Here is an 88,054-nt window from a genome sequence, read left to right as displayed (position 1 = left end):
TTGGTTGTCCGCCAGAAACGGTCCCTGTGGTAGCATCTATTACAGCGCCATCCGTTGGTACTGGGTTAAACACATACGTTCCGCCTGGTGTTGCTTCTGTATCGACAATACCGCCGTCGCACGTTGGTGTCATTGTTATACTCGCATCATCTACTGATAAAACGGTAAGATCGAAAGTTGCTGTTGATGGGCATTGTCCAGTTGTGGTATACTCAATAGTGTACGTTGCTCCAGCCGTTCCGCTCAATACTTCTCCTGTTGCCGGATCGATCGTTGCTGTATCTGTTGGTAAAGGATTAAAAGTATAGGTTCCTCCTGCAGTTACGAAACTATCTACTGTCCCCCCGTCGCAAGTCGCTTGCATTGTAAATGATGAGTCGTCTCTAAGGTTAACAATTAAGTTAAATGCTGGTGTTGGTGAAGCGATGAAGCATCCTAAAGCACCTGCACTATCAACACGAACATAAATGGGTTCTGGGTTGACGACATTAATATAATCACTAACTAAAGCATTTGTTCCTGCATTAGCATCAGCGAATGTTGTATAATACGTTACCGTATAGTCTGTATTAGATTGTGTTCCTAATATAGTTGCATTTTGAGACTCTAAATCGAATGGTTCTGTACCATCGTTAGAAGCATCATCGCAAAGTTCCATATCTGGAGCTGGATTGTAAGTTATATTTAAGAAATTTAAGGTAAATAATTCTGTATCTACACAAGTTCCAGAAGTTGCATCTTCAATTCTTATAAAAACAGGCTCTCCATCTGTACCGGAATAGTTTGCAGGATCTAAAATAGGATTCGTTCCTGCGTCGGCATCTGCTTGAGAATTATAGTACGTAATACTAAACTGCGTAGGATCTTGAGTGCCTAAAGCTTCAGAATCATTTTCAGTAAGATCAAATATTACCGCTCCGTTGCCATCATTACACTCCGTTAAATCGTTAACATTATCAATTGTTGGTCCTGGAAGAAATTCAACAGTTACCGTATCAGAAGCTTGGCAACTCCCTGAGAACACAATTTCTACTGTATAGTCTCCTGCTTCGGTAGCATCGTAGGTAGATCCAGTTTCACCTGCAATAAGAACGCCATCCAAATACCAAGCATGCGTAGCCGAAGGTGTTTGAGTATCTAAAGTCACTGGAGCACCAGGGCATTGCGCTGTACCCGCTGCGATAGTGACATCATTTCCTAAATCACCTCCTAAATTAAAAGAGCCCGCTTTAAGAAATACGGCGGCATCATAAGCCGTGTCTTGATCGTCTGCAATCACCAATTTAATGGTATATACATTATTAGGAATTACAGCAGACGACGCCGTCATAGAAGTCGTATATCCCAGAAAGTTTGTTGGATTATTAGCTGGAGGCAAGCCGGTAGTAGGTCCATAATAAGAGTCAAAAAATATTGGATTTACAGACAGACAAACGTTATTATGCGTATTATCTCTAACAGTAAGTACAGATACCACATCTGTGGTACCTGGTACCATAGCTAAATTTGTAGTTATTCCAGTAGCTTGATCTGTTAATAAAAAGGCAAACGCATCGGTAAAACTACATTGAAACGTACCATATTCTTCAGAAGCAAAAATAAAATCGAAACTAATAGTATCGGCAAGGGGAACAAAATCAAACTGTATGTAAGATGCATTATTAGTAATTCCTGGTGTTAAACCTATAGCAGCTTCTAAGTCTGTATCACCTGGCCAAGCATTATTTCCTTCACTTTGCGTACCTACTTCTGGTCCTTCAGCAAGAACGGCAGACCCGGACGTCAATACAATTCCCGCCTCAAAGCCAAAATTACCACCTGTACTGCTAAAAGATCCTATTCCATTTACACTACCAAAATCACTTCCTGTACTAGAAGTCACATTGGAAACCCCTGCACAGTCGCTATTAATTAGCACGTCACTTATTAAACCATCTACAGTATAATCTGTTGTACTAACCTCTATATAAGGACTTGGAATAATTACTGTTATTGTAGTTTGTTCGCTACATCCCGTTGGGTTTGCATCGGTTACGGTTAATGTTACGGTATACGTCCCAAACCCGGTAAACACATGACTTGCAGATTGCCCTGTTGCCGGTGCTGTTCCATCACCAAAATTCCAAGAATATGTTGCTCCTGTTCCATCATCTGAAAACGTTGCACTTCCATCAAACGTAACCGTATCGCCATCGGCTATTATTATATTTCCGTCGCCGTCGGCTACAGGACTTGTGCTATCTATAGTTGGTGTAATCGTTTGGCAAGGCACTAAACACTCTATTGTTGCTGCCCAACCTGTTGTATTACCAGAACCATTACTTACAAAAACAAAAGTTAAACATCCCGAAGTGTTTCCTGGAGATGCGGTAATAGTACCTGGAAAAGCAGCCGCACCAGTACCTGACAAAACATCCAATACAGGAGCCGAGGTATCGTCTCCATCATAGACGGTTAAGGTATCTGCTGGGTTGCCTCCAAAAGCTGCCTGAGTACCAAACGCTGTAAAGGCCACTTGCACTGAGGCATCTACAGTATCTGGACATATAGTATATTCGAAATTTTCATCATTGCTGTAATTTGCCGAAGTTCCTCCAGAATCGTAGAAAACTCCAGAACAGGTATCAATGGACCCGTTTTGCATAAGCACATCTTGAGCAGATGCCGTAAAAAAAGTAAACACTAAAAGTATGAGTAATGTAAAATTCTTCATTATAATGAGGTTATTTTTCAATATTAGGTTAATCTATCTGCAATTATACTAATAATTACTGAGTTTTTATGACAACAATTCAGTCTAAATACCTCGTTAACTGTGTTAATTATCTATTCAATTAACCATTCATCTATTCAGTAAAGAATGTCTTCTAACAAATTGCTATCTACTATATAACAACATCTTCTAAAAAAACCCTACCGCCATTTCACAATTATTTAGAAAGATTAGTATTTAAAAACTGCTTCACTTCTAAAACATTAACTTTGATTTTATGAACTATTTTAGTTACCTCCTCTTATTCTTATTGTTAAGTTGCAACTCACAAATAAAAAAGCAAATGCAAAACCCTCATACCAATTCTCTAATTAATGAAACAAGCCCTTATTTATTACAACACGCTCACAACCCCGTAAATTGGAACGCTTGGAACACCGAGACTTTAGAACGCGCTAAATCTGAAAACAAACTTATTATTATTAGTGTGGGTTATGCAGCTTGCCATTGGTGCCACGTTATGGAACACGAAAGTTTTGAAGATGAAGACGTCGCCGAAATAATGAACGCTAATTTTATAAGTATAAAAGTAGATCGTGAAGAACGCCCAGATATAGATCAAGTGTATATGAATGCTGTACAATTAATGACAGGACAAGGCGGGTGGCCACTAAACGTTATTGCGCTCCCTGACGGACGACCAGTTTGGGGCGGTACTTACTTTAAAAAAGACCAGTGGACTCAAGCGTTAACACAGATTGCTAAATTGTACGCAAACAGCCCTGAGAAATTGTACGACTATGCTGATAAGCTTGAGCAAGGGATTAAAAATCTAGATGTTATTGTCCCTAATACTGAAGTGATTGATTTTCAGTCTAAAGATATCGAAAATGCTGTAGACTCATGGTCAGAACACTTCGATTTAAAATTTGGGGGTGTTAAAACACAACAGAAATTTATGATGCCTAACAACTATCACTTTCTGTTGCGCTATGCGTATCAGAAAAAAGATATAGAGCTTCAGAAATTCGTAAATACGACCTTAACAAAAATAGCTTATGGCGGCGTTTACGACCATATAGGCGGTGGTTTTTCTCGCTATTCGGTAGACTCAAAATGGCACGTACCGCATTTCGAAAAAATGCTCTATGATAACGGACAACTTGTAAGCTTATATGCCGATGCTTATTTAATTACAAAGGACCCATTATATAAAGAAGTCATTACCGAAACCTTAGACTTTGTTGCGCGAGAATTAACAACACCAAACGGCGCTTTCTATTCGTCTTTGGATGCCGATAGCAATACGAGTGAAGGGGTTCTAGAAGAAGGCGCCTATTACGTCTGGACAAAAAGAGAACTCGAAACTCTCTTAAAAAGCGATTACAAATTGTTTGCTGAGTATTACAATATTAATGCTTTTGGTTTCTGGGAGCATAAAAACTACGTCCTTATACGATCGGAAAGTGATCAGGACTTTACAACTAACCATAAATTATCTCAGCACGGGCTAAACACTAAAAAGCAAGAGTGGAAAACCCTTTTATTAAAAGAGCGCGCGAAACGCGAAACACCGCGATTAGATGATAAAAGTTTAACCTCTTGGAATGCTTTAATGCTTAAAGGCTACCTTGATGCTTACCGCGTTTTAGGAGACAAAACGTATTTGGATGCTGCTTTAAAAAACGCACATTTTATTGTAAACAATCAGTTAAAAGAAGATGGGAGTTTATACCATTCTTATAAAAACGACACTAGCAGCATTAATGGTTTTTTAGAAGATTACGCCACAACTATTGAGGCTTTTATCTTAGCGTACGAAATTACGTTAGACAAACAATGGCTTTATACCGCTCGGGATTTAACCAATTATGCTTTCGATCATTTTTATGACGCTGCTAGTAAAATGTTCTTTTTTACCAATAACAACGACGCGCGACTGGTATCAAGAAGTATAGACTATCGCGATAATGTTATTCCTGCAAGCAATTCAATATTTGCAAAAAATTTATTTAAACTCTCTCATTTTTTAGGCAATGCGTATTACTTAAAAACAGCAACTACAATGCTCCATAATGTGTCGCCAGAAATTACCGAGTACCCTAGCGGCTTTTCAAATTGGCTAGATTTAATGCTAAATTATACAGAGCCTTATTACGAAGTAGCGATTGCAGGTAAAGATGCTAAAGAAAAATTAAAAGAACTTAACGCTACTTATATTCCTAATAAATTAATCGTGGGTAGTACAACTGCTTGCAATTTGCCACTTTTAGAACATCGGTTTATAGATGGAGAGACCTTAATTTATGTTTGTGTAAATAAGAGTTGCAAACTTCCGGTAAGTAACGTAAACGCTGCCATACAACTGATAAAAGAATAACTGTATAACCCACGGGCGTTGCCGTCTAACATTTAGTACGGCATACTATAGCTGCGTATTTTTTAAATTTTTATAATAGAAATAACATTTTAAATTTGCATAAGCTTCCCAAAATGTTAAATTTTACGGTCTAATAAATTAAAATATAAAATGGAAACACAAAAATGGATCGATAAAGGATGGGAAGTCATTGTAGACCTTGGGCCAAAAGTTCTCGCAGCTATTGCAATATGGCTAATTGGTGGCATTATCGTTAAATACTTATTAAAAGGTATTAATAAAGCAATGGACAAAAAAGGTCTAGAAATTGGCCTAAAAAAATTCTTAAGCAATCTTATTGGTTGGGGTTTAAAAATTGTTTTAATTTTAGTTATTTTAGGAACAGTAGGTATTGAAACCACCTCCTTTGCTGCTGTTTTAGCGGCTGGTGGTTTAGCTGTTGGTTTGGCTTTACAAGGTTCACTATCTAATTTTGCAGGCGGCATTTTAATTATGATTTTAAAACCTTTTAAAATTGGAGATTTTATAGATGCTCAAGGGCAGTCTGGTACCGTGAAAGAAATCGATATTTTCAACACAAAATTACTCACCACGAATAATCAGGAAGTAATAATGCCAAATGGAGCGCTATCCAACGGCAACATTGTAAATTATAGTACCGAAAGCACCCGTCGTGTAAACTTAACATTTGGCGTTGGCTACGATTCGGATATTAAGAAAACTAAGGAGGTTATTTTAGGGGTAATTAATTCGCATCCCGCTATTTTAAAAGACCCTGCTCCTGCCGTAAACGTATCGGAATTAGCAGACAGTTCTATTAATTTTTTCACCAGAGCTTGGGTAAATCAAGCCGATTATTGGGATGTTCATTTCTATTTAATCGAGCGTACCAAAGAAGCATTCGACGAGGCTGGTATCGATATTCCTTACCCACATCAAGTCGAAATTCATAAAGAAGGCTAATGGTATAATAATGCGGTTTTGGGCGTTACCAAGAGAAAAACATGGTCGGGCTTTCACTACGCGCTTCCCGATAGTAATCGGGAGAGCTTAAACAAGCCGTTTAACCCCTAACGCAACCACGATTGCCCCTTGTAAAGTATTAAAACGATTAAGTAATTCTTAACGCGCGCTTGGTTGCAGCTTTATAAAAAATAAATGAGCAATTGCTTTTACAGTACTAATATTTTAGGGTTTTGGTTTTGGTTTTAAAGCCACAAAATCTTTTAAATAATAGGGCTCAAAATAAGCGACATCTTCGGTGTCGCTTTTTTTGTACTTAGCAAAAGCTAAAGCACCCATTGTACTTGCCGATGGTAATTTATGCTCTATAAACACCGCGTTTTCGTGCGGTATTAGTGTTTTAGTTTTCTCAACACCATTGCCAACAAAATAGACTTTACCGTTATTTAAATATGTTGCAAAAGCATCAGTATCTAATATTTGTGCTTCAATAGCACGCACCATTTCATAATCTGAGGAAAACACAGCCGAATACACTTCCATTCGTCTAGCATCTAGCATCGGTACAATCACGCCACTTTCCGCATTTACTTGGTGTGCTAACGCCTCTAAAGTACTTACTGCTATTAACGGGATCTCTAAAGCATAACATAAGCCTTTTGCTGCCGACACTCCAATACGTAACCCTGTATAAGACCCTGGGCCTTTACTAACCGCAATAGCGTCCAAATCTTCGCGCTCTACTTTTGCTTCTTTTAGAATGTTTGCGATAAATGTGTGTAAGCGTTCGGCATGCGAATAGTTATTATCGTAATCCTCTTTTAAAAGCAAAGTCTCTCCTTCTTTAGAAAGAGAGACAGAACAATTTGTTGTTGTTGTTTCTATATTTAATATTAAAGCCACGGCTATTCTGTTATTGGTTTTCCAAGATAGAAATCTAATACTTTCGTCTTAAAAATAAAATCATATTTCGCATTAATTAAAGACGACTCCGCATTTACTAAACGCAAACGCGATTGCTCTAAATCGAACGCATTCATCGCTCCTATATTATAGCGTTCTTGAGAGTTGTTAAATGCTAATTCTTGAGATTCTAAGGATACCTTTGCAGCGTCGTAAGCTCTGAACGCCGCTTTTGCATCGGTAAACGCACGTTGTATGTTCGACTCTAAATTTAATTTTGTTTGTTCCAAACGCAATTTGGCATTCTCTACTTGAATACGCGATTTCGCAACTGCCGTTTTATTTTGAAACTGTGAAAATATAGGTATATTAACACTCAAGGTAAAACGGTGCGATTTCTGATCGTTTAATTGTTGAAAAAACGGATCTTCATTTTGTTGTAAATTAGAATAAAACACATTCGATCCAAAACCGTAACCTAAAGAGACACTCGGGTAATATCCAGCTTTAGAAATTTCTGTTCCTAATTGTGATATTTCGATACCTTTTTCAGCGACTTTAACTTCATTTCTATTTGCTAAAGCATAATCTAAAATAGGAGACACATCGTTATACATTAATGCTTCCGAAGGTGAATCTATCTCTATAACTTCTACAGCGAAGCCTTCAAAAGGCACTTGTAATAATTGTGATAGTGTTAATAAAGATAACTCATAATTGTTTTCGGCTACCGTTACACTTTGCACGTCCCTACTTAAAGTGGCTTGCGCATCGTAAACATCGGCTCTTGGTTGTGCGCCTGCATCTACTAATTCGTTGACACGTTGTAATTGTTTTTGAGAAAATTCGTATTGTGCTTCTGCCGTTTCTAAATTTTCAATATTAAATAAAATATTTAAATACGCGTTCACGACGTTTAACGAAATATCATCTTTAATGCGGTCTAATTCTAACTGATTAGATTCTAAATTTAATTGCGATTGTTTGTATAAGTTCGTGTTTCTAAATCCGTTAAAAACGGTTTCATTTACGTTGAGCCCTAAACTGGTACTATTAGACGTTCGGTTGGTAAATTGCCCTTGAAACAACTCCACATTACCTGTAGAAAAACTATGATTAGCATTAGCGTTAACCGATGGTAAAAACTGCCCTTTTGCAGCAATAATATCTTGCTGATTCGTCAATAATGTATTCGACGCCTGTTTTACAGTAATGTTATTATCTAGCGCGTAATTAACACTTTCTTGCAACGTCCATTGCTTGTCTTGCGCTAAAGCGGCGAAACTTAGACTTAAAGCGACTACTGTTGCGAAAATTGTTTTAGTTTTCATCCTCATCGTTATTGTCTTTTAATGCTTTGTTCCACACTTTAATTTTATCACCTTCTTTTACACCGTCCGTTATTTCGATGTTTATTCCATCTGAAATACCAAGTTCCACATTTTTCTTTTCGTACTGACCATCGCCCACCATTAATTCTACATACGGTTTTTCGGTAATACGGTTAAATTGAAGTAGCGCTTCTTTTATAACTAGAACACTGTCTTTACTTTCCATTTCAATCTCTGCATTAGCACTGTAACCTGCTCTAATTTTTGTAGACTCTTCAATATCGACATCCGCTTTAATTGTAAACTGTACTGCGCCATTTTCCTCGTTTCCTTTTGGTGCAACGAACGTTAATTTTGCTGGGAACTTTTTCTCGTTAATCGCTCCTAATATCACTATGATTTCTTTACCTTCTTGAAGCTTACCAACTTCAGCTTCATCGACTTTTCCTTCAAAAATCATTTTACTCATATCGGCAATAGTAGCGATTGTTGTTCCCGCATTAAAACTATTACTTTCTATAACTTGATCACCTTCCCTTACCGGAATTTCTAATACGGTACCAGGAATTTGTGCAGTAATACTCGTGTTTGCAGAACCTCCGCCAGAGAGCGAACCACGTTTTATAATCTGGTAGTTATTCTGTGCTTGGCTTAACGATTCACTCGATTGATTTAGTGATAACTGGCTATTTTCGAAATCTTGTTTAGAAATGACTCCTTTATCAAACAACACTTTGTTTCTATCGTACAATGTCTTGGCGTTATTATAAGATAATTTAGCTGAATTAATTTGGCTATTTGCACTTACTAAACTTTGCTCGTTAGGCACAACTCTAATCGTTGCTATTAAATCGCCTTTCTTAACAATATCGCCTTCTTCAACTAATATTTTATCGATAATTCCTGCAATTTGTGGTTTCAATTCGATTTCTTCTTCAGGATTTAATTTTCCTGTAGCCACCGTTTTAGTTCTTATTGACGTGTAGAAAGGTTCTTCGACTTTAAAGTCTTCAACCCCTTTAGAGTTGGAGTCGCTAAAATATTTTAGAACATAAACTAGAGCAATTACCAAACTTACCCCAATAATTATTTTTAATGCTTTTTTCATTTTTAATGTATTTAATAACGTTGGTTATAAAAATCTATTCGTTTTTATGGTTTATATATAGTATTAATTATTCTTCTCTTAACGCGTCTATTGGCTTAATGCTGGTGGCCTTAAATGCAGGTATTAGTCCAATAAGTGTTCCTAAAAACACGAGAATAAGCAAGGCAATAAAAACGACAGCAATAGGTACCGAGGCATTTACAAGAACGGCTTCGTCCCCTTGCCCAAATGCGGCATTTAATCCAATTAAGATCCAACCACCACTTATAATTCCCAAAAAGCCGGCAATAAGAGTAATAAAAACGGCTTCGACAATAATTTGTCGTTTTATCTCGAAAGGTGTTGCTCCTAAAGCACGGCGCACACCAATTTCTTTAGTTCGCTCTTTAACGGTAATTAATAAAATATTACCTATGGCAAAAACCCCGGCAATTAATGTTGCAATACCCACGAACCAAGTTAAAAATTGCATTCCTGTTAAAAAGCCTGTAAGTTTAGCAAACTCTTTACCTAAGTTAAAACTACCAAAAGCACGATCGTCCTCCGGGTGAATTCTATGTAAATTTTTAAGCATTAGTTTGGCATCGGCTTCAATTTGGGTAATATCGGCCTCTGGTTTACCGGTAATCATTATCCAACCAATATCATTTCCTTGATTGTATATTTGTTGAAACGTAGTAAACGGAATATGAAGATCGCTCGTAGGCCCCATACTTCTATTTCCGTTTTCGAACATACCAACAACCATAAAGTTGATACTATTTATTTGAATGTATTCACCAATCATTTCAGCATCTTTTTGAAATAATTGCTTGTAGATTTCTTCTGAAATGATGACTACTTTTTTATTGGAATCGATATCATTTTGATTGATAAATCGTCCGTGAATCATTTTCTTTTTCTGAACGCGATCTAGTAAGGGGTAATCGCCATTTACGCCAAAACTTCCGGACAAAAAATTTCTGGTAACCACTCCCTGATTTTGATTTCTAGGCACTACAAACTCTACACCATCAATATTTTCTTCTAGCTTTTTAGCATCAAATAAGGTAAGTACTACTTGTTTTCCTTCTTGAAATCCTTTAAAAGGTTTACTAGTACTTTGCCCCCACACAAAGACACTATTGGTTGCGAAGCTTCCGAAGAGTCTATTAAAAGAATTCTCTAGTCCTTTTGCCGAGCCCAGCAAACCAATTAATAGCAAAACACCCCACCATACGCCAACCATAGTTAACACTGTACGCAGTACATTTTTACTTAAGCTATCGTAAACTTCTTGCCAGGTATCTCTTTCGAATAAAAATCTCATTTGTTAATTCTTATTGGTTGGTTACTCATTATTTGATTTGAGGCCGTATTAAACACTGCTGTTAATTCTATATTTACTTTATTAATCATCTCGTAACGCAACTATAGGTTTAATTTTCGATGCTTTTTTTGCCGGTAAATAACCTGCAATTCCACCAGCAGCAATTAAAGTTACGGTCGCACTTACAACTAAGCTTAAACTTACTTTGGGATCTTTAATAAAAAACTTCTCTAAACTGGGACCAACCAACTCGAGAACGCCCATTCCTATTACCAAACCAAGAAATCCTGCGATTACGGTGATAAAAATAGATTCCATTAAAATAATAGATACAATAGATTTAGGTGAAGCGCCTAGGGCTTTTCTAATACCAATTTCTTTAGTTCTTTCTTTTACAATAAAAATCATAATATTACTAATCCCTACTACGCCAGCGATAAGTGTACCAAAACCAATAACGAGAACAATCATTCCTAATCCCGTTGTCATTTGGTTAATACCTTTAGCTTCGTTGGCTAGATTTCGTACTCGCACAGCACGTTGGTCGCTTTCTGCCACCGAGAACCGATCTTTTAATTTTTTCGTTAGTAAACCACTAAAGGCAATCGCCTGGTCGTAACCCATTGCAGGGTTATAGGTAAGATTAATTTGATCTATATAATCGTTATTACCATAAATTTGTTGTGCCGTTGAAATAGGCATATAAATTAAGCGCTCTTCGTTATCGCCACCATCGTCTTCAAACACTCCAACAACTTTATACTGTATTCCGTTAAGATTAATATATTTACCAATTGCCGTTGTTTTTAAAAACAAATCATTTTCTACCAAACGACCAATTACAACTACTTTGGTGTTTTCATTTAAATCTAATTGATTAATGTAACGCCCTTGAGTCACTTTTGTGTTTTCCAAATACTGGTGATCAGGATGTACCGCTCTTACAGAATAGCTATTTTTTTCATTTTGAAAAGAAGCATTAACATTTTTATACACTCGAGCTGTAATAAACTGTACTTTATCGCCGAACTCTTTTTTTATATAATCGTAATCTTCGTTCTTGAATTGAATTTGACGTCCCGCTTGCAAGCCTTTATTCGCTTGTGTTGTACGTCCAGAATTAATAAAAATAGAATTGGTAGCATCGTCTTTAAAAGCCTCATCGAACGTATTGGTTAGCCCGTTTGTAATACCAAAAAGAATGGCAAAAAGCAGAATAGCAAACGTTACCGTAAAACCAGAAAGTAAGGTTCTGGTTCTGTTCATATTTATACTCTGAAATATTTCTCTCCAAAGGTCTCTATCAAACATATTGCGAAGCTCTAACTTGTTCTACAAATTTATCTTCCATAATAACACCGTCTACTAAGCGCACAATACGTTTGCACATATCTGCAATATCTTCTTCGTGAGTTACTATTAAAATAGTTTTCCCTTCGTCGTTTAATTGTTGTAGAAACGCCATTATTTCATAGGAAGTTGTGGTATCTAAAGCTCCGGTTGGTTCATCGGCTAAAAGCAGTTTAGGATCGGCTGCCAATGCTCGCGCAATTGCAACACGCTGTTTCTGCCCACCAGATAATTCGCTTGGCAAATGTTCTGCCCACGCTTTTAAACCTACTTTTTCTAGGTGAAACAGACCTTTTTCAATACGCTCTTTACGTTTTAAACCTTGATAGTATAATGGCAATGCCACGTTATCTAAGGCGTTTTTATAATTGATAAGATTAAACGATTGAAAAATAAAACCCAAAAATCTATTTCTATAAATCGCTGCTTTTTTCTCGGTAAGATTTTTAATTGGGACATTATCTAGGATATAATCGCCTTCATCTGCTTCATCTAGCATTCCTATAATATTTAGAAGTGTAGATTTACCCGAACCAGAAGATCCCATTATCGCGACCATCTCTCCACTCTCTACAGAGAGATCAATGCCTTTTAAAACGTGTAAACTTGAATCACCTATGGGATAAGACTTGTGCAGTTTGTTAATTTTTAGCATATGAATTGGCTTTTTATTGCGTACTGATTTTACAGGAATATAATAATTAGACTGTTAGTATTCAAAAATGTTACATCATTTATAAAAATAAATAAATAAAAAATCTCCAGTTGCGCGTTCAACTACAGATCTAAGCCCTATAACGAACACATTTAGTACTAAAACATAAATGACAGTTTAAAAAAAAAGCTTCAGATGATAACATTTGAAGCTTTACAGTACGATTGGCTATTCCAATTACGCCTTAGGTTTTGTAAAATATTTCCGATAGATAAAAAACCCTAATCCAAAGACTAACACATAAGGCACAGCCATTAAATACACGATTCCGTTGTTAATTCCTTTTGCAGTGCCTTGACCTGCTTCACTCTCTAATACGGCGCGACACATAGCACATTGCGCGTTACTGTTAATAAAAAATAGAAACGAAAATATAAAAAATAAGAGTTTAGTTTTCATAATAATTTAGGTGTAATACGGTGATATCATAATATAGATTACAACGCCAGTAACTGCGACGTATAACCATAATGGGAATGTAACTTTAGCGATTTTTTTATGACGCTCAAAGTTTCCTGAAATAGCACGAACATAGGTTATTAAGACAAACGGAATAACAACTACCGAGAGTACAATGTGTGTAAATAAAATAAAATAGTAAATGTATTTTATAACACCTTCACCTCCAAATTTAGTCGAATCACTCGTGGTATGATACGCAATATATAGTAATAAGAAACTTACCGACAAAAGTATAGCAAACTTCATTAGACGTTCGTGAAGCTTTACTTTTTTATTTAATACAGCTATTAGTGCTACTACTAAAACTAAAGCCGTAAGCGCGTTAATTGACGCATATATTGGCGGTAAAAAAGTAAGCGGTTGGACATCGAACCCTAATTCTCTTAAATTGACGCCAAAAAGTGCAGCAACAGCTACGGGTATAACTATGGATAAAACAACGATCCATTTATTATACTTCTTCTCATTTGCGATGTTTTCGGTACTATTCATTTAACAACTTTTTAATGTCCTCTTTAAGCATTGAAATCTCTTGTTCATTACCATCTTCATCATATTTTTCCTTTTCGCTGATGATTCCTTTATAGAAAATTTTCGGATTTCCGAAGGCATCTAATCGCGAACGCACAAATCCATTTTTATCTATTAATGCAAAATCTCCAGAATGCTCAAACCCTACTTCGTCCTCTACTTTAGCAACATATATATTAAAACCTTTGTTAGCTAATTCGTAAATATCTGCTTCGTTTCCCGTCATTAAATTCCAGTTTGGATTGGTTACGCCGTATTCTTCGGCATATTCTTTTAAAATAGCTGGGGTATCGGTTTTTGGGGTAATAGAGAACGATGCAATACCAAAATCGGTAGTTCCCTTAAATACATCTTGAATCTCCACCAAGTTTTTATTCATTCGAGGACATATTGTTGGGCACGTTGTAAAAAAGAATTCTACAACATAGACTTTACCTTTATAATCCTCTTGAGAAATGGTTTCTCCATCTTGATTGGTAAAGCTAAAATTTGGTACTTTTTTGCGTTTCCCATTAATCTCAATAAACGATAACGCATCGTCACTAGAAAAGTTATTGTCTTGACCAGCACTTAAACGATCGCTTCGTGAGATGTCGTTATTTTTTACTCTATTTACAATTTTAGGCACAAAAATAATCCCAAATAATAGAATAATGAAGGCAATTCCTATGTACGAATAATTAGTTTTCTTTTTCATGATCTGGTTTTATTTGGTTTGCGCGACGTGTAGACGAATCAAATTCTCCTTTTCGCTTTTGTCTATATTCTGTAAATAACACACGTAAATCGTCTGCTCCCATTTTATTCTTCAAAATGGCTACTTTGGTGCAGTTGTAGGCTGTTAACGGATAGACTAGATCATTCTTTTCAATCTCTTTATCTGTTCTATCGTCCAAACGCCCTCTTTGGTTTAAATCCTTATCTACAATAAACACATAGTCTGAAGCGTAATTGCTATCTAAACTTAAAGTGGATCGTAAATTATTAAACAGTTTTTGACTATCATCATTATCGACAAATACAAAATGCCAATACTTTAACTCATTGTATTTATTTAGCTCTTGTTTTAAGCGATAAGCACCGTCTTCTGATCCTTTAGAGACTAAAATAACGACTTGAAACTTTTTAAATCCTTGAAACTTATCGTAGATAAGCTCCCGTAGATTGGACATTTGTTTAATTTTTAATTCGGGATCTGTTCCTAAGAAAGCAATAACAGAGATATGATCTTCTAAAACAATATCAGAATTTGCATAAGACGTTAAATTCTGAACGTCTAATACGTTTTCTTTAACAATGTTTAAGGGTGTGTAGTTGTTCGTTGAAGGGTATAAAAACAACAAAAAGATAACGGGTAAAAAAAATAACGTTATAAGTATAGCTGTTTTTTTAACTTTTTTAATATCCATCGCAAACGTGTCGTTTTATGAGTTTACAAAAATAGAAAAGGTGGTTTAAATAAACCACCTTTTCTCTATGTTTAACACTAAATTAATTAGTGACTAAAATGTATTTTTTACAAACCCGTTTCTAAACACAGACTCGATGTAACCGCCTTCTTGTAATAGAACAAACATAAGGTAACTAATTAAGAAAACGCCTGTCCAAACTATTACTCTTCGCAACGCTGGTTTTTCGTCTCTTAAGTGCATAAAATCCCATGCTATATAATATGCTTTCACTAGGGTTAAGATAATGAAAATCCAGTTTAAACCTTTCATTCCTAAAACCTGTACCATTAAAATTTCAGGCTTATAAATACCTAAAACAACTTCTACTCCTGTTATAAAAGATAAGAAAATTAAAACACCCCAGATTTTTTGAGTGTTTGACTTAAATTTTAATAAACCTTGAAATATTTCTAATTTGTGCTCTTGTGCCATTTTTAAATACTCTTATTATGAATTAAACTAAGTAGAAGAATGTAAATACAAATACCCATACTAAATCTACGAAGTGCCAGTATAAACCTACTTTTTCTACCATTTCGTAACTTCTTCGTTTTTCGTATGTTCCTAAGATCACGTTAAAAAACACGATAATATTAATAACAATACCTGAAAACACGTGAAACCCGTGAAAACCAGTAATAAAGAAAAAGAAGTCTGCAAATATTGGCGCACCATATTCATTTACATGAAGGTTTGCACCGTGCACTACTTGTTTTCCGTTATCTGTAATTTGCTTTATTGATTCGTCGCGAGATAACACTGTTTTATGTCCTTCTTCTGTTAATATTTGAGTTCTAACTAACACCTCCGGATTGGCTTTTAGGCCCTCTAGCACTTCATTTACGGTAAACTTAGGCATTGGCGCTCCTGTTTCGTACCACAGACCATTTTTACGCTCGTGTACTACACGTTCAGTTTTCACCACTTGTGCAAAATCGGCCACTGCCACTCTTTGAAATGTTTCTTTATCGTCTACCGTTGTATATTTACCAAACTGCAAGATATTACCTCCTTTAGTTTGAACAGCTCCATATTCTCCTTTAATAAAAGTGTTCCATTCCCAAGCTTGAGAGCCGACGAATATAATACCACCTATAATGGTAAAAAACATATACCAAGTTACTTTGGTTTTATTTAAATGATGTCCTGCATCTACAGCCAATACCATAGTTACTGAAGACATAATTAAGATAAATGTCATAAAAGCAACATATATCATTGGGTAACTTCCGTGAAAAAACGGAACGTGTGTAAACACCTCATCGGCAATTGGCCAAGATTCTATAAATTTAAATCTTGAAAATCCATAGGCTGCTAGAAACCCCGAGAATGTTAAGGCATCTGATACGATAAAAAACCACATCATCATTTTACCATAACTGGATCTTAGTGGCTCGTTACCACCTCCCCATGATTTACCTTCTTTTCCAGTGGTTTCAACTGTAGTCTCCATAAAGTGTAATTAGTTTATATATGTGGCACAAAAATAATCAATTTATTATACTAAAGAAATAGTACGTGATTTAAATTTGAGTTCCGGTTAATTTGGTTGTTAATGTCTGCTACGAGTGGGCTTGTTTTAAATAGAAAACTAGCTCAAGAAATATAAAAACAAAAAGAGATAGACCCAAAGTATATCAACAAAGTGCCAAAATGTACCTGCCAATTCCAAGCCCAACATATTAGTGGCTGTATACTTTTGTTTAAAATGATTATAAATTACAACCACCAAACAAATAAGCCCTACTAGTACGTGTAAAATGTGAACAAACGCAATTAAAAAGACAAATGAAGCCTTAGGATCGCTAGTAGGACCCGTTAAATAATAGCCAGCTTCTATTAATTGTTGAAAGCCTAAAAACTGCATTGTAATAAACGCAATACCTAAAGCTAAAGTAATCACTAAATAGGAGGTCGTTGCCGATCTGTTATTTTGTTTTAAAGCACGTTTTGCGAGCATAAACGTAATACTACTTATAACAATAGCGAATACACTAAAGATAAAAACGTTTGGCAATTGCAAATCTTCCGTCCAATCTGGCCGTGCGCTACTTACTATTACCGCACTTGTTAGTCCTGCAAAAGACATAATAAGTGAAACAATACCAAACCAAAGCATCATTTTTTTGGCTCTATTATTTTTTTCTTGAAGCGTTCCTTGAGTTAAGTCCATAATTATCGAATAAATTTATCTATCACGTAGACAATTTGAATTAAAGTAATATATAAAACACTGGCTAACATTAACTGTTTCGCCGCTTTTTCTGTCATTTTCTTAAACAACTGAATCGCATAAAACAACATAAACAGTCCGAAAGCGAAAACAATAACCGCTGCAATAATAGACAGTTTTAATTCCCCCGTAATTCCAAAAACCGGAACAATAGAAATTAAAATTGTCCAAATGGTATACATTATTGTCTGCACAGCAGTACCTTTATCTTGTTTACCGGTGGGCAACATAAAAAAGCCACCACGCTTATAATCGGTGTAAAGAAACCACCCAATAGCCCAGAAATGTGGAAATTGCCAAAAAAACTGCAATGCAAATAACGTACCGGGCTCAATACCAAAAGTATCGGTAGCGGCAACCCATCCTAACATAAAAGGAATAGCGCCAGGAATAGCACCGACAAATACCGATAATGGTGTTTTTGTTTTTAAAGGCGTATAGACACACGTGTATAAAAAGATAGAAATAGCACCAAACATCGCTGTTTGTTTGTTTATAGAGTATAAAATTGAAAGCCCTAAAACAGTAAAAACCGAAGCAATTATAAAGGCTGTTTTTACAGACATTCGTCCCGCAGGAATTGGTCTGTTTCTAGTGCGATGCATTAAAACATCTAAATCTTTTTCTATGATTTGATTAAAAGCATTAGAGGCTCCAACCATAAAATAACCACCAAGAGCTAATAATGCAAGCACTTTAAAGCTCACCTCGTCTACCCCAAGCAAATAACCTGCTATTGAAGAGAACACCACACTTAATGCTAATCGCATTTTTGTGATTTCTTTAAAATCTGAAAGTAAACTGTGTTTTACTCTTGGTGTTGCTGTTTTACTCAAAATAGGGCTTTGCTTTACAAGCTGTTTTTTAGCTGTTGCAAAGATACTTTGAAAAAGTAATTCTACAAATCAAAATACCAATTAAATAAGTCTGTTTTAAGTCCTAAACTAAACCATACCGTATTATTGTTTAGCAAAGAAGTTGTTTGTGCTTCTGGATTAAAGTTTCGGTAGCTAATATTAGCAAAGAGTTTTAAATTTGAAGCTGGATTTACCAAGTAACCTCCTTGTAAACTCGCGTTAATTGTTTTTGTTTTTATACCTTGCCCTATGTCCACTCCGGTATCAAAAGGTCGGTCGTTGTAATTTTTATAAATATCGCCACCATAACTAAAGGTATCTGCATCATCATTAACATCAAAACCACGAATACCATACACCAATTTCGCTTCTCCCATCCAACGTTTGTAATTATAGCGCCCAATTAAAATAAGCTCTTTAAAATTAGCACCCCATAAATGGGCCATCGGCTGGTTATTATGTCCGTAATTTAATTCGATAGAATTATGAGAATACGTATACGGTCGTACTTGATTATATTCTACTTGAAGCATTAAGTTCTTCACTTTAAAAGCATCGTAATACTTCGCTCCCAATTGATAGCCATACTTATTTTTCCAACTTTTCTCACCACCTTTTATATCCTTTAGCGAAAACTCATCTAGAATAAATTGTCCGTAAAAATTTACGTTATCATTGAGTTTATATTTTCCTGAGGCCCCTACAATTGCATTTCCTGCATCTTGTCCCGTTTCAAACTCTATCGCTCTGTAAAAAATAATAGGGTTTAAATAATTAATATCGAAACCGCGATCGTTACTATTTGTCCATACTACAGATTCGAATAAACCAATGTTTAAACGTTTGTTAACGTTCCAACTTAAATAGTGATTCGCTATATATTTTGTTAAAAACGCGCCGTCTTCGGTCACTTCTGGTCGCACATCGCGCAACCACGTGTACGTATTTGTGTATTTTATTTTCCAGAATTTGGTGTTCAGTTTTAAAAATGGGTGCGGACTAGCAACATCACTTTGAAATAAAGAGCGGTAACCGTCGCCAATAAATGTTTTACCATGACCAAATTGAACATTTATAAAAGAGGAAGGACTGTACGAAAGATAAGCCTCTGCTACTGGATAATCGTAAGCATCTTCTTTAAAGCGTTTGGCAATTCCGCGACCGGGAATGATTGCCGGGTCAGGGCCAAATGCTTTTAGAGATTCGGCATATGTATTATAATATTGAGCAAATCGTCCTTGGCTTTCGTAAACCGAGGCAGAAAAACTTAAATTTTTACCTAATCCACCTTGAATATAAACCCCTCTCGTGTTATTAAATGTAGCATTAAAATCGGCATCAAAATCTTTACCGATTTGTAAATCTAACACAGGGTCGATAGTGAACCAATAGGATTTGCTTTGCACTTGCACAAAATGCTCATTCCATAATTTTCTTCCAAACCACGAATTTGTTTCTTTTTTTAACGCTTTATTTTCTGATTTAAAATCATAATAATTAGAAACATCCTCGTATAAATAAGGTTTGGAGGCGGTATGGCTATTGGTTCCGACTAAATTAATAGCACGATCAAATTTCGCATAATTACTATGCGTAAACGGAATATTTAATTGACTGCTATATTCTTTTTCAGAATACGGCACCAAACTTTGTGAAACACTATCGAATTCTTTTTTTGCTTCTTGCTCTAAAACCGAGAGCTCTTGCTCTGTGTTCTTGCCTGATAACTCTTCGGTTAAAACAATTCTATCTTTTAATGGAATAGCTAAAGCAATCGAGTATTGTTTAAAAGTTGCCTTACCATTATACGTCGCTGGCTTCACTTTTGGAAAAGCGTTGAACACTCTAATCGCTTCTGTTTTTAAGGTATTGTAAACGGCATCTACATACATCACTCCAAAAGCTCCTTTAGCATCTACTTCAAAGAGAATAATCACTTCGCCTTTGTAATTCTCATCTACCAATGCCTTAGGTACATTAAAATTCTCGAAGAGAAATTGATACACTTTAGTATCAAAACATTTTTGAATATCCGCTAACGGCTCTTTACTACACGTTTCAAAAACTGGCGGTTTTTCGTTCGTTGTGTTATTCTGCGATAAGGTAATTAGTGGTAGGCAAAAAAGTACTCCTAGCAAGCGAAGCTTCATAAGAAATGGCGTTTATTTTTGCGAAATATAGTGTTTTTTAATGAAGAGAAAACAGAAAAAAAGCGGCTATTGCTTTTCTTAATATCCACTTAGTTTATTTTATAAAGGATTAGACTAATTTTGTATATCAAAAATAATAGGAAGACTGTATAATACCTCCACGACACTATCGCCGTTTTTACCGGGTTGCATTCTTGGTATATCACTTATTACTCGTCGTGCTTCTTTCTCTAATTCTATTCTTGGCGCTCTTGTCTTTAAAACTACCACTTCACCTTGTTTGTTAATTTTAAAAAGAACATCAATTTTTTGACGTCCAATTAAACCTAAATCGGGAGCTAAATCAGCATCGAATTGTTTTTTGACAAATCGCCCTAGTTTCTCAGACATACAGTGTCGTCTGCCCAAGTTTGTGGTTTCACTTTCACAACCAGGATACACAGGCACGAATTGAACCGCCAAAATACTTACTGGTTCCTCGGGTTTTTCGATGTTTAAATCTGGTGCGTTTGTTGATAACACCGCTCTAGCAGGCCCTACAAATTCATTTTGTTGCGTTGTAATAAATACAACATCGTTCTTTGCACTAATAGCGTCGTTATCTGTAACTTGAATAACTTCGGTAATAACTTGAGTCTCTATTTTATTCATAGAGGAAATCTTTTCTGTCGGCTCCCTATACACTTCAAAATTGCTTTCAGTGTAATCTATATCTTCAACTATTTGAACCTCTTGATATATAATACGTTTTGAACTCACTTTAGATTTAGACTCTAAGGCTAGATAACTACCGAGCAAGCATATTATTAATCCGATCTGGAAATAAAGCGATGCGTTGTATTTTAAATCCGTTTGTTTTTTTCCAGATTTAGTAACACTTTTACCACTATCCTGAAGCTTACCTACTTTAATAATTGATTTTTTCATAATAATCGATTTTAAATGTTAATATTATTATAAATAATCAATAAGTGTACCAAACAAAAAAATCCCACTACGGCTTGTAGTGGGATTTTTTAAGAGTATTACTAAACGTACTGTTACTGAATGTTAAATGATATTGGTAAATAGAACGTTACCTTAACAGGCTTCCCTCTTTGTTTACCTGGTTTCATTTGAGGTATTAAACCTACAACACGTTGTGCTTCCTTTTCTAATCTTGGGTGCGGTGCTCTAGTTCTAACGTTTACAATATTTCCTACTTTATCAATAGTAAAGAAAACGCTAATTTTTTGTTTTCCACTTAAACCAAGTTCAGAACCTAATTCAGCATCAAACTTTTTTCTAACTATCTGATTAATCTTATCAGACATACATTTCTTTTTCTGTGCGTTCGTACCACTCTCACAACCTGGGAAAATTGGCACATTTTCTATTACAGCAAAAGAGACTTCTACATCCTCTTCAATTTCTTCAATCACTACTTCCTCGACCTCAACAATCTCTTCTTCTTGACTCGTTTCGGTAGATTCGATAACCGTTTCTTCAATTTCTTCTTCGTCTTCTATAACATCAATAACCTCTGGCGCTGGTGGTGGTGGCGGAGGTGGTGGCGGTGGTGGTGCTTGCATTGTAATTGGAATGTCTTCTTCCAATTCATCGGCCACGTCAAGTTGAGCAATGTCAACGATCTCTTTGTCGTAGGTCTTGTAGTTAATGGCGAAATTTGTTAATAGTAACATTAACACCATCCCAACCGCAAAATAAAGAGAACTGTTTCTCCCTACGTTAGATTTCGGATTTTTTTTAGGTTCCATAAATTAATTTTTTTTCCTGAGTGCTAATTTAACTATTTATTTGTAAAAAAAGCAAAGGTTTATTTATTTTTTAATTCTTTAAAGCGTAAGCCTAGTATTATTAACACAGCAACAACTGTGCCTAAAACGTTTGCTAAGATATCGTTAAAGTCTGTAACACGATTCTGTGTTATAGTTCCTTGCAGCACCTCTATAATTACTCCAAAGATAATGGCTGCTCCAGCAGCATAGATTACAGACTTTAGCACTTTTATATTAAACGTTACGCTTAGCGTTAAAAACCAAAAGCTTGTTAGAATACCGTGAGCCATAGCGTGTAAAACTTTATCACTATTAGTAGGTAACTCTTGGGTGATACTATTAACGTTTAATAAACTGGCCAACAGTAATACACAAGTATACGCTACACTTAAAAAACATAAACCCTTTTTAAGCACTGATCATAGCTTTGTAATCGCTATCTGACATTAACCCTTCTATTTGCGAAGCGTCAGAAAATTTAATTTTAATAATCCATCCCTCTCCATAAGGATCTGTGTTTACCTTTTCTGGCTCGTCTTCTAAAGCGTCATTAAACGCGATAATTTCTCCCGATAATGGTAAAAATAAATCTGATACCGTTTTTACGGCTTCAACAGATCCAAAAACTTCTTCAATTTCTAAAGTGTCATCTACCGTATCAATGTCTACATAAACGATGTCTCCTAATTCGCTTTGTGCAAAATCTGTAATCCCTACAGTTGCTACGTCTCCTTCTACTTTAACCCATTCGTGGTCTTTAGTGTACTTTAATTCTGATGGTATATTCATTATTTTATTTTTTACAAAGGTATTTAATCAAATTGGTATTTCAAGTGGGAAACTACTAATTACCGAAATTATATCGTAGCGTTAATCCAGACCGAATAGTTGTTTGCGGAAATGCTGTCGAAATCGCATATTCTGAGAACGTATAATCGAAATAGAAAATACCAGTTAAGTTTTTACTAAACGAGTAATTCGCATTGTATTTTAAACCATAAATAGTCTGGCCGTTAGTAATTTGATTGTTGTCTACATCCAGATATCTAATAATGGTTTTATTATCGCGCACAGAAATGTTAGCTTCCATTATTAAATCACTCACTATCGACTTTTTAGGCCCTGCAAGTTTTGTTTTTATTCTTACATCTTTAAAACGATATCCTAATCCTAAGACATATTCGTTACCCTGAATTTCGGTCATTAAATTATTATCGAAACTTAAAGATAATAAGCGGTCTTTTTTTAATTCCAATAACACCTTAACAGAGTTTTTCATTTCGAAATCTACACGAATTAACGGACTAAATAGTTCGGTTAAATTAACGTTACTGTATAAGTTTTCGTTTTTAAAATTTCCGGCTTGATCAATATCTTCTGCTGGTTGCGTATTGTAGTCTAAACCATAGTCGATACCGCTAAAATCTAAATTGGTTCGAAACTGGTTTATGGTATAACTAGAACGGTATCCGTGACTTAAAGAGAACCGTTTAAAGCGGTCTTTAAACCATTTCACCTTCATTAAACCCGTGTATTTAATATCCCAGTTTGGAATAGGAAAGTTTTTAATCGCTCCTAACTTCGCTTTCTCTGCTTTTTGGCCGGTATAGGCACTTACAAAAGCCGGTAATAATACAGCTTGACTTGTCTTGCCAAAACCTAAAGGATAGCCTTCAGCATCGACCGCATTGGCATCTGCTCCACGTTCTCTAGCCAAACGTTGCGCAATTACCAATCTATTCTCTCTAAAATCGGTAAAAGCATCGGAACTCACATCGTTACTTTTACCAAAAGCTGTTGGCAATGTAAAGGTAGAAATACTAATATTTCCAAACGTATTTGGTGTTAGCGACTCGTAAAGACCATCGGTTATTCTATAGTTTTCTGTGTAGTTTTCGGCATATGTTCTAAACCCTACTAAATCAATTTTAAGGTCGTTAAACGGTTCTAAATTTGCCGATATATCTAATTGCTCTGTTCTGTTTTTTGTGTATTGTTCGTTAAAATCTGGAAATACCGTTAACCAACCGTTTCGCGCAGCTAATTCTCTAACATCATTTTGGCTACCAAAAGTATAGCCTAAAGTCGGTTTTAAGGTCCCCACAAAACCAGGAGTATTTAAATATCCTGGAATATATGTACCGTTAGTTTCTGAGTAGTTAACTTGAATACGTTTTACTACGGTTAACACATCGATACCAATATTTGCCAACGCGTTAGCACCAGATTGGCCTTTATCTTTCTTACCGTCTTCCTTCTCTTCTTCTCCCGGAGGAGCTCCTACCACATTGCGATCAAAACGACTTACTTTTCCTAATCGTGATGTTTTTCTTTTCTTGGTTAGCCCCACATATTTATACAACTTATTCATATCTAAAGTTGAATTTATGTTATGTGTATTTCCATTAGAAATAGAATTCCCTAAATCGTAAGACACCCCATCGTCTGCAACAATATCGCCGAATAAATCCGAACCTTTTTGCCATTGAAATTCTCCCGTATATGCGTAAGTTGCTTTTATAAAACTTAATGCTGGGATTTTATTTATAGGAATTTCATAATTAATACCTAACAACTGATATTGTCTATTCGGATCTCCAAAATCTAAAAGGCCATCCCACACATCTAATTCTGGATCTTGTTCACCGCGAATGTTACCTTCTTTAAAATAATTTCTGACAATATTATTATTAGACGCTGAAAAATTGAAGGCTAATGATTTCGTTAAATTCCAATTCACATTATATTGAAAATCGAATGTGTAATTTCTTCTGTATAATTCTTCTAACCCGATATTACTACCCCCTAATTCTACTTCTCTAAATAATTGACGGTTAAATTGTCTATTCACATCCGTATTTACAGTAAAACTTGCCGGTAGCAAATTAACATTAAAATCTTTTAAGAGTTTCCAGTATTTTTTGGTGAAGAGCGAATCGTTCTCTTTAAAAGGTTCGATGACTTTAGGTTGAAAGTTATAGGCATAATTTACTCCTGCTCTTAATTGCTTATCTACTGAACGTTCAATTTCAAAATCGCGATGCTCTACTTTGTTATACGAATAGTTTAAGGTTAAATTTTCTACATCGTACAACTGTGGTTTAGACTCGCCCGTTCTATTTTTTCGAACACCAATAAAGTTGATGCTTTTTCGCTTGGTATATTCTTCCGATTGTTCTCTAATATTGTCGCGCTCCGACTCTGTTTCAGCAGCATCTAAACGTGTTTGCAGTTTTAAATCTTCGTATTGTTGATCGTATTCTGGTGTGATTAGCTCTTCGGCTTGACCGTAATTAAAAGGCACTTGCAGTCCCCATTTTTTAGGTAATAACTGTCCTAAATTTAAATTAGTAACCACATCGTACTGCTTCACATCTTCACGACTACGTTGGTTTGGCCCTTGATCTATAGATCCAAAACCTGCAGTGGCCATACGCCCTGTTGCGCTTACATTAGCAAAATCTGCAAAGTTGGTGTCCATACTTAGTACAGTAGCCCAACCGCCTTCATTATCCATTTCAGATAAACGCAATTCGTTATACCATACTTCTCCACAAGATTCGAAACCGGAAGCGTTTTTAACTCCCACCATTAAGGTTCTAATCGCTCCAAAATTAGGATTACCTTTAATAGCTAAACGTTGTTGTCCAGTAACATAACCGTCATACTGATTAGCAAAAGGCACCGCTACTAATTCACCGTCTATAACATCGTAAAACGAAGCATCTTCGTTCGCTAATGAGCCATCGCTAATGCCTAACGATTTTAAACGTTGTAATAATTCTAACTCGACATCAATCTCGTTAGATTCTGGCCAATAATCTTCTGGTTGTGCGCCGCCATTGTATACCGATAATGGGATTTCTATTTGGTAGTAGTTCTGAGTTAAATCGTTACCCATTCTAATAAAACCAACCAAATCGTTATTTCCAAGCCCTGCAATATCGCCTTCTCGTGCGTGTACAAACATCTGTAAACGTTTATACTGCCGCATATCGACACTAATGTTTTTGTAAACAGCTCTAGAATCTTCTGTTTCTAGACCACAAACATTAACAACAAGTGCCTGTTCATTCTGGTCGATTATAGAATTATTATTATTTAATTGTTCTGCCTCTACGCCTGGAGGTGACACATAATTACCATCGTTGGTTTGCGTGCTTACTGCGCCTACAGAAAAATCGGTTTGGGGGTCGTCTGGACTAGAATCGTTTTCGTCTAGTGCCAATGTGTAGCGTCTCCAGTCACTGCGCACTAATTCTAGAGTACCAAAACGAAACGTTGTTTGTTCGCTAAAGTTTTCTAAATACATACGCGCGAAACGGATTGATCTAAAATCTGTAATTCCGTTTTGTCTTGTGTATTGAGGTATTGTTGGGTCGTCGAAAGTAGATAACGGTACATTTACTGGCACTCTAAATTGATACCAACGAATTTGCTCGGTATCGCCATTTGGCATTACTCTCGGTCTAATTTTTAGATCTTTAATAAACTCTCCAATAGGGTTGTTTGTCGTTATTTCGTTTAATGAGTTTATGGGTAAATTTTGTCGTGTAATGTCTAGATTATACTCAAAATAACTGTCGATAGTATTCATTGTATTATCTCTATTCACATCTTCAACATCGGGCTGCGTTGTAGACCCTCGGTTGGTATCACTAAAGTTATCTGGCGAGTTTCCTTGAACATTATTATAGCGCTTATAACGGTCTAACACGTCTCCTTCTGCATTTATAAAATATTGATAATTATCGTTTGCAGGATCTGCTAACCCCCCAAAAGCAGCAAATACGGCAGCTTCTTCTGTATCGTTATACCCATCGTAACCAACATCTTGATTAATACGTTCTTGTCCAGTAGTATCGAAAGCATAAATTAACGCCTGATTTTGTGGTACTACTGTTTCGAAATCGGTTTGTGGTAATAAGGCGATATTTCCATCTTTAGGCAATCCGTTTTCATACTGTTTTCTTCCGTCTTTTAAAACATCTTCAGAAATACTCCCTAAGTTAAAGACTAATTTCCCTCCCGGGTTTGTGGCATTATCTTGAAATGGATCTTGGAGCCAGAACTCAATATATTCTACGTTAGACTGTTCAAAATCTGTCGATGATAACCCTCTTGTAATACCCGCCCAACTTTCGTTTGGCGTGGTAATTATGTTATCTTCGGTACCCGGTTTAAAGTTGTAAGGGCCGCGTTCTTGCGGATAAATCGTTAAATCTAAGGTGTTTATTACCGAGGTTTGTCCTTGAGCGATGTCTTGCTCTGGAAACAATTCGTTTATAAAAACTCGAGACGTGTAAATATTAGAGACATCATCGTCGGTAAGACCACTTGGTCGCTGACTACTATAAAAAATAGGATCGATACTATACCAATTTAATAACGCTCTATCGTAACCGTTTTGCAATCCGTTATCATCTTCAGATGCCGATGAGTTGCTATAGATACGTCCCAAATTAAGGGGTCTGCTCGATAAAAACCACGCCTGTTGCGAACGTAAATCAATTCCGTTTTGAGTCCCTTCAAAGTCATCCACATAAGCTGTCGCTTCTCCATTAAAGTCGGTTCCTTTTGGTGCGCCCGGCAATAAATAGGCGAACTCACCTCTTACCGATAGGTTTGATGGTGCATCGGTATCAACATTAGGAAGCTTATTTACTAATCGTGTAAAGAAAGGCACTTCGGTAGAATAATTACCATTAAACCCTAACATCGTGTTATTGATAGGTTCTGTATTATAATTGGCCTTTTGAGTTATTGGTCTTTCATTTAGGTTGATATATGTGGCACCCAATATAAAACTCTCATTAAACTGATGCTCGACATTTAACCCTGTAAAACGTTTTGTTTGCTGCCCGAATATGGCGTTATTCTCGGTAGTTACTTGAATAGGTGTGTTTGACGCTTTTAAAGCAGGATCCAAAATTTGAACACGTCCTAATTGATAATTTACGGTATAATCGACACCTTCCACTAACACTCGCCCTCCGGCAGTTACCTTTACAGAACCACGCGGCACATTAAAGCCACCAATAGGGATTCCTTCTCCCCCTTCAGATTTGTAACGTCCTTTAATTTGAAATTTATTTTTTTCGTTTTCTTCTAGGGCAGCTGTTTTTGTGCCTTTATAAAGTAAATCGTAAACGTATTTTTCTTGGTTTAGATTGGCGTAAGTATCATTGTTGTAATCCGTAGCATTATCTCCTGGATTATTATCATCATCTAAAACATCGAATAAATAACGGCCGAAGGGTTCTACTTTTGTAAATACGATATTTCCGTTTTGTGGAATCACTGTTATCCCGGGAACGAAATCAAAAAACCCATCACCATTAGTTTGGGGGTCGTTATTAAAGTTTAATCGGTCGAGATTAAATAATCTTAACAAGGTGGTTTCTTCTATAGCATTACCTTCAAAATCGGTTCCAAAAGTAGTCCCCTCCACCGGACGAATAAAATTTAAAGGCGCGGCTTCGTTGTAAAAAATATTCAGCTTAAAATCTTCTTGACTTAATTGATAAGCGCCCGTATTATAAACGTTTTTCATCATTAAATCCCAGATAGGTTGCGAGACGCTTGTAATACTACTTTTAAGTAATTTAAGGACTAAGTTATTATTGGTAACGTTGGTAACTTCGCCGTCGCTATTAGTATCCACATCGGTAGCATTTACGCCATCGTTTGCGAATTCTCCTACTTGATATACTTTTCCGCCGACCGTAAATTGAAAGGCTACGGCTAGCACTTCGTCATTATTTAACCGTTGATTTAAAGAAAGATACCCTAACTGCGTGTTTAACGTGTATTCTTGACCTTCGTTTAATTTTCTAGTGTTTTCTAATTTGGCATAATCGAACCCTTCATTAAAACCAGGGACGATAACCCCCGATTGCACGGTCGCGATATCTCTAATAGCCGATGTTAATTGCGATCCGGGCCCACCAATATTAGTGGGATCTAATCGGTTATTTCCATTACTAGGAAACGCATTTGGTCCGGCTGTAACCGTAACCCCCGAGTTTCCAATAACACCGGATTCTCCTAAATCTTGAAGGGCAACAATATTTCTAACATTTTCGGTACGATTACTTTTGTTGGTTACCCACACTTCAGCTCTTGTAATTTGAACGTTAGAATTGATATACGGATAGTTACTAAGTGCTTTATCGTAATTATTTCTAAAGTATTGTGCCAAGAAAAAGTGTCTGTTTTCGTCGTAGTCTCTAATGAAGAAATCGAACTCACTTAATGTTCCTCCACCTTGAGCTACCACCGATCGCGTATCTGATTTTTGCTCAGAAAACACTCCTGTTATAGTCGTTTTCCCGAATTTAAGTTGTGTTTTTACACCAAATAAACTCTGTGCACCAGAAATTAAAGAGCTGTTTAAAGGCATACTAACATTACCCACTTCTATTTTCTGAATGATATCATCTTCAGTTGGCGTATATTCTAACTTCACTAAATTCTGAAAATCGAAGGTAGATTCGGTATCGTAGTTCGCGGTTACCTGAAGTCGCGTTCCTACTTTTCCTAATAAACTTAAACTGATCCGCTGATCGAAATCGAACGTAAAATTACTTCTGTTTTGTGGCGAAAACGACGGATTATCTTGTTTGGTAAACAAAACACCTAAATCCATTTCTAAAGACCCTTGCGGTACGACCTCGATAGTATTACCACCAAAAATACTTTCAAAAAAACCAGAATTCACATAAAACTCTGGCAATAGGTTTTTCTGCTGGTCGCCGGTATTGTCTTTTTTACCTTCAAAAGCATCAATTTTATTTTTGTAATACGATTTTAAATTCTCCTTAAAAACGAGGTCTTGATATTCTTTAGGAGTTAGAATTGTAGGATAGTTAATAGTAAAAGTACCCACAGACTCTGTGTAGATATAACTATCTGTTTTAGGGTCGTACGTATATCTAGATTCTATACTTTGCGGATTAGGCATTTCCATATCTCCCATTACAAACCCTGTTTTTGTAGAGTCTTGTTCTACAACAGGAATTACTGGATCTTGCGCTAAAACCACTGTAGTTGATAGCGTAAAAGATAGTAATACTAAATACTTTTTAATGGATTTTTGAAATTTCAGGTTAGTTCTATTCAAAATCTTTTATAATTTTTTTAAAGCTTGTTTAATAATATCTTCTACGCTCGCCTCTGGGGTGGCAGATACAATTTTATCAACAACGCGATCAGCTTGTTTTTTGGCATAACCAAGTACTTCTAAAGCAGATAACGCTTCTTCTTTATTGGTATTGTTTTTATTAACAGAAACTTCATCGATATCGTAGATTTTAATAATCTTATCTTTTAAATCTATAATAACACGCTGTGCTGTTTTTAAACCAATGCCTTTTACCGATTGAATAAGTGCCACATCTTCACTTGCGATGCCATCCTTTATTTGCTGCGGGGTTAACGACGACAACATCGTTCGCGCAGTATTGGTACCAATACCACTCACCGAAATTAATAATCTAAACACTTCACGCTCTCCAGTAGAGGCAAAACCGTATAGGCTATGCGCATCTTCTTTTACGTGAAGATGCGTATAAAGTGTTATATTCTCTTGGTCTGGAATTTGCGAAAATGTATGTAGTGAGATATTTATAAAATAGCCCACGCCGTTACAATCTATAACGACGTCGGTTGGATTTTTCTCTACTAACTTTCCTTTTATATGTGTAATCATTTACAATAACTTGTTATCGCTCAAATGTAATAAAATTATTGGATAAATTTTACTCTATACTAGCGGCTTGCGCTTCACGTCTTTGTTTTTGTTGCGCATCGATAACTGCTATTGCCGTCATATTTACAATTTCGTCTACACTTGCTCCTAATTGAAGGATATGCACTGGTTTACGCATTCCCATCATAATTGGCCCAATAGACTCAGAATTGTTTAATTCTTTTAAAAGCTTGTAAGTAATATTAGCAGATTCTAAGTTTGGAAAAATTAACGTATTAACGTTTTTACCTGCCAGTTTAGAAAACGGAAAATTCTCTTGAAGTAGTTCTTTGTTTAAAGCAAAATCGGTTTGCAATTCGCCATCTACAATTAAATCAGGATGTCTTTTATGTAAATACATTACCGCTTCGCGTACTTTTATTGCTGTTTGGTTTTTTGAAGACCCAAAGTTTGAATACGACGTCATTGCCATTACAGGCTCTATACCAAACATTTTTACTACGCCCGCCGTCATTTGTGCTATTTTTGTTAAATCGCTAGCGGAGGGATTTATATTTATTGAGGTATCGCTTAAGAACATTGGTCCGCGTTGCGTCATCATTACATTTGTTGTCGCTGCTCTTGTAGATCCTGAATCTAAACCAATAACTTCTAACATTGGTTTCACCACTGAAGGATAGCTTTGTGAATAGCCAGAAATTAGTGCATCGGCGTCCCCTTCATTTACCATCATTGCGGCAAAGAAGTTACGCTCTCTCATTAATTTTTTAGCAGAAAATAACGTTACACCACGGCGTTTACGTTGGTTCCAATACACTTCTGCATATTTATCTTTTTGTTCTTTTACTTCATCCGATTTTGGATCGATAATTAAAATATCACCCTCAAATTCAATTTCTTCTTTAAGACGTTCAATTTCATCTTTTCGTCCTAAAAGAATAGGTATTGCAATACCATCTTCGTAAGCAATTTGTGCCGCTTTTAACACACTAAGTTGATCTGCTTCTGCGTAAACTACGCGCTTCCGGTTTAATTTTGCTCGGTTAATTAGCAACCTCACAATTTTATTATCTGCGCCTAAACGCTCTAATAACGTGTTTTTATATTTCTCCCAATCTTCTATAGGTTCTTTAGCTACACCACTTTCCATAGCCGCTTTAGCAACTGCAGGGGGTACTTCGGCAATTAAACGTGGATCGGATGGTTTTGGAATAATGTATTCTTTACTAAACGTTAATCGGGTTTCACCATATGCAATATTTACTTGCTCTGGCACGGCTTCTTTCGCTAAGTTAGCTAATGCCATTACGGCTGCCATTTTCATTTCCTCATTAATTTTAGTCGCTCTTACATCGAGAGCTCCTCTAAAAATAAACGGAAAACCTAACACATTATTCACTTGATTAGGATGGTCGCTACGTCCCGTTGCCATAATAATATCGTCTCTCGTATCGACTGCCAGTTGGTATTCGATTTCTGGATCTGGATTGGCCATTGCAAATACAATGGGGTTAGCAGCCATAGATAACAACATCCGTGGAGACACTATGTTGGCTGCAGATAAACCAATAAATACATCGGCATCTACCATCGCTTCATCTAAGGTCTCTATATCGCGATGCGTAGCAAACTCCGCTTTTTGCGATGTTAAATTATCTCTATCGTCTCTAATAACACCTTTACTGTCTAGCATTACAATGTTTTCACGTACGGCACCAAACGCCATATACAAGCGTGTACAAGAAACGGCTGCTGCCCCTGCACCGCTTACTACGATTCTCACATCTTGGATATTTTTTTCTGACAATTCTAAAGCATTCAACAATGCTGCTGCAGAAATTATTGCCGTACCGTGCTGGTCGTCGTGCATTACCGGAATATCTAATTCTTCCTTTAGGCGTCTTTCGATTTCGAATGCTTCAGGCGCTTTAATATCTTCTAAATTAATACCACCAAAAGTGGGTGCAATCATCTTAACCGTTTGAATAAACACTTCAATATCTTCAGTATCCACTTCAATATCAAAAACGTCTATATCGGCAAATATTTTAAACAACAACCCTTTACCTTCCATTACCGGTTTTGAAGCTTCGGGACCTATATTCCCTAATCCTAAAACGGCGGTTCCGTTAGAAATTACAGCCACTAAATTTCCTTTAGCAGTATACTTATAAGCGTTATTTTTATCTTTTTGAATTTCTAAACAAGGTTCTGCAACACCGGGTGAATATGCTAATGACAAGTCTCTTTGTGTTGCATATTTTTTAGTAGGAACTACTTTAATTTTACCTGGCGTAGGCTTTGCATGGTATACCAATGCCTCCCTGCGTCTGCTCTGTTTACTCATATTATTTTGATTATTGTTGACTCACAAATGTAAGTTTTTTAACTTGGATATTACTCCTTTAAGAACTCAATATTACGTTTTAGCCCTGAAAATTTAGTCCGTTTTACTGCCGATTTCTGAAACACTTTTTTAAAAACATCTTCTGTTATCTCCTCCCAATCTTGCTTGGTCATCTCCAACAATTCGGGGTGCGGATTAAAAAGGGGTTCGTTATGTGGTTTAGAGAATTTATTCCACGGACACACATCTTGGCAGACATCGCAGCCAAACATCCAATCGTCGAATTGCCCTTTCATAGCATTCGGTAACTGATCTTTTAATTCTATAGTGAAATACGAAATGCACTTACTGCCATCTACTACAAATGGGTCCACTATAGCTTGCGTTGGGCACGCATCTATACACGCTGTACAGGTGCCACAATGATCTGTAACTGGCGCGTCGTAGTCTAAATCTAAATCTATAATGAGTTCCGCAATAAAATAAAAAGACCCTACTTTTTGAGTGAGTAGATTGCTGTGTTTACCAATCCATCCTAATCCAGATTTGGCAGCCCATGCTTTATCTAAAACAGGTGCTGAATCTACAAAGGCACGGCCAGAGACCTCACCTATTTCATCTTGAATAAAGTGGGTGAGTTCTTTTAATTTCCCTTTTATAATATGATGGTAATCGTGTCCGTAAGCGTATTTGCTTAGTTTAGGTGCTTCAGGATCTTTTTGTGTTTCGGAAGGATAGTAATTTAGCAGTAGCGAAATCACGCTTTTAGCATCGTCTACCAGTTTTGTAGGATCCAAGCGCTTATCGAAATGATTTTCCATATACGTCATTTGGCCATTTCTATTCTTATTGAGCCAATCTTCAAGACGTGGTGCTTCGGTTTCTAAAAATCCCGCTTTGCTGATACCACAAGACAAAAAACCGAGGCGTTCTGCTTCGGCTTTAATCCCTTTTGTATAGGTGGTTTTATTTGTGGCCATTTAAAACTTTTCGACAGAACTTCAGTTTAAAATAGCCCCCCTTCACTATGTCCTTTAATTTTACCTAAGTGTTTATAGGCTAATTCGGTTACCTCACGTCCGCGTGGCGTACGCATAATAAATCCTTGTTGTATTAAAAACGGTTCGTACACTTCTTCTACCGTTTCTGTGCTTTCACTTACTGCTGTTGCAATCGTAGAAATACCTACTGGGCCGCCTTTAAATTTATCAATAATGGTTGCCAAAATTTTATTATCCATTTCATCCAAGCCATACGCGTCTACATTTAAAGCTTCAAGCGCGTATTTTGCTATTTTAACATCGATACTACCATTTCCTTTAATTTCGGCAAAATCGCGTACACGACGCAGTAATGCGTTCGCTATTCTAGGTGTTCCACGACTTCTACCGGCGATTTCTATAGCGGCCTCCATTGTAATAGGCACTTTTAATATTTCTGCACTACGTTGAATAATGGTTGTTAATAATTCGGTATCGTAATATTGTAATCGGCTTTGAATACCAAAACGCGCTCGCATTGGAGCGGTAAGTAAACCCGATCTTGTGGTTGCCCCGACTAATGTAAACGGATTTAAATTGATTTGAACCGTCCGTGCATTGGGGCCAGATTCAATCATAATATCTATCTTATAGTCTTCCATTGCCGAGTACAAGTACTCTTCAACTATAGGACTTAAACGATGAATTTCGTCTATAAATAACACATCACGATCGTCGAGATTTGTTAAAAGACCTGCTAAATCACCGGGCTTATCTAAGACAGGTCCTGAAGTTACTTTTATGCCTACATTAAGCTCGTTCGCTAAAATATGCGCCAAAGTCGTTTTCCCTAATCCCGGAGGACCGTGAAATAACGTATGGTCTAAAGCTTCTTCTCTTCTATTGGCGGCTTGAACAAAAATTTTAAGGTTTTCCAATACCTGCTCTTGCCCGCTAAAATCGTCAAACGATAAGGGTCTTAAGTTTTTTTCAGCATCAAATTCTTCAGATGAAAAATTATCGTTTGTGGGATCTAGGTTTTCGTTCATACGTACCTCCCACAATAGTGGGATTCTTTTTATTTTTATGCGATATAAAATAGAGTCTAATATATTTTACTCAGCGCTATAGATACTTCTAAATCTGTAGCCTACGTCGTCTCTATTCAAACAAATATACGAAGTGTACTATACTTTTTTATTAAAAAACGAAAAGCCTTTCTAAATTAATAGAAAGGCTTCAGTATTTTGAATCTCTTATTGAGACCCCTTTTTTAAGGATGTTTAATGTTGAAGCTCTTCTTCACCTTCTTTTAAGGGTACGTTTTGCATGACAAAGTCTGTGTCGTGACCTGGTTTACTATAATCGTAAGCCCAACGGTATACATGAGGTATCTCTCCTGGCCAGTTACCGTGTACGTGCTCTACAGGTGTAGTCCACTCTAAAGTAGTTGCTCTCCAAGGGTTTTGTGTTGCTTTCTCACCGTAGAATATGCTGACAAAGAAGTTATATAAATATACTATTTGTACTACACCACCAATTAAAGCAAACACTGTAATAACAACGTTTACATTTGCTAAGTCGTCGAATAGTGGGAAGTTACTGTTTGTATAGTAACGTCTTGGCAAACCAGCCATTCCGATAAAGTGCATTGGAAAAAAAACTCCGTACGCACAGATTGCTGTAATCCAGAAGTGAATATATCCTAATTTTTTATTTAGCATACGCCCAAACATTTTGGGATACCAGTGGTAGATACCTGCGAACATTCCATAGATCGCTGAGATTCCCATTACTAAGTGGAAATGCGCAATTACAAAATAGGTATCGTGCACGTTGATATCTAAAGCACTATCTCCTAAAATGATTCCTGTAAGACCACCTGTAATAAAGGTAGATACAAAACCTATAGAGAATAGCATCGCTGGATTCATTTGGAGGTTACCCTTCCAAATAGTTGTAATCCAGTTAAAGGCTTTTACTGCGGAAGGAATTGCAATTAATAGTGTTGTAAATGTAAATACAGAACCTAAAAATGGATTCATTCCTGAAACGAACATATGGTGTCCCCAAACAATTGTTGAAAGGAATGCAATTGCTAAAATTGAAGCAATCATGGCACGGTAACCAAAAATAGGTTTACGTGAATTTGATGCTAAAATTTCTGAAACAATTCCCATTGCTGGTAAAATTACAATATAAACTTCTGGGTGACCTAAGAACCAAAATAAGTGCTCGAATAATACTGGAGATCCTCCTTGGTAATGCAATACTTCTCCTTGAATGAAAATATCTGATAAAAAGAAAGACGTTCCAAAACTTCTATCCATTATTAGTAACAGCGCAGCTGCTAATAACACTGGAAACGATACGATACCGATAATAGCCGTTACAAAAAACGCCCAAATGGTAAGTGGAAGTCGTGTCATAGACATTCCTTTTGTTCTTAAGTTTAAAACGGTAACGACGTAGTTTAAGGATCCTAATAACGATGAGGCAATAAATATAGCCATAGAGATTAACCACAATGTCATCCCTAAACCAGAACCTCCTTGCGCCATTGGTAAGGCACTTAACGGCGGATAAATTGTCCATCCTGCTGCTGCTGGTCCTGCTTCTACAAATAAAGAGCTCAGCATAATTACACTAGAGATAAAGAATAACCAATAAGACACCATATTAAGGAATCCAGAGGCCATATCTCGTGCTCCAATTTGCAACGGAATTAATAAGTTACTAAAGGTACCACTTAATCCGGCTGTAAGTACAAAGAATACCATAATGGTACCGTGTATGGTTACCAGTGCTAAATAAACATCGGCATCCATAACACCGTCTGGTGCCCATTTACCTAGTAATGCTTCAAAAAGCACATTTGGTTCTTCTGGCCAAGCGATCTGTATACGAAACATCATTGACATTAATACGCCAATAATCCCCATTAGCGTACCTGTAATTAAATACTGCTTAGCGATCATTTTGTGATCTTGGCTAAAGATGTACTTAGTTATAAAAGTTTCTTTATGATGGTGACCATGATCGTCGTGAGCGTGAGTATCTGCGTGTGCTGACATAATCTAATATCTTTATATTTTTATGTGTTATTTATTTAAAGAGTCTTTGAATAATTTTTGGCTATTAATCCAAGCATCATACTCTTCCTGCGTTTCAACTATAATTTTCATTTGCATATTGTAGTGAGAGGTACCACAAATTTTATTACATAGTACTAAGTAATCAAACTCATAACGCGCTAAAGCATCTTTCCCTTCCGCAATCAACTCTTCACTTTTTTCAGCTCTAATAGTATTAATATTAGCGACTTTATCAATCATCTCTGGTCTGATACGCATGTCTTCGGTAGTCACTGTTGGTGTAAATCCGAATTGCGTAATCATACCTGGAACACAGTTCATTTGCGCTCTAAAATGAGGCATATAAGCCGAGTGTAATACATCTTGAGAACGCATTTTAATTAAAACAGGACGTCCTACAGGTAAGTGTAATTCTTTTGTGATGATATCATCTTGAGCATTAGGATCTGACTCATCAACACCTAGAATATTTGCTTTATCGATATCGATTAACCTTACGTTAGCCTTACCTAAAGTGTTATCGTTTCCAGAGTATCGCACCGTCCAATTAAATTGTTGTGCATATAGTTCAACCACTAATGGATCATCCTCTTGGTTCACATTCATAATGTTAGTCCAAGTAAATAAACCTTGAATAATAAGAGCAGCTAAAACAATTACCGGAATAATTGTCCAGATAGCTTCTAATTTATTGTTATCGGCATAAAACAATGCTTTCTTACCCTTTTCACCTCTATACTTAAACGCAAAGTAGTGTAATAGGAATTGTGTTATTGCTTGTACTATGAAGATTACAACTAACGAAAGAATCATTAATCTATCTACCTCTGGACCGTGTTCTGATGCCGAGTTAGAGAGTAATGGCAAATCTCCATACTCGATAAAACTAAAGATGGTAATGGCATAAATGAAGACTAAAAAGCCTAACATTAAATACCCTTGATACTTATTATCCTTATCGTTTGCTATTTGATTATGATCCTCTTTTGAATTACCTTGAGTTAAATCAAATATTTTAACCATTTGCCAGATGGCAACTAGAATAAATACTAAAACTAAAATTGTTAATAAAGCCGTCATTGTTGTCGTTCTTCTTTACTTAATTTATAATTAATAATGGAAATTCTCGCTTTCTTTTATGTACGGATTTCTCTTTTGCGTTAAAGGTGCTTTTGATAATGCTGTAAAAACAATAAACAGAAACAAGCCAGTGAAAAATAACATTGAACATATTTCAGGAATACCAATAAACCATCTATCACCAACTGTTGCTGGCATAATCATATTGAATACATCTATATAATGACCTCCTAAGATTACTAATCCTGTCATAACGACAAACCAAGGAATACGTTTGTACTCACTATTCATTAATAATAATATTGGGAATATGAAATTTAATATAAGCATTCCAAAGAATGGTAAATTGTAATCTTCAATTCGTGTTACGAAATACGTCACCTCTTCTGGAATATTAGAATACCAGATTAACATAAATTGTGAAAACCATAAGTACGCCCAGAAAATACTAAAACCAAACATATATTTAGCTAAATCATGGATATGACTATCGTTTACATGCGGCAGTAATCCTTTAGACTTAAGGTAGATGGTTATTAAGGCGATGACTGTGATACCACAAACCAACATTCCTGATAACACATACCAGCCAAACAACGTACTAAACCAGTGTGGATCTACACTCATAATCCAATCCCAAGACATAATAGATTCCGTATAGATAAAGAACACTAAAAATGCCGCCGAGATACGGAAGTTTTTCTTAAAGTTTTTATTATCGTCTGCTTGGTCTTGAGCGATAGAGAATTTTCTAGAGAAGTATCTGTATAACGACCAACCGCCAATAAAGATTAAACCTCTAAGTAGAAACATTGGTACGTTTAACCATCCTTGTTTACCTGCTATAAGCTTATCAAACTTATCACTTTCTGGATTTACCATTTCAGGATCCATCCAAATAAAGATGTTGTTGTGCCCTATATAATGAGACAGTGCCGCAATAAGAAGTACAATTAAAGCTCCCGGCAATAGGTAAGCAGTTATCCCTTCCATTACACGAAGTAATAGTGGAGACCATCCGGCTTGGGACGCGTATTGTAATGCATAAAATGCTAAGACCCCTAAGGCTATCATCATAAAGAAAAAAGCAGCAACGTAAATAGCCGACCACGGTCTATTCGCTATTTGGTGTTGAACGTGCTCTACATGTTCTTTATGCTCGTCTACTTTATGTTCTACACTTGAGAGCGCCTCGTGTGCGTTGGCATCGTGCGCATTATCAGTATGATTGGTATCACCTGCAACAACGTGTGCATTAGTTTCTAACGCATGACCACCCCCGTGGGCTGTTTCATTAGATAACATGGTTTCAACGTCCTGAAAAGATTTATGAGAACTCATAAACCCAAATCCAATACCTAATGCCCCGATGACCATTAGCGCTATAGAAGCTATTTTTAGTCTACTTGAAAATGTGTACATATCTTTATATAAACTTTATCTAAATCTTATTTTTCTAAATCTGCTTTTAACTGTAAAACGTAAGCCACTACTTGCCAGCGTTCCTCTTCGTTAAGTTGGTTTGCATAAGAACCCATTGCATTCTTACCATAATAAACAGTATGGTAAATACTTCCTTCAGTTATGGCTCTTCCTACATCGGCATAACTTGGAACACCTAACAGCTTTTCACGTTTCACCAAATTACCAGCACCATCGCCTTTATTACCGTGGCAAATTCCACAATAAATAACATAAAGTGGTCCTCCTCTAGTGTAATCTACTTGCGTTGAATCCAAAGGTGATTTTAATGTTTCTTTAGCTAATAAATAGCCGTCATTAGTGCCGTCGATATCCATAGGTATATGCCCTCTTGATATGGATCCCTCTGCTGGAAGTTGAGCTTCAATTCCATTTGCAAATGCATCAGACTCTTGATAAGCTTCATAGCCAACAGATTCATACATATTTGGCATAAATTCATAGTTTGGTCTAGAGTTTTTTTGACATGAGGCAAAAGACACTAAAACTAAAGCTAATATTGTAATTTTAAAAATACTTTTCATAGTGTATAATTAATGCGTATTATTGACTAAGTTAACTTCTACTGCACCAGTTTCAAATAACAAATCCTGTAATTTTTTTTCATCTCCGGTCACCGGAATCTCCATAAGAAAATGGTCATCTGTAGTTCTTGGATCTGGATTTTCAGCTTTTTTAAACGGCCATATTTTACTTCTTAAATAAAATGTTATCACCATTAAGTGAGCTGCAAAAAACACAGTAAGTTCGAACATAATAGGCACAAATGCTGGCATATTTTCTAAATAACTAAAGCTTGGTTTACCTCCAATATCTTGAGGCCAATCTTCAATCATTATAAAATTCATCATTAAGGTAGCCACTATTAAACCAATACATCCATAAATGAATGCTGTTATTGCTAAACGTGTAGGTGCTAACCCCATCGCTTTATCAAGCCCGTGGACTGGAAACGGCGTGTATATCTCTTCAATATGATATCTTTCGGCTTTTACTTTTTTAACAGCAGCCATTAAAACATCATCGTCTGTATAAATAGCGTGAATTACTCTTGAAGTTTCCATAGGCTACTTTTCTGTATTTGATTGTTTAATTTCACTACCAGATGTTCTAGCATCTGCTCCAGTACCTGAAAGACTTTCACCTCTTTCTCTTATTTTTTTGTAACGCTCACCAGAAGACTTTAAAATGGTCTTAACCTCGGCTTGTGCAATAACTGGGAATGTTCTAGCGTATAATAGGAATAATACAAAGAAGAATCCTATAGTCCCTATAAAAATACCTATGTCTACAAATGTTGGAGAGAACATTGTCCATGATGATGGTAAGTAATCTCTGTGTAACGATGTTACAATAATTACAAAACGTTCAAACCACATCCCTACGTTTACTACAATAGATATTGCGAAAGAGAACATAATACTTGTTCTTAGTTTCTTAAACCACATAAACTGTGGTGAGAAAACGTTACACGACATCATCATCCAATACGCCCAAGCGTATGGCCCTGTTGCTCTGTTTAAGAATGCATATTGTTCGTATTCCACACCAGAATACCACGCTACAAATAACTCAGTAATATAAGCTACACCTACGATAGAACCGGTAACCATAATTACAATGTTCATTAACTCGATGTGCTGTACAGTAATATAATCTTCAAGGTTACATACTTTTCTCATAATAATAAGAAGTGTATTTACCATTGCAAATCCAGAGAAAACTGCCCCTGCCACGAAGTAGGGAGGGAAAATTGTTGTATGCCATCCTGGAATAACTGCCGTAGCAAAATCAAAAGATACAATCGTGTGTACCGAAAGAACCAATGGTGTTGCCAAACCTGCAAGTACTAAAGATACTTCTTCAAAACGTTGCCAGTCTTTTGCTCTACCTGACCAACCGAAACTTAAAAGGCTATAAATTTTCTTTTGGAACGGTCTTACTGCTCTATCCCGTAACATTGCAAAATCAGGTAGTAAACCAGTCCACCAGAATACTAATGACACCGATAAATAGGTTGAAATTGCAAATACATCCCAGAGTAATGGTGAGTTAAAATTCACCCATAAAGAACCAAACTGGTTTGGTATAGGTAATACCCAATACGCTAACCACGGTCTTCCCATGTGTATAATTGGGAATAAACCTGCTTGAACTACGGAGAAGATAGTCATTGCTTCCGCCGAACGGTTAATTGCCATTCTCCATTTTTGACGGAATAATAATAGTACTGCAGAAATTAGTGTTCCTGCGTGACCGATACCTACCCACCAAACGAAATTGGTAATATCCCAAGCCCATCCAACTGTTTTGTTTAGACCCCAGGTTCCTATTCCCGTTGATACTGTGTAAATAATACAACCAATTCCCCAAAGAAATGCCACTAGTGCGATTGAAAAGACAATCCACCATTGTTTGTTTGCTTTTCCTTCTACGGGAGCGGCAATGTCAACAGATACATCATGATATGATTTTTCACCTGTAACTAAGGGTCTTCTAATAGGTGCTTCGTAATGAGACGCCATAATCCTTTTATAATTGTTCGTTAATTAATTTATTCTAAGCTTCAGATGTGTTTCTCACTTTTGTATGGTACTGAACATTTGGTTTAGTCCCTACATATTCCAATAAGTGATACATACGATCGTCTTCTAATAGTTTTGCAACTTTACTTTCTTTATCATTGATGTCTCCAAAGGCCATCGCTCCACTGCTACAAGCTGAAGAACATGCTGTTTCGAATTCACCATCTTTTATAACACGCCCGTCACGCTTAGCATCTAGAATTGTTTTCTGTGTCTTTTGTATACACATAGAACATTTTTCCATCACTCCTCTTGAACGTACAGTTACATCAGGGTTAATAACCATTCTTCCTAAGTCATCATTCATATGGTAATCGAACTCATCGTTACCATTGTATAAGAACCAGTTAAAACGACGTACTTTATATGGACAGTTATTTGCACAATAGCGTGTACCCACACAACGGTTATAAGCCATATGGTTTTGCCCTTGACGCCCGTGAGATGTTGCCGCTACAGGACAAACAGTTTCACATGGTGCGTGGTTACAGTGTTGACACATTATGGGTTGAAATACAACCTGTGGATTATCGGCGGCAGATTCTAATTCACCAAATCCTGATAGTGACCCTTTATCTCCCCATAGTCCAGAGAACTCGTTTTTCTTAGTAATATCTTCTTCAAAAGTCTCTTCAGAAGAGTAGTATCTGTCAATACGCAACCAGTGCATATCCCGACTACGACGTATTTCTTCTTTACCTACTACTGGCACGTTGTTTTCAGCGTGACAAGCGATAACACAAGCCCCACATCCAGTACAAGAGTTCAAGTCGATAGATAAATTGAAGTGATGACCAATAGAACGATCAAACTCATCCCATAAATCTACTTCTGGAGACGTTACTGGAGTTTCTTTATGATTTAAAGAAACCATAGGAACAGCGTTCCAATGTTTTTTATCTTTAGTATTGAAAATCTCTAGTGTCGTTTCTTTAATAATATCTTCACGACCCATTAATGTATTATGTAATTGTACACAAGCAAACTCGTGCATCCCTGCAGCTTTAGCGACAGTTACAGATTGAACATTATTAAAATCGTTATATAGTGGGTATCCATTAATACCCGTTTTCATTTCGTCTTTTATACCTGCTGTACGACCATAACCTAAAGCTAAACCAACAGAACCCGTTGCTTGACCTGGTTGAATAATAACCGGTACTTTAACTGTTGTTCCGTTTACCGTAATATCGGCGTAACTTCCATCTAAACCACCTGTTGCTACGTGTTGGTTTACTAAACCAAGCGTTTTAGCATCGGTAGCAGATACTGTTAAATAGTTATCCCAAGATGTTCTAGTTATAGGATCTGGAAACTCTTGCAACCAAGGGTTATTGGCTTGTTGACCATCTCCCATTCCTATTTTAGTGTACAATGTAAGTTCCATTCCTTTCGCCAAAACTGATGCTGCTAAAGCACTTGATGCATTACTAGCAGGAGTTTCAACAGCGTCTTCTATATTAGCCGTCGTATCCTCTGTTACTGGAGCTACTTTAGAAACAAAAACACCATCGTGCAACGCACTGTTATAAGAAGCACCATTTAAGATAGTCTCCTTCCAGAGTGTTTTAATATAATCGCTATACACCACATCGTTTCCATTCCACATTAATAGTGCGTCTTGGAATTGTTTTGTATTGAATAACGGACGGATTGTAGGTTGAATTAAACCATAATGGCCTTTTCTTAATTCTACATCTCCCCAAGATTCTAAATAATGAGGTGCTGCTGCAATATACTGTGTTACAGAAGCTGTTTCGTCTGCCTTCATAGAGAAAGTTACAGATAAATCGGTTTGTTTTAAACCTTCAGCAAAATCAGTTGCATTTGGCAATGTATATAGTGGGTTAACACCACTCATAATAATAGCGCCAACCTTACCTGCTTTCATATCGGCAACCAAAGTTTTTACGGCTTTATCATTACCTTGTCTTGTTTTAATAGGTGTTTTAGGATCGAAAGCTCTACTGTTTAAAGCTTCATTAATTTCTAAAACTACGGTTTGGGCATTGACATCGTTAATACCAGATATTAAAACACCAGTACTCCCCGCTTTTGTAAGCTGTGATGCTGCAGACTGTGCTGCTTTCTCAACACGCGCCGGTAAACTTTTAGAAAAAGCACTACCTACGATTAAACTATGTAATTTTGCTAGAACTAATTTTTGCTGACTTGGTGTTACTCCAACACGTTTATCTGCATTCGCTCCAGCGAGAGACATAACCGACTCAAATTGAATATGGCGAGACATTTTCCCATTTACAGGAACACGACCTTGCGCATAGCTCGCATCGAAACCTCCACCTTGCCAATCTCCTAGAAAATCGGCAGCAACAGACACAATGGTCGTTGCTAAAGAAAAATCGTACCCCGCTAAACCACGTTCGTTATATTTTGCTTGAAAGGCATCTAATGCTGCAGATTCTGAAACAGCATCGTAAACAACATGGTTTACATTGCTATACTTTTCTTTAAATTCTGAAATCAGTTTGCTGGTAGATGGACTTGCATAGGTTTGTGTTAATAACACAATTTGCTTTCCTGTACCTTCTAATTGACTTAGTTTCTGAGAAGTTTCAGTAGTAAAAGTAGACCAAGAAATTTCGCTTTCGCCTTTCATTGGTGTTTTCACCCTTAAGCTATCATACAATCCTAAAACAGAGGCATTAACTCTTGCATTGGCCCCACCATCGGTTACGGCTAATGTATTGTTTTCAATTTTTATTGGACGACCTTCTCGGGTTTTAACTAAAACACTTGTAAAATCAAAACCATCAGCTATTGTAGTAGCATAGTAGTTTGCAACACCAGGAATAATTGATTCTGGCTGAACTACATAAGGGATTGACTTAATTACTGGTCCTTCGCATGCTGCTAAAGAAGCTGCTGCTGTGCTAAAACCAACATATTTTAAGAAATCACGACGTGTTGTAGAAGAACCTTCTAACGTGTCTTTATCACCTAAAAACTCGTCAGTTGGAATTTCGTTAACAAATTCGTTTTGTTTTAGCGTCTCAACAATAGAACTATTTTCGTTTAGCTCTTCAACACTTTTCCAGTATTTCTTGTTTGATGACATATTATATAATTGAATTTACTTCTTTAATTAATTTTATTAGTAGTGGCATTTTCCACATTCTAATCCACCCATTTGAGCTGCTGTTAATTCCTCAACACCGTACTTTTTTGATAACTGTTCGTGAATTTTTGTATAGTAAGGATTGTCCTTTACTTTTACTTTTGTTTCACGGTGACAGTTAATACACCACCCCATTGTTAATGGAGAGTGTTGAGACATAATTTCCATTTCCTGTACAGGTCCATGACACGTTTGACATTCTAACCCTGCAACGACAACGTGTTGTGAGTGATTAAAGTAAGCAAAATCTGGAAGATTATGAATTCTAACCCATTTTACTGGCTTCTCTACTCCTGTATATTTTTGCTCTGCATCATCCCATCCAACAGCGTCGTATAATTTTTTAATTTCTCCATCGTAGAACTCTTTAGAATACGCAGCAGAAGTTTCCCCGTTATATTCGTAAATAGATTTATGACAGTTCATACATACATTAAGAGAAGGAATACCTGACGTCTTACTCACTCTTGCTGAAGAGTGGCAATATTTACAATCGACTCCGTTATCTCCGGCGTGTATTTTGTGTGAGAAATGTATAGGTTGTACTGGTTCGTAACCTTGATTTACTCCTACTTGCATTAAGTAACCGTAAACAAAATAACCTCCAGCCAACAATAAGAACACCACAGTTACCAATACTAAAAATTGGTTTTGGAGAAAAGCTTTCCAAATGGGTGTGTTTTTTGGTTTCTGATTTAATTCTAAGCCTTTTTCGTCTGCAAAACGGCGTAGTGTTTTATTTACTAAGAATAACGCTCCCGCTAATAAAGAAAACAATAATGCTAGACCGGCAAGAATTAACTTATTGGAAGCACCATCATTTTGGGGGTTTGCAGCTACTGCTCCAACTCCCGTAACACCAACCGGTGCTTCTTTTTTCTCTTCTGCTGTATACGCTAAGATATTATCGATATCCGCATCAGAGAACAAAGGAAATGCAGACATTGCCGCACCATTATATTCTTCGTAAATTTTTACGGCATACGCATCGCCAGAATTTACCATACCGGCACTGTTACGTATCCATTTGTTTAGCCACTCTCGGTCTAAACCTTCTTCGTCTGCTAAACGCGCCTCGACATTTCGCAATGCGGGTCCTGTCATTTTCTTGTCTAACTTATGACAAGCTGCACAATTCGTGTTAAACAATGCCTTACCTGCAACTGGATCGCCATCTTGGGCCTGAAGAGAAGTAGAAAATGCTAGTAAAATAATTAGACCTAAACCTAGTATGTTACGTCCTAATTTACGGTGAATCACCTGTTTCATATTATTAGTTAAATTATCTTCCAAACTTTGGTACGATTTTTTCATATTCAGAAAGAAATATACGCTTATAAATTTCTAAGCAAAAGTAATACTTAAAGTCGATTTTATAAATGTTAGAGAAGTCTTAATTATTAATTTAGATAAATTCTAAATAAGAAAATACATCCATTTTACGTTTATAACCTATACATTTGCATACCTAAAGATAACTCTATGAAATTATTACCATTAAGAAACAGCAGTTTAGTGATTTTATTAACACTATCAGTCTGTTTTTACAGTCACGCGCAAGAAGGAACATTAGTGATCAATCAAGATTCCAAAATTACAAAATTGTTAGAATTAAAGAAAGAAATAAACACTAATGAGAGTGATAATGAGCGTTACCGTATTAATATCTACTCCGGGAGTTTAGAAGGAGCGGAAAGTGCACGTAGTAAGTTTAAGCAGGCACATACGGATTGGAGCACTTCGCTTAAATACGAGACGCCTAATTACAAAATTTATGCAGGAAGCTTTAGATCGCGATTAGAGGCTGACCGGGCTTTAGCTAAAATTAAAAAAACATTTCCGAATGCCTTTCCTTTAAACCCAAAAAAACAATAATTACTTCCCTTTAGTAGGAATAAAAAAGCACCTCATTTAAATCGCTAAATGAGGTGCTTTTTTTTATTAGGGAAGCTTATAGACGTTACGTTTTATATTTCATAATTGATCGTATATATTACATAACCTTTAATTCTAGAGACCGATTAAACTCTCATCTATAACGTACCGTTTAAAATTCAGTCAGCCTCGAAAACACCTCGCTTATTATTTAACACTTCAGTATAGAAATCCACTAATAAAATAGGGTAGCCGTAATCTGTTTTTTTATACAAAACACGGTTGTTCTCATTTTATAGCATACTTTAAATACAGCGATACACTGAATTGCGATACCACAGAAATTAATAGATAATATCTTCAAAATCTCCTGTACTATAAGGCTGGCTTGATTGTACCCGAAAGCAACAGCTGTTATACTATCTTAAAAATTACAGAATAACATATAAACAAAAACGCAGTACAGCACCTTTCAATCCATTCCCTATTTGAAACATAAAATCACTGTATAGACCTAACTAAACAAAAAACTACTTAATGTTGAAGAATACATACGACGTTAAAGTGGCGTCTCAATTTAGAAACATCCATAATGTAAACTAATAGCATAGACCGTTCGGTTTTTTCGTTACGGCGTGATCGGCCCTTTCCCGTGTTCTCAGGAACAATAAACCCGAAGTTTGAAACTACAGCACATCACTGTATAAGTAGCCGCTAGATTGCGCACAACGCGATTGCGTTTGTGCTATTAAAATCTGGTAACTCATAAAAGTAAAAAAGCATCTATTTTTCAATAGATGCTTTTTATTATATTTAAAAAGGTAGATGTTTATCTCAACTTCTTTTTTACTTCAACTTCGTGGAACGCTTCAATAGTATCGCCCTCTTCGATATCGTTATAATTTTTAATTTGCATACCACAATCGTATCCTTTAGCAACTTCTTTAGCGTCGTCTTTAAATCGTTTTAGAGAGGTTAAACCACCTGTGTGCATTACAACACCATCTCTTATTAAACGAATTCTTGAGTTTCTGAATATTTTACCATTCATTACCATACAACCCGCAATTGAACCTACTTTAGACACTTTAAAGATCTCTCTAATTTCGGCAGTACCCGTAATCTCCTCTTTTAATTCTGGAGATAACATTCCTTCCATTGCATCTTTAAGATCGTTGATAGCATCATAAATAATAGAATAGGTTCTAATATCCACTTCTTCACGATCTGCAATAACGCGAGCGTTACCCACTGGTCTTACATTAAATCCGATAATAATAGCATCTGAAGCAGTTGCTAATAACACATCACTCTCTGTAATGGCACCAACACCTTTATGTAAGATATTAACTTGTATTTCTTCGGTTGATAGTTTTTGGAACGAATCGGTTAAGGCTTCAACAGATCCATCAACATCACCTTTAAGAATAATATTTAATTCTTTAAACGTTCCTAAAGCAATACGTCTTCCTATTTCGGCAAGCGTTAATGTTTTAGTAGTACGTACATCTTGCTCACGTTGCAACTGCATACGTTTAGTTGCAATTTGTTTGGCTTCTCTTTCATCTGCAAAAACACTAAACTTATCTCCTGCTTGTGTAGCACCGTCTAATCCCAATATAGATACCGGTGTCGATGGTCCGGCCTCAAGAACCTCACGGCCTCTTTCGTCTTGCATAGCCTTAATCTTACCACTATTTTTACCTGCTAATACATAATCTCCAATACGAAGTGTACCGGCTTGGACTAAAATAGTAGACACGTAACCACGTCCTTTATCTAAATAAGCTTCTACGACTGTACCCACTGCTGGCTTGTTCGGGTTTGCTTTAAGTTCTAGAATCTCTGCTTCTAGTAATATTTTCTCTAATAATTCTTTAACACCAGTTCCCTGTTTAGCTGAAATATCGTGCGATTGAATTTTACCTCCCCAATCTTCAACTAAAAGGTTCATTTGTGCTAATCCTTCTTTAATTTTCTCAGGATTTGCTGTTGGCTTATCAATTTTATTAATGGCAAACACAATAGGAACTCCTGCAGCTTGAGCGTGAGCAATAGCCTCTTTAGTTTGCGGCATAATATCATCATCGGCAGCAGCTACAATAATAGCGATATCGGTAACTTGAGCTCCACGCGCACGCATTGCGGTAAAGGCCTCGTGACCTGGTGTATCTAAAAACGAGATTTTCTGTCCGTTTTCTAATTCTACACCATACGCACCAATATGCTGTGTGATTCCTCCCGATTCTCCAGCGATTACATTTTCCTTACGGATGTAATCTAATAACGATGTTTTACCATGATCTACGTGACCCATTACCGTTACAATAGGTGCTCTGGTAACCAAATCTTCCGGTTTGTCCAGAACCTCTACAATGGATTCCTCAATATCGGCAGTTACAAATACTACTTCATAACCAAACTCATCGGCTACAATAGTTAACGTTTCAGCGTCTAAACGTTGATTCATTGTTACCATCATACCTAAAGACATACATGCAGAGATAATTTTTGTTACAGGAACATCCATCATCATAGCGACCTCGCTTGCGGTTACAAACTCTGTAACTTTAAGGATTTTGCTTTCAGCTTCTAGTTGTTCAAGCGATTTTTCAGTTTGATCTCTGTGTGAATCTCTTTTATTTCTACGATATTTAGCACCTCTACCTTTGTTAGATTTACCCTGAAGTTTCTCTAAGGTTTCTCTTACTTGTTTTTTAACATCATCTTCACTAGGATCTTCTTTAACAACGGTAGTACGACGTACAGGCGTCGCTTTTTTCCCTTTAAATCTGTCGTTAGTTCTGGTATTCCCTCCTGTTGACGTTCCCGGTTTATTATCTCCTGGTTTAGAGATACGACGACGTTTCTTCTTGTTCGCGCTATCGATCTCTTTTTTATCATCTTTCTTTTTCTTAGGCTTTTTAAATTGTGAAAGATCTATTTTCTCTCCTGCAATTTTTGGCCCTGAAAGTTTCTGATATTTTGTTTTAACTGTTTCTTCAACGAGCTCGCCAGGTTTTTCAGCGTCTTCTTTTACAGCATCTACTTTAGGTGTTTCTGCTTTCGGAGTTTCTGCTTTCTTAGTGGCTTTTGGAGTGTCTACTTTTGGAGTATCTGCTTTTATAGTCTCTATTTTTTTAGCGGGTGTTGGCGTGTCTACTTTTTTAACAGTCTCCTTAGAGTCCACAGACGGCTTATCTGTCGCTTTAGGTTTTTCTGTTTTTACAGGTTCTGTTTTAGACACTGTAGTTTTAGGTTTAGCTGTCTCTGTTTTAACCTCCGGTTTTGAAGGTTCCTTTTTAGTTTCGGCGTCCACTTTAAGCGCTTCCTTTTTAGGGGCTTCAGTTTTTGGCGTTTCTACTTTAGGAGCTTCAACTTTAGGAGTCTCTACTTTTGGAGTTTCAGCTGGCTTAGATTCTTCCTTGGCCTTTTTAGGATCAAGGTCGATTTTGCCTACTTGTTTAGGGCCTGAAAGGGGTTTATTAGCTTTAACAACCTCTTGCTTTCTAGCGCGTTCTCTCTCTTCATCTTCTTTCTGCTTAGCTTCCAATTCTTTTTCACGTTTTAAACGCAAATCGTCCTTTTCTTTCTGCTTAGCTTCACTAACTTCTTGAGATTTTACTTTTTTGCTCGCATCTGTTTGAAACTCACCTGAAAGCACGTTATAAGTGTCTTGAGATATTTTCGTTGTTGGACGCTTCTCGATCTCGATACCTTTAGAATTCAAAAATTCTACGGCACGATCTAACGAGATGTTAAGCTCACGTAATACTTTATTTAATCTAATCGTTTCAGCCATAAATTGCCTTTAACCTTTAATTTTACTCAAATATATGTTAATCTTCGAATTCTTCCTTAAGAATTCTAATAACATCCAGAATTGTCTCCTCTTCCAGATCTGTTCTTTTTATTAAATCTTCAACATCTTGTTCTAATATGCTTTTCGCTGTATCCAAACCTGCTTTGCTAAATTCGGAGATGATCCAGCCTTCAATTTCATCTGAGAATTCTCTTAATTCCACATCTTCTTCTGCACCTTCTCTAAAGACATCAATTTCGTAACCTGTTAATTGGCCTGCTAAACGGATGTTGTGACCGCCACGACCAATTGCTTTACTTACCTCTTCGGGTTTTAAAATCGCTTCTGCTCTTTTATTTTCCTCGTCTATTTTAATAGATGTTACACGTGCCGGGCTTAATGCTCTCGTAATGTATAACTGTAAGTTTGTTGTATAATTAATTACATCGATATTTTCGTTTCCTAATTCGCGAACAATACCGTGAATTCTAGATCCTTTCATACCCACACAAGCGCCAACAGGATCTATTCTATCATCGTAAGAATCTACCGCAACTTTTGCTTTTTCACCTGGAATTCGCACTACATTTTGAATGGTAATTAAACCATCAAATACTTCTGGAATTTCAGCTTCAAATAATTTTTCTAAGAATTTAGGAGAAGTACGCGACATTATAATGGACGGTTTGTTCCCTTTTAATTCTACACTATCAATAATCCCTCTTACATTATCTCCTTTTCTGAAAAAATCTGAAGGAATTTGTTTTTCTTTTGGTAATATAATTTCGTTGCCCTCGTCGTCTAATAAAATAACGGCACGGTGACGAATATGGTGTACCTCTGCACTATATAAAGATCCTTCTAAATCCTTAAATTGCTTGTAGATATTAGTGTTATCGTGTTCTTGAATTTTCGAAATTAAATTTTGGCGTAATGCTAAAATAGAACGACGACCAAGATCTATTAATTTTACTTCTTCAGACACATCTTCACCTACTTCAAAATCTGGTTCAATTTTACGCGCTTCAGATAATGAAATTTCCTGGTTGGGCTCTTCCACTTCTCCGTCTGCTACCACGATTCTATTTCTCCATATTTCTAAATCTCCCTTATCTGGATTTATAATGATATCAAAATTATCATCATCTCCAAATTTCTTTTTTAAGGCATTTCTAAAAACATCTTCTAAAATAGCCATTAATGTAACACGGTCGATTAATTTATCGTCTTTAAACTCCGAAAACGATTCAATTAATGCAAGATTTTCCATAACTCTTATTGAATTAAAATTTTATCATCACTTTTGCCTCTAATATGTTATCATAGACAATATTTGCTTTTTTCTGAACGGTAACTTTACCTTTTCCTATAGGTTTAGGTTCTCTTGCTTTCCATTCTAACTCTATTGCTTCCTCTGAAGCAGAAACTAACTTTGCAGTAATCGTTTCAGTTGCTGTTCTCACCTCTATTTCGCGTCCAATATTTTTCTTGTATTGTCTTGGCAATTTTAAAGGTGTTGTTGCCCCTGCTGAAGCGACTTCTAAAGAAAAATCGTATTCTTCACTATCAATATTATGTTCGATTGCGCGGCTAACAAAGATACAATCTTCTACCTTAACGCCTTGATCTCCATCGATAATAATAGTAACCTCGTTATCTCCCGAAATGGTAAGATCTATTAGAAAAAGATCTTCTCTTTCTAATAGTCCGTTTTCTAATAATTCTTTGACTTTTGCTACAAACATTCTTAAGTATAAAAAGAGGGGACTCTCCGTCCCCTCGCTTTCTTTTTTTATTACAACGGTGCAAATATACACAATTATATTGATTTACATAATTATTGAAATATCAAATTTTATAGTTAACTTTAGAAAAACAACTAAAACAACCTCTTTTATGAAAAAAATACTTGTTCCTACCGACTTTTCACCGGAAGCAGAAAACGCATTAAAGGTGGCTGCTCAGCTCGCAAAAAAACACGATTGTGAGCTTTTACTTCTGCATCTACTAGATTTACCACTCCAACAAATTAGTGAGTTAGGCACGCCAACCGAGCTCCCAGAAGCTGTCTATTTCATGAAATTAGCTCAGAAAAAATTTGAAGATCTTTTAGAAAAAGACTATTTACAATCTCTCTCGATCACGCATACTGTTGATTTTAAAGAAATTTCTCAAGGTATTTTAGAAACGTGTAAAAAAAACAGAATTGATTTAATAATTATGGGATCTCACGGGGCAGATGGTTTAAAAGAAATGTTTATTGGATCGACCGCAGAAAAAATTGTAAGAACCTCCGATGTTCCTGTTCTTGTGATTAAAAACGAACATATTAATTTTACTATTGAAGAGTTTGTTTTTGCATCAGATTTTAAAAATGATAATAAAGACACCTACAAACAAGCCATTAAACTTGCCGAACTTTTTAATGCTAAAATCCACTTACTTATGGTGAATACTATGGGGAATTTTACAACTACCGCTACTGCCAAAGTAAGAATACGAGAATTTATTGAAGGTAATACATTCGAAAATTTTACAACTAACATCTATAATGACGAGAGCGTAGAGAAAGGCATTTTAAATTTCTCGCAAATTATTAATGCCGATTTGATTGGAATTAGCACGCACGGCCGACAAGGGATCTCGCACTTTTTAAATGGCAGTATTAGTGAGGACTTAGTGAACCACGCAAAAAGACCCGTAATTACTTTTAAGATTTAATACGACTAAGTATACTGTCTTAACTTTTAAAAAGGCTGTTTTAAACGCTTTTTAACCATACACTCCTCATACATTATCCATAGGGTATCCATAGGGCATCCATACACCATCTATAGGGTATCGCTAAAAGGCGTAGTGAGAATTAAGAATTCATGGCTTTGGGATACGACAGCCTTTATCGCGTTGCTTTTCAAAACACCTTTACTTATCGTGCTTTTTTTTGAGTGAGGGATATAATTTCGATGTAAGGTGTTAACGCTATTTATCCATTTCTTTTTTACGCACGCCACAGCATTCTCAAAAGCTGTGTATCTGTGTGTAGGCGTTCGAATTTCCAAATATCCCGGCAGAGCATTCATTCTAATTCTAAAGGAGCGGTGCACCCCTCCAAGGGCGCTAAAGAGTCACTAAAGCCTAGGCTTGTCGCGGTTAGCTATTCTTTTCTATTTGTCACTTTATAAGTAACCTCTCGACGGCTCTCGAAGAGACCAATCTAAACCCTTTTTAAAAATCTACTTCTTAACTCCAAGTATATGATTTGGAGCACTGTACTGTTATTCAAATAGAATTTGGATCAAAACAACATTTAGGAATGATCCCTTTTTAGCACTTCAAAAATTAAGAAAAAAAGGACTGAAAACAAAAAATCCTAATTCTATAAAAGAATTAGGATTTGTCTGTTGGCCTACTAGGGCTCGAACCTAGACTCTTCGGTACCAAAAACCGACGTGTTGCCAGTTACACCATAGGCCAGTGTTTCTAACATTGCTGCAAATTTAAGACAAACTTTTATTTACGCAAACATTTATCAATAAATTTTCATCAAAAATACATCTTTTTTTCGCCCCCTATCGTTAACCTACTCATTACAAGCATTTCATCGTGTTTTAAAGGTTCTGCGTTAAGACTCCCCAAATGATTAGTGTCTTTTTATTATTATTACTAAATTCGCCACAGTTTAATATTATAATTTAAAATATGACCTCAATCACCTTTAAAAAGTGGAACAACATTATTGGTTGGCTCGCTTTTTTAATTGCATTAATCACATACAGTTTAACTGTAGAACCTACTGTTAGTTATTGGGATGCAGGAGAATACATCTTAACCTCTGCGAAACTTCAGGTTGGCCATCCACCGGGAGCACCACTGTTCCAGATGCTTGGAGCGACCTTCTCTACCTTTGCTTTAGAGCCCTCTCAAGTAGGATTAATGATGAATATGCTAAGTGCTGTTTCTAGTGCGTTTACTATATTATTTATGTTTTGGAGTCTTACGATACTACTTCCGAAGCTAATAAAATCGGAAATCTTTACTAAAGGAACCGCTATTGCAATATTAGGAAGTGCTCTTGTGGGCAGTTTATCTTTTGCATTTACCGATTCATTCTGGTATAATGCCGTAGAAACTGAAGTGTACGCGATGGCCACTTTAATTATGGCTATTTTATTCTATTTGGGATTACGCTGGGAAATGGATATGGATAAGCCCAGAGGTAACCGCTGGTTAATACTTATCGCCTTTGTTATCGGGCTCTCGTTTGGAGTGCACTTTATGGGGCTCTTAACCATTCCTGTTTTGGGGCTGATTTATTATTTCAAAAACTACAAAACGATAACACCGCTTAATTTTATAGTTGCCAATGTAGTATCGGTGGCTATTTTGTTATTTATATTTAAACTATTAGCACCAAATATTTTACGCTTTTTTAGTGTTATAGAAATATTCTTTGTGAATACTGTAGGTTTACCATTTAACTCGGGATCTATCATTGCCGGTATTTTATTAGTAGCTGCTATTTACTTTAGTTTGCGGTATACGCGCCAGAAAAACTACGTCAATATCAACACAGGTATCTTATGTATTACGTTTGTGGTTATCGGGTTTTCAACCTGGATTATGCTCCCTATTCGTGCCAATGCCAACGTTGTTATTAATGAGAACAACCCGTCGAGTGCTAGAGAACTATTGGCGTACTATAATTTAGAACAGTATCCAGAAACGCATTTATTTTATGGGCCGTTATTTACAGAGCAATATACAGGATTAGATAAAAAGGAACCTTACATAGACGACAAACCTAAGTACGAGAAAAACGAAGCTACAGGAAAATACGTAGTGGTTAACGCGTATAAAAATGCCAAACAAAATTTCAATTCTGAACAAGCTGCCATTTTACCGCGTATGTGGAGTGGCGAAAATGCCGAGAATTATTTAATATTTACGGGATTTTTAAATTTCGACTTAAAACCTGAATTTGTTATCGATCCGTTTTCAGAACAAAAAATAAGCACGTTCATCGTTAAATACCAAAATGGCGAATTAACTGAAACTGAATACGACCAGTTTATGTCTGTGTATGGCGATCAACTCTCAGTCTATTTAAACGAAAGCCTTAAGCAAGACGTTGCTTACATTACACAGTTTAAAAATGAAGTTGCCAAAGGCAATGTGGATTATGAAGATTACCATGTGTTCTTAAAGCAATTTGGGCAAAAATATTTAGACATCGAAAAGCCGTCGTTAGCAAGTAATATCTCTTATTTATTTCAATACCAACTAGGGTATATGTACTGGAGGTATTTTATGTGGAATTTTACCGGAAGGCAAGATGATATACAAGGGCGTTACGACAATCACGGAAACTGGTTAAGTGGTATTAATGGTTTTGATGCTTGGCTTCTTGGCCAGTCGCAAGATCATTTACCTAGTGATGTAAAAAATAACAAAGCAAGAAACACTTATTATTTCCTTCCGTTTATTTTAGGATTAATCGGCTTGTTTTTCTTATTCAATAGAGACAAGAAACTCTTTTGGATACTCTTGGTGTTTTTCCTCTTTACCGGAATAGCGATACAAGTGTACACCAACGTCAGGCCGTTTGAACCTAGAGAGCGAGACTACTCGGTCGTTGGTTCGTTTTATGTGTTTGCTATGTGGATTGGTTTTGGCGTTTTCGCAATTTTTAATGCGTTACGCACCCGTATTAATAGTCCGATGCTCGCTCCGGCAGTCACTTTAGTCTGTTTATTATTAGTCCCTACTGTTTTAATTTCTAATAACTGGGATGACCATGACCGCTCAGGAAAATACACCGCCAATTCTATGGCTAAAAAGTATTTAGATTCCTGTGGAGAAAATGGAATTCTATTCACCATTGGAGATAACGATACGTTTGCGCTATGGTACGCTCAAGAAATTGAAGGTTATAGAACCGATGTGCGAATTATAAACACAAGTTTATTTCAGACGGATTGGTATATCGACCAGATGAAGCGTCAAGCGTACGAGAGTGAACCTATTCCATCATCATTAACGCACGACCAGTACAGATATGGCACCCGAGATTATGTAATGAAGAGCTTAAAGTACTACGATCCTAATACCGAAGAATACAAACGTACGTACAATAAAGACACGTTGTTGATTAAAGATTTTATCGCTTTTGTATCTAGCGATAATCCTAAAACAAAATACCGTAGAATTTTAGAATTACAAGGTGAAGATTTAAGCCGTTATCCTGAGCAATTAAAAAGCACCAATTACTTCCCTGTGGAAAACATAAGAGTTCCAGTAAACAAGGAGAATGTTTTAAAATATGCCATTGTAAAAGAAAAAGATGCCGATGAGATTGTACCCTATATCGATATTAAACTGGATGGCAACGCCCTTTACAAGCAGCGTTTATTAATGTTAGACATCGTGGCTAATAACGAATGGAAACGCCCTATTTACTTTACTGGTGGTGCTTTTGGAGAAGATGATTATATCTGGATGAAAGACTACTTACAGCTAGATGGTATGGTTTACAAATTAGTACCGATTAAAACGCCTGTTAAACGCGCTAACCCTTTCGATATGGGACGTGTAGATAGTGATTTTATGTATAACAAAGTAAAGAACTGGGGCTGGGGAAATAGCGGTGGTGACATTTACCACGACCCAGAGACTCGTAAAAACTCTATTTCTTACCGTGGTAATTTAGCGCGCTTAATAGAAACATTAATCAATGAAGATAAATTGGTTAAAGCTGAAGAAATCGCAGACATTGCTATGATTAATATGCCGGTTGATAAATTTGGTTATTATACCCTTTTAGAGCCTTATATTGGCGCCTATTATGTGGTTGGCGCAAAAAGCAAAGCGCAGCAGTTATTTACCGATGTTGCCGAAAAATATCAGGAAAACTTAAAGTATTACAGCGAATTAACACGAGAGAATCAAGAGAAAAATATCGTTGAAATTTATACGGATATTGAACGTTATAATGCTTTAATTAAAACGGTAATACAACACGATGAGACCTTTGCCGAAAAGGAATTTACTATTTTTAACAACTATGTAAACCTATTTAGCAGTTTATATGGCGTTGAAGAGCAGATTAATACGCCGGTAAAAGAGGAAAGAGATTTAATTTCTAGAGACAGCAGCATCCCTTTATTAGATAGTATTAAATTACCAGAATAATCAAGACACTTGTGAGACTAGTACCCGTAAAAATACCTTCCTTTATAAAACGAATTTTCCCAAACTATGTTTGGGATTTTTCGTCTCATAGTAAAGTGATTTATCTTACGTTCGACGACGGCCCTAACCCAGAGATTACGCCCTGGGTTTTGGATGTTCTAAAACGCTATAATGCTAAAGCGACTTTTTTCTGCATTGGCGACAATGTAGAAAAACACCCTGCTGTTTTTAAGCGCGTATTAAACGATGGGCACGCCATTGGCAACCACACTCATAACCATTTACGCGGTTGGAATATAGGAACTAAAAATTATATTGAAAACACTTTAAAAGCACAAAGCGCTATTGATGCTATTACACCGCACACGGCACAACCCCCGTTATTTAGACCACCTTACGGACAAATAACACCTAGGCAGAGCAAAGCCTTGAGAGCCTTAGGCTATAAAATTATTATGTGGAGTGTTATTACTTTCGATTGGGAAGATTATTTAAGCCCAGAGCAATGCCTTAATAACGCACTTAAAAACACTGCAGACGGTAATATCATTGTGTTTCATGACAGTATAAAAGCGTCTAAGAATATGATGTATGCTTTGCCAGAAGTACTCAAGCATTTTTCGGGATTAGGCTATACCTTTAAAGCCATTTCTTTTAGTAAACCCACTACATAAATTGGTGTACGATACCAATTAACGTATTCGCATCTTGTTCGCCACTGTGGCGCCATTTCATTTCACCATCTTTATAAATGATAAGTGTTGGCAAACCTTTTACTCTAAGCGCATCAGAGAGTTCTTTGTTTTTATCGACATCAATTTTTATAACTTTGGCTTTGTCACCAAGTGCCGCTGCAACATCCCTTAAAACCGGATGCATTGCCGTAGATTGTTCGTTCCATTCTGTATAAAAATCTAACAGCACCGGTATCTCGACATCTATTAATTCTCCAAATTTAGACATTTGTGTTTGTGTTCATTAAAATTTCAGATTACAATAAAATAACGTATTAAGTTACCTAATTACAATCTGTTTCGGGTTATGCGATTCTATAATTATAAAAATACACAATTTTTAATAACCGATTGCTAGTTACGTAACTTCCGTTTGTTTTTTAAGTTCGATAACGGTGATTTCTGGCCATATACCTACTCTTCCAGGATAAGCTAGATATCCAAATCCGCGGTTTACATTAATATACTGTTCTTTTTGCTTATAAATTCCTGCCCATTGGTTGTACCTCCAACTTACGGGACTCCATTTAAACCAACCCGGAATTTCTATTCCGAATTGCATTCCGTGGGTATGTCCGCTAAGCGTTAAATGATACTGATACGCATGGTCTACCACTTTCGCCTCCCAATGCGATGGATCGTGGCTAAGCAGTATTTTAAAATCGTTAGGATCTAGTAATTCACTTGCTTTTTGTAAGTCGCCTGCTTTTTTAAAACCCCCTTTACCCCAATTCTCTACGCCCACTAGTGCAATACGTTCGCCACCGCGTTCTATAAAGCGGCTTTCGTTTAACATAATATCGAAGCCCATTTCTTTTTGAATAGCGATTAGTTCATCAAGGTTTTCTGTTTTCTTTTCTTCGGAAGACCATTCGACATAATCACCATAATCGTGATTTCCTAATACTGAGTACACGCCATCTTTAGCATGCAGCTTACCGAAGGTGTTTTTCCAAGGTTTCATTTCGGCGGCGAAGTTATTTACCAAATCACCGGTAAATAAAATAGCATCACTTTTTTGTTCGTTAATAAGGTTAACGGCGTATTCTATTTTTTCGTGATTATCGAAACTTCCGGAATGGATATCGCTAATTTGCGTTATTTTATAGCCATCGAAAGCGGCCGGTAAATCGCTAAAGGTCAAGGTGTAAGTTAAGACTTTAAAATTATATTTCCCTTTATACATACCGTATAGCAATGCTCCAAAAGGCAGAGCAGCTAACCCTAAGGCGATATAGCTTATAAATTTTCTACGCGACGCCATAAAACTAGCATCGACTACTTTGGTACTTACAAAATAATTGTAAATAGCGTGTGGTACTCTTAAAATATCTTCACCAAATAGAAAGAAGATTAATATTAATTTCGGTACAAAAACACTAAGCATAAACCCAAAGGCGTAACTTTTTAGGGGTGTTAAAACGCGTACGGTATCATTGGCATTTATAATCATTTGGTAAAATAAATTACTAATTACCAATGTACTAATCACCCAGTACAACCAGTATACCCCTTTTTTTTTGGTAATGGTTTTAACCGCTTGAAAAGCGTAATAATCTATAATTAGGTAAATGATTATAAAAATAATCCAGCGCAGCATCATAAACAGAAGTGTATTATGTGTTAAAATTAAGCGTTTTACAGTTGCGAGTCTCTTATTAAACTGTTAAAGATTTAATAGGTAATATAATTAGGCAGACCGTTACCCATTGTTTTTTTAAAAAAACAGGGGTGCTAAAGACTACAGAGTCTTTTAAAATTGCCAATTAATAAAGGGTATTTAACCGCTTACTTTTTTGTAGTTTTGATGTTTTACAAACACTTTATCATGTCAGAACAAAAACGCGTTTTTTTAGTCGATGCTTATGCTTTAATTTTTAGAGGCTATTATGCTTTTATAAAAAACCCCAGAATAAATTCTAAAGGCGTGGACACGTCGGCCATTATGGGTTTTATGAATTCATTGTTAGATGTTATAAAACGCGAACGACCAGACCATTTAGCGGTGTGTTTTGACAAAGGCGGTAGTGCCGACCGTGTGGAACTTTTTGAAGCGTACAAAGCGAACCGAGACGCGACACCCGAAGCCATAAAAACAGCAATACCTTATATTATGGACATCTTAAAGGCGATGCATATACCTATAATGGTAAAAGAAGGTTTTGAGGCTGATGATGTTATTGGCACCCTCTCTAAGCAAGCAGAAAAGGAAGGATTTACGACGTTTATGGTGACCCCCGATAAAGATTTCGCGCAATTAGTAAGCGAAAACATTTTTATGTACCGGCCTGTTTTTGGTGGCGGTTATGAAACGTGGGGCATACCAGAAATACAAAAGAAATTTGAAGTTGAAGACCCGTTACAGGTGATTGACTTTTTGGGAATGATGGGTGATGCGTCTGACAATATTCCGGGGTTACCAGGGGTTGGCGAAAAAACGGCTAAGAAGTTTTTAGCCCAATATGGTAGTTTGGAAAATCTTTTGGCCCATACCCACGAGCTAAAAGGTAAGATGAAGGAGAAAATTGAAGCCAATAAAGAATTGGGGATACTCTCTAAGAAACTGGCGACTATTATGCTAGATGTGCCGGTAACTTTTAATGCTAAAGATTTTGAATTATCGGCACCTGATATACCAAAGGTTACTGAGATTTTTCAGGAGTTAGAGTTTAGACGTTTAATAGATAATTTTGTTAAGACCTTTACGGTCGAAACTACCGAAAGCGGAGCTGCGACAGCGGTACCGGAATCTAAGAAAACAGCTAGTGCTAGTGACTTGGCTGGTGCCGGACAATTTAATTTATTTGGTACCGCGAGCACTTCTGCGGAAGCGCTACCCAACACTTTTTCGCGACAAACGATAGCTACGACTTCGCATTTTTACCAAAGTGTGGCACCAGGAATGGCAACGGACTTATTTATAAAGAACGTAATGGCGCAAACCTGTGTGTGTTTCGATACGGAGACCACAGGACTAAACCCGCTAACGGCGACGTTGGTGGGGATAGCATTCTCTTGGGAAGTTGGCAAAGGCTTCTATTTACCGGTACCGGCGAACCAAGAGGCAGCACAAGCGGTTGTAGAATTAATACGTCCGTTTTTTGAAGCTGAGCACATTGAAAAGGTAGGGCAGAATTTAAAATATGATATAAAAGTACTTGACAAATACGCCATAAAAGTACAGGGAAAATTATTCGATACGATGTTAGCGCATTATTTAATAAACCCGGATATGCGCCATAATATGGATGTTTTGGCCGAGACGTATTTAAATTACACCCCGGTTTCTATTACAGAACTTATAGGTAAGAAAGGCAAAAACCAGCTGTCTATGCGCGATGTGCCTTTAGAGGCACAAACGGAGTATGCGGTCGAGGATGCCGATATTACGTTACAACTAAAACAGCATTTTGAAACCGAATTAGGGAGTGCTAATATTGAGCATTTATTTAATGATATTGAGATCCCACTGCTTCGCGTTTTGGCCGCTATGGAATTGGAAGGTATTAATCTTGATGCCGATTTCTTAACGTCATTATCGGCCGATTTGGATACGGATATTAAAATTTTGGAAGCTAAAATTTATGACGTTGCTGGCGAGACTTTTAATATTGCCTCGCCTAAGCAATTGGGAATTGTTTTATTTGAAAACCTAAAACTAGTTGATAAGCCTAAGAAAACGAAAACGGGGCAATACGCGACTTCGGAAGACATTTTATCGTATTTAGCGAAAGACCACGAGATTATACAGGATATTTTGGATTATCGCGGACTATCGAAATTAAAAAGCACGTATATTGATGCGTTACCAACGCAGATAGAGCCCACTACTGGACGTGTGCATACCGATTATATGCAAACGGTTGCTGCTACCGGAAGATTGAGTAGCAATAACCCGAATTTACAGAATATTCCTATTCGTACCGAGCGCGGCCGACAAGTGCGGAAAGCGTTTATACCGCGCAATGCTGATTACATTTTATTGGCGGCCGATTATTCGCAGATTGAACTTAGAATTATTGCGGCGTTGAGTAAAGAAGAAACAATGATTACTGCTTTTAAGAACGGCGAGGATATACACGCAAGCACAGCAGCACAAGTCTTTAATGTGCCGTTAAGCGACGTTACTAGAGAACAACGAAGCAATGCTAAAACGGTTAATTTTGGAATTATTTACGGGGTTTCGGCCTTTGGACTGAGTAATCAGACTAATTTATCGCGAAGTGAAGCTAAGGAGCTTATTGAGACGTATTATGAAACCTACCCCAAGCTAAAAACGTATATGAGCGCGCAAGTAGATTTTGCACGCGACAATGGCTACGTGCAGACTGTTTTAGGGCGCCGTCGCTATCTAAAAGACATTAATTCTAGAAATGGTGTTGTGCGTGGTGGCGCCGAACGGAATGCTGTAAACGCGCCGATACAAGGGAGTGCAGCCGACATTATTAAAATCGCTATGATTGCCATTTATAATGCCTTGGAAGTAGGAAACTACAAATCTAAAATGTTGTTACAGGTACATGATGAATTGGTTTTTGATATTTACAAACCTGAATTGGAGGCTATGAAAATGCTAATTAAAACAGAGATGGAACAGGCTTTTACGTTAGAGGTTCCGTTGGACGTTGATTTGGATACTGGAATAAACTGGTTAGAAGCACATTAGGAATTAAAAATATTTTTAGGTAGATTTAGAGGTTAATCAATTTTTCTATGCAAAAACCGACCTCTATTACTCTAAAAAAGCTTCGCCTTGATGATAACAATTGTATTGCGTTACAGTTTACGCCGTGCCCCATTGTGGAACAGTACATAAAAAACTATACCGATAGCCATTGGAGCGCTTTGGAACAAAAGTATTACGTGTATTATAATAGAACAGCCTTAAACAAGTTGTTTGACTATTTAAGGTTGCAACATTTTTTTGTTGATTATAGTGATTTAAAGCCTAAAGCGACAGCGATAAAACCAACACCACTTGCTGTTAAGAAAGCGCCACCGCTCCCTGCTTTATCTGAAACGCAACTTTTAAAACTAGAGGGTTATAAAAAGTGGTTATATCAAAAACGGTTTAGTGATAATACGGTGAACACCTATTGCGAGGTCACTGCTTTTTTTTTAAGGTATTTAAGTTTAAAGCAGATTACCACTATTACGACGCGAAGTGTGGAGCAGTTTAATTACGATTTTATTGTGGCTCCTAACAAGTCGATCTCGTACCAAAACCAATGCATAACTGGCATTAAGCATTATGTATCGTTTATACACGGTACTGTCGATATTATAGACATTGAGCGGCCTAGCAAAGACAAAAAGCTCCCCAATATTTTAAGCAAACACGAAGTAAAGACGCTCTTTGAAGTCACCAAAAACTTAAAGCATAAAACGTTACTTAGTTTGGTGTATTCGGCCGGATTACGCATAGGTGAAGCATTGAGCTTGCATCTAAACGATATAGACTACGGCCGCGGACTGATACATATAAAAGCCGCTAAGGGCAAAAAGGATCGCTACACTTTACTTTCTCTAAATTTGATTCCATTACTACACACTTACATTAAACATTACGATCCGCAGCACTATTTATTTGAAGGCCGCGGTGGCACGCCCTACTCGCAGGTAAGTGCTAGACAGGTTTTAAAACAATCGGTAGCCAAAACTGAAATTAAAAAATATACGACACTCCACACCTTGCGTCATAGTTTTGCCACTCATTTATTAGAAAGCGGGGTAGACTTACGCTACATACAAGAATTATTAGGACACAACAGCCCGAAGACCACAATGATATACACGCACGTATCGTCGACTAACTTAATAGAAATTAAAAACCCTTTCGACTATTTGTAAGAAAATAATAGGTTATATTTATGGCTTGATTGCTTTATTACCTCGAGTATATGGATTATAGAAAAGCTTAAAAAGCATCCATATCCAGCTATTTTGTTATAGAATAGGGTAATAAAGTGTTCATATAACTAAGTTGGCAAACATTTAAGAAACACCTATGAACATTAAAGAATTCATTTCAAATTTTAAAAATCATCCCGTACTATTTGTAGGAACAGGTGTGAGTTTGAGGTATTTGTCCAACTCATATACTTGGGATGGACTTTTAAAAAAAATAGCATTTGATTTAAAAGGAAACTCTGAATATTATTTAGACTTGAAGTCTACTTGTCAAGAAGATGGTGTTTATAATTTCGAAAAACTTGCATCACTTTTAGAAAATGAATTTAACGAAACTCTAATCAACGATAGGAATGGAAAATTCCAAGAGATAAATGATGTTTTTTATGAAAATATGGAGAATGGACAAAATTTAAGTCGGTTCAAAATCTATATATCTAAAATATTTTCAGAATTAGAAATAAGAGAAGATAAAAATCCTGAAATAGCCGAATTTAAAAAAGCGAGAAAAAATATTGGCTCTATAATAACTACAAATTATGACAATTTGATTGAGCATATTTTTGAGTTTGACAAATTAATTGGTAATAATATCCTTTTAAGCAATCCTTATGGTTCAATATACAAAATCCACGGATGTACAACAGAACCACATAAGATAATAATTACAGAAAACGATTATTCTCAATTTGATGGAAAATACGAACTAATTCGAGCTCAATTACTTTCTCTTTTTATTCATCATCCAATAATTTTTATTGGTTATGGTGTTGGAGATAACAACATAAAAAAGATTTTAAAAACCATATTTACATATGTTGAACCAAATTCTGATTTAGCAAAAAATATAAGAAATAATTTTCTTTTAGTAGAATATGAAAAAGATGCTGACAACGAAGTAATAAGTGAACACGATATTGATATGGACGGTTATTCAACTGTTAGAATTAATAAAATCAAAACGGATAACTTTACATTAATTTATCAAGCACTTGCAAATATACATTTACCAATATCTGCAATGGATGTAAGAAAAGTTCAAAATGTAGTTGCGGAAATTTACGCTGGAGGAAAAATTGAAGTTAAAATTACCGAGGATTTGGATTCTCTAAAGAATGGAGATAAAATCCTCGCAATTGGTTCATCAAAGACCATTAGTTATCAATACCAAACAGCATCTGAAATAATGACTAATTATTTCAAAATTATGGAGGAATCAAACCATCAAATTTTGGTGCTTATCGACAAGTACAAACTTCAAAGTGCTCAATATTTTCCGATTTTTGGTTTCAGTAGTATAAATGGAGAAATTAAAGTTGCAGACAAATTAAAAGCTCAACAAATAACAAATATTAAAAATGCCTTAAAATCTACGTCAGATAATCAAAAGAAAAAGCACAACACAATACAAGCAATTATGGATGATATGTCAATTCCATTAACTTACAAAATTGGTTGTATAATCTGGAATATATTTGAAGACAATCTCGAACTCAACGATGTAGAAAAGCACTTGAAAGGAATAAAAGCTAAAAATGATACAAATTTCAGAAAATTACTTTGTGCATATGATTTAAAAAAATATGAATAAATAAAAAACGATTTGCCAACACCGTGTATAATTAATTGCTTGGTTCTCGCCTACTTACGAAAATCCTCGCGGATTTTCTATTCGGTTTTTATTTACTAAATTCCGTGCTTAATCACGCAACTAATCATACACAACAACGTTAGCACCAATATAACTAAAACTGAAAATTGTATTTTAAAAAGATAAATATTGCTGAATTGGATTCTGAAAAAACAGAACGGAATATTAGATTATTATCGTTAAAAAGACACACATCTTTAGATTTCAAATCAGCTTCAACTTATTTAAATGAGCCAAATAAGTTTTTTTTGGGTTTTGAGAATAATAACAGAATTGACTTATTAAGAATTTCGACACCTTTTGAAAAGTTACTTCCGAAAATAATTGTGACTTTTAAAAAAGAAAACTTTAGAGAATATAAATTGAGATTTAAATTAATGTCAATGATTTTATTTACTCTTCTGTCGGTCGCATTGATTTTGAAATTATATTATTTTATAAAATCTGGAAAATTGGAAAGTAATTTTTTTATGGTTTTGTTTCTAAACTTAATTTTTTACTTATTTGCTTTTGTGGAATATAAACTTGTGAATAGGAAAATGAATAAAGTCCTAAAATGGAAAGAATAAGAAATTTAGGAATGAAAAATACTGGTGCTAACATCGTGTATAAAAAATTGCTACATTAGTATTTAATTAACGGTCGTTGCACTTTTGTTACGTCTGATTTTCCTTTGGAAAATCCTCGCTCACAAAAACGCAACTTTCCATACACAAACACGTTATCTTTAATGCGAAAAAAAATCACTGAAACCCATAAATTAAGTGATTTAAAATTAGAATATTAGCAAGTTTGCGGAGTCAATTAAAAAGTCAGTTTCCGGAATTTATCACTGAAACCTAAAATAATTTGTGTGTGGAAAATGAGTAAGTTTGTGGAATCTGAATTGTTGGAATTTAAGGAAACTGAAATACTGGAACTCCAAAAGTCAGAAAAATACAATGCGGAATTTAGCAAGTTTGTGGAATCGTTCATAAAAAGTCAGTTTGCGGAATTTATCGCTTAAACCTAAAAGAATTGTGTGTGGAAAATGAGCGCGTTTGTGGAATCTGAATTGTTGGAATTTAAGGAAAGTAAGATAATATAACTCTCAAAACTAGAAAAATACAATGCGGAATTTAGCAAGTTTATGGAATCGTAATTAAAAAGAAAAAAAAACTAGTTTACGGAAACTGAAATATTGTAAATCAATTAAACACGAAGAAATAAAAGGCGCAACTTGGAAAGTTTTTAAATTTTTTTTTTAAATAAAAAGTGGAATAACTAAATGTGGAGAATAGCCTGAACATCAAAGCACTAAAGATAATCGAGTAGACGGCTGACAATCGAATGATTGCCAGTGCGCCTCTCACACCACCGTACGTACGGGTCTCGTATACGGCGGTTCACCAAATCGAAGTTTGTATTTTGTTTATGTAATCTATCATCGGTTTATACCCTCTTCGCTTTAGTCTAGATAGGGTTAGTGTAGTCCCTAATATAGGACTCTGGGCTACTGCCCAGCCTCCCATTCGGGTTCTGCTCCAAGCATAAGCTTGTCCTTCTTCTATTCCTAGACGTATTAAATTCTTACGTTTCCTTTCTGCTTTCTTCCAATGGTGCCAAATGCAATACCGCAGGCGGTTTCGCAACCATTCATCTAACTTTTTAAGTTTTGTATAACTGTTTGTTAAACGATAGTTGTTAAGCCATCCTCGACACACTTGTGTGAGGCGGCTTAAACGTTCTGTTAAAGATACTGGATTGGTTTTCTTGGTTAAAAGTTTTAGTTTCCGTTTGAATTTATCCCAACCGCTTTTGCTTACAACAAGTTGGTATTGCCCTTTTACACCTTTCTTATAAATGGGTACAAAGCTATGTCCTAACAACTCGAAATTTACGGGGCGACGTATGCCACTTTTTGCTCCGTTTATTGGAAGATGTAATGTGTCTTTTAGAAAAAGATACACCTGATTCCCTATTTGCTTTGCTTTTGCTTTCGATGTTGTATAAATACTAAAATCGTCTGCATAGCGGACATAACGAAACCCTTTGTTGCTAAGAAATTTATCTAAAACATCTAATAAGATATTAGATAATAACGGGCTTAGTGGGCTGCCTTGCGGTATGCCTTTTCGCCGTTTAACTAAGCGCCCTTTTATAAGTATGGGCGCTCGTAACCATTTGCGAATTAATCGCAGCGTGACTGGGCAGTCTACTTTATTGTAAATTAGTTGTAATAGTAGGCTATGTTCTACCGCGTCGAAGAATCCTTTTAAGTCGATATCTACAATGTTTTGGAAGCCATCATTGATGTATTCCTGAGCTTGTAGTACTGCTTTATGGATGTTCTTCTTAGGTCGAAAACCGAAACTAAAGGGCTCAAATCCGTACTCGAATTTGGTTATTAGTAGCTGGCTTACTGCCTGTTGTAGACACCTATCTATTACTGTTGGGATACCTAAAAGACGGGGTTTTCCCTTTTCCTTAGGTATGGATACTCCTAAAATGGCTTGCGGTATATAGCCGTTACTGTAAATAGTGGTGCTTATTTGTTCTCGATTGACCCGTATATATTGGGTTAACTCCGAAACCGGCATACCATCTACTCCACTAGCTCCTTTATTTCGCACCACTTGCTGTGCTGCTTTATAGAGGTTTTTGGCTTCTAATACTTCTGCAATCATAAATTGTTTAAAACAAATGTTTACTTCTGTTGGCTTAAGATTAGGCTAGCAAAAGCCTCCTAATCGAATTTCAACGTGATTTAATGTTCTGTCCTTCCTACTCGTGTTCCTGATGGGGTATGGTTTAAGCAATCCCAACTATTGTCTGTTTCTAAGTAGTACTATGACTTCTGCTGACTTCTCCAATAGGCCAACTCGTAACTTTGGAGATCTCCCCAGGTAATGACATCTTCTTTCACTCAATCCCTGCCGTATCTACCTACTTACCCTTTTGATACTCTTTGGGCGTTGCAATGATGTGGTTGCTTACCCGAATAAATAGGCCTCTGTATACGGTTTCTGTTCGTCAGTACCGAGTTTTGTAGTCTCGCTTTCTTCAGATGTAACTTTGCAGTTACCACCCTTGCGACTTACTAATGCTTCTAGGCGTTACCCCAGCGCATAAGGGACTTGCACCCTCTAGATTAATTACTTACTTTGCTGTAAGTTAAAGATGCCCATACTGGGCACACACACCGTGTATAATTAATGGCTGGTTATCGCCTACTTACGAAAATCCTTGCAGATTTTCTATTCAGTTTTTATTTGCTAAATTAGGTGCTTAAACACGCCACTAATCATACACAACAACGTTGGCAACAAGCTAAAAAACAGAACGCTGAAAAATGAATCGAATACTATTTATATTATTTCTGACTTTTAATTTGACTTGTTTTTCGCAAACTCAATCGGAAATGAATGATGAAGCGAATAACGAATTTAGAAAAGCAGATGCTGAACTAAACAACGTTTACCAAAAAATAATAACTGAATATAAAACTGACTCGATTTTTATTGAGCGACTTAAAAAAACGCAAAGAATTTGGATTTCTTACAGAGATGCGGAATTGGAAATGAAATTCCCAGCTGAAGACAAACGAGTGGAATATGGTAGCGTCTTTCCAATGTGTGTTTCCTATTTTTTGGGAAAGTTAACTGAAGAGCGAACTGAAAAATTAAAAATTTGGTTAGATGGAATTGAGGAAGGCGATGTATGTTCAGGTTCAGTTAAATCAAAATATGAATTAGACCCAACTTATTATTCAAAAGCATACATTGAAAAAGATAGTACAATTTGGATACCTCAAAATATAAATAGCGAAATCAAAATCTTTGGTTATCAAGAAAAAGATAGTTTATCAAAAAAATTGATTTTAATTTCAGTATTCACAAAAGATGTTGAGGACAATCCTTACAATTGCAAATATGGTTCATACTACCATACTCAATCAATGAATAATATAAAATTAAAGTATTTATCAACTGAAAATGAGTTTATGAAAATTGCCATTCTAAAAAAAGGGACATTAATTGATACAGTTTATATGGAAAAGAAATGGTTTGAATTTAGTGAAGAATAAAAGCCAGTTGCCAATCGAGTAGACGGCTGACAATCGAATGATTGCCAGTGCGCCTCTCACACCACCGTACGTACGGGTCTCGTATACGGCGGTTCAACGTTCATCTCAACAATTGCTCTTTACACCAATTGAAGCTACCTACTATTTTAAGCATAGGCTACAAAAATTTGCTCCTATGCGAATTTAATAGAGAACGTTGTTCCGTCCTTCCTTAATTGTGAGTCCTATGGGCTTTTTCTCCCACCTCGTTTCCCTTAAGTACTATGACTTCTGCTGACTTCTCCAATAGGCCAACTCGTAACTTTGGAGATCTCCCCAGGTAATGACATCTTCTTTCACTCAATCCCTGCCGTATCTACCTACTTACCCTTTTGATACTCTTTGGGCGTTGCAATGATGTGGTTGCTTACCCGAATAAATAGGCCTCTGTATACGGTTTCTGTTCGTCAGTACCGAGTTTTGTAGTTTACTCATTCTCTTTTATATTTTTTCTGTATTCGTGAATACGCTGTATTTCGCTTTCTTCAGATGTAACTTTGCAGTTACCACCCTTGCGACTTACTAATGCTTCTAGGCGTTACCCCAGCGCATAAGGGACTTGCACCCTATAGATTAATTACTTACTTTGCTGTAAGTTAAAGATGCCCATACTGGGCAAACACACTAGTTTAGCCCCTAATAAGTTCGGAGTGCTATTTTAAATTTCAATTAATACCTTTGAGATATGAAATATAAGAAATGGAGTTTAGAAGAAAAGCTAGAAATTCTATCCTCATCTGAAGAATTAGGAATTGTTGAAGCCTGTCGTAAATACAAGGTTAGTACGGGAACTTTTTACAATTGGAGGAAGAAATATGATACCCAAGGCGTGTCTGGCTTAAAAGTCACCTATGACGCACGTAGTAAAGAGTTAAAGCAAGCAGAAGAGGAAAACAGAATACTTCGTAAGCTATTAAGTAACAAGGAAATTGAGCTAGAAGTCCAGCGTGAACTTTTAAAGAAAAAGTTTGGGACATCAGATCCAAAAAAGATTTAGTGGATACTATTTTTAAGAAATATAAAATCAGTAAAACTAAGATAATCGATATGGCAGGAATGGTTCACAGCAGTTATTATCGCAAGCCAAGCTTAGGTAAAAAAGGAAACAAGCCAAGTAGATTTACCTATCATAGTAAGAATGGATTAGTAACCCAGGCTGTTGTTATTGAATCTGTAAAGACCATATTACGTCATCCTTTTATAGATTGTGGCTATAGATTAATGACTGCTTATTTGACTCGGGACGGTTATACAATAAACCACAAGAAACTATATAGAATAATGAAAGAAGCGAACCTATTGAAGTTGGAAGACCGTATTGACAGGAGCGGTTCTGGACGTAAGTTTGTTAAATTCAGAAAAGTAATGACCGTAAAACCTTTTGATTGTCTAGAAATGGATATAAAGATGGTTTGGATTCCCAGTGCTGGTAAAAACGCTTACCTTTTATCTGTTATAGATGTTCATACGCGAAGAATATTAATAGACCTTTTTGCTTTTTCAATTAAACAAGCTCAAGTGATAAGATTGCTATCTGAATTATTTAGGCACTATCAATATCCTAATAATGTAGTGATTAGAAGTGATAACGGGAGTCAGTTTATTGCAAAAAATGTAAGAGAATATCTAGCAATAATAGGTGTGGCTCAAGAGTTTACTCACATCGCAACACCAGAAGAAAATGCTCATATAGAAGCCTATCACGGCATTTTAAAGAAAGAAATTTTTCAGAGATTTGAATATAGAACCTTTGGAGAAATAGAAAAAATCCTTAAAGATTATGTGCTGTTTTACAACAACGAAAGGCTACACGGACTATTGGGAAGAATAACACCAATGGAAAAATGGAACGCTGACAAACACCTAATTTTAATGAATAAATTAACAGCATAATTTAACTAACGAAATTTAAAAGAATACTCTTGTTTTATAGGGGGCAAAACAATTGCCATATACGCGAAAAGAAGGTTTACCAAAACTATTAGAAGAAATTAATTTAGAATACTTTGAAACTGCAATCAAGTGGTTAGGAAATCAGTTAACCCTGAAAAAATTATTACAATGGGAGCATCAAGAAATGTAGAATTAGCATTAGTGATTGCTTCAACATTCCCAGAAATTGTAAGCGGAGTTGTTGCGTATTCAACACGTTCGATTTCTTGGTCAAATACTATTTTACCCTATAATTCAAATCAATTGAAACCAAGCTGAAAATATAACGGAATTGACATTCCGTATGTGCCTATGGATAAAATTTCTGGAAACGACTCGGGTAAAATTAAATTACTAGAATATTGGAAAATGGTTTATCGAAAACGGATTTAGTAAATAAAGCAACTATTAAAGCGGAAAAAATTAATGGTCCTATTCTGCTTCTTTCCGGAAGTGATGATAAGGTTTGGCCCTCATTAATAATGGCTGATATAATAGAACAACGGTTAAAAGAAAATAATTTTAAGCATTCTTTTCAGAATATAAAATATGAAAATGCCGGACATTTAATTTCAAATAACCCAGAGGTAAATTCAAATTTTAGAACTGAAACAATTAACGTTGATGGAAAGGACTACGAATATGAATTTGGAGGCACTAACGAAGGAGATTTTAAAGCCAGGAAAGACGCGAAAATAAAGTTAATAGAATTCATATAAAAAATACAAATCTGTTAAAAGGCTTCTGACAATCCAGTAGACCGCCAACAATCAATTGATTGCAAGTCTGTTTATCCTACCACTTAATTACGAAAATCGCACCCTCTAAATCACTTACTTACTTACTTACTTACTTACTTACTTACTTACTTACTTACTTACTTACTTACTTACTTACTTACTTACTTTGCTGTACGCAAAAGATGCCGATATTATATAAAAATATTTACTTAAATTAGGGTCGCTGCTTAATTGCAAGCCTCTATTTTTACTACGAAGAGTCTGGACATACAACCTACCAACAAACCCTATACAAAAACGCTGACGGTAATGCATATTAAACCCAATCTGAATCTTCCAGCGTAAATATTTTGCTTATTTCGACGTCAAATAGTTGCGCTAATCTTAGTGCCAAAACTGTTGAGGGAACATATTTACCTAATTCCATAGCATTAATTGTCTGCCTACTCACTTTTGCCAATTTAGCTAAATCGGCTTGAGTGATATTTTTTTTTGCTCTTTCTACTTTGATACTATTCTTCATAATAAGCTGATTTTTTAAGTTTTGAAATTTGCCAATTAAATCTAATTATGAAAAAGATTAATACCGTAAACATATTGAATATCATGACCCATAAAAAAGAAAAATCGAAGATAAACAAAAACGCAAACAAAAGAATTCCGTAGTTAACATAAACAGCCCAAACCAGAGACTCTAGCCTAATTTTGGATATATATTCATCCTCTAATTTTTCTTTAGAGAAAGCAACAAGTAAAGAACTAATAATAATTAAAATTCCAAAGATTTCATTGAGAATATTATTCTTAACCATTCCTAGTAGCTGTTTATACTTAAATAAGTCATCTATAAAAACTGCAGGGATATCAAAATCTAAAAAGTTTGGTTCGTACTCATATTTAAGTGTTATGAAACCTAAAATTGCCGAAGGAATAAGTAAAAACCAACCCGTTTTTTTGAATTTATTAGGAAATAAAAAATTTACTTTCATAATATTATAATTTTGTTGTCAACAAATGTAAAACAAATATCACAATTAGACAAACAAACTTTACATTTAGTACAGCGAACATTACCAATAATCGAGTTATTGCCAGCACACCTCTCAAAACCACCGCACTTACGGGTCTTCTAAAAGCAAATCACAATTTGTGTGTTGTTTACGTTATCCGTCATCTGTTTTGTAACCTCTTGTCTGGAAATTTAGCTCCTATAAACTCGGAGGTCTATTTTACTATTCAAAATAAAGAAAACGGTATTCAAATTTCAAGAATTATCTCGCCAGAATTTCAATAGAAATAAATGGTAACCCCTAATTTAAAACTCTTAAATACAACAAATTATTTATCTATTGCAGATAAAAATAAGGCGGTAACCGTTGCGACATTTTACGGGTATGCAGAAAAAAAATAGTAACACCACTTAAAAATAAGCCTTATATTTTAGACTAATTAAAATCTATACTAGCCATCGGAATTCTATTGAGTATCTTACGTGCGCAACGAAGACACTATTTATTTTAAAACAGAAACATTAACAAAAATCAAACCCACAATCAATCTAAAAGAAACACATATTGTTCCTGAAATATCCGCTCCAATGCGACTGCAGGAATATGGTGTTGGCCTATTCATTGCTGCGATTACGAAATCGGCGCTAAAAAAAGCACTAAAGAAAAAATTTATTACGGTTAACGCTGTTATTGCGACTTCCGCTACAGTAATAAACGGGGGTGACTGCTTAACTTTATCTATTCCAAAAGAAGTTACACCGCATAAGAAATTGATATTTCAACTTAACGTTTTATTCGAAGATGATTATTTAGCACTACTCCATAAACCTGCGGGCATAGTAGTGAGCGGTAATAGTTTTAAAACTATTGCCAATGCATTACCTCAAAATATTAAACAAAGCACGCTTCCAGATGCTACTAAACCTCAGCCCGTGCATCGATTAGACTATGCGACCACAGGTGTTTTATTGGTTGGAAAAACGAGTAGTAGTATTCGTGCTTTAAATAAAATGTTTGAGGACAAAACGGTTTACAAAGTATATTATGCCGTTACTATTGGTAAAATGAAAAAGGCAGGAAGTATCACTTCAGAAATTGACGGTAAAAAATCACTATCGTATTACAATCTACTCGAAACCGTTTCCTCGCAAAGATTCGGCCATCTCAACTTAGTGAAATTAAAACCTCAAACGGGTAGAAGGCATCAATTGCGTAAACATTTGGCCAGCATTAACACTCCCATATTAGGGGATGCAGCATACGGGATTGAACCTTTAATTTTACGCGGTAAGGGGTTGTATTTACATGCATATTCATTAAGCTTCACACATCCATTTACAGGTAAAACAGTCTGTTTAAGGGATGAATTCCCTCCACGTTTTATGAAACTATTTAATTCTAAAATAAATGACATCTATGCTTATCAAACAAACCTCTCCAACCATAAATAGTAATAGCGTGCGTCTCAAACCACCTCTTACACCTGCTCTTCTCGAAACAAATTTAAGTCAAGCTATTTACGACCGTTCAATAATAAAATAACTCCTCTAACCATATAATGGTTTTGCTCGTTCTAAGAATTAGACTTTGGGCAATTGGAATCCTCTCGCTATAATGCGACTCTATAAGTAGCCAAAATCTTAACTAAGGCCTCGCTAATTGCCGTTTGCCCGTTATCGCTTCCCTCCCAACTACCGTATTATTTGCTAAATACCACCTCATTATTTTGTAAACTTTTTAGTTTATGACATATCTTTACCTAGCGATTTACCCTTCTTTATCCTTAGCCATCGTACGCGTCGCGCGGAATGTTACACCAAAACACAACTAGTATTGAAGTCTAAAGTGTTAAGAAAATTGACGTTGTTTGGTTTTGTTATTACTTAATTTCTGGTTTTATTTTTATTTAAGTCTGATGTATTTTTTTAAGTCAGAACCCAGAATTTCCAGTAGTTCTTTCTCGTTTCCATTTTGTGTTTCAGTGAACAAAAAACCGAAAACTGAATATTCATTCAATGCAATTTTTCTTAGATCCAGAGGTTTTTCAAAATCTAATACTAATTTCTCATAATCAAAGGACTCTATTTCACTTGCATCAATGCCCGAATTATTATCTAAAACAATAATACTATACTTTTTACCTTTTCTGGTTTTAAAAATCGTCTCCCAATCTGGTTTTATAGATTGAAAAAAGGCCTCATAGGAATTAATCCCGTAAGCATACCAAGATAAATCTCCGGTGGTGCAAAACCCTCCAAATCTTAAAGGATTTACCTCAATAGGGTTTATGATGCCTTTGTTATCAATTCTTAATTCTACGTGAGCAGGGAAATTTTTTAGTTTTGCTTTTTCCCCTATTATACCCAGAAAAGCCTCTATCTCATTCTTGTATTTTTGTATTATTTCTTGTGAAGTTGAATACACCTTATCACTTACATCTTTATCAGATAAAAATATATGATGAAGAATATTAAGCACCACTGGTTTTCCCTTATTATCGAAATAACAATCAATTGCGTACTCGTCTCCAGCTATATATTCTTCGATAATAAATTCTGATATATTTAAAACTTCCTTAGGGTATAGGTCTTTAGAATGGTTATTCTCAGAATCTATCTTATCTAAAACTTGTAGCCATTCTGCAGCAGTATCGACTTTGTGCACAGCGATACTAGAAAAACCAACTGCAGGTTTTATAATGAATGGGAATTTAAGTTCTTCCACAATAAGTTTTCTCAGATCTTCAAATCTCACTCCTTTAAAAAAATAATCGGGGAAAGACTCTTTAATTAGTTCTCTAAATTTGATTTTATTTTTGAACACTTCAATTTGATCGAGAAGGCTTAATGAAACCACATTCTTTTGAATCCAGTTGATTGTGTTTTCAGAATTGGTATACATTGGGGTTTCCGGATTCTTCTTTAAACTATCTTTTGCTTCTTCCTCGGTGATCCAATTCAGCTTTTTATCAGCAATCATATTTTTCGCCTGAGCAGTAGCCACAATTTCATAATTATTTTCCTTAATAGTTTTAATAAGAAAATCTGAAACATACGGTTTATCAATTACTATCATATAGTTATCTCTATTTTCACTCAATTTAACACCTATTTAATAAATGAGTCTGGTCTTTGGGATAGTCTTGGGAATTGAACCTCATCGTTAATGGCTTTAAGTCTAATTTTAAAAGTATATTCCTTTCAAAGAACCGGTATCACACTTCTAAATATAAAAATAACGCCTAGAAAATTTTAGAGGAAACAAGTATTCCACTAAATCATTTTAAGAAAAAGGAGTGCTTTAAGAAAACATTGTTTTTTAGTGTATTACCGCGCCAACATTTGTTAAGTAAATACAGAATCGTTCACATAAAAAACACGAAAAACAATCACTTAACACCTCTTTTATTAACTTTTCGCTCTGTGTTTGCTTATAAAACTCTCTAGATTTCTCTTTGGTTCGTTTTCTTTTGCTAAATTAGTTGCTAATCAAAAATAAGGTACGATACACGGGGCCGTTAAATGCCTTTATAACTGAAATTTAGCTTCACTAGCATTAAAAAGAAGTAATACTACACACATTATGAATATGAATTTAGCCGTACTAATAGACGGAGACAACATACCCTCTGCTCACGTAAAGGAAATGATGGAAGAAATAGCAAAATATGGAAATCCCACGATTAAAAGGATTTATGGCGATTGGACGAGTCCGCATTTATCAAAATGGAAAAACCTATTGTTACAAAATGCTATTACCCCTATTCAGCAATATGCTTACACCGCAGGTAAAAACGCGACAGATTCGGCCATGATAATTGATGCGATGGACATTCTATATTCTGAGAAAGTTAGTGGTTTTTGTCTTGTTTCTAGCGACAGTGATTTTACCAAACTGGCGACTAGATTAAGAGAAGCGGGTATGCAAGTGATTGGAATTGGAGAGAAAAAAACACCAAATCCTTTTATCGTGGCCTGCGATAAATTTATTTATATTGAAATTATTAGGAAGCAAACGGAAAAGAAAGAAAATATTAGTCAGAAAGACCACGTAAAAGATAGCATAGATAAAGTCACTCCAAAAGTGACTAAACTAATCTCTGCTACTATATCCGATTTATCCGACGAAGATGGCTGGGCTTTTCTTGGAGATGTAGGAAGTTTATTGCAAAAAAAGCAACCCAACTTTGATTCTAGGAACTATGGATTTGAAAAGTTGACGCCCCTTATTAAATCCATCGGTAAGTTTGAATTAGAACAAAGAGAAAACACTAAAAGTAGACATAAATTAATTTTCGTAAAGAATAAATAAAAGCACATCTATAGTTATCATAAACTATTAATTTTTCTTAATTTGAGTTATAATAACACAAAAAGCTATAAAAACAAACACCTGTTTTAGGCCATTTAATTAAGCAATTTTATATTCCGATACATAAAAAAGACAGGATTTAAAGTCTTTCAAACTTTTAATTAACCAAGAAAAGCCTAACTATTTCTTAGTATACTACATTACCTCATTGTATAGAAGGACAGAGGAATGATTAGTATCGTATTTTGTAATTAAGACTTAATTTAAGGCTTCTCTTTGTAAACAGATAGAAACTAAACTTGCTGAACGTAGTCTTCAGCCCCTAAAAAAAAGAAAACTACCAATGCCCAAATTTGAAGTAGTACATGAAACCAACGATTATATAGTTGTAAACAAAATGGCCGGCCTTATAAGTGAGAAAAGCCCATACGAGAATAACACTGTTGAGGACCAAGTTTTTAATCACCTTTTAAAAAGTAAACGCAAACCCTATATTGGAGTAATCCATAGGCTAGATCGCGTAACAAGTGGCGTGTTGTTATTTGCCAAGAAAAAAAGTATTTTGGTAGAATTTAATGCCCTATTTAGCAACCGAAAAGTTCAGAAAACGTATTTAGCAATCGTTAAAAACAAACCTTCGAAGGATAAGGACAACTTAAAAAATTTTCTCGTAAAAAATACTCTAGAAAAAAGGGCAGATATAGTCCAATCAAAATCCAAAGACGCTTTAGAGTGTACTCTTTCCTACCAGGTTATAGACAAAAACGATTTTGGTTATCTCTTAGAAATTAAACCAAAAACAGGTCGATTTCATCAAATAAGGGCACAACTAGCCCATATAGGACTCCCTATTGTTGGCGATAAAAAATACGGCTCAGATCAAGACTACTTTCCTTTATCTATTTGTCTTCATGCACAAAAAATCACCTATCAAGTCTCTGGTAATAAGGAATTAAAATCGTTCGCAGCACCTTTGCCAAAGAATGAATTTTGGGCTTTCAAATCACGATAAACATTATAACTAGAACAGGCGTGTTTACCTAGCTTGCACTATTACTCTGTAAAGAAGCTACCCATTAATTTAGCAATAGGCACCAAAGTACTCTCCGTTATTTCAAGTGCAAACCCCTTCTACTCCCTCTAAACCACAATTCCTAATAAAACCTACAGCGGGATATTGTGTTTAAGCGTTAGTAAGGATAAATTTATTATGCCTACCATTTCTTAAGAGTTTTGTATTACCAGTAAAATTAGATCAAGGTGATCAAAGTCATATTTCAATTCAAATACCAATCGTATATTTAAGATAGGGAATATGAAAAATAAGTGTAGAACAAATAGAGTATACGGAAAACACAGAAGTTTTGGCTAAATTAGTGCAAGCTTTAGCTCTCCCTACTCATATTGCACTCTTAAAGTGTCTTGAGAACCAATTGCGTTGTTACACAGACGATTTTGGGAGAGGTGTTTCCATTGGCTCAATCTACAGCTTCTCCACATCTAAAAGAATTTTAAAAAACGAATCTTATTTATGTTGAATTAAAACCGCGAGAATAAGGTACTGTATTAATAATAAAAATGGGAATGTTACAAAAGCAGTATTTCAGCAATGTTCTGATTGCTATTTTTAACTACTACCGCCCCTTAGCGATAAAAAAATACAACTATTATGACCAAAATAATTAAAATACTAGGCACAGGATGCCCAAAATGCCAAGCGATGATAGGAGTTGTTAAAGATGTGGTTACCGAGAACAACATTGATGCAACCATTGAAAAAGTTGAGGATATAATGGAGATCATGAAATATAACGTAATGATTACACCTGCCTTGGTAATAGATGATGTTATTGCAATAAAAGGGAGAGTGCCTTCAAAAGATGAAGTATTGGGACTTTTAAACTAATTAAAACACAGATTATGAAATACGAAATTACAGCTTCATCCCACTCCAATCAGGATGCCGTTATTTTTATAAAGCAATCAAATATAGATTTTGGCACCTCCCCAAAAACGGCTGAAACCTTACCAAATCCTGCTGAACTATTCTTGGGGTCTTTTGCCGCTTGTATGTTGAAAAATGTTGAACGTTTTTCTAGACTGATGAAATTCACCTATACAAAAGCCTCTCTTGAAGTCAATGCAACACGTCTTGAAAACCCACCTAGGATGGACAGTGTTTTTTACGAGTTAACAATTTATACTAATGATGACAAATTAAATTCGACCCTGCTAAAAAAGAATATTGAAAAGTTTGGTACCATCTACAACACGGTAAAATTGTCTTGTAACATCTCAGGAACGATTAACCCGATTTAAAATGTTTGATTGGGTACAAAATAGTTCAGATTGGTTGGTCTATGATGTTTTTAATTTGAGCAAAGGGCAACATTTGACTGAAGCCTTAAACTTCTTTATTTATGATACCGCAAAGATTTTAATCCTTCTTTTTATTGTTATCTTTTTTATGGGAATCGTCAACAGTTACTTTCCCATAGACAAGGTTAAAAATTATTTGTCAAGGCATAAATTATACGGATTGGAATACTTAGTGGCAAGCCTATTTGGTGTGGTAACTCCTTTCTGTTCTTGTTCGTCAGTCCCACTATTTATCGGCTTTGTGAGAGGAGGAATACCCTTAGGTGTTACCTTTTCATTTTTAATTACTTCACCGTTAGTCAATGAAGTAGCCATCGGACTTTTTGTGGGGTTGTTTGGAATTAAAACAACCCTTATTTATGTGATAAGTGGTGTTTTATTGGGCACCATTTCGGGCGTTATCCTTCAAAAATTAAAATTGGAATCCTTTTTAACACCTTGGGTAAAAGAAATTTTGGCTACTGCACAAAAAGATCAAGATGCTTTTATTGCCGAAAAACAAACTTTAAAACAAAGGTTACCCATTATTTGGAATGAAGTGCTAAAAATACTTAAAGGTATTATTCCTTATGTGTTGGTAGGCATATCCATTGGAGGATTGATGCACGGTTATATTCCGGAAGGGTTTTTTGAAAAATATATGGACAAAGACAATTTATTTGCTGTACCTATTGCTACCATTTTGGCGGTGCCAATGTACTCGAATGCATCAGGTATACTTCCTGTAGTTCAGGTTTTAGTTGCAAAAGGCATCCCTTTAGGTACTGCAATTGCTTTTATGATGGGTGTTGTTGGCTTATCATTACCAGAAGCCATGCTTTTAAAGAAAGTGATGTCCTTAAAACTGATCGCCATCTTTTTTGGTCTCGTTACGCTTTGCATTATCATTTCAGGGTATTTATTCAACATCTTATTATAATAATACAGCAATACCAAATAAAAATGATGACCTATTTTGAGCTTACCGGTAGGTTGGATTTAACAGGAAAATGGAGGGAAATAAAACAGTAGTCTGATTCTGATCTCGCAAGCAGAATACACTAAAACCTAACTATTGCGAAACCTTTCCTCTTTAAGCTAAAATTAATAAAAACATAAGCCTTTGCATTCCCCAAAATGAATAAAACCTTAAGATATAACCTTTAATTAAAAAATAATTTATTGAGAATAAATTAAGGGGATTGCCACTGGCTTTGTGAGTTTTGCCGGTATAAATTCAAATAAAAAACAGACAACTTCCAACGAATTGCGTGTCACTATCAAACTATTATCTCCACCACATAAGGTTACAGACAGTTGTTTCAGCTTCTTAAGCGTTATTCTTACCCCATCTGCTACATTTTATTCATTGTTCTCTTTATAGCACCAATGCAATTCCTCCTATAAAAATAACTAAATAAGTTACGCCCAGTTGAATAGATTAATTACGTAAACAGTATAAGACAGTAAATCTATTACCGTGAAATATGCCTTAATTACGGATTAATGAAATATTTAAATAGACAATTAAAAATTCTTTTATGAAATAAGTTAAAGGCACCACTCTTATTAAGCCTATCTTAGGTAAAAAACTATGTCTATAGAGCGCAGAGTACAATTGGTAGAAAGTCTATTTCATCAATTAGAGGAAGAAGGCGCTCAGTTTGAAAAAGCATCAGGAATGAGTTGTGTTTCTGGTTGCGGGAAATGCTGTACAAATCCCAATATAGAGGCCTCTCCATTAGAATTTTTACCTTGGGCCTTTCATTTGTTTAAGAACGGTGACGCAAAAAAAACACTAGATGTACTTAATAAAACTGAGACTTCAACTTGTTTCATTTACACATCTTTATCCCTAAGCGGTCACGGTCGGTGTAGTAATTACAAATACCGAGGTCTTATTTGTCGCCTATTTGGTTTCGCTGCCAACACCGATAAATACGGGAATTTAAGATTAGCGACTTGCAAAATCATAAAAGAAGGTCAGGCAGAAGACTATAAATCGGCTGCCGAAGCCATTACAAAAGGATTGTACGTACCTGTATTTACAGAATATTATATGCAATTAAACCAAATTGACTTTCATTTAGGAAACATCCTTCTGCCAATAAACAAAGCGCTTAAAATGGCTTTGGAAGAGGTACTTCAATATTATGCGTACAGACCTTTTCCTGATGTAAAAAAAGAGTGTATTTAAAAAATTCTTAGCCCGTTCTAATTTACCGATTAGTGGCGTCTGTTTATCGCTTTCTACTACGGTCTAAATTACAGCTTTTACATCTCGAGAGGTACGTTAATGAAAACTCGTAAACACCATACGTATTACCTATTTTAGAGGTATTCATATCGTAAGAAAAACCAAATCGCAGCTCGGAATATTCCAATCCGATAAATGCATTTATAGAGGTTAATAAATGACTATTATCGTCATTAAGCGCTGGGTTTGTAGCTGCTGTAAGACCTACAAGAAATTCCTCTACTTGAAATAAAGACCCCACATCTAAACGGTTATATTGCCCTTGTTGCATATAATTGGCAGTCATCATTACACTGCTATCATTTAAAAAAGGAAAACGATAATTACCGTGTAGCGAATAAAATATATCTAAAGGCACTTTCTCTCCTTCAACAAAAGAAATATTAGGTCTATTTAAATGTTTTACAGAAGCTCCAAACCAATAGGATGTGCCATAAAACGCTTCTTTTTCAAAAACAATACCGGTTGAGAAATCTACAAAATACGGGTTTTTAATAGTATTAGCCAAGGGGTCTACAGAATTCGGATTTATAGTTCCTGTATTAATATTTATCTGATCTCCCAGCCTAAGATTCCTAAATCGGTTACTTTTATTCCCCACACCAACTTCTATACCTGGTCTAAAAAACCAGCCGCCATCTAAATTGATACGGTGTGCATAATTTGTATTTATCTGAAAATAATTATAATTATTAAACGACTCGTACTGCCATACAGCATTGACACCTATGCCAAAACCAAGATCCGGACCATAATCGAAAGACTTATTTACAAAGGCATACTGTGTGGTTAGTTTTAAATCTAAATTTGGCCATTGCAACCGACTAAGCACACCGGCATAGACTTTACCATTATCCTCAAATCCAGAAAACCCTGGATTTAAAGTTTCTTGCACATAATTAGCTTGCGAAAATATGGGGTCTTGAGCTTTTGCTGCAGACACCGTTAAGAGGAGTACTATAAAGAGTATAATTTTAAATTTCATTCTAGCTATTATTTAATAAATACAAAGGATCCTTGTTTTGCTATGGCATCGCCATAGAATGTGCGTGCTTTAAAAGTGTAATAATAATTTCCGTTCTCGGCTTCTATAGTGTTTATCTTACCATCCCAACCGCGTATACTCTCACCAGATTCTGAGTAAATAAGACTTCCCCAAGTATCGTATATATTAAGTTCTAAGGTGTTTAATCCAATATGTTTCGGTCCAAAAAAGTCATTTAAACCATCTTCATTAGGCGTAAATGCATTGGGCATAATAAGTTTATAACCTTTTTCAATAGTTAGCGTCACGATAGTACTATAAGAGCAACCAAATGGATATGTAACAGTTTGGGTTACCACGTAATTCCCTGCTTGTAAATAAGTGTGAATAGGATTTTCTTCAGCGGAAAAACTGCCCTCTCCAAAATCCCATAAAACACTAACATAATCTCCGGTCGCTGTATTTGTAAATTGAATTGGATCTTGAATGGCAAACACACCATAATTAGAATATCCAAACGCTGTTATTTCGGAATCTGGCTGACCTATAACTGGCGTTTCTACATTGAAACTAAAATTGGTACTACAGCCTAAACTATCTGTAACTTCTAAAATTACCAATCCATTTTCGTCTGTAGTCATTGATTCATTATTTAGACCACTTACAGTACCGCTTGACCAATTATACTGGAAAGGCGGCACACCTCCACTAGCAACAGCAACAAACGTTTGATGTATTATCTGTGCTTCACAATCGGGTTCAGACTGAGTATCTACTCCAACCGCTAAAGGCTCAAACCTATCCACTTCCCAACTCCCTTCTATTTCGCAACCATTAGCATCTGTAACGATTACAGTATAACTATTTGGTGGAATGTCGACTAAATCTTCTGTGACTGCTCCATTAGACCAAACCACGTTAAAAGGTGGTGTACCTCCTGCTATTAATAAATTAATGGCGCCACTATTGGCATCATCGCAATCGAAAGCATTAATAACATTTGTAGAGAGCTGTAATGGCGCAATATTAATTATGGTAAAACTATCTTGAATAACACATGGCGTTCCATCTGTAATAGTAACAGAATACGTTCCCGGAGCTAAATTATTGCGCTCCACTCCTGCTGTATCATCATCATCCCAGACGACTGTAATAGGCTCCATTCCGCCTTCAAAATTAAGTACAATACTTGCATCATTTTCTCCAGAACAAGACATTTGAGTGACTTCAGGATTAATTAAAAATAGAGGCGCTTCTTCAATAATTATAGAAAAAGATTCTGAACAATTAACAGCATCTGTAATTGTAATCGTGTAGGTTCCTGGCGACAAGTCGGTTTGCACTGGCCCCGTTCCAAAATTGCTCCAAGCAATAGCGAAAGGTGGCACGCCTCCTAATATATTATTTATCGTAATTGAAGCATCATTATTACCGTAACATTCAATGTCTGTAGTTGTAACATCTATTGTGATGGCATCATTCTGAATAATATTAATAGTCATCGTATCGAGACATCCAGAACTATCGGTTACTACAACTGTATAGTTACCAGCACTTAAATTATCAATATTTTGATTCGCACTTACAAACCCATCAGGACCTGTCCAAGCGTACGTATAACCTAGTCTTCCACCAATAACATGTATTGTAATTGCTCCTGTAGAATCCCCATAACAAAACACATTTGTTTGAGAACCTATAGACACTTCAAGTAATGGCGGTTCTTCAATTAAAAAACTTTGAATGATGGGCCCACAGTTATTAGCATCTGTAACAGTAACCTCATAATTTCCCGGACCTAAATCTGAAAGATCTTCATTTGTAGAAAAAGACTGTCCGTCTTTCGTCCAATTATAAACATAAGGTAAAGTTCCGCCTTCAATATTAATAGCTATCACACCATCATTAGCTCCAAAACACGATATTGTTTGTGGGTCGAAATTAATAGCACTAAACACTAAGTCTTCAGGTTCTGTTATACTAAATGTTTCCGAATAGGGACAACCACCATCATCTAATACATTTAAAACATAAGTACCAATCTCTAGGTTGAAAACATCCTCATCCGTGCTGGTAAATCCATTCGGCCCATTCCATGTAATAGTATAAGGATTTGCATTTGAAAATGGCACACCTCCAGCTACAGAAATTTCGATAGACGCATTATTGGATTCAAAACAGCTGTTATTTGTTAAATCAGATAACACTGTAATAGACGGATTAACCGTTACCGTTACCTCGAAAGTATCCCCCATGCAATCTCCAGCAACAGGCGTTACCGTATAGGTTGCTGTAGCTGGATTAGTAGTCGTGTTTTCTAAAAATTGTGAAATACTCGTTATAGGCGTTAATTCTTCTACGGCACCAATAACACCACCAACAGGACTTACAATAGGCGGCGACCACGTATAAGTTGTGTTTAGAGGCACAATATCTCCATTTGTATTATCGGGAATTATTGAGAACGTATTATTACTACAAATAAGAGCATCGTAATTACTGATTTGTGGCACTTGATTAATAGTTATTGGTGCCATTTGAGTCGTTAAATCACCACATCCTCCTTCCGAAAAGGAAATAATACAATAATAATAAAATACACTAACGTTTGTATTTGGCAGCGTTAATAGACTAGTGTTTGTGCCTACTGGGTTTGGTGTATCTAAATCGTTTGTATCATTGGAATACCACTGATAATCTGGAATGCCAACACCATTTGTAACAACAACCTCCAATTCTGCCATTGTATCGCCCAAACAGTATTCTGCACCAATAGGCTGTGTCACAATAGATGGCCCTTCATTTACCGTTATGGTTACCGCGTTACTCGTGGCGTTACAGTCGTAAGCGTTTGGCTGACTTATTTCGCAATAGTAAGTGTACACGCCTGCTGGTAAAGAGTTGTCGTGATTAAAAGTACTCGTGTCTCCATCCGCATCATTTATTTCTGTTATCGGCATGCCGTTTAAATACCACTCAAAATCGTAGTCGCCAGTATCGATACTGCCATCTGCGTTTAAATCGATACCTCCTGTTACTTGAGCCACTAATAAATCGGCGGAGACCCCAGTACAAATCGTTTGTTCGGATGGGGTGATTACCACCTCTGGATCTTCTATTACTTCGATTGTAAAAATAGCACTCGAGACATCGGCACACCCTAAACTTTCGTCAACATCAACCGTTACATAATAGTAATAGGTCCCTGGACTTTGAACACCCGGGTTGAAAACAGTTGTGTTTGTACCGACTGCTGCATCAGACGCATCGATTATTATATCATCTGAAGCATACCATTGGTAAATAATGGTACCGGTACCGCCACCATCGGTTATAAAACTTAAGTCTTCTGGGGTGGCTCCAGAACATAGCGTTTGGCTTAGTGGCGATTCGCCACTAATTTCTACGTTAGGAACCACTTCGATTGCTGCAGGCGCTGTCGTAATTTCATTACAACTTCCGGCACCACTAAAACTAATCACACAAAAATAATAGAGTGTCCCCGTACTATCTGTTGGTGGTTGGTAATTGGCTTCTTGACCTT

The 88,054-nt window shown here is 36.0% G+C and carries 67 protein-coding genes and 1 tRNA gene; 23 read left to right on the top strand and 45 right to left on the bottom strand.

Features of this window, described 5'->3' with window-relative positions; translation table 11 throughout:
* Positions 1-2,713: choice-of-anchor L domain-containing protein (locus ES676_RS11735; protein ID WP_148370523.1), on the bottom strand; the 2,713-nt coding region annotated here is incomplete at its 3' end.
* Between the two features lie 343 nt (positions 2,714-3,056).
* On the opposite strand from ES676_RS11735, the gene ES676_RS11730 reads away from it, so the two are divergent.
* Positions 3,057-5,093 carry a thioredoxin domain-containing protein gene (locus ES676_RS11730; protein WP_148370522.1) on the top strand — a complete coding sequence of 679 codons (2,037 nt, stop codon included), beginning with the start codon at positions 3,057-3,059 and terminating at the stop codon, positions 5,091-5,093.
* A gap of 150 nt (positions 5,094-5,243) precedes the next feature.
* Complete coding sequence (locus ES676_RS11725) at positions 5,244-6,056, top strand: mechanosensitive ion channel family protein (RefSeq protein WP_148370521.1); 813 nt, start codon at positions 5,244-5,246, stop codon at positions 6,054-6,056.
* Positions 6,057-6,281: 225 nt separating this feature from the next.
* Here ES676_RS11725 and tsaB read toward each other — a convergent pair whose 3' ends face one another.
* The 32 genes from tsaB to ES676_RS11565 form a co-directional block, all read right to left on the bottom strand.
* Positions 6,282-6,959 carry a tRNA (adenosine(37)-N6)-threonylcarbamoyltransferase complex dimerization subunit type 1 TsaB gene (tsaB, locus tag ES676_RS11720; RefSeq protein ID WP_148370520.1) on the bottom strand — a complete coding sequence of 226 codons (678 nt, stop codon included), beginning with the start codon at positions 6,957-6,959 and terminating at the stop codon, positions 6,282-6,284.
* A gap of 2 nt (positions 6,960-6,961) precedes the next feature.
* A complete protein-coding gene (locus ES676_RS11715) occupies positions 6,962-8,290 on the bottom strand; it encodes a TolC family protein (protein ID WP_170234453.1) in 1,329 nt (442 codons plus the stop codon).
* On the bottom strand, positions 8,280-9,398 hold the full coding sequence (locus ES676_RS11710) for an efflux RND transporter periplasmic adaptor subunit (protein WP_148370518.1): 1,119 nt from the start codon (positions 9,396-9,398) through the stop codon (positions 8,280-8,282). Before ES676_RS11710 ends, ES676_RS11715 begins: the two co-directional genes overlap by 11 nt.
* Before the next feature lie 67 nt (positions 9,399-9,465).
* Entirely contained in the window at positions 9,466-10,707 is a 1,242-nt protein-coding gene (locus tag ES676_RS11705) for an ABC transporter permease (protein ID WP_148370517.1), read from the bottom strand.
* A gap of 81 nt (positions 10,708-10,788) precedes the next feature.
* Positions 10,789-12,018 (bottom strand): ABC transporter permease, encoded by a 1,230-nt coding sequence (locus tag ES676_RS11700; protein WP_148370516.1) that lies wholly within the window; start codon positions 12,016-12,018, stop codon positions 10,789-10,791.
* The gene (locus ES676_RS11695) at positions 12,011-12,712 is read right to left on the bottom strand and encodes an ABC transporter ATP-binding protein (protein WP_148370515.1); all 702 of its coding nucleotides are present in this window, start codon (positions 12,710-12,712) and stop codon (positions 12,011-12,013) included. Before ES676_RS11695 ends, ES676_RS11700 begins: the two co-directional genes overlap by 8 nt.
* 237 nt (positions 12,713-12,949) lie before the next feature.
* A complete protein-coding gene (locus ES676_RS11690) occupies positions 12,950-13,171 on the bottom strand; it encodes a hypothetical protein (protein WP_148370514.1) in 222 nt (73 codons plus the stop codon).
* 6 nt (positions 13,172-13,177) lie between these two features.
* Complete coding sequence (locus ES676_RS11685) at positions 13,178-13,726, bottom strand: DUF420 domain-containing protein (protein ID WP_148370513.1); 549 nt, start codon at positions 13,724-13,726, stop codon at positions 13,178-13,180.
* The gene (locus ES676_RS11680) at positions 13,719-14,462 is read right to left on the bottom strand and encodes an SCO family protein (RefSeq protein WP_148370512.1); all 744 of its coding nucleotides are present in this window, start codon (positions 14,460-14,462) and stop codon (positions 13,719-13,721) included. The genes ES676_RS11685 and ES676_RS11680 overlap by 8 nt, the downstream gene beginning before the upstream one ends.
* Positions 14,446-15,174, bottom strand: coding sequence for a hypothetical protein (locus ES676_RS11675; protein WP_148370511.1), 729 nt, complete (start codon positions 15,172-15,174; stop codon positions 14,446-14,448). Before ES676_RS11675 ends, ES676_RS11680 begins: the two co-directional genes overlap by 17 nt.
* Positions 15,175-15,267: 93 nt before the next feature.
* Entirely contained in the window at positions 15,268-15,648 is a 381-nt protein-coding gene (locus ES676_RS11670) for a cytochrome C oxidase subunit IV family protein (protein ID WP_148370510.1), read from the bottom strand.
* Positions 15,649-15,670: 22 nt separating this feature from the next.
* Positions 15,671-16,669, bottom strand: coding sequence for a cytochrome c oxidase subunit 3 (locus ES676_RS11665; protein WP_148370509.1), 999 nt, complete (start codon positions 16,667-16,669; stop codon positions 15,671-15,673).
* A 138-nt stretch (positions 16,670-16,807) separates the two neighbouring features.
* Entirely contained in the window at positions 16,808-17,389 is a 582-nt protein-coding gene (locus ES676_RS11660) for a cytochrome c oxidase subunit 3 (protein WP_148370508.1), read from the bottom strand.
* Positions 17,390-17,391: 2 nt separating this feature from the next.
* Positions 17,392-18,285, bottom strand: a complete 894-nt coding sequence (gene cyoE / locus ES676_RS11655; protein WP_148370507.1) for a heme o synthase — start codon at positions 18,283-18,285, stop codon at positions 17,392-17,394.
* Positions 18,286-18,347: 62 nt separating this feature from the next.
* Positions 18,348-20,456, bottom strand: coding sequence for a gliding motility protein RemB (locus ES676_RS11650; RefSeq protein ID WP_148370506.1), 2,109 nt, complete (start codon positions 20,454-20,456; stop codon positions 18,348-18,350).
* Between the two features lie 114 nt (positions 20,457-20,570).
* Positions 20,571-21,383, bottom strand: a complete 813-nt coding sequence (locus ES676_RS11645) for an energy transducer TonB (RefSeq protein WP_148370505.1) — start codon at positions 21,381-21,383, stop codon at positions 20,571-20,573.
* A 113-nt stretch (positions 21,384-21,496) separates the two neighbouring features.
* Positions 21,497-22,213 (bottom strand): energy transducer TonB, encoded by a 717-nt coding sequence (locus ES676_RS11640; protein WP_148370504.1) that lies wholly within the window; start codon positions 22,211-22,213, stop codon positions 21,497-21,499.
* Between the two features lie 59 nt (positions 22,214-22,272).
* Complete coding sequence (locus ES676_RS11635) at positions 22,273-22,650, bottom strand: VanZ family protein (protein ID WP_148370503.1); 378 nt, start codon at positions 22,648-22,650, stop codon at positions 22,273-22,275.
* Positions 22,643-23,023 carry a glycine cleavage system protein GcvH gene (gene gcvH, locus ES676_RS11630; RefSeq protein ID WP_148370502.1) on the bottom strand — a complete coding sequence of 127 codons (381 nt, stop codon included), beginning with the start codon at positions 23,021-23,023 and terminating at the stop codon, positions 22,643-22,645. The genes ES676_RS11635 and gcvH overlap by 8 nt, the downstream gene beginning before the upstream one ends.
* Before the next feature lie 55 nt (positions 23,024-23,078).
* A complete protein-coding gene (gene sov, locus ES676_RS11625; RefSeq protein WP_148370501.1) occupies positions 23,079-30,356 on the bottom strand; it encodes a T9SS outer membrane translocon Sov/SprA in 7,278 nt (2,425 codons plus the stop codon).
* 6 nt (positions 30,357-30,362) lie between these two features.
* Positions 30,363-30,944, bottom strand: a complete 582-nt coding sequence (ruvA, locus tag ES676_RS11620) for a Holliday junction branch migration protein RuvA (RefSeq protein ID WP_148370500.1) — start codon at positions 30,942-30,944, stop codon at positions 30,363-30,365.
* Between the two features lie 49 nt (positions 30,945-30,993).
* A complete protein-coding gene (locus tag ES676_RS11615) occupies positions 30,994-33,291 on the bottom strand; it encodes an NADP-dependent malic enzyme (RefSeq protein WP_148370499.1) in 2,298 nt (765 codons plus the stop codon).
* Positions 33,292-33,341: 50 nt separating this feature from the next.
* Positions 33,342-34,271, bottom strand: a complete 930-nt coding sequence (gene queG / locus ES676_RS11610; RefSeq protein WP_148370498.1) for a tRNA epoxyqueuosine(34) reductase QueG — start codon at positions 34,269-34,271, stop codon at positions 33,342-33,344.
* A gap of 26 nt (positions 34,272-34,297) precedes the next feature.
* Positions 34,298-35,320 carry a Holliday junction branch migration DNA helicase RuvB gene (ruvB, locus tag ES676_RS11605; protein ID WP_148370497.1) on the bottom strand — a complete coding sequence of 341 codons (1,023 nt, stop codon included), beginning with the start codon at positions 35,318-35,320 and terminating at the stop codon, positions 34,298-34,300.
* Positions 35,321-35,554: 234 nt separating this feature from the next.
* Positions 35,555-37,345, bottom strand: coding sequence for a cytochrome c oxidase subunit I (locus tag ES676_RS11600; RefSeq protein ID WP_148370496.1), 1,791 nt, complete (start codon positions 37,343-37,345; stop codon positions 35,555-35,557).
* 27 nt (positions 37,346-37,372) lie between these two features.
* The gene (locus ES676_RS11595; RefSeq protein WP_148370495.1) at positions 37,373-38,446 is read right to left on the bottom strand and encodes a cytochrome c oxidase subunit II; all 1,074 of its coding nucleotides are present in this window, start codon (positions 38,444-38,446) and stop codon (positions 37,373-37,375) included.
* A gap of 30 nt (positions 38,447-38,476) precedes the next feature.
* Positions 38,477-39,868, bottom strand: coding sequence for a quinol:cytochrome C oxidoreductase (locus ES676_RS11590; protein ID WP_148370494.1), 1,392 nt, complete (start codon positions 39,866-39,868; stop codon positions 38,477-38,479).
* 26 nt (positions 39,869-39,894) lie between these two features.
* Positions 39,895-40,452, bottom strand: a complete 558-nt coding sequence (locus tag ES676_RS11585) for a c-type cytochrome (RefSeq protein WP_148370493.1) — start codon at positions 40,450-40,452, stop codon at positions 39,895-39,897.
* 9 nt (positions 40,453-40,461) lie between these two features.
* On the bottom strand, positions 40,462-40,992 hold the full coding sequence (locus ES676_RS11580; protein ID WP_148370492.1) for a DUF3341 domain-containing protein: 531 nt from the start codon (positions 40,990-40,992) through the stop codon (positions 40,462-40,464).
* Between the two features lie 3 nt (positions 40,993-40,995).
* Complete coding sequence (gene nrfD / locus ES676_RS11575) at positions 40,996-42,453, bottom strand: NrfD/PsrC family molybdoenzyme membrane anchor subunit (protein ID WP_148370491.1); 1,458 nt, start codon at positions 42,451-42,453, stop codon at positions 40,996-40,998.
* A gap of 34 nt (positions 42,454-42,487) precedes the next feature.
* Complete coding sequence (locus ES676_RS11570; protein ID WP_148370490.1) at positions 42,488-45,592, bottom strand: TAT-variant-translocated molybdopterin oxidoreductase; 3,105 nt, start codon at positions 45,590-45,592, stop codon at positions 42,488-42,490.
* Positions 45,593-45,628: 36 nt separating this feature from the next.
* Positions 45,629-46,921, bottom strand: coding sequence for a c-type cytochrome (locus tag ES676_RS11565; RefSeq protein WP_148370526.1), 1,293 nt, complete (start codon positions 46,919-46,921; stop codon positions 45,629-45,631).
* 213 nt (positions 46,922-47,134) lie between these two features.
* On the opposite strand from ES676_RS11565, the gene ES676_RS11560 reads away from it, so the two are divergent.
* Positions 47,135-47,527 (top strand): SPOR domain-containing protein, encoded by a 393-nt coding sequence (locus ES676_RS11560; protein WP_148370489.1) that lies wholly within the window; start codon positions 47,135-47,137, stop codon positions 47,525-47,527.
* 829 nt (positions 47,528-48,356) lie between these two features.
* On the opposite strand, the gene infB is transcribed toward ES676_RS11560, so the two are convergent.
* The 3 genes from infB to rimP are packed head-to-tail and all read right to left on the bottom strand — an operon-like array spanning position 48,357 to position 53,074.
* On the bottom strand, positions 48,357-51,329 hold the full coding sequence (gene infB, locus ES676_RS11555) for a translation initiation factor IF-2 (protein WP_148370488.1): 2,973 nt from the start codon (positions 51,327-51,329) through the stop codon (positions 48,357-48,359).
* A 37-nt stretch (positions 51,330-51,366) separates the two neighbouring features.
* Positions 51,367-52,599, bottom strand: coding sequence for a transcription termination factor NusA (nusA, locus tag ES676_RS11550; RefSeq protein WP_148370487.1), 1,233 nt, complete (start codon positions 52,597-52,599; stop codon positions 51,367-51,369).
* 13 nt (positions 52,600-52,612) lie between these two features.
* Positions 52,613-53,074, bottom strand: coding sequence for a ribosome assembly cofactor RimP (rimP, locus tag ES676_RS11545; RefSeq protein WP_148370486.1), 462 nt, complete (start codon positions 53,072-53,074; stop codon positions 52,613-52,615).
* Positions 53,075-53,225: 151 nt separating this feature from the next.
* Between rimP and ES676_RS11540 the strand changes: the two genes are divergently transcribed.
* Positions 53,226-54,050, top strand: a complete 825-nt coding sequence (locus ES676_RS11540; protein WP_148370485.1) for a universal stress protein — start codon at positions 53,226-53,228, stop codon at positions 54,048-54,050.
* Positions 54,051-54,730: 680 nt separating this feature from the next.
* Here ES676_RS11540 and ES676_RS11535 read toward each other — a convergent pair.
* Positions 54,731-54,803 (bottom strand) — tRNA-Gln (locus tag ES676_RS11535).
* Between the two features lie 225 nt (positions 54,804-55,028).
* On the opposite strand from ES676_RS11535, the gene ES676_RS11530 reads away from it, so the two are divergent.
* The gene (locus tag ES676_RS11530) at positions 55,029-58,517 is read left to right on the top strand and encodes a glycosyltransferase family 117 protein (protein ID WP_148370484.1); all 3,489 of its coding nucleotides are present in this window, start codon (positions 55,029-55,031) and stop codon (positions 58,515-58,517) included.
* Positions 58,518-58,528: 11 nt separating this feature from the next.
* On the top strand, positions 58,529-59,191 hold the full coding sequence (locus ES676_RS11525; RefSeq protein ID WP_148370483.1) for a polysaccharide deacetylase family protein: 663 nt from the start codon (positions 58,529-58,531) through the stop codon (positions 59,189-59,191).
* Here ES676_RS11525 and ES676_RS11520 read toward each other — a convergent pair.
* Both ES676_RS11520 and ES676_RS11515 read right to left on the bottom strand, forming a co-directional pair.
* Positions 59,184-59,480: a thioredoxin family protein gene (locus tag ES676_RS11520; protein ID WP_148370482.1), complete on the bottom strand. Its 297-nt coding sequence runs from the start codon at positions 59,478-59,480 to the stop codon at positions 59,184-59,186. The genes ES676_RS11525 and ES676_RS11520 overlap by 8 nt on opposite strands.
* Positions 59,481-59,609: 129 nt before the next feature.
* Positions 59,610-60,851: a metallophosphoesterase gene (locus tag ES676_RS11515; protein ID WP_148370525.1), complete on the bottom strand. Its 1,242-nt coding sequence runs from the start codon at positions 60,849-60,851 to the stop codon at positions 59,610-59,612.
* 228 nt (positions 60,852-61,079) lie between these two features.
* Between ES676_RS11515 and polA the strand changes: the two genes are divergently transcribed.
* From polA to ES676_RS14740, 4 genes are all read left to right on the top strand, one after another.
* Positions 61,080-63,917, top strand: coding sequence for a DNA polymerase I (polA, locus tag ES676_RS11510; protein WP_148370481.1), 2,838 nt, complete (start codon positions 61,080-61,082; stop codon positions 63,915-63,917).
* A gap of 47 nt (positions 63,918-63,964) precedes the next feature.
* Positions 63,965-65,101 carry a tyrosine-type recombinase/integrase gene (locus tag ES676_RS11505; protein WP_148370480.1) on the top strand — a complete coding sequence of 379 codons (1,137 nt, stop codon included), beginning with the start codon at positions 63,965-63,967 and terminating at the stop codon, positions 65,099-65,101.
* A 157-nt stretch (positions 65,102-65,258) separates the two neighbouring features.
* Positions 65,259-66,752, top strand: a complete 1,494-nt coding sequence (locus ES676_RS11500) for an SIR2 family protein (protein ID WP_148370479.1) — start codon at positions 65,259-65,261, stop codon at positions 66,750-66,752.
* A 922-nt stretch (positions 66,753-67,674) separates the two neighbouring features.
* Positions 67,675-67,818: a hypothetical protein gene (locus tag ES676_RS14740; protein WP_170234452.1), complete on the top strand. Its 144-nt coding sequence runs from the start codon at positions 67,675-67,677 to the stop codon at positions 67,816-67,818.
* Positions 67,819-68,197: 379 nt separating this feature from the next.
* On the opposite strand, the gene ltrA is transcribed toward ES676_RS14740, so the two are convergent.
* Positions 68,198-69,478 carry a group II intron reverse transcriptase/maturase gene (ltrA, locus tag ES676_RS11495; protein ID WP_148370478.1) on the bottom strand — a complete coding sequence of 427 codons (1,281 nt, stop codon included), beginning with the start codon at positions 69,476-69,478 and terminating at the stop codon, positions 68,198-68,200.
* Positions 69,479-70,143: 665 nt separating this feature from the next.
* Between ltrA and ES676_RS11490 the strand changes: the two genes are divergently transcribed.
* The 6 genes from ES676_RS11490 to ES676_RS14965 all read left to right on the top strand — a co-directional run bounded on the left by ES676_RS11490 (position 70,144) and on the right by ES676_RS14965 (position 73,568).
* On the top strand, positions 70,144-70,878 hold the full coding sequence (locus ES676_RS11490; protein WP_148370477.1) for a lysozyme inhibitor LprI family protein: 735 nt from the start codon (positions 70,144-70,146) through the stop codon (positions 70,876-70,878).
* Between the two features lie 724 nt (positions 70,879-71,602).
* Positions 71,603-71,914: a transposase gene (locus tag ES676_RS11485; RefSeq protein WP_148370476.1), complete on the top strand. Its 312-nt coding sequence runs from the start codon at positions 71,603-71,605 to the stop codon at positions 71,912-71,914.
* The gene (locus ES676_RS11480; protein ID WP_148370475.1) at positions 71,914-72,810 is read left to right on the top strand and encodes an IS3 family transposase; all 897 of its coding nucleotides are present in this window, start codon (positions 71,914-71,916) and stop codon (positions 72,808-72,810) included. The genes ES676_RS11485 and ES676_RS11480 overlap by 1 nt, the downstream gene beginning before the upstream one ends.
* A 52-nt stretch (positions 72,811-72,862) precedes the next feature.
* Complete coding sequence (locus ES676_RS14975) at positions 72,863-73,000, top strand: hypothetical protein (RefSeq protein ID WP_215731647.1); 138 nt, start codon at positions 72,863-72,865, stop codon at positions 72,998-73,000.
* Positions 72,979-73,128: a hypothetical protein gene (locus tag ES676_RS14970; RefSeq protein WP_215731646.1), complete on the top strand. Its 150-nt coding sequence runs from the start codon at positions 72,979-72,981 to the stop codon at positions 73,126-73,128. Before ES676_RS14975 ends, ES676_RS14970 begins: the two co-directional genes overlap by 22 nt.
* An 83-nt stretch (positions 73,129-73,211) precedes the next feature.
* The gene (locus ES676_RS14965; protein WP_215731645.1) at positions 73,212-73,568 is read left to right on the top strand and encodes an acyl-CoA thioester hydrolase/BAAT C-terminal domain-containing protein; all 357 of its coding nucleotides are present in this window, start codon (positions 73,212-73,214) and stop codon (positions 73,566-73,568) included.
* Positions 73,569-73,905: 337 nt separating this feature from the next.
* On the opposite strand, the gene ES676_RS11470 is transcribed toward ES676_RS14965, so the two are convergent.
* Together ES676_RS11470 and ES676_RS11465 are read right to left on the bottom strand one after the other, a co-directional pair.
* On the bottom strand, positions 73,906-74,112 hold the full coding sequence (locus ES676_RS11470) for a helix-turn-helix transcriptional regulator (protein ID WP_148370474.1): 207 nt from the start codon (positions 74,110-74,112) through the stop codon (positions 73,906-73,908).
* Positions 74,102-74,578 carry a hypothetical protein gene (locus ES676_RS11465; protein WP_148370473.1) on the bottom strand — a complete coding sequence of 159 codons (477 nt, stop codon included), beginning with the start codon at positions 74,576-74,578 and terminating at the stop codon, positions 74,102-74,104. Before ES676_RS11465 ends, ES676_RS11470 begins: the two co-directional genes overlap by 11 nt.
* A gap of 608 nt (positions 74,579-75,186) precedes the next feature.
* Here ES676_RS11465 and ES676_RS11460 point away from each other — a divergent pair.
* On the top strand, positions 75,187-76,050 hold the full coding sequence (locus ES676_RS11460) for an RluA family pseudouridine synthase (RefSeq protein ID WP_148370524.1): 864 nt from the start codon (positions 75,187-75,189) through the stop codon (positions 76,048-76,050).
* 451 nt (positions 76,051-76,501) lie between these two features.
* Here the strand turns inward: ES676_RS11460 and ES676_RS11455 are convergent, their stop codons facing one another.
* Positions 76,502-77,674: an ATP-grasp domain-containing protein gene (locus ES676_RS11455; protein WP_148370472.1), complete on the bottom strand. Its 1,173-nt coding sequence runs from the start codon at positions 77,672-77,674 to the stop codon at positions 76,502-76,504.
* 507 nt (positions 77,675-78,181) lie between these two features.
* Here ES676_RS11455 and ES676_RS11450 point away from each other — a divergent pair.
* From ES676_RS11450 to ES676_RS11420, 6 genes are all read left to right on the top strand, one after another.
* Positions 78,182-78,910, top strand: a complete 729-nt coding sequence (locus tag ES676_RS11450) for an NYN domain-containing protein (protein ID WP_148370471.1) — start codon at positions 78,182-78,184, stop codon at positions 78,908-78,910.
* A 343-nt stretch (positions 78,911-79,253) separates the two neighbouring features.
* A complete protein-coding gene (locus tag ES676_RS11445) occupies positions 79,254-79,922 on the top strand; it encodes an RluA family pseudouridine synthase (protein WP_148370470.1) in 669 nt (222 codons plus the stop codon).
* A 657-nt stretch (positions 79,923-80,579) separates the two neighbouring features.
* Complete coding sequence (locus ES676_RS11435) at positions 80,580-80,816, top strand: thioredoxin family protein (protein WP_148370469.1); 237 nt, start codon at positions 80,580-80,582, stop codon at positions 80,814-80,816.
* 14 nt (positions 80,817-80,830) lie between these two features.
* Positions 80,831-81,229: an OsmC family protein gene (locus ES676_RS11430; RefSeq protein ID WP_148370468.1), complete on the top strand. Its 399-nt coding sequence runs from the start codon at positions 80,831-80,833 to the stop codon at positions 81,227-81,229.
* Between the two features lies 1 nt (position 81,230).
* Positions 81,231-82,208 (top strand): permease, encoded by a 978-nt coding sequence (locus tag ES676_RS11425; RefSeq protein WP_148370467.1) that lies wholly within the window; start codon positions 81,231-81,233, stop codon positions 82,206-82,208.
* Between the two features lie 654 nt (positions 82,209-82,862).
* Positions 82,863-83,465, top strand: a complete 603-nt coding sequence (locus ES676_RS11420; protein ID WP_148370466.1) for a YkgJ family cysteine cluster protein — start codon at positions 82,863-82,865, stop codon at positions 83,463-83,465.
* A 43-nt stretch (positions 83,466-83,508) separates the two neighbouring features.
* On the opposite strand, the gene ES676_RS11415 is transcribed toward ES676_RS11420, so the two are convergent.
* Complete coding sequence (locus tag ES676_RS11415) at positions 83,509-84,510, bottom strand: PorP/SprF family type IX secretion system membrane protein (RefSeq protein WP_148370465.1); 1,002 nt, start codon at positions 84,508-84,510, stop codon at positions 83,509-83,511.
* 8 nt (positions 84,511-84,518) lie between these two features.
* On the bottom strand, positions 84,519-88,054 hold a 3,536-nt coding region (locus tag ES676_RS11410), incomplete at its 5' end, for a T9SS type B sorting domain-containing protein (protein ID WP_148370464.1).

Origin of the sequence: Bizionia saleffrena (assembly GCF_008086175.1) — a bacterium.
Taxonomy (GTDB): Bacteria; Bacteroidota; Bacteroidia; order Flavobacteriales; family Flavobacteriaceae; genus Bizionia; species Bizionia saleffrena.
Note: the sequence above shows the minus strand (reverse complement) of the source record. Positions and strands in the feature narration are given on the sequence as shown.

Coding starts and splice junctions, on each gene's coding strand:
- ES676_RS11565 (WP_148370526.1), bottom strand. CDS start 46,921: ATGAAACAGGTGATTCACCGTAAATTAGGACGTAACATACTAGGTTTA.
- ES676_RS11680 (WP_148370512.1), bottom strand. CDS start 14,462: ATGAAAAAGAAAACTAATTATTCGTACATAGGAATTGCCTTCATTATT.
- ES676_RS11435 (WP_148370469.1), top strand. CDS start 80,580: ATGACCAAAATAATTAAAATACTAGGCACAGGATGCCCAAAATGCCAA.
- ES676_RS11560 (WP_148370489.1), top strand. CDS start 47,135: ATGAAATTATTACCATTAAGAAACAGCAGTTTAGTGATTTTATTAACA.
- ES676_RS11690 (WP_148370514.1), bottom strand. CDS start 13,171: ATGAAAACTAAACTCTTATTTTTTATATTTTCGTTTCTATTTTTTATT.
- ES676_RS11670 (WP_148370510.1), bottom strand. CDS start 15,648: ATGGCACAAGAGCACAAATTAGAAATATTTCAAGGTTTATTAAAATTT.
- ES676_RS11570 (WP_148370490.1), bottom strand. CDS start 45,592: ATGTCATCAAACAAGAAATACTGGAAAAGTGTTGAAGAGCTAAACGAA.
- nrfD (WP_148370491.1), bottom strand. CDS start 42,453: ATGGCGTCTCATTACGAAGCACCTATTAGAAGACCCTTAGTTACAGGT.
- ES676_RS11445 (WP_148370470.1), top strand. CDS start 79,254: ATGCCCAAATTTGAAGTAGTACATGAAACCAACGATTATATAGTTGTA.
- ES676_RS11665 (WP_148370509.1), bottom strand. CDS start 16,669: ATGGAGACTACAGTTGAAACCACTGGAAAAGAAGGTAAATCATGGGGA.
- ES676_RS11640 (WP_148370504.1), bottom strand. CDS start 22,213: ATGGAACCTAAAAAAAATCCGAAATCTAACGTAGGGAGAAACAGTTCT.
- ES676_RS11705 (WP_148370517.1), bottom strand. CDS start 10,707: ATGAGATTTTTATTCGAAAGAGATACCTGGCAAGAAGTTTACGATAGC.
- polA (WP_148370481.1), top strand. CDS start 61,080: ATGTCAGAACAAAAACGCGTTTTTTTAGTCGATGCTTATGCTTTAATT.
- ES676_RS11505 (WP_148370480.1), top strand. CDS start 63,965: ATGCAAAAACCGACCTCTATTACTCTAAAAAAGCTTCGCCTTGATGAT.
- ES676_RS11695 (WP_148370515.1), bottom strand. CDS start 12,712: ATGCTAAAAATTAACAAACTGCACAAGTCTTATCCCATAGGTGATTCA.
- ES676_RS11660 (WP_148370508.1), bottom strand. CDS start 17,389: ATGGACTTAACTCAAGGAACGCTTCAAGAAAAAAATAATAGAGCCAAA.
- gcvH (WP_148370502.1), bottom strand. CDS start 23,023: ATGAATATACCATCAGAATTAAAGTACACTAAAGACCACGAATGGGTT.
- ES676_RS11450 (WP_148370471.1), top strand. CDS start 78,182: ATGAATATGAATTTAGCCGTACTAATAGACGGAGACAACATACCCTCT.
- ES676_RS11700 (WP_148370516.1), bottom strand. CDS start 12,018: ATGTTTGATAGAGACCTTTGGAGAGAAATATTTCAGAGTATAAATATG.
- ES676_RS11650 (WP_148370506.1), bottom strand. CDS start 20,456: ATGAAGCTTCGCTTGCTAGGAGTACTTTTTTGCCTACCACTAATTACC.
- ruvB (WP_148370497.1), bottom strand. CDS start 35,320: ATGAACGAAAACCTAGATCCCACAAACGATAATTTTTCATCTGAAGAA.
- ruvA (WP_148370500.1), bottom strand. CDS start 30,944: ATGATTACACATATAAAAGGAAAGTTAGTAGAGAAAAATCCAACCGAC.
- ES676_RS14970 (WP_215731646.1), top strand. CDS start 72,979: ATGGGAGCATCAAGAAATGTAGAATTAGCATTAGTGATTGCTTCAACA.
- ES676_RS11715 (WP_170234453.1), bottom strand. CDS start 8,290: ATGAAAACTAAAACAATTTTCGCAACAGTAGTCGCTTTAAGTCTAAGT.
- ES676_RS11485 (WP_148370476.1), top strand. CDS start 71,603: ATGAAATATAAGAAATGGAGTTTAGAAGAAAAGCTAGAAATTCTATCC.
- ES676_RS11615 (WP_148370499.1), bottom strand. CDS start 33,291: ATGAGTAAACAGAGCAGACGCAGGGAGGCATTGGTATACCATGCAAAG.
- ES676_RS11590 (WP_148370494.1), bottom strand. CDS start 39,868: ATGTACACATTTTCAAGTAGACTAAAAATAGCTTCTATAGCGCTAATG.
- ES676_RS11725 (WP_148370521.1), top strand. CDS start 5,244: ATGGAAACACAAAAATGGATCGATAAAGGATGGGAAGTCATTGTAGAC.
- ES676_RS11455 (WP_148370472.1), bottom strand. CDS start 77,674: ATGATAGTAATTGATAAACCGTATGTTTCAGATTTTCTTATTAAAACT.
- ES676_RS11595 (WP_148370495.1), bottom strand. CDS start 38,446: ATGACGGCTTTATTAACAATTTTAGTTTTAGTATTTATTCTAGTTGCC.
- ES676_RS11425 (WP_148370467.1), top strand. CDS start 81,231: ATGTTTGATTGGGTACAAAATAGTTCAGATTGGTTGGTCTATGATGTT.
- ES676_RS11675 (WP_148370511.1), bottom strand. CDS start 15,174: ATGGATATTAAAAAAGTTAAAAAAACAGCTATACTTATAACGTTATTT.
- queG (WP_148370498.1), bottom strand. CDS start 34,271: ATGGCCACAAATAAAACCACCTATACAAAAGGGATTAAAGCCGAAGCA.
- ES676_RS11600 (WP_148370496.1), bottom strand. CDS start 37,345: ATGTCAGCACACGCAGATACTCACGCTCACGACGATCATGGTCACCAT.
- ES676_RS11500 (WP_148370479.1), top strand. CDS start 65,259: ATGAACATTAAAGAATTCATTTCAAATTTTAAAAATCATCCCGTACTA.
- ltrA (WP_148370478.1), bottom strand. CDS start 69,478: ATGATTGCAGAAGTATTAGAAGCCAAAAACCTCTATAAAGCAGCACAG.
- ES676_RS11515 (WP_148370525.1), bottom strand. CDS start 60,851: ATGCTGCGCTGGATTATTTTTATAATCATTTACCTAATTATAGATTAT.
- ES676_RS11420 (WP_148370466.1), top strand. CDS start 82,863: ATGTCTATAGAGCGCAGAGTACAATTGGTAGAAAGTCTATTTCATCAA.
- ES676_RS11415 (WP_148370465.1), bottom strand. CDS start 84,510: ATGAAATTTAAAATTATACTCTTTATAGTACTCCTCTTAACGGTGTCT.
- ES676_RS11520 (WP_148370482.1), bottom strand. CDS start 59,480: ATGTCTAAATTTGGAGAATTAATAGATGTCGAGATACCGGTGCTGTTA.
- infB (WP_148370488.1), bottom strand. CDS start 51,329: ATGGCTGAAACGATTAGATTAAATAAAGTATTACGTGAGCTTAACATC.
- nusA (WP_148370487.1), bottom strand. CDS start 52,599: ATGGAAAATCTTGCATTAATTGAATCGTTTTCGGAGTTTAAAGACGAT.
- ES676_RS14740 (WP_170234452.1), top strand. CDS start 67,675: ATGAGTAAGTTTGTGGAATCTGAATTGTTGGAATTTAAGGAAACTGAA.
- ES676_RS11430 (WP_148370468.1), top strand. CDS start 80,831: ATGAAATACGAAATTACAGCTTCATCCCACTCCAATCAGGATGCCGTT.
- ES676_RS11685 (WP_148370513.1), bottom strand. CDS start 13,726: ATGAATAGTACCGAAAACATCGCAAATGAGAAGAAGTATAATAAATGG.
- ES676_RS11585 (WP_148370493.1), bottom strand. CDS start 40,452: ATGAAAAGTATTTTTAAAATTACAATATTAGCTTTAGTTTTAGTGTCT.
- ES676_RS11460 (WP_148370524.1), top strand. CDS start 75,187: ATGCGACTGCAGGAATATGGTGTTGGCCTATTCATTGCTGCGATTACG.
- ES676_RS11710 (WP_148370518.1), bottom strand. CDS start 9,398: ATGAAAAAAGCATTAAAAATAATTATTGGGGTAAGTTTGGTAATTGCT.
- ES676_RS11490 (WP_148370477.1), top strand. CDS start 70,144: ATGAATCGAATACTATTTATATTATTTCTGACTTTTAATTTGACTTGT.
- ES676_RS11470 (WP_148370474.1), bottom strand. CDS start 74,112: ATGAAGAATAGTATCAAAGTAGAAAGAGCAAAAAAAAATATCACTCAA.
- ES676_RS11730 (WP_148370522.1), top strand. CDS start 3,057: ATGCAAAACCCTCATACCAATTCTCTAATTAATGAAACAAGCCCTTAT.
- ES676_RS11580 (WP_148370492.1), bottom strand. CDS start 40,992: ATGGAAACTTCAAGAGTAATTCACGCTATTTATACAGACGATGATGTT.
- ES676_RS11465 (WP_148370473.1), bottom strand. CDS start 74,578: ATGAAAGTAAATTTTTTATTTCCTAATAAATTCAAAAAAACGGGTTGG.
- ES676_RS11530 (WP_148370484.1), top strand. CDS start 55,029: ATGACCTCAATCACCTTTAAAAAGTGGAACAACATTATTGGTTGGCTC.
- ES676_RS11540 (WP_148370485.1), top strand. CDS start 53,226: ATGAAAAAAATACTTGTTCCTACCGACTTTTCACCGGAAGCAGAAAAC.
- rimP (WP_148370486.1), bottom strand. CDS start 53,074: ATGTTTGTAGCAAAAGTCAAAGAATTATTAGAAAACGGACTATTAGAA.
- ES676_RS11645 (WP_148370505.1), bottom strand. CDS start 21,383: ATGAAAAAATCAATTATTAAAGTAGGTAAGCTTCAGGATAGTGGTAAA.